108 protein-coding genes (2 of these 108 cut by a window edge) are annotated in these 114,525 nt (G+C 62.2%); 61 read left to right on the top strand and 47 right to left on the bottom strand.

Annotated features, from left to right (window positions below):
- The 3 genes from ilvN to Hrd1104_RS06295 form a co-directional block, all read right to left on the bottom strand.
- Positions 1-139: the 5' end (the start) of an acetolactate synthase small subunit gene (gene ilvN / locus Hrd1104_RS06285; RefSeq protein WP_154551943.1), read on the bottom strand. 479 nt of this gene lie to the left of the window's left edge; only the first 139 of its 618 coding nucleotides appear in the window; it begins with the start codon at positions 137-139; the stop codon falls past the left edge of the window.
- 2 nt (positions 140-141) lie between these two features.
- Entirely contained in the window at positions 142-1,917 is a 1,776-nt protein-coding gene (gene ilvB / locus Hrd1104_RS06290) for a biosynthetic-type acetolactate synthase large subunit (protein ID WP_154551944.1), read from the bottom strand.
- Positions 1,918-2,271: 354 nt separating this feature from the next.
- On the bottom strand, positions 2,272-3,474 hold the full coding sequence (locus tag Hrd1104_RS06295) for a LeuA family protein (protein ID WP_199268273.1): 1,203 nt from the start codon (positions 3,472-3,474) through the stop codon (positions 2,272-2,274).
- Positions 3,475-3,785: 311 nt separating this feature from the next.
- On the opposite strand from Hrd1104_RS06295, the gene Hrd1104_RS06300 reads away from it, so the two are divergent.
- The 5 genes from Hrd1104_RS06300 to Hrd1104_RS06320 all read left to right on the top strand — a co-directional run bounded on the left by Hrd1104_RS06300 (position 3,786) and on the right by Hrd1104_RS06320 (position 8,842).
- Positions 3,786-4,895, top strand: a complete 1,110-nt coding sequence (locus Hrd1104_RS06300; protein ID WP_154551946.1) for a BMP family protein — start codon at positions 3,786-3,788, stop codon at positions 4,893-4,895.
- Positions 4,896-4,901: 6 nt separating this feature from the next.
- Positions 4,902-7,226, top strand: a complete 2,325-nt coding sequence (locus tag Hrd1104_RS06305) for a methyl-accepting chemotaxis protein (protein ID WP_154551947.1) — start codon at positions 4,902-4,904, stop codon at positions 7,224-7,226.
- Between the two features lie 124 nt (positions 7,227-7,350).
- Positions 7,351-7,641, top strand: coding sequence for a DUF5779 family protein (locus Hrd1104_RS06310; RefSeq protein ID WP_154551948.1), 291 nt, complete (start codon positions 7,351-7,353; stop codon positions 7,639-7,641).
- A 97-nt stretch (positions 7,642-7,738) separates the two neighbouring features.
- The gene (locus Hrd1104_RS06315) at positions 7,739-8,413 is read left to right on the top strand and encodes a hypothetical protein (protein WP_195837644.1); all 675 of its coding nucleotides are present in this window, start codon (positions 7,739-7,741) and stop codon (positions 8,411-8,413) included.
- Positions 8,414-8,416: 3 nt separating this feature from the next.
- Positions 8,417-8,842, top strand: coding sequence for a hypothetical protein (locus tag Hrd1104_RS06320; protein WP_154551949.1), 426 nt, complete (start codon positions 8,417-8,419; stop codon positions 8,840-8,842).
- A 50-nt stretch (positions 8,843-8,892) separates the two neighbouring features.
- Here Hrd1104_RS06320 and Hrd1104_RS06325 read toward each other — a convergent pair whose 3' ends face one another.
- The 4 genes from Hrd1104_RS06325 to Hrd1104_RS06340 all read right to left on the bottom strand — a co-directional run bounded on the left by Hrd1104_RS06325 (position 8,893) and on the right by Hrd1104_RS06340 (position 11,372).
- Entirely contained in the window at positions 8,893-9,102 is a 210-nt protein-coding gene (locus Hrd1104_RS06325) for a ribbon-helix-helix domain-containing protein (protein ID WP_154551950.1), read from the bottom strand.
- A gap of 66 nt (positions 9,103-9,168) precedes the next feature.
- Positions 9,169-9,375, bottom strand: coding sequence for a hypothetical protein (locus tag Hrd1104_RS06330; protein WP_154551951.1), 207 nt, complete (start codon positions 9,373-9,375; stop codon positions 9,169-9,171).
- Between the two features lie 140 nt (positions 9,376-9,515).
- Positions 9,516-10,691 (bottom strand): Xaa-Pro peptidase family protein, encoded by a 1,176-nt coding sequence (locus Hrd1104_RS06335; protein ID WP_154551952.1) that lies wholly within the window; start codon positions 10,689-10,691, stop codon positions 9,516-9,518.
- 75 nt (positions 10,692-10,766) lie between these two features.
- A complete protein-coding gene (locus Hrd1104_RS06340; RefSeq protein ID WP_154551953.1) occupies positions 10,767-11,372 on the bottom strand; it encodes a TetR/AcrR family transcriptional regulator in 606 nt (201 codons plus the stop codon).
- 328 nt (positions 11,373-11,700) lie between these two features.
- On the opposite strand from Hrd1104_RS06340, the gene Hrd1104_RS06345 reads away from it, so the two are divergent.
- Positions 11,701-12,765: an ATP-binding cassette domain-containing protein gene (locus Hrd1104_RS06345; protein ID WP_154551954.1), complete on the top strand. Its 1,065-nt coding sequence runs from the start codon at positions 11,701-11,703 to the stop codon at positions 12,763-12,765.
- Positions 12,762-13,622 (top strand): ABC transporter permease, encoded by an 861-nt coding sequence (locus Hrd1104_RS06350; protein WP_154551955.1) that lies wholly within the window; start codon positions 12,762-12,764, stop codon positions 13,620-13,622. The genes Hrd1104_RS06345 and Hrd1104_RS06350 overlap by 4 nt, the downstream gene beginning before the upstream one ends.
- Before the next feature lie 12 nt (positions 13,623-13,634).
- Here the strand turns inward: Hrd1104_RS06350 and Hrd1104_RS06355 are convergent, their stop codons facing one another.
- Positions 13,635-16,361: a response regulator gene (locus tag Hrd1104_RS06355; protein WP_154551956.1), complete on the bottom strand. Its 2,727-nt coding sequence runs from the start codon at positions 16,359-16,361 to the stop codon at positions 13,635-13,637.
- A gap of 152 nt (positions 16,362-16,513) precedes the next feature.
- Here Hrd1104_RS06355 and aroA point away from each other — a divergent pair, with 152 nt between their 5' ends.
- On the top strand, positions 16,514-17,800 hold the full coding sequence (gene aroA / locus Hrd1104_RS06360; RefSeq protein WP_154551957.1) for a 3-phosphoshikimate 1-carboxyvinyltransferase: 1,287 nt from the start codon (positions 16,514-16,516) through the stop codon (positions 17,798-17,800).
- Positions 17,801-17,849: 49 nt separating this feature from the next.
- Positions 17,850-18,431: a DUF2391 domain-containing protein gene (locus tag Hrd1104_RS06365; protein ID WP_154551958.1), complete on the top strand. Its 582-nt coding sequence runs from the start codon at positions 17,850-17,852 to the stop codon at positions 18,429-18,431.
- Between the two features lie 13 nt (positions 18,432-18,444).
- Here the strand turns inward: Hrd1104_RS06365 and Hrd1104_RS06370 are convergent, their stop codons facing one another.
- Positions 18,445-18,858, bottom strand: coding sequence for an SRPBCC family protein (locus Hrd1104_RS06370; RefSeq protein ID WP_154551959.1), 414 nt, complete (start codon positions 18,856-18,858; stop codon positions 18,445-18,447).
- Between the two features lie 121 nt (positions 18,859-18,979).
- Here Hrd1104_RS06370 and Hrd1104_RS06375 point away from each other — a divergent pair, with 121 nt between their 5' ends.
- Positions 18,980-19,636: a helix-turn-helix domain-containing protein gene (locus Hrd1104_RS06375; protein ID WP_154553210.1), complete on the top strand. Its 657-nt coding sequence runs from the start codon at positions 18,980-18,982 to the stop codon at positions 19,634-19,636.
- 45 nt (positions 19,637-19,681) lie between these two features.
- On the opposite strand, the gene Hrd1104_RS06380 is transcribed toward Hrd1104_RS06375, so the two are convergent.
- Both Hrd1104_RS06380 and Hrd1104_RS06385 read right to left on the bottom strand, forming a co-directional pair.
- Positions 19,682-20,497 (bottom strand): inositol monophosphatase, encoded by an 816-nt coding sequence (locus Hrd1104_RS06380; RefSeq protein ID WP_229770557.1) that lies wholly within the window; start codon positions 20,495-20,497, stop codon positions 19,682-19,684.
- A 98-nt stretch (positions 20,498-20,595) separates the two neighbouring features.
- On the bottom strand, positions 20,596-21,747 hold the full coding sequence (locus Hrd1104_RS06385; RefSeq protein ID WP_154551960.1) for an inorganic phosphate transporter: 1,152 nt from the start codon (positions 21,745-21,747) through the stop codon (positions 20,596-20,598).
- A 108-nt stretch (positions 21,748-21,855) separates the two neighbouring features.
- Here Hrd1104_RS06385 and Hrd1104_RS06390 point away from each other — a divergent pair, with 108 nt between their 5' ends.
- Positions 21,856-22,275, top strand: coding sequence for a universal stress protein (locus Hrd1104_RS06390; protein WP_154551961.1), 420 nt, complete (start codon positions 21,856-21,858; stop codon positions 22,273-22,275).
- A 74-nt stretch (positions 22,276-22,349) separates the two neighbouring features.
- Here Hrd1104_RS06390 and Hrd1104_RS06395 read toward each other — a convergent pair whose 3' ends face one another.
- Positions 22,350-23,483 (bottom strand): TrmB family transcriptional regulator, encoded by a 1,134-nt coding sequence (locus Hrd1104_RS06395; protein ID WP_154551962.1) that lies wholly within the window; start codon positions 23,481-23,483, stop codon positions 22,350-22,352.
- A 98-nt stretch (positions 23,484-23,581) separates the two neighbouring features.
- Between Hrd1104_RS06395 and Hrd1104_RS06400 the strand changes: the two genes are divergently transcribed.
- Positions 23,582-24,016 (top strand): universal stress protein, encoded by a 435-nt coding sequence (locus Hrd1104_RS06400; protein ID WP_154551963.1) that lies wholly within the window; start codon positions 23,582-23,584, stop codon positions 24,014-24,016.
- Here the strand turns inward: Hrd1104_RS06400 and Hrd1104_RS06405 are convergent, their stop codons facing one another.
- The 3 genes from Hrd1104_RS06405 to Hrd1104_RS06415 form a co-directional block, all read right to left on the bottom strand.
- Positions 24,017-26,344 carry a cation-translocating P-type ATPase gene (locus Hrd1104_RS06405; protein ID WP_154551964.1) on the bottom strand — a complete coding sequence of 776 codons (2,328 nt, stop codon included), beginning with the start codon at positions 26,342-26,344 and terminating at the stop codon, positions 24,017-24,019.
- A gap of 2 nt (positions 26,345-26,346) precedes the next feature.
- Complete coding sequence (locus Hrd1104_RS06410) at positions 26,347-27,108, bottom strand: sulfite exporter TauE/SafE family protein (RefSeq protein WP_154551965.1); 762 nt, start codon at positions 27,106-27,108, stop codon at positions 26,347-26,349.
- A 70-nt stretch (positions 27,109-27,178) separates the two neighbouring features.
- Complete coding sequence (locus Hrd1104_RS06415) at positions 27,179-27,361, bottom strand: hypothetical protein (protein ID WP_154551966.1); 183 nt, start codon at positions 27,359-27,361, stop codon at positions 27,179-27,181.
- 219 nt (positions 27,362-27,580) lie between these two features.
- On the opposite strand from Hrd1104_RS06415, the gene Hrd1104_RS06420 reads away from it, so the two are divergent.
- From Hrd1104_RS06420 to Hrd1104_RS06435, 4 genes are read left to right on the top strand one after another with little or no spacing between them, the layout of a single operon-like run.
- Complete coding sequence (locus Hrd1104_RS06420) at positions 27,581-28,435, top strand: halocyanin domain-containing protein (protein WP_154551967.1); 855 nt, start codon at positions 27,581-27,583, stop codon at positions 28,433-28,435.
- Positions 28,436-28,447: 12 nt separating this feature from the next.
- Positions 28,448-28,969 carry a cytochrome c oxidase subunit II gene (locus tag Hrd1104_RS06425; protein WP_154551968.1) on the top strand — a complete coding sequence of 174 codons (522 nt, stop codon included), beginning with the start codon at positions 28,448-28,450 and terminating at the stop codon, positions 28,967-28,969.
- Entirely contained in the window at positions 28,970-30,655 is a 1,686-nt protein-coding gene (locus Hrd1104_RS06430; RefSeq protein WP_154551969.1) for a b(o/a)3-type cytochrome-c oxidase subunit 1, read from the top strand.
- 41 nt (positions 30,656-30,696) lie between these two features.
- A complete protein-coding gene (locus Hrd1104_RS06435; protein ID WP_154551970.1) occupies positions 30,697-31,212 on the top strand; it encodes a hypothetical protein in 516 nt (171 codons plus the stop codon).
- A gap of 25 nt (positions 31,213-31,237) precedes the next feature.
- Here Hrd1104_RS06435 and Hrd1104_RS06440 read toward each other — a convergent pair whose 3' ends face one another.
- The gene (locus Hrd1104_RS06440; protein WP_154551971.1) at positions 31,238-31,876 is read right to left on the bottom strand and encodes a helix-turn-helix domain-containing protein; all 639 of its coding nucleotides are present in this window, start codon (positions 31,874-31,876) and stop codon (positions 31,238-31,240) included.
- A 110-nt stretch (positions 31,877-31,986) separates the two neighbouring features.
- Here Hrd1104_RS06440 and Hrd1104_RS06445 point away from each other — a divergent pair, with 110 nt between their 5' ends.
- A complete protein-coding gene (locus Hrd1104_RS06445) occupies positions 31,987-32,334 on the top strand; it encodes a helix-turn-helix domain-containing protein (RefSeq protein WP_154551972.1) in 348 nt (115 codons plus the stop codon).
- 1 nt (position 32,335) lies between these two features.
- Here Hrd1104_RS06445 and Hrd1104_RS06450 read toward each other — a convergent pair whose 3' ends face one another.
- The 4 genes from Hrd1104_RS06450 to Hrd1104_RS06465 form a co-directional block, all read right to left on the bottom strand.
- A complete protein-coding gene (locus tag Hrd1104_RS06450; RefSeq protein ID WP_154551973.1) occupies positions 32,336-33,235 on the bottom strand; it encodes a hypothetical protein in 900 nt (299 codons plus the stop codon).
- Positions 33,236-33,302: 67 nt separating this feature from the next.
- On the bottom strand, positions 33,303-34,406 hold the full coding sequence (locus Hrd1104_RS06455; RefSeq protein WP_154551974.1) for a hypothetical protein: 1,104 nt from the start codon (positions 34,404-34,406) through the stop codon (positions 33,303-33,305).
- A gap of 300 nt (positions 34,407-34,706) precedes the next feature.
- Positions 34,707-35,102, bottom strand: a complete 396-nt coding sequence (locus Hrd1104_RS06460) for a YlbF family regulator (protein ID WP_154551975.1) — start codon at positions 35,100-35,102, stop codon at positions 34,707-34,709.
- A gap of 89 nt (positions 35,103-35,191) precedes the next feature.
- Positions 35,192-36,316, bottom strand: a complete 1,125-nt coding sequence (locus Hrd1104_RS06465; RefSeq protein ID WP_154551976.1) for a citrate/2-methylcitrate synthase — start codon at positions 36,314-36,316, stop codon at positions 35,192-35,194.
- 163 nt (positions 36,317-36,479) lie between these two features.
- On the opposite strand from Hrd1104_RS06465, the gene Hrd1104_RS06470 reads away from it, so the two are divergent.
- From Hrd1104_RS06470 to Hrd1104_RS06480, 3 genes are all read left to right on the top strand, one after another.
- Positions 36,480-37,118: a helix-turn-helix domain-containing protein gene (locus Hrd1104_RS06470; RefSeq protein WP_154551977.1), complete on the top strand. Its 639-nt coding sequence runs from the start codon at positions 36,480-36,482 to the stop codon at positions 37,116-37,118.
- 122 nt (positions 37,119-37,240) lie between these two features.
- Positions 37,241-38,245: a hypothetical protein gene (locus Hrd1104_RS06475; protein ID WP_154551978.1), complete on the top strand. Its 1,005-nt coding sequence runs from the start codon at positions 37,241-37,243 to the stop codon at positions 38,243-38,245.
- 89 nt (positions 38,246-38,334) lie between these two features.
- On the top strand, positions 38,335-39,456 hold the full coding sequence (locus Hrd1104_RS06480) for a pyridoxal phosphate-dependent aminotransferase (RefSeq protein WP_154551979.1): 1,122 nt from the start codon (positions 38,335-38,337) through the stop codon (positions 39,454-39,456).
- A gap of 33 nt (positions 39,457-39,489) precedes the next feature.
- On the opposite strand, the gene Hrd1104_RS06485 is transcribed toward Hrd1104_RS06480, so the two are convergent.
- The 4 genes from Hrd1104_RS06485 to Hrd1104_RS06500 all read right to left on the bottom strand — a co-directional run bounded on the left by Hrd1104_RS06485 (position 39,490) and on the right by Hrd1104_RS06500 (position 42,412).
- On the bottom strand, positions 39,490-39,828 hold the full coding sequence (locus Hrd1104_RS06485) for a histone acetyltransferase (RefSeq protein ID WP_154551980.1): 339 nt from the start codon (positions 39,826-39,828) through the stop codon (positions 39,490-39,492).
- Between the two features lie 56 nt (positions 39,829-39,884).
- Positions 39,885-41,066 (bottom strand): redox-regulated ATPase YchF, encoded by a 1,182-nt coding sequence (locus Hrd1104_RS06490; protein WP_154551981.1) that lies wholly within the window; start codon positions 41,064-41,066, stop codon positions 39,885-39,887.
- Between the two features lie 123 nt (positions 41,067-41,189).
- The gene (gene gfcR / locus Hrd1104_RS06495; RefSeq protein WP_154551982.1) at positions 41,190-41,813 is read right to left on the bottom strand and encodes a transcriptional regulator GfcR; all 624 of its coding nucleotides are present in this window, start codon (positions 41,811-41,813) and stop codon (positions 41,190-41,192) included.
- Positions 41,814-41,878: 65 nt separating this feature from the next.
- Entirely contained in the window at positions 41,879-42,412 is a 534-nt protein-coding gene (locus Hrd1104_RS06500) for a hypothetical protein (protein WP_154551983.1), read from the bottom strand.
- A 255-nt stretch (positions 42,413-42,667) separates the two neighbouring features.
- Between Hrd1104_RS06500 and Hrd1104_RS06505 the strand changes: the two genes are divergently transcribed.
- The 3 genes from Hrd1104_RS06505 (at position 42,668) to hflX (ending at position 47,415) form a co-directional block, all read left to right on the top strand.
- Positions 42,668-44,761 carry an acetate--CoA ligase family protein gene (locus Hrd1104_RS06505; RefSeq protein WP_154551984.1) on the top strand — a complete coding sequence of 698 codons (2,094 nt, stop codon included), beginning with the start codon at positions 42,668-42,670 and terminating at the stop codon, positions 44,759-44,761.
- 63 nt (positions 44,762-44,824) lie between these two features.
- Positions 44,825-45,901 (top strand): phosphotransacetylase family protein, encoded by a 1,077-nt coding sequence (locus Hrd1104_RS06510; protein ID WP_154551985.1) that lies wholly within the window; start codon positions 44,825-44,827, stop codon positions 45,899-45,901.
- A 200-nt stretch (positions 45,902-46,101) separates the two neighbouring features.
- Positions 46,102-47,415 carry a GTPase HflX gene (hflX, locus tag Hrd1104_RS06515; protein ID WP_154551986.1) on the top strand — a complete coding sequence of 438 codons (1,314 nt, stop codon included), beginning with the start codon at positions 46,102-46,104 and terminating at the stop codon, positions 47,413-47,415.
- Positions 47,416-47,450: 35 nt separating this feature from the next.
- Here the strand turns inward: hflX and Hrd1104_RS06520 are convergent, their stop codons facing one another.
- Entirely contained in the window at positions 47,451-47,897 is a 447-nt protein-coding gene (locus tag Hrd1104_RS06520; RefSeq protein ID WP_154551987.1) for an acyl-CoA thioesterase, read from the bottom strand.
- A gap of 70 nt (positions 47,898-47,967) precedes the next feature.
- Complete coding sequence (locus Hrd1104_RS06525; RefSeq protein ID WP_154551988.1) at positions 47,968-49,422, bottom strand: NAD(P)H-hydrate dehydratase; 1,455 nt, start codon at positions 49,420-49,422, stop codon at positions 47,968-47,970.
- A 107-nt stretch (positions 49,423-49,529) separates the two neighbouring features.
- On the opposite strand from Hrd1104_RS06525, the gene Hrd1104_RS13070 reads away from it, so the two are divergent.
- Positions 49,530-49,682: a hypothetical protein gene (locus Hrd1104_RS13070; protein ID WP_229770591.1), complete on the top strand. Its 153-nt coding sequence runs from the start codon at positions 49,530-49,532 to the stop codon at positions 49,680-49,682.
- A gap of 11 nt (positions 49,683-49,693) precedes the next feature.
- Here Hrd1104_RS13070 and Hrd1104_RS06530 read toward each other — a convergent pair whose 3' ends face one another.
- Positions 49,694-49,972 carry an acylphosphatase gene (locus Hrd1104_RS06530; RefSeq protein WP_154551989.1) on the bottom strand — a complete coding sequence of 93 codons (279 nt, stop codon included), beginning with the start codon at positions 49,970-49,972 and terminating at the stop codon, positions 49,694-49,696.
- A 62-nt stretch (positions 49,973-50,034) separates the two neighbouring features.
- On the bottom strand, positions 50,035-50,964 hold the full coding sequence (locus Hrd1104_RS06535) for a DNA-3-methyladenine glycosylase (protein ID WP_154551990.1): 930 nt from the start codon (positions 50,962-50,964) through the stop codon (positions 50,035-50,037).
- 88 nt (positions 50,965-51,052) lie between these two features.
- Here Hrd1104_RS06535 and Hrd1104_RS06540 point away from each other — a divergent pair, with 88 nt between their 5' ends.
- Positions 51,053-51,547 (top strand): DUF555 domain-containing protein, encoded by a 495-nt coding sequence (locus Hrd1104_RS06540; protein WP_154551991.1) that lies wholly within the window; start codon positions 51,053-51,055, stop codon positions 51,545-51,547.
- 281 nt (positions 51,548-51,828) lie between these two features.
- Here Hrd1104_RS06540 and Hrd1104_RS06545 read toward each other — a convergent pair whose 3' ends face one another.
- Positions 51,829-52,065: a UPF0058 family protein gene (locus Hrd1104_RS06545; RefSeq protein ID WP_154551992.1), complete on the bottom strand. Its 237-nt coding sequence runs from the start codon at positions 52,063-52,065 to the stop codon at positions 51,829-51,831.
- A 217-nt stretch (positions 52,066-52,282) separates the two neighbouring features.
- On the opposite strand from Hrd1104_RS06545, the gene Hrd1104_RS06550 reads away from it, so the two are divergent.
- A complete protein-coding gene (locus Hrd1104_RS06550; RefSeq protein ID WP_154551993.1) occupies positions 52,283-52,687 on the top strand; it encodes a translation initiation factor IF-2 subunit beta in 405 nt (134 codons plus the stop codon).
- A 4-nt stretch (positions 52,688-52,691) separates the two neighbouring features.
- Here the strand turns inward: Hrd1104_RS06550 and Hrd1104_RS06555 are convergent, their stop codons facing one another.
- Both Hrd1104_RS06555 and trxA read right to left on the bottom strand, forming a co-directional pair.
- Complete coding sequence (locus Hrd1104_RS06555) at positions 52,692-52,871, bottom strand: hypothetical protein (protein ID WP_154551994.1); 180 nt, start codon at positions 52,869-52,871, stop codon at positions 52,692-52,694.
- A 197-nt stretch (positions 52,872-53,068) separates the two neighbouring features.
- Complete coding sequence (trxA, locus tag Hrd1104_RS06560; RefSeq protein ID WP_229770558.1) at positions 53,069-53,428, bottom strand: thioredoxin; 360 nt, start codon at positions 53,426-53,428, stop codon at positions 53,069-53,071.
- A 280-nt stretch (positions 53,429-53,708) separates the two neighbouring features.
- Here trxA and Hrd1104_RS06565 point away from each other — a divergent pair, with 280 nt between their 5' ends.
- Positions 53,709-54,080 (top strand): helix-turn-helix domain-containing protein, encoded by a 372-nt coding sequence (locus tag Hrd1104_RS06565; protein ID WP_154551996.1) that lies wholly within the window; start codon positions 53,709-53,711, stop codon positions 54,078-54,080.
- Positions 54,081-54,173: 93 nt separating this feature from the next.
- Complete coding sequence (locus Hrd1104_RS06570) at positions 54,174-54,953, top strand: J domain-containing protein (protein ID WP_229770559.1); 780 nt, start codon at positions 54,174-54,176, stop codon at positions 54,951-54,953.
- A gap of 26 nt (positions 54,954-54,979) precedes the next feature.
- Here Hrd1104_RS06570 and menD read toward each other — a convergent pair whose 3' ends face one another.
- Together menD and Hrd1104_RS06580 are read right to left on the bottom strand one after the other, a co-directional pair.
- On the bottom strand, positions 54,980-56,770 hold the full coding sequence (gene menD, locus Hrd1104_RS06575) for a 2-succinyl-5-enolpyruvyl-6-hydroxy-3-cyclohexene-1-carboxylic-acid synthase (protein ID WP_154551997.1): 1,791 nt from the start codon (positions 56,768-56,770) through the stop codon (positions 54,980-54,982).
- Positions 56,767-58,125, bottom strand: coding sequence for an isochorismate synthase MenF (locus tag Hrd1104_RS06580; protein ID WP_154551998.1), 1,359 nt, complete (start codon positions 58,123-58,125; stop codon positions 56,767-56,769). The genes menD and Hrd1104_RS06580 overlap by 4 nt, the downstream gene beginning before the upstream one ends.
- A gap of 274 nt (positions 58,126-58,399) precedes the next feature.
- Between Hrd1104_RS06580 and Hrd1104_RS06585 the strand changes: the two genes are divergently transcribed.
- Complete coding sequence (locus tag Hrd1104_RS06585) at positions 58,400-58,615, top strand: ribbon-helix-helix domain-containing protein (RefSeq protein WP_154551999.1); 216 nt, start codon at positions 58,400-58,402, stop codon at positions 58,613-58,615.
- A gap of 64 nt (positions 58,616-58,679) precedes the next feature.
- Entirely contained in the window at positions 58,680-58,958 is a 279-nt protein-coding gene (locus tag Hrd1104_RS06590) for a UPF0058 family protein (protein ID WP_154552000.1), read from the top strand.
- Between the two features lie 21 nt (positions 58,959-58,979).
- Here the strand turns inward: Hrd1104_RS06590 and Hrd1104_RS06595 are convergent, their stop codons facing one another.
- Complete coding sequence (locus Hrd1104_RS06595) at positions 58,980-59,738, bottom strand: enoyl-CoA hydratase/isomerase family protein (protein ID WP_154552001.1); 759 nt, start codon at positions 59,736-59,738, stop codon at positions 58,980-58,982.
- 123 nt (positions 59,739-59,861) lie between these two features.
- On the opposite strand from Hrd1104_RS06595, the gene Hrd1104_RS06600 reads away from it, so the two are divergent.
- The 7 genes from Hrd1104_RS06600 to Hrd1104_RS06630 all read left to right on the top strand — a co-directional run bounded on the left by Hrd1104_RS06600 (position 59,862) and on the right by Hrd1104_RS06630 (position 66,788).
- The gene (locus Hrd1104_RS06600) at positions 59,862-61,271 is read left to right on the top strand and encodes a deoxyribodipyrimidine photo-lyase (protein WP_154552002.1); all 1,410 of its coding nucleotides are present in this window, start codon (positions 59,862-59,864) and stop codon (positions 61,269-61,271) included.
- A gap of 167 nt (positions 61,272-61,438) precedes the next feature.
- Positions 61,439-63,073 (top strand): hypothetical protein, encoded by a 1,635-nt coding sequence (locus tag Hrd1104_RS06605; RefSeq protein ID WP_154552003.1) that lies wholly within the window; start codon positions 61,439-61,441, stop codon positions 63,071-63,073.
- Between the two features lie 2 nt (positions 63,074-63,075).
- Positions 63,076-64,020: a hypothetical protein gene (locus Hrd1104_RS06610; RefSeq protein WP_154552004.1), complete on the top strand. Its 945-nt coding sequence runs from the start codon at positions 63,076-63,078 to the stop codon at positions 64,018-64,020.
- Positions 64,017-64,832: a polymer-forming cytoskeletal protein gene (locus Hrd1104_RS06615; RefSeq protein WP_154552005.1), complete on the top strand. Its 816-nt coding sequence runs from the start codon at positions 64,017-64,019 to the stop codon at positions 64,830-64,832. Before Hrd1104_RS06610 ends, Hrd1104_RS06615 begins: the two co-directional genes overlap by 4 nt.
- Positions 64,833-64,935: 103 nt before the next feature.
- A complete protein-coding gene (gene sod, locus Hrd1104_RS06620; protein ID WP_154552006.1) occupies positions 64,936-65,547 on the top strand; it encodes a superoxide dismutase in 612 nt (203 codons plus the stop codon).
- A gap of 168 nt (positions 65,548-65,715) precedes the next feature.
- Complete coding sequence (locus tag Hrd1104_RS06625) at positions 65,716-65,988, top strand: DUF5827 family protein (RefSeq protein WP_154552007.1); 273 nt, start codon at positions 65,716-65,718, stop codon at positions 65,986-65,988.
- The gene (locus tag Hrd1104_RS06630) at positions 65,985-66,788 is read left to right on the top strand and encodes an ATPase (protein ID WP_154552008.1); all 804 of its coding nucleotides are present in this window, start codon (positions 65,985-65,987) and stop codon (positions 66,786-66,788) included. The genes Hrd1104_RS06625 and Hrd1104_RS06630 overlap by 4 nt, the downstream gene beginning before the upstream one ends.
- Before the next feature lie 19 nt (positions 66,789-66,807).
- On the opposite strand, the gene Hrd1104_RS06635 is transcribed toward Hrd1104_RS06630, so the two are convergent.
- Positions 66,808-67,383 carry an MBL fold metallo-hydrolase gene (locus tag Hrd1104_RS06635; RefSeq protein WP_154552009.1) on the bottom strand — a complete coding sequence of 192 codons (576 nt, stop codon included), beginning with the start codon at positions 67,381-67,383 and terminating at the stop codon, positions 66,808-66,810.
- A 171-nt stretch (positions 67,384-67,554) separates the two neighbouring features.
- Here Hrd1104_RS06635 and Hrd1104_RS06640 point away from each other — a divergent pair, with 171 nt between their 5' ends.
- The gene (locus tag Hrd1104_RS06640) at positions 67,555-68,139 is read left to right on the top strand and encodes a response regulator transcription factor (RefSeq protein ID WP_154552010.1); all 585 of its coding nucleotides are present in this window, start codon (positions 67,555-67,557) and stop codon (positions 68,137-68,139) included.
- Positions 68,140-68,152: 13 nt separating this feature from the next.
- On the top strand, positions 68,153-68,809 hold the full coding sequence (locus tag Hrd1104_RS06645; protein WP_154553212.1) for a hypothetical protein: 657 nt from the start codon (positions 68,153-68,155) through the stop codon (positions 68,807-68,809).
- A gap of 23 nt (positions 68,810-68,832) precedes the next feature.
- On the opposite strand, the gene Hrd1104_RS06650 is transcribed toward Hrd1104_RS06645, so the two are convergent.
- A complete protein-coding gene (locus Hrd1104_RS06650; protein WP_195837646.1) occupies positions 68,833-69,660 on the bottom strand; it encodes a TrmB family transcriptional regulator in 828 nt (275 codons plus the stop codon).
- Positions 69,661-69,847: 187 nt separating this feature from the next.
- Here Hrd1104_RS06650 and Hrd1104_RS06655 point away from each other — a divergent pair, with 187 nt between their 5' ends.
- Together Hrd1104_RS06655 and Hrd1104_RS06660 are read left to right on the top strand one after the other, a co-directional pair.
- Positions 69,848-74,407: a COG1361 S-layer family protein gene (locus Hrd1104_RS06655; RefSeq protein ID WP_154552012.1), complete on the top strand. Its 4,560-nt coding sequence runs from the start codon at positions 69,848-69,850 to the stop codon at positions 74,405-74,407.
- Positions 74,408-74,441: 34 nt separating this feature from the next.
- Positions 74,442-76,880, top strand: a complete 2,439-nt coding sequence (locus Hrd1104_RS06660; RefSeq protein WP_154552013.1) for an RND family transporter — start codon at positions 74,442-74,444, stop codon at positions 76,878-76,880.
- 21 nt (positions 76,881-76,901) lie between these two features.
- On the opposite strand, the gene Hrd1104_RS06665 is transcribed toward Hrd1104_RS06660, so the two are convergent.
- From Hrd1104_RS06665 to mutS, 3 genes are all read right to left on the bottom strand, one after another.
- Positions 76,902-77,336 (bottom strand): DUF5788 family protein, encoded by a 435-nt coding sequence (locus Hrd1104_RS06665; RefSeq protein WP_154552014.1) that lies wholly within the window; start codon positions 77,334-77,336, stop codon positions 76,902-76,904.
- Between the two features lie 88 nt (positions 77,337-77,424).
- Positions 77,425-78,198, bottom strand: coding sequence for a DICT sensory domain-containing protein (locus Hrd1104_RS06670; RefSeq protein ID WP_154552015.1), 774 nt, complete (start codon positions 78,196-78,198; stop codon positions 77,425-77,427).
- A gap of 24 nt (positions 78,199-78,222) precedes the next feature.
- Positions 78,223-80,820, bottom strand: a complete 2,598-nt coding sequence (gene mutS / locus Hrd1104_RS06675; RefSeq protein WP_154552016.1) for a DNA mismatch repair protein MutS — start codon at positions 80,818-80,820, stop codon at positions 78,223-78,225.
- 129 nt (positions 80,821-80,949) lie between these two features.
- On the opposite strand from mutS, the gene Hrd1104_RS06680 reads away from it, so the two are divergent.
- Positions 80,950-81,306, top strand: a complete 357-nt coding sequence (locus Hrd1104_RS06680) for a co-chaperone YbbN (protein WP_154552017.1) — start codon at positions 80,950-80,952, stop codon at positions 81,304-81,306.
- Positions 81,307-81,535: 229 nt separating this feature from the next.
- Here Hrd1104_RS06680 and Hrd1104_RS06685 read toward each other — a convergent pair whose 3' ends face one another.
- Both Hrd1104_RS06685 and Hrd1104_RS06690 read right to left on the bottom strand, forming a co-directional pair.
- Entirely contained in the window at positions 81,536-82,261 is a 726-nt protein-coding gene (locus Hrd1104_RS06685; RefSeq protein ID WP_154552018.1) for a hypothetical protein, read from the bottom strand.
- Positions 82,258-83,148, bottom strand: coding sequence for an NAD(P)H-binding protein (locus tag Hrd1104_RS06690; protein ID WP_154552019.1), 891 nt, complete (start codon positions 83,146-83,148; stop codon positions 82,258-82,260). The genes Hrd1104_RS06685 and Hrd1104_RS06690 overlap by 4 nt, the downstream gene beginning before the upstream one ends.
- Before the next feature lie 320 nt (positions 83,149-83,468).
- On the opposite strand from Hrd1104_RS06690, the gene Hrd1104_RS06695 reads away from it, so the two are divergent.
- Positions 83,469-84,425, top strand: coding sequence for an L-lactate dehydrogenase (locus tag Hrd1104_RS06695; RefSeq protein WP_154552020.1), 957 nt, complete (start codon positions 83,469-83,471; stop codon positions 84,423-84,425).
- 685 nt (positions 84,426-85,110) lie between these two features.
- Here the strand turns inward: Hrd1104_RS06695 and Hrd1104_RS06700 are convergent.
- A complete protein-coding gene (locus Hrd1104_RS06700; protein ID WP_154552021.1) occupies positions 85,111-86,169 on the bottom strand; it encodes a TrmB family transcriptional regulator sugar-binding domain-containing protein in 1,059 nt (352 codons plus the stop codon).
- A gap of 1,724 nt (positions 86,170-87,893) precedes the next feature.
- Here Hrd1104_RS06700 and Hrd1104_RS06705 point away from each other — a divergent pair.
- The 3 genes from Hrd1104_RS06705 (at position 87,894) to Hrd1104_RS06715 (ending at position 91,285) form a co-directional block, all read left to right on the top strand.
- A complete protein-coding gene (locus Hrd1104_RS06705) occupies positions 87,894-89,213 on the top strand; it encodes an extracellular solute-binding protein (protein WP_229770436.1) in 1,320 nt (439 codons plus the stop codon).
- A gap of 182 nt (positions 89,214-89,395) precedes the next feature.
- Positions 89,396-90,373, top strand: coding sequence for a carbohydrate ABC transporter permease (locus Hrd1104_RS06710; protein ID WP_229770437.1), 978 nt, complete (start codon positions 89,396-89,398; stop codon positions 90,371-90,373).
- 3 nt (positions 90,374-90,376) lie between these two features.
- The gene (locus Hrd1104_RS06715; RefSeq protein WP_154552023.1) at positions 90,377-91,285 is read left to right on the top strand and encodes a carbohydrate ABC transporter permease; all 909 of its coding nucleotides are present in this window, start codon (positions 90,377-90,379) and stop codon (positions 91,283-91,285) included.
- 193 nt (positions 91,286-91,478) lie between these two features.
- Here the strand turns inward: Hrd1104_RS06715 and Hrd1104_RS06720 are convergent, their stop codons facing one another.
- Together Hrd1104_RS06720 and Hrd1104_RS06725 are read right to left on the bottom strand one after the other, a co-directional pair.
- Positions 91,479-92,483, bottom strand: coding sequence for a BadF/BadG/BcrA/BcrD ATPase family protein (locus tag Hrd1104_RS06720; RefSeq protein ID WP_154552024.1), 1,005 nt, complete (start codon positions 92,481-92,483; stop codon positions 91,479-91,481).
- 219 nt (positions 92,484-92,702) lie between these two features.
- Entirely contained in the window at positions 92,703-93,713 is a 1,011-nt protein-coding gene (locus Hrd1104_RS06725) for an SIS domain-containing protein (RefSeq protein WP_154552025.1), read from the bottom strand.
- Positions 93,714-93,953: 240 nt separating this feature from the next.
- Here Hrd1104_RS06725 and Hrd1104_RS06730 point away from each other — a divergent pair, with 240 nt between their 5' ends.
- Complete coding sequence (locus Hrd1104_RS06730; RefSeq protein ID WP_154552026.1) at positions 93,954-95,081, top strand: ABC transporter ATP-binding protein; 1,128 nt, start codon at positions 93,954-93,956, stop codon at positions 95,079-95,081.
- A 96-nt stretch (positions 95,082-95,177) separates the two neighbouring features.
- Here the strand turns inward: Hrd1104_RS06730 and nagZ are convergent, their stop codons facing one another.
- Positions 95,178-96,749: a beta-N-acetylhexosaminidase gene (gene nagZ, locus Hrd1104_RS06735; protein ID WP_154552027.1), complete on the bottom strand. Its 1,572-nt coding sequence runs from the start codon at positions 96,747-96,749 to the stop codon at positions 95,178-95,180.
- 877 nt (positions 96,750-97,626) lie between these two features.
- Here nagZ and Hrd1104_RS06740 point away from each other — a divergent pair.
- From Hrd1104_RS06740 to Hrd1104_RS06750, 4 genes are all read left to right on the top strand, one after another.
- The gene (locus Hrd1104_RS06740) at positions 97,627-100,062 is read left to right on the top strand and encodes a glycoside hydrolase family 2 protein (RefSeq protein ID WP_154552028.1); all 2,436 of its coding nucleotides are present in this window, start codon (positions 97,627-97,629) and stop codon (positions 100,060-100,062) included.
- A gap of 118 nt (positions 100,063-100,180) precedes the next feature.
- Positions 100,181-101,158 (top strand): aldo/keto reductase, encoded by a 978-nt coding sequence (locus Hrd1104_RS06745; RefSeq protein WP_154552029.1) that lies wholly within the window; start codon positions 100,181-100,183, stop codon positions 101,156-101,158.
- 59 nt (positions 101,159-101,217) lie between these two features.
- Positions 101,218-101,370 carry a hypothetical protein gene (locus Hrd1104_RS13075; protein WP_195837555.1) on the top strand — a complete coding sequence of 51 codons (153 nt, stop codon included), beginning with the start codon at positions 101,218-101,220 and terminating at the stop codon, positions 101,368-101,370.
- 65 nt (positions 101,371-101,435) lie between these two features.
- Positions 101,436-103,184, top strand: a complete 1,749-nt coding sequence (locus Hrd1104_RS06750) for a hypothetical protein (protein WP_154552030.1) — start codon at positions 101,436-101,438, stop codon at positions 103,182-103,184.
- 48 nt (positions 103,185-103,232) lie between these two features.
- Here the strand turns inward: Hrd1104_RS06750 and Hrd1104_RS06755 are convergent, their stop codons facing one another.
- Entirely contained in the window at positions 103,233-103,790 is a 558-nt protein-coding gene (locus tag Hrd1104_RS06755) for an NAD(P)/FAD-dependent oxidoreductase (protein WP_154552031.1), read from the bottom strand.
- Between the two features lie 253 nt (positions 103,791-104,043).
- On the opposite strand from Hrd1104_RS06755, the gene Hrd1104_RS06760 reads away from it, so the two are divergent.
- The 7 genes from Hrd1104_RS06760 to Hrd1104_RS06790 all read left to right on the top strand — a co-directional run bounded on the left by Hrd1104_RS06760 (position 104,044) and on the right by Hrd1104_RS06790 (position 111,521).
- Entirely contained in the window at positions 104,044-104,661 is a 618-nt protein-coding gene (locus Hrd1104_RS06760; protein WP_154552032.1) for a PH domain-containing protein, read from the top strand.
- 2 nt (positions 104,662-104,663) lie between these two features.
- A complete protein-coding gene (locus Hrd1104_RS06765) occupies positions 104,664-106,163 on the top strand; it encodes a PH domain-containing protein (protein WP_154552033.1) in 1,500 nt (499 codons plus the stop codon).
- Between the two features lie 167 nt (positions 106,164-106,330).
- Entirely contained in the window at positions 106,331-107,116 is a 786-nt protein-coding gene (locus Hrd1104_RS06770; protein WP_154553214.1) for an ABC transporter ATP-binding protein, read from the top strand.
- A complete protein-coding gene (locus tag Hrd1104_RS06775) occupies positions 107,113-108,492 on the top strand; it encodes a hypothetical protein (protein ID WP_229770438.1) in 1,380 nt (459 codons plus the stop codon). Before Hrd1104_RS06770 ends, Hrd1104_RS06775 begins: the two co-directional genes overlap by 4 nt.
- A 116-nt stretch (positions 108,493-108,608) precedes the next feature.
- A complete protein-coding gene (locus Hrd1104_RS06780) occupies positions 108,609-109,997 on the top strand; it encodes a response regulator (protein ID WP_154552034.1) in 1,389 nt (462 codons plus the stop codon).
- 48 nt (positions 109,998-110,045) lie between these two features.
- Complete coding sequence (locus Hrd1104_RS06785; protein WP_154552035.1) at positions 110,046-110,831, top strand: HAD-IIA family hydrolase; 786 nt, start codon at positions 110,046-110,048, stop codon at positions 110,829-110,831.
- 96 nt (positions 110,832-110,927) lie between these two features.
- On the top strand, positions 110,928-111,521 hold the full coding sequence (locus Hrd1104_RS06790) for a DJ-1/PfpI family protein (protein WP_154552036.1): 594 nt from the start codon (positions 110,928-110,930) through the stop codon (positions 111,519-111,521).
- 11 nt (positions 111,522-111,532) lie between these two features.
- On the opposite strand, the gene Hrd1104_RS06795 is transcribed toward Hrd1104_RS06790, so the two are convergent.
- Positions 111,533-112,915, bottom strand: coding sequence for a sorbosone dehydrogenase family protein (locus tag Hrd1104_RS06795; protein WP_154552037.1), 1,383 nt, complete (start codon positions 112,913-112,915; stop codon positions 111,533-111,535).
- Between the two features lie 112 nt (positions 112,916-113,027).
- Here Hrd1104_RS06795 and Hrd1104_RS06800 point away from each other — a divergent pair, with 112 nt between their 5' ends.
- The 3 genes in view from Hrd1104_RS06800 to Hrd1104_RS06810 are tightly spaced (at most 52 nt apart) and all read left to right on the top strand, a layout consistent with a single transcriptional unit that may run on beyond the window.
- Complete coding sequence (locus tag Hrd1104_RS06800) at positions 113,028-113,618, top strand: AsnC family transcriptional regulator (RefSeq protein ID WP_154552038.1); 591 nt, start codon at positions 113,028-113,030, stop codon at positions 113,616-113,618.
- A 52-nt stretch (positions 113,619-113,670) separates the two neighbouring features.
- Complete coding sequence (locus Hrd1104_RS06805) at positions 113,671-113,958, top strand: DUF211 domain-containing protein (RefSeq protein WP_154552039.1); 288 nt, start codon at positions 113,671-113,673, stop codon at positions 113,956-113,958.
- Positions 113,959-113,960: 2 nt separating this feature from the next.
- A protein-coding gene (locus Hrd1104_RS06810) for a VIT1/CCC1 transporter family protein (RefSeq protein WP_154552040.1) crosses the window boundary here: on the top strand, positions 113,961-114,525 show its 5' portion. The gene runs 14 nt beyond the window's last position; the window shows 565 of its 579 coding nt (coding positions 1-565); the start codon lies at positions 113,961-113,963; its stop codon lies off the right edge, out of view.

Here is a 114,525-nt window from a genome sequence, read left to right on the forward strand (position 1 = left end):
CCAGCGCCGACAGCACCGCGTGGCGGGGCTGGTGGGTCGCTTCCGCTTTCGGGTCGATACGAATGCCTTGCTCGTTGCGCCGGCCCTCGGGTCGAATCCGTTCCTCGGGGGCTGGCCCAGGGAGTTCTCCACTGCTCATTGTTAGAGGGAGTCCAGTTGGTCTTCCGAGAGGGCGAACTGTCCGTTGTCGCCGCCGCTCGGAACCATCGGGTAGACGTTCTCGCCGGGGTCGATGATCGCGTCGATGACGGCCGGCCCGTCGTACTCGCGAGCCTCCTGAATCACGTCGTCGACCTCGTCGTACTCTTCGAGCCGGAAGCCACGCGCGCCAAAGGATTCCGCCAGCAGGTCGAACTCGGGGATCCACGGGTACTCGCTTGCCATCCGCCGACCCTCGTAGAACCCGTCCTGCCACTGGCGGACCATCCCGATCGCCTCGTTGTTGAGGATGACGTACGTGATGTCCAGATCTTCCCTGACCGCGACCGAGAGTTCCTGCATCGTCATCAGGAACGACCCGTCGCCGTCGAAGGTGACGACCTCCCGATCTGGCGCACCCAGCTTCGCGCCGATGGCCGACGGGACGCCGTAGCCCATCGTTCCCAGCCCGTTGGAAGAGACCCACGTGCGGGGCTCGGTGTACGTCCAGAACTGGCAGGCCCACATCTGGTGTTGGCCGACGCCGGTGGTGACGATCGCATCGTCGTCTGCCAGTTCGGCGAAGCGTTCGACGACGTACTGCGGTTTCAGCGGCTCGTCCTCGGGCGTCTCGTAGTCCAGCGGATATTCCGATTTCCAGGTCTGGCACTGTTGGCGCCACGTCTCGGCCTCTGGTGCGTCCGTCAGTTCGTCGTCGAGCTGTTCGAGGACGCGCTCTGCGTCGCCCAACAACGGGTAATCGGCGTAGATGTTCTTGTTGATCTCGGCGGGGTCGATCTCGACGTGGATGACCTCGGCGTCGGGCGCGAAGGTGTCGACGCCGCCAGTCAGGCGGTCGTCGAAACGCGTCCCGACACCCAACAACACGTCGCAGTTGGTGATCGCCATATTGGCCGCGCCGGTGCCGTGCATCCCGGCCATGCCAAGCGAGAGGGCGTCAGTCTCGGGGAACGTGCCCAGTCCAGGCATCGTCGTGATCACCGGGATCTCGTACTCCCGGGCGAACGCACGCAGTTCGTCGTGAGCTTCGCCCTTGATGACGCCCCCACCCGAGAGGATGGCCGGCCGATCGGCCGCTTCCAAGGCTTCGGCGGCCGCCTCGATGACTACCTCGTCTGCGGTCTCGGGCGGATGGTAGGTCTCTGGCGTTTCGGGGGAGACCGGCTGGACGTCAGTCTCGGCCTTGCTGGCGTCTTTGGGCAGATCGACCAGGGTCGGCCCTTGTCGGCCAGCATCGGCCAGTGCGAACGCCTCGCTGACGTCCTCGCCGAGGGTATCCGGGTCGCCGGCGAAGTAGTTCTGTTTGGTGATCGGTTGGGTAATGCCGACGGTATCGACCTCCTGAAAGGCGTCGTTGCCGACGAAATCCGTCGCGACCTGGCCCGTCAGCGCGATCATCGGATCCGAGTCCATCGAGGCGTCGGCGATGCCCGTCACGAGATTCGTCGCGCCCGGCCCGGAGGTCGCCATCGCGACACCGGGATCACCCGAGACGATGCCGTAGGCGTCGGCAGCGTGGGCGGCACCCTGCTCGTGAGCCATCGTGATGTGCTCGATGTCCGAGTCATAGAGGGCGTCGTAGACGGGCATGATCGCCCCGCCCTGGACGCCAAAGGCCATGTCGACGCCGGCCTCCTCTAAGGCGATGATCGCGGCTTCCGCGCCTGTCGTCACTTCACGGGCGTCGTCAGTGGCTTGCGCTTCGTCGTCAGCTGGCGGTTCGGGCTCTGGATCTTGATGGAACGCGCGTTCGCTCATGGGCGATACCTCCGTGCTGTGGGTGCCGCTCGCGGACTGGCTGCCCGCGGATGCGGCGTCGGTGAATGCTGATGTGTCATGGCTGGCGTCTGCTCGCTGGTAGTCAACGCGCCGTACGATCGTCGTGAGAAGTGTGGTACTATCGGGGCTATAGTGCCCCTACAATACCGCTCAGAAGCAGGTCGGACGCGCCGCTGGCACCGGATCGCACTCCAGACGAGACCAGCGGGCACATCGGTACCGGAACGTCGTCGTCGTTCATTATAAACGTTCCGTGAGATGGATCCACGAACGGTTGCCAAGACAGCAGACAGCGGTCGCTGGCCGGGCTGAGCGGGCGACGTGGACGTCATCTCAAGCACTGACCTCCTCACGTGCCTCGACGCCCACGTCGCGGGCAAACCGTTCGAGGACGTCCATCGTGACGCGGTTGTCCTCGGCACCGAACGCCTTGACCCGGCGGGTGACCTCCCGTACCTCCGAATCTGACGGCGCGAAGCCGGCATCGCGGAGTCGCTCGCGGACCGAGTGCTGGCCAGTGTGTTTGCCAAGCACCAGTTCGCGCTCGGCACCGACCATCTCGGGAGTCATGACGCCAGGCTCGAACGTCTCGCTGTTCTCGATGACGCCGGCGGCGTGGATGCCCGATTCGTGGGAGAAGGCGTTCTCGCCGACGACGGGCTTGTTACCCGGGGTATCGACACCACTTTTGTCCTCGATTAGCCGGGACAGCTCGGTGATACGAGTCGTATCGATACCCGTATCGACGTCGTACAGACTCTCGGCGGCCATGACAACTTCCTCGTAGGCGGCGTTGCCGGCCCGCTCCCCGATGCCGTTGACCGATACCTGGGCCTGAGCACCGCCGGCCTCGTAGCCCGCTAAGGCGTTGGCCGTCGCCAGCCCGAAGTCGTCGTGCGTGTGCACGTCGACGCGAGCGTCCGTGTGAGCGTCGACTTTCGCAACCATCTCCCGGAAGCGGCCGGGCGTCGCAACGCCCGTCGTGTCGGGAATGTTGATCCAGTCGGCTCCGGCCCCGGTAACGGCCTCGACGACGTCCAACAGGAACGCCTCGTCGGTCCGGGTGGCGTCCATGGGCGAGAACATGCACTCGACACCGGCCTCTGTGACGCGCTGGACTGACTCGACAGCCCGTCGTTTGGCGTCCTCACGGGTCGCATGCATCGAGTCAGACAGTTGGACGTCACTGGTCGAGACGAACACGTGGACGAGTTCGACGCCCGACTCGAGGGCGGCTTCGATATCTGCGTCGACGACGCGAGCGAGTCCACAGGTGGTCGTCGTGGTACTTTCGGCGATATCCCGAACCGCCTCGAACTCCGCGTCGGAGTTGACGGGGAACCCAGCCTCGATGACGTGGGTGCCCATTTCGTCGAGTAGCGCCGCTATCTCTCGTTTGTCTTCGTAAGAAAACGAGGTGCGCGGCGTCTGTTCCCCGTCGCGAAGCGTCGTATCGAAAATCCGTGCGTCCGTGATTTCGGACGTACTATCGAGTGTGCCCTGGAAGAACTCGATCCGCCGGGGATTCCGACGCAACCTCGGATGTGTTAGACATTTGCGTTCGGAGGCACGGCGTCGGCGTATTTAAATCTTCTCGAAGCCACAGTCCAGATCGGGCAAACGTCAAGTCATCGCCCAGTCTGGCGTCCAAAGTCCCGCGATTGTTGCCTAATTGGGCGTGAGCGGTGCCAAACGGGACTCTGTCTCCTCTCGACGGGCGAACCCAGGCGGCCCACTCACCGAGAGTGACCTCTTCTATTGTGTTGGATGTGAATATTATCACTACTGATATCAGGAGGTACAGGCTTATACTTTCGAGTCTACCTGTATCGGATAGCTACCCATCAATGCGCCCACAACGATACAGTAGACGGGAGTTGCTCGGTGCCACTGCTGGCATCAGCATTGCTGGACTCGCCGGTTGTCTCGGCGATGACAGTACAGACACCGAAACCGAAACAGACCCCTCGACGGGCGAGCAGACAGGCGAAGACGCGACGCAGGTCGGCATGATCTACGCCCTCGCCGGCCTCGACGATCGGTCGTTCAACGATGCGGCCAACAGGGGGATCCAGCGAGCACGACTCGACTACGGCATTTCGTTCTCGAACCACGAGCCGGACGCGGCCAAAGACATCGAGAGGCTACAACGAGAGCTTGCACGCAGTGAGACACCGACGTACGATCTGCTCTGTTGTATCGGCTTCGTCCAGCAGGACTCACTTGGACAGATCGCGTCCGAATACCCGGAGCAGCAGTTCATGATCGTCGATGCGACTGTCGATGCCGAGAACGTCGCCAGTTACGTCTTCAAGGAGCACGAAGGCTCGTTCCAGTCGGGCCATCTCGCGGGTGAGTTGACCAGTAGAGAGATTACGCTTGGAACCGGGACAACCAACCCCGATGAACGAATCGTCGGGTTCGTTGGTGGCGTCGAAAACGACCTGATCAAACGGTTCGAGGCGGGGTATCGGGCAGGAGTGAAGTACGCCGATTCCGAGGTGACCGTCCGTTCGTCGTACGTCGGAAACTTCGCGGACGTGCAGACGGCGTTCGATATGGCACAGGGAATGTACGACGACGGGGCGGATATCGTCTATCACGCAGCCGGCGGGGCCGGGCTGGGCGTCTTTCAAGCGGCCCAGGCGGCGAATCGGTACGCGATCGGCGTCGACGCAGACCAGTCTCGAAGTAATCCACGATACGCGGACGTCATCCTCGCAAGTATGGTCAAGCGTGTCGACAACGCTATCTACAGCGCTACCAGCAACGTCGTCGAGGGAGGATTCCAGGGTGGGAGCGTCGTCCCACTCGGCCTTGAAGCGGACGGCGTCGATGTGGTCTACGGGACGTCACTCGAACCAGCGATACCGAACGACGTCAAGACAGCAATCCAGACGTCCAGAGAGGCCATCATCGCGGGAGATATTACGGTCCCGACAGAGGTCGAGGGGTGACCACGAATGGCCGATAGTCTCAGGACGCGACTCGCACGGTTCGGGCGTCGCATCGTCCCCGATTTCGTCCGCCAGCGGTACGCCGCACAGTTCGCAATCGCGTTTCTCGCCGTCGTCCTCGTGATCGCGGGTGTCGGAGCCCTCACCTACGTACAGGCAGGGCAAACCGTCGAGTCGAGTACGACCCAGCAGTTAGAGGAAACCAGCAACCTGCAGGGCCAGTCGATTGGCTCGTGGGTCAAAGAGATGCGGACGAGTACCAGATCGGTCTCTAGCGGTGACGGACTCCAGACCGATCGCACAGCCGCCGCACATATTCTCCTCCAGGATCAGCTGCTCTCTGAAGACATCGTGAGCATGCACTATGTCAACACGAGCCAAAACGAAGTCATCGCGAGTACCGAACTCCCGATCGAGGGGCGATCGCTCGATGAACTCTCAGCCCCCTGGACGGACGCCGAGGTGCCGGAAGGTCCCGGAGAGAACAGCCGCGTCTGGCAGTCCTCGCGATCCTATCGCTCGCCGGTTTTGAACGACCGGCCGGTCATGGCCTTTGCCAGCTCTGTCCCACAGCGGGCAAACTCCTATCTCGTGGTCGTGAGTCGGATCCAGCCACAACTCGAGCGCGTCCAAGGGGAAAACACTGACCAGCGGACGACCATCGTCAACGACGCCGGCGAGACAGTCCTCGATATCGATCGAACGGTCTCGGCGACGACCCACGCCACACAGTTCGACACCATCCGTAACGGCTCAGCAAACGGAACGACCTCCCGGATCGGGGCCGATCAGGTCTTTGCCTACGCGTCGGTGCCGGGGACCGACTGGGTGGCCATGACCGATATCGAGAAGTCGACGGCCTTTGCTGTCCGTGACGACGTCGCCCAGTCAGTGCTGTTGTTGGTGGTGCTCGGACTGGTCTCGCTCGTCATCGTCGGGCTCGTCCTGGGCCAACGGACGATCAGGCCCTTGACACGGCTCCGGTCACGGGCCGAGCAGATGGAGGCGGGGGAACTCGACGTGGACTTAGAAACCAAACGCGAAGACGAGATCGGGCGCCTGTACGACAGTTTCGACGCGATGCGCAATTCCTTGCGGGAACGCATCACCGAGGCCGAAGAGGCCCTCGAAGACGCAGAGAACGCCCGAAGCGAAGCTGAAGCGGCAAAACAAGAGGCTGAAGCGGTCAGCAGACAGCTCAAACAGCGTGCTGGGGCTTACAGCGACGTCATGCGTGCCGTTGCCGAAGGCGACCTCACCCGACGGATGGATCCCGACGCCGACCAGGAAGCGATGGCCGAGATCGCACGCGAGTTCAATGCGATGATCGACCAACTCGAAGAGACTGTCGGCGGCGTGATGGCCTTCGCCGAATCGGTCGCCACGGCAAGTGAAGAAGTCGCATCCGGTGCTGGCGAGATCGAGACGACGAGCCAGACGGTTGCGACCCGCGTCCAGCAGATCTCCGACGGTGCACTCCAGCAAAACGAGACACTGCAAGAAACCGCAGGCGAGATGAACGATCTCTCGGCGAGCATCGAAGAGATCGCGTCTGCGTCCGCATCAGTCGCCGAGACGGCAAACGAAACAGCCGAACGTGGCCGGGAAGGACGGCAGGCGGCCCAATCTGCCATCGACGACATGGCCGAAATCGAAACGCGCTCGGAGACGGCCGTCGAACAGATCCTCGAACTGCAATCCCAGATGGACGAAATCGGGGAGGTCGTCGACTTCATTACCGACATCGCCGAACAGACGAACCTACTCGCCCTCAACGCGAACATCGAAGCGGCCCACGCCGACGACAGCGGCGATGGGTTCGACGTCGTCGCAAACGAGGTCAAGAACCTCGCCGAGGAGACCAGAACGTCGGCCGAACAGATCGAAACCCAGATCGAACAACTCCAGGCAGCGACCGACGAGACAGTTTCGGACATCCGCACGACGAGCGAGCAGATCACCACCGGTGTCGAAACAGTCAGAGAAGTCTCGAACGCACTCGACGAAATCGTCGACGCTGTCGAAGACACCAATCAGGGCATTCAAGACATCAATACGACGACCGACGAGCAAGCCGAATCGACACAGCGTGTCGTCAGCCGTGTCGATGAAGTCTCCGACATCAGCCAGAACGTCACCGAAGACGCCGAGCAGGTGTCGGCTGCCGCAGAGGAACAAACGGCCTCCGTCACGGAAATTGCAAACAACGCAACCGAACTCAAAGACCGGGCGACGGAGCTGGCCGCTACGCTCGATGCGTTCACTGTCGACGACCAGCGAAAATCAACGGCGAACCTCTCGGCGTCGAAATCCGATCACGACGAACGGTAACCCCACTGTGTCCCTGCCGTCGCGGGGCTGTACCGGGTGCCGGTCCGACCGCGGGACGGGCAACAGCCGGACTGATTCGGGACGCGTCGCGTAGATTTTTATCTCACCGAACGCAATTGCGGGTATGTCCGAGTTCGATCTGGATCTGCAGGCCGTCGAGTCCCAGCTAGAAGGCGACGAGGGGGACCACCGCGTCGTTCTGGGTATCCTCGACGGGACGACCCCCGACGAGGAGTGGGTGCAACTCGCCACAGACGGGGCTGTGTTGGTATTAGACGTCCAGGGAGACGTCAACGAGCAGGCCGGTGGGTTCGCTCGCGACGTGCGGGACAACGGCGGGAGCCTCGTTCACTTTCGTGGGTTTCTGATCGTGACACCCCCACGCGTAGAGATCGATACCGATCGCCTCGAATGAGCGACAGTCGAGCACACGGCCGGACGTGATCGGCGTCGCCCCCTCAAGATCAGCCGTCGACTGATGGTTTATGCCAGTCCGGATCGTAGGCTGAGGTATGCCAATGAAGGGAACCGGCACCGGTACGTTCGAGCCGGTCGACGGCCGCGAGAACGGCTCGACGTGGATCGCACAGCCAGACGAGACGATGCAGCGGGCGAGTCACGCCCTCGGGATCGACGGCGAGGTCTGGCTCGTCGATCCAGTCGACGTCGACGGGCTAGACGAGCATCTGGCCGACCTGGGAGAGGTTGCCGGCGTCGTCATACTGCTGGACCGCCACAAACGCGACGCCGGGGCGATCGCCACGCGCCACGATGTTCCGGTGTACGTACCGGAGTGGATGGATGGGGTCGCCAGCGAGATCGGCGCCGATATCGAGCGCTTCGGGACGACGCTGGCAGACACGTATCGGGTCTACCCGATCGTCGACTCACGCTTTTGGCAAGAAGCCGCACTGTACGACGAGGATAGCGGCACGCTGGTCGTCGCGGAGTCCCTCGGGACAGTGTCGTATTTCACAACGGGCGATCGACACCTCGGCGTCCACCCGATGCGCCGACACCGCCCACCCCGCCGACTCGGCCAGTTCGACCCCGAGCGGCTGCTCGTCGGTCACGGGGCACCGGTAACGACAGACGTGGCAGCCACGATCGAGGACGCTCTGGCTGGGGCTCGTCGTCGGGCGCCGCGACTGTACGCCGAGTCCCTTCGGGACTTCGTGTTCGGGTAGCAGATGGCCACAGAGCCAGTCTACGCGACGACAGGACTCATCGACGTACTCTTAGCACGTGCTGGAGAGCAAGCACCCGATCCAACGACGATCTCGGTGTCGGTCACACGAGCGGCCGAGTTCAAGGAATTAGACATAAACGGGGACACGCCGGTGTTCACACACTTTTATCTACCCAACGCCGGGAACGCGGTCAACTTCGTCTTCGGCGTCGATCTCGGGACGCCAGTCGGCCAGACCCAGGGCCGATTCGTCTCCCACCCCGAGGGGCCGCTCGAACCAACCCAGGCCGACGACTTTCACGAGGTGCTGTTCGTCGCCGTCCCGCCGTGGGACCGGCAATCGATCGTGGCGTTCGATCGAGACAACACGCGCCGGGAGCTACGGCTGCTGGACGTCGAACCGCCCGAAGAAGTGTTCGAAGAGTGACGACGAGTGACCACGTGGCACGACCGATAGCCGGCAGTGGCCCGTGACAGTTACTCCAGGTAGCCCAGATCCTGAAGTTGGGACGTAATCTCGTCGAACTCCGCTTCGGTGAGTGCCTCCGATTGCTGGTGCTGGATCACGATACTCCGGAGCAAGAAGCGAACGAGGTCGCTGGTCGATGAGAAACTCGTCCCTTCGATCGTGTCCTCGACCCGATCGGCGAGGTCCTTCGGAATTGAAACGGTTGTGTACTCGGTCATACGCTATGGTCGTGACCGGACGAAAAAGGCGTTGCGTCCGCGTGGGAGTCGCGTGGTCAGTTGGGACTACCGCTCGTGATACTCCGCCTCCGTCTCGAACATGTCGGGCAGACTCGCTCGTTCGGTCGGAGCGAAGATACTCGGTGCTGACGAGGGATTGCCATCGGGCGAATCCGGGTCGGACAGGCGGTCACGCTCGGGGATCGCTGGCTGTTGGGTTGTCGGTGGTCGATACGCGGTCTCGGTCGGGCGGTGGTTCGGATTGGAACTCATCGGGACGTGGATCGCAGGTAGTCGGCGAGCGGTACTGGCCGGACTCAACGGAACGGTGCGCCACGTACACGAAGTTCGATCATCGTATCGCACCCGATGTGAGCCGGGCTAATAAATATAACGATTGTAAATGATAGATTCTACTCGGCGAGTGAAACTGGATACTCGGTCAGGTTTTCGGCCCCGTCCTCGGTCACGACGAGAAAGTCTTCGATACGGACACCGCCCACATCGGGGTCGTACAGCCCCGGTTCGATCGTGATGACGTGGCCGGGTTCGAGTTCGCCGCCGCCCGGACCGATAGTCGGCTGTTCGTGGACGGCGAGGCCGACGCCGTGACCGGTCGTGTGAATGAAGCCGGTCTCGGTGCTCCCGTCGCTGCGGAGCGTCGGCAGGCCCGCGTCCTCGTAGATATCACACACGACGTCGTGGACGTCCTCGCCGGTGACACCCGGTTCGACTGCATCGATAGCCGCCTGTCTGGCCTCGTCAGTCAGGTCGAACCACTCCCGGATCGTCTCACTTGGCTCACCGACGAGGAACGTCCGCGTCATGTCGGCGTGGTACTGGGTCGCCTTGTCCTGGGGGAAGATATCGACGATGATCGGCTCGTCGGCCCGGAGTGGTCCACTCCCACGATCGTGTGGGTCGGCGGCATCCTCGCCACAGGCGACGATCGTCTCGTCGAGTGCACAGCCGTTCCGGAGCAACGTGACTTCGATTTCCTCGCTGACGCGTTCGCTCGTCAGCACGTCGCCGTCGACCAGGAGGCGTCCCTCGTCGTCGACTGACGCCCCGCGAATGAGTTCCTCGGCGGCAGCCATCGCCTGCTCGTTGGCCCGCTGGGCGGTCCTGACGTGTTCGATCTCCGTCTCGGCCTTCCTCGCCCGGACAGATTCGATCACGTTGTCGTAGTCGACGGTGACGGTAACGCCCTGCTCGCGGAGGCCATCGGCCGCCCCGGTCGGGAACCGCGGTGGGACAGCGAGGGATTCGACGCCGTGCTCGGCGAGGAAGGCCGCACGGACGCGATCGACAGCCTCGCGCCGGTCGTACTCCTCGCGCAATCGATCGTAGTCGTAGTCGACGTATCGCTCGACGGTTGCGGCGTCGGATTCCCGTTTGGCTCGTCCGTATTCGAGACTCCGGGGGAAAAACAGATGGACGTCACCGGCATACAGCGTCACAAACGGGTCGGGAGCACCGAATCCCGAGAGGTACTGCTGGTTCGGGTCGGTGCCATCGGCGTCTAGCAGATACCCGTCGGCCTCCAACTCGGCGAGTCGGGCCTCCAGTTGGGAGAAGTCTTTCTCCATGCCACCGCATCCGACTGCGGTGGCCAAAGGCGTACCGACTGCGGTGGCCAACGGCGTGCGACGGCAGCCGGCAAGCTACCCTTCGGCAAGCAGTCGAGATTCGACGTAGGCCTCGGCTTCTGCTCGCAGCGTCGAGAGATCGACAGCGGCCGTCGACCGGTGGGTCATCGCGCCGGTGATCGTCGCGTGCAACATCGTCGCCACGGCCTCTGGATCGACGTCCCGAAAGGTCCCATCCTCGACCCCCTCGCGAACGATCGCAGCGAGCCGATCCCGGAAGAACGCGTCGTGTTCGCTGAACTGTTCCTGATAGGCAGGGTCGGTCGTCGCCTGGGCGCGCAATCCCAGCATCGTCCGCCGGAACGCGGCGGCCTCCGGGTCGTCGTCGGGCGAGAATACGCGGTCGAAGAGTACCTGCAAGCGGGCCTCGGGACCGAGATCACTGTCGATCCCGAGGTCAGCCTCGGCGTGTTCGAGGAGGTAGGACAGAAAGTCCAACAGGAGTTCGTCCTTGCCGTCGTAGTGATGGTAGACCAGCGACGTACTCTTGGGGAAGTGTTCACCGATGCGTTCGATCGTCACGTCCGCGTATCCGTGTTCGCGCAGCGCCCCGTAGGTCGCTTGCAAGATCTCGATACGAGTCTCCTCGGGCGCGTCCGGAAAGAGATGATCGGGTGCCATTCCGTTAGTTCCACCCTGACACTCCGCCCTCGAAGACGTCACGGTTCGGTGTGGGCACAGCCGCGGGCAAGCGGGCGAAAATTCCGACTGTTCTCTCGGCAGCCGAGACCGCCTCGCCATCTTGGCTACGTGTGTCCCACTGGACCGTGACCACCCGGTCGAGCGGTGTTTTGTCGACGCCTGAATCGGCTGTCACCGTGGCCCTACGTGGGACCCTCTGGTTGCCGTCGCTATGCATACGACCGCGAAAGAGCCGAAGGACCAAAACGGTGTTGAGTAAATATTCAATCAACAAATTTTAGTCTGCGTCGCTGCGACGATCAGAGCGATGAGTACAAGTAGCAACGACGCCGGCGGATCCGATGCTGGGCAGGCGATCGAAGCCGACGGGCTAGAGCTCACCTACGCCGACGGGACAGAGGCAGTCTCGGGTGTGTCCCTTGCGGTCCCTGAGGGGGAGTTTTTCGGCTTTCTCGGCCCCAACGGTGCGGGGAAGACGACGACGATCAAAGTCCTGGCCACGTTGCTGGCCCCCACTGGCGGCTCGGTGCGTGTCAACGGCTTCGATGTCGAGCGTGAGGCCCAGAAGGTTCGTGAGTCGATCGGCTACATGGCCCAAGAGACCAGCGTCATCAACGAGATGACCGCCCGGGAGAACCTCCGATTTGCCTGTGACGCATACGGCGTACCACGCGGCGATCGAGGTGGCCGTATCGACGAACTACTCGATCTCGTCGACCTGGCCGACGTCGCCGATAAGCAGGCCCAAGATTTCTCGGGTGGGATGAAAAAGCGACTCGATGCCGCGATGGCACTCGTCCATCGCCCACCGCTGGTCTTTCTGGACGAACCGACCACCGGCCTGGATCCGAAAGCACGCAACCGACTCTGGGATTACTTCGAGGAGATCAACGACCGCGGGACGACCATCTTTCTGACGACCCAGTATCTGGAGGAGGCCGACCACCTCTGTGACCGGCTCTCGGTCATTCTCGACGGCGAAATCGTCGCGGACGGCTCGCCCGAGACACTCAAGCGAGAGGTTGGCGGGGAGATCTTAGACGTCGAACTCGACGACGGGGCCGAGGAGCGCGAGCGGGCCGCCGAAATCGTCCAGTCGGACGATCTCTTTGGCGACGATCCCAACGTCGACGTCACCGACGACGGGATCTCGGTGACTTCGCGGGAGGCTCGAAAGCGCGGCCCGGATCTGCTGGTTGCACTCCGGGACGCAGCGATCACCGTGACGGGATTCAACGTCCGCTCGCCGACGCTTGACGACGTTTTCCTCGCGATTACCGGCGAGCACGTCGAAGCCGAGGCCGCGACGGACGACGAGCGCGTCACGTCGGCGGCCGACCAGTCGACTGCCACCGACGGGGGTGGCCAATGAGTACTGATACGGTCGGCGACGAAGAAGTCGTCCGGACGTCGAATACGTTTCTGCGGGACATCTGGACGAACTTCATGCGCTGGAATATCAACGCGATCCGCAACCCCTTCGTGGTAGTCTCCTCGCTCGTCCAGCCGATCATCTTCCTCGTCCTCTTTACCCAGATCTTCGGGAACGTCGTCACGGGAACGCTACCTGGCGGAATCAGTTACGAGTCCTATCTCGTTCCGGCCATCGCCGTCCAGATCGCACTCATCGTGGCCTCCTCGTCGGGAATCGGGCTCGTTGATGACATCGAGAGCGGCGTCTTCCAGAAGACGCTGGTCACGCCGATGAACCGGGTCGCCATCTTCCTCGGGAAGACCCTCTCTGAACTGATCCGGATCGTCATCCAGGTCGTCATCATCCTGGTGTTGGGCGTCATTCTGGGCGCGGAGGTCGCCACCGGCCTGCCCGGGGCGCTGGCGATCATCGGGATTGCGATCCTCTTTGCACTGTGGTTCCTGGCGTTTTCGAACGTCGTCGCGCTCATCACGCGCGACCAGGAGTCGACGATCATCGCCGCCAACATGGTTCAGTTGCCGCTGTTGTTCGTCTCCAGTGCCTTCCTCCCGGTGAGTTCGATGCCGGGGTGGGTCCAGACGGTCGCGACGTACAACCCGATCACCTACGGCGTCGACGCCGCACGGGCACTCATGCTCGATGCCGACGTCATGGAAGTGCTCGATATCACTGCCTTCGGTGGAATCTGGAACACGATCGTCCCCGCACTGGCGGTGCTGGTCGTCCTCGACGTGATTCTGGGCGCAATCGCCGTCTACATGATCAATCGGGCCTCCAGTGCGAGCGTCCAGTGATCTCGAGGCGGCCTAGACGAGATCGACGTCGGTAAACTCGAAGCGCGCGCCGCCGTCTTCGCTCTCGGTCACGGTGACAGCCCAGTCGTGGGCGTCGGCGATCCGTTCGACGATCGTCAGCCCGAATCCGGTCCCCTCCGCTGTCGTGGTGTACCCTGGCTCGAAGACAGCTGTCCGTTCGTCTTCGGGGATACCAGGGCCATCGTCGGCGACGTAAAACCCGCGATCACCGATTCGTCCGATAGCGATCGTCACATCCGCTGGTGGCGCCGATTCGTCGGCGGTCGAAACCGTCCGCTCTCCGGTTGCGTGCTCGACCGCGTTGCCAAAGAGATTCTCGAAAACGTGGCGAACGCGATCGGGGTCGCCCCGGATCCGAAACTCCTCGGCAATATCGATCGACACCGCCTCGGTATCGATCATCTCCGCACACTGCTGGGCGACAGCCGGCACGGCCACGGCTTCAGTTTCCCCGACAGTGTCGCCTTGCCGGGCGAGAGTCAGCGTGTTGTCGACGATATCACCCATGCGTTCGAGAGCGTCGATCAACGGACGGGTGTGTTCGCTCTCACACGCCTCATCGAGCAGCGTTGCCCGTCCGGTCGCGACGTTCAGCGGGTTCCGAAGATCGTGGGCGACGACTTCCGCAAACTCGTCTAAGCGTTCGTTGTGACGTTCCAGTTCCTGTTCGTACTCTCGTAAGACGGTGACGTCGGTGACCGTCCCGACGACACGCGGCGCATCTCCGTCGTCCAACACTTCGGCCTGCTCGCGGACCCAGATCCGTTCGTCGTCCGGTTCGACCGGGTACGTGAGATCGTAGCTAGCTTCCTCGTCGATCGCACGCTGGATGGTGTCTTTGACCCGCTCGCGGTGGCCCGGCGGAATGATCTCGAAGAAGGTATCGAACACCGGCTTGGCCGTCGTCGAGTCGATCCCAAAGACGTCCTCGAAGGTCGGGTAGCGCCGGATCGCCTCGTCTTCAGGGTGCCAGTCGAACGTATAGGCGTTTGTCGTCTCCAAGGCGAGTTCGAGTTGCTCGCGTACTGACTGGAGTCGGTCGTTGGTTCGCTGTAGCTCGCGTTCGCGTTCGATCGTGTCGGTGACGTCCCGATAGAGCCAGAGATTCCCCACGCCGTCTGGCAACGAGAACGGGACGTAGCTCCGAGAGAGGGTTCGACCGTCTGCCATTTCGACGTGTTCGTTCAGTACCGGTTGTCTTCTAGCCAAAATCTCCTCGAGACGGTCGCGGAATCCGTCCGCGTCCGCGATATCGTCACTGACGTCGGCCGCGAGCGCCATACAGTCGGTACCGACGAGTTCCTCACAGTCGGCAGAGAAATCGAAGATCTCACAGAGTTTCGGGTTCGCGGCCATGATCTCCCGGTCAGGGTCCTCGACGAGGATGCCAAACGGGAGGTTCTCGAGTAACGTCGAGAGGAGCCTGTTGGTCTCGAGTAACTCCTGGTCGCGCTCGACGACCGTCGTAATATCGTTGAATGTCGTGACAAAACGGTCTCCATCGAGTGGGAACGCCGAAATTGCGTAGTGTGCCTCAAGCGATTCCGCGTAGTGATCGAATCGGACCGGTTCGCCCTCGCGGACGACCTGCGCGTAGCGGTCGATGAACGTCGGATCGAGGTCCGGTAAGACGTCTGTGGCACGCTCGCCGACGATCGCCGCTCGTTCGAGCCCGGTCGTGTGCTCGAAGGCCTCGTTGACGTCCAGAAAGACGTAATCGACCGGCTGGCCGTTCTCGTCGGTCCGGAGTTCGTGGACGGCGATCGCGTTGATGGACTCCTCGAAGAGCTGCCGATAGCGACGCTCTCGTTCGATACGATGGAGCGCGTGTCCGATGTCCCCGCCGAGTTCGCCCAATAAGTCCATCTCCGTCTCGTCGAAGGGGGTCGGGTCGGTGCTGTAAACGTTCAACACGCCGTACTGCTCGTCCTCGAAGGACAGTGGCACGGCCGCACTCGATCGAAACCCACGGTCGAGGGCTGCCTCCCGCCAAGGGGCAAACGCCTCGTCGTCGGCGATCGATTGGGTCACAACGAGGTCGTTTTCCCGGAGCGCCTGGACGGTCGGCCCACCTGCACTCGCCCCGTCTTCGAGCGTAATCGTGATCTCCGATGTGTAGTTCTGGCCGTCTCCCGCGCTCGCTCGTGGCCGAACGATACCCTCGTCTGTATCCCGCTGGCCGATCCAGGCGAACTCGTAGGGCGCCCCGCTGGCGACGACCGCACACACTCGCTGTTCGAGATCCGATCGGGTTCGCGAGCGGACCAACTCCTGATTGACGTCACGGACAGTCTTGCGGATGCGATCGAGCGTGGCCGCGCGCTTGCTGGCCCGATACTGCTCGACGGCGTTCTCGATCCGGTTGCGGAGAACAGTATACTGTGCCGGGCCCCCGGATTTCTCCAGATAATCAGTCACACCCGCCGAGATGGCCTCGCTGGCAACGTCTTCCGATCCTCGAGCAGTATAGAGGATAAATGGAAGGTCCGGATACTCGCTGCGGACCGCATCGAGGAGTTCGAGCCCGTCTCGCCCGGGCATTTCGTAATCACTCACGACACATTCGAATTGTTGGTTCCGAAGCATCGCAAGCGCGTTCGACCCACGTGATGCGGTCTCGACGATGAGTCGATCGCTCTCGGCATCGAGCATGGTCGCGGTCAGCTCGAGAAAGTCCGGGTCGTCGTCGACGTGAAGCACCCGAATCGACTCACGCATGTGCTGATATCGAACGGTTCAGCGGAAAAATGTATGGTGAAATGTCACACGTCAAACGCCACGGGGTCGTCAAGCACATCTCCGGACAGATGGCCACGATCTAGCTGGGGTGCACCGGTACCCTCATGTCGCCCCCTCCCGATCACTCGCGCATGGATGTCCACGTTTCCCAGTCGACGGTCGACGGGACAGTACAGGCACCGCCGTCGAAGAGTTATACGCACCGTGCAATCCTCGCCGCGGGGTACGCCGACGGTGCAACCGTTCGAGATCCGCTCGTCAGCGCCGACACGGAGGCGACGATGGGGGCTGTCGAGGCCTACGGCGGCAGCGTCGATCGCGGTGACGGCACCCTCGAAATCACCGGTTTCGATGGGAAACCGTCGGTACCCGATGATATCGTCACGTGTGCAAACAGCGGCACGACGATGCGCCTGGTGACAGCCACGGCCGCCCTCGCCGACGGGATCACGGTCCTGACGGGGGATGACTCGCTCAGATCGCGCCCGCAGGGGCCGCTACTGGACGGGATCGAACAGCTCGATGGGCGCGCAGAGAGCACGCGTGGGAACGGCCAGGCCCCACTCGTCGTGAAGGGGCCTGTCGACGGCGGGGAAGTGTCGATCCCCGGGGACGTCTCCTCGCAGTATATCACAGCGCTGCTGATGGCCGGTGCCGTCACCGACGACGGCATCGAGATCGATCTGGAGACCGAATTGAAATCCGCACCGTACGTCGACATCACGATCGAGGTTCTGGCGGCGTTCGGCGTCGAGACAGTATCGACGGCTGAGGGATTCGAAGTCGAGGGCGGTCAGACGTACGATCCTGCGGGCGGCGAGTACGCTGTCCCGGGGGACTTCTCCTCGATGTCTTATCTCTTGGCAGCGGGCGCCCTCGCCGCACCGGACGGGCTGACGGTCACGAGCGCCCACCCGAGCGCACAGGGTGACTCAGCGATCGTGGACGTGCTCGAACGCATGGGGGCCGACATCGAGTGGGACCGTGAGGCAGGCGAGATTACCGTCGAGCAGTCCGATCTGACGGGCATCGAAGTCAGCGTCGCGGACACGCCCGACCTCCTGCCGACGATCGCGGTCCTCGGTGCAGTTGCCGAGGGCGACACACGGATCGTCGACTGCGAACACGTCCGCTTCAAGGAGACCGACCGCGTTCGCGCGATGGCCGAGGAACTCGGTGCGATGGGGGCGAACGTCACCGAACAGCAGGACGTGCTGACGATCCACGGCGGCGACACCGAACTCTCGGGTGCGAACGTAGACGGACGGGCCGACCACCGGATCGTGATGTCCCTGGCGATCGCCGGGCTGGTTGCCGACGGCGAGACGACCGTCCGGGGTGGCGAACACGTCGACGTGTCGTTCCCGAATTTCTTCGACGTTCTGGACTCGATGGGCGGGCGCGTCCGCCAGGAGTGAGTGGGCCAGGCGGGTCACGTTCATGTGCCGGGCGCTCGGTACGTGAGGTATGGGAAGCTTCGACGGACCGGCATCGGACGGGCCACCCGACCAGCCCAACGTCGCCGATCTGCTCGACGAACTGGACGAGCTCGAGGCAACGGTCGACTCTCCGGAGGAACGCGAGCGCGTCGAGTCCGTGCGGGAAACTGCACTCTCGGTCAGCAGCAGTGGCCCCTTCGGCCGGGTGATCTCCGGGTTCGACCGCGCGGACGCCTCGGAAGCACTACTTGGCAGCGTCCTCTTTGGCATCCCGATGTTCGTCGAAGGCGGGACGAGCGAAGTCGGTAACTATCTCGCGGCCCACCCGTACTTTCTGGTTGGAACAGTCGGATGTACGTTCGCACTCGTGGCCGGGATCCTCTACGTCGCCGAGATTCAGGACGTTCGCGTGGTCGACCCGTACTTCGGATTCATCCCCCAGCGGTTCGCCGGCGTCCTGGTGATCGCATCCGTGACAGCACTGGTGTTGATGACGCTGTGGGGTCGCCTAACGTGGTCCGAACCGTTAGTCGTAGCCGGGGAACTCGCCACCGCGATCCTGCCGATGGCCGTTGGCGGCGCGCTCGGGGATATCTTGCCCGGTTCCTGACCGAGTGAGAAGGTTACTCCGTCGTGGCGACTTCTTCGAGATAGGCGAGTTGGTCTTGCAGTTCCTGTGTCCGCTGGCGTTTGATCAGCGTCGCGTCCAGTGCCGAGCCGATCATCCCACCGAGTTCGAACTCCGTGGTCGCTGTGACGCTCGTTCCGTCTCCGTCGCCGTCGACCCGGTAGCTCGTCGTCATTTCGTCGAACATCCCCTCGACCTGTTCGTACGCCAGATCCACGTCACGTTCGACGAGTTCGAGTGTCAGTTCGAGCTCCGCCAGACCGATCGTCCGCCCGACAGTCACGGTATCGCCCTCGACCGTGACCGAATCGAAGCCGGCTGCACGCATGAACGCCCCCACGTCGTCGAACCCGTTGCTGACCGCGTCGGGAGCTGCGGGAACGTCCCGCGAGACAGTGACTGTTTGCATACTCCGGAGGTAGACCCCCTGCCTGAACAACCTGCCGACGAACACGTTCGTCGGTGAATCGGCCGACGGTTCGAACATGTTCGAAACAACTACCGTGGATGGGGCCGAACATGGGCAGGACATGGTACACGCGACGTTGACGTTGTCGATCCCGCGTCGAATCTGGATCGGTGCGCTCTCGATGGATCACCCGGAGTCTCGAATTCGCGTCCTCTCTGCGTTTCCGAAAGGCGACGAGTCGGGCGTCGGGCTCGTGGAAGTCGACGGCCCGGATGTCCCCGCAGTCGTGCGAGCGATCGACGACGAGGAGACCGTCACGGATCTGGCAGTGTTGGGCCGTCACGACGACCAGGCCTTAGTCCAATTCGAGACGACCGACCCACTGTTGCTGTTTCCGATCGTCGGCTCGGGCATCCCCTTAGAGCTGCCATTCGACATCCGCGATGGGCAAGCCCGCTGGGAGTTGACCGCCTCTCAAGATCGCCTCTCGGAACTCGGCGAGCAACTGGAGACACTTGGGATCTCCTTTACGGTCGAACAACTCCGCCAGCACGTCGAGCCCGAACAAGTACTGACCGATCGCCAGACGACGATCGTCCGGGAAGCGATCGATCGCGGCTACTACGACACCCCGCGGGAGTGTACGCTGACCGAACTCGCCGAGAACATGGACATGGCGAAATCGACCTGCAGCGAGACGCTCCACCGCGCCGAAGAGAAGATCGTCAAGCAGTTCTTCGAGGACGAACCGACCGCGAGCGCGCGGCGAACAATCTGAGTCGTCGGCTGGATCGGAACGAACGAAATCTGCGGGTCCGATCGATCACTCGCGATCGAGACGTTCCCGAAGGGAAGCCACTACGTCCTCGTGAACCGCCCCGTTGGTCGCGATCAACGAGTCGCTGTCGTGTCGCCAGCGATCCCCGGACAGGTCAGTGACTCGGCCACCGCCAGCCCGAACCATGTGCGCCCCGGCGACGGTATCCCAGGCCGTCATGTGGACCGTCGAGATCGCGGCGTCGATCTCACCGCAGGCGACCATGGCAAGCGAGGTCTGGCCGCTGCCCAGTCGGCGCAAGTCACCCAATTCGTGGTGGATGTAACTCGTCACGTGGTCGTACTCGTCTCGATCACGCTGCTTCAGCCCGAAGATAGGCGCGACGATCAGCGAGGCGGGATCGGTCCGGTCGCTGACCGAGTGGTCGACGCCGTTGCGCTCGACGACGTCCCCACCGGCCGCATAGGTATCGTCAGTGGCTGGCAACGTCGTCGCGGCGGCGACGGGTTCGCCATCGACTGTCCGGGCGAGGGAGACACTCCAGAGTCGATTGCCCCGGACGAAGTTGTTCGTCCCGTCGATCGGATCGATGATCCAGGCCGCCCCCGACTCGGGAACGGTCTTGCGGGCGTCGTTCTCTTCGCCGACGATCGCAGCTGCCGGGTCGCGCTCGTCGAGCACGTCGATAATCCGCGCTTGAGCCTCCTGATCAGCTTTGGAAACCGGATCCATCCGGTCGCGCTTGAACTCGTTGTCGATCCCCGCACGGAAATATCGACAGGCGATTTTAGCGCCGGCTTCGGTGGCCTCACGAGCAATTGCGAGCGATGCGTCGGCCGTCAAATTGTCAGTTCGTCCCACGTCGATGCCTCGGGATGATCCCGTATGGCTTCCAGTCGCTTCAGTGGTCGGACTCGATCGACCGTCGAGTCGGGCCCCGTCCACTGTGGACGGATTGCTCAGAAGACAGTGAAAAACGAAAACGACAGGAGCGTCGCCATGCTGGGGCCGAGGATCCAAAACGAGACGAATCTGACGACCGTCCCCGGATTGAACAGCTGGGTGGCCGTTGTGATATCTTCGGGGTCTTCCTCGCCGATGGGGGCGGGACCGTCGTCGGTCTCAGCCGCGAGCGTATCGACGGAGATGTTGGTCTCTGCCTCGCCCGTGACGAGCTCCGGGACAGTCGCGGTCCGCGTCGCCCGGCCCCATCCGAGGCCGACGATCGTCATGATCGTCGCCATGGCCAGGCTCATCGGGATTCCGATCCAGGACAGGAACGTCGTGATCGTCGAGGCAACGACCATGACAACCATCGCGGCCAGCATCGGCAGGTCGGTAATGTCGTTGCCGACCGACTCCATCGTCCGCCGGGCGATCGTAAAGGCCCCAATGCCGATCGCTATGGTCCCGAGGAGGACAGCGACTCCGATATCGAGACTTCCGCCGCCGACCAGCGGTGCAACGGCGTTTGCCACGTTGCTCGCGCCGGCACTGAAAGACATGTAGCAGGCGATGAGCAACACGAGAATGGCACTGTACAGTTCACGGCTCGTGGTTCCGGGGCCGAGTTGTGGCATTGGAACGATCGCCACCCAGCGATACGTGAGAAGCGGTCCCTCGGACTCGGGAATCGAGACGCGCTGCTCGAGATACGGGTAGATGTACCGGCCGATGAGACTGCCCAGCCAGAACCCGACGATCGGTGCGATAAGCCACCAGACGACGATCCCACCGAGAGCAGCCCGATCGAGCGTATTCGTCGCGAAGCCGTACCCGGAGATCGCACCCACGGCAGTCATCGACGTGGAGACGGGGACACCGTAGATGTTGGCGACCAGCATGCCCAGCCCGATGAACGAGAGGATGACCGTCGCAGCCGTCAAGGAGAATCCCGGGACGAGGTCGCCACCGAGCGTATCGATGACGTTCCGGCCCAGCGTCCACCCACCCACGAAGACGAACACCGTCATCAACCCGGCCGCAGCCGTCTTGTTGACAACTTCGGCACCGACGGCCGGCCCCCAGGCGACACCCGTCGAAGAACCACCGATATTGAAGCCGACGAACGTCGCAACGAGAACCCCAAGTGCCAGCAAGAGACTGATCATACATCAGCGTCGCCCAGCAGCAACGTATATGTGATGATGTCAGTGAAGACTGTGGCCGCCTAGCCAGTCGTGTCATCACTTATCATGGCTGGTCGCGTACCGAGACACATGGTCGATCGCCTGCTCGTTGCCATGGACGACTCGGAGATGGCCGCACAGACACTTCGGTACGCCCTCGATGCCTTTCCGGACGCCGAGGTGACGGCGTTCCACGTCGTCGGCGAACCCTCGCCGTGGATGGGCGCGGCCATGAGCCTCGCGATCGACGACGATCTCGAGACCGCAAAGAGAGACCATGCCGAGTCCGTTCTCGAGACAGCCAAAGCGATCGGGGCCGAAAACGGTCGCGAGATCCGAACCGACATCGGGATGGGGAGCCCAGCAAGAGCGATCGTCGATCGCGCCACGGACTTCGATCACGTCGTGATCGGTACCCACAGCGGGTCGCTCGTCGATCGGTTACTCGTTGGAAACGTCGCAGAGAAGGTCTTTCGCCGTTCGCCCGTGCCGGTGACTGTCGTCCGATAACGAAGCAGGCCTGGGGAGCCCACTCTTGGACGCACCATCTCCGCGCTACGGACGGCAGTCGTGGCGACCGACAGTCACTCGGGGGATGGATCGTCGATGAGGAAGTCACTGAGCCTGGACGGTCGGGTCTGGGATGGCGGAGCGAGCGAAATCTCGTCGATATGAATCCGGTAGGCCTCCATATCTTCGAAGACTGAGCCCCAACTCCCGATCGTGTACGGCGTCCCATCGTTGTCGATGGTCACGGTAAGCCCCGAAGCAAGCTGATCGATCGAAGGCGGATCCTCGATCCGGAAATCGTCCTGATAGAAGGTGTCGATGACCTGGCCAGAGACGGTTTCGACTTGGTGCGTCTGGTTGTCGTATCCAGTGGCGACAATCGAGACATCGACGGGTTCGTCGAACAGTAGACTGAAATCCTGGATGAACTCCTCTAAGGTGACAAACGACCAGCCCTCGTCCGTGTCGACGTACGCCCGTTCGTTCAGTGACCAGTTGCACGTATAGAAGTACCAGTGGAAGATAAACGAAAGAATGTCGTCGTCGATCATGATGCCGTACTGCTCCGGTGCACGCGTGTTCGGTGCAAAATAGCAGTGGCGACGGTCGACGACAGCCAGAGACGGCCCCGGGATGTACGACCAACGTAGTTCCGTCACCGCATCCTCGTAAGGTAGCTCTTCGACGGCTGCCTTGCTTTCGGGATCGGCATAGACACTGGCGCGGACGACGACACCCGAAGACTTGGCTTCTCGAAGGGCCGGTAGCAGCGACTCGAACTGTTTGCCGGTCAGCACGGCTTCGATCAAGCTCTCACTGTCTGCGAACGTTTCTCTGGCCCGTTCGATGATCGTCTCCTGATGTTTGACGACGCTCATCCCGTGCTCGGTGAGGTGGGGCCGTTCCCACCGATCCTCGATATCATCCGCTGCATCCTGAAGCCGCCGGCCCTGGGACCGTAGCTGGTCGAGCACGACTTCGGGTTCAGTTGGCCGGACGTGTAGCTGATCGCGGTCGATCGTCTCGACGTACCCTTGGCGTTCGAGGTCGCGGAGAATCTTGTAAATCTGTGACGTTGGAATCGATGAGTTCTGGGCGACCTTGACGGCAGGGGTCATACCGAGATCCAAGACAGTGAGATACGCCTCGGCCTGATAGGCGGTGAGGCCAGCGTTCTCCAAGGCCGCCTGTAACTCGTCGGGTTCCATATGGGATAGTGACCGGTTGGACGGATAATGATTATTCCGGTCGCCACCAGCCACCGGAATGCCCGAACGTTCATGTGTGAGTCACTATCACATGCAGTATGGTCGAGACGGTCCTCGTCCCGTTCGACGGCTCCCAGATGTCCGAACGAGCCCTCGAGTACGTCGGTCGGGAACACCCCGAGACGGCAGTCCATCTCCTCTACGTGCTCGATCACGTCGAAGCGAGCTACGAGTTCGATTGGACGTCACTGCCTGGATACTGGGACAACGGGTCACAGGAAGCGACCGACCGTGGCCGGGCCATTCTCGACGACGCAGAGGAAGCCGCCCAGCGGGCTGGCCTGACTGTCGCCGAACGCGAGCTCCTGGTGGGGCGTCCAGCCACGCGTATCGTCGAATACGGCGAGGAACACGACATACACCTCATCGTGATGGGGACCCACGGCCGGCAAGGACTGTCTCGATACATTCTGGGCAGCGTCACCGAGCGCGTCCTGCGGCGGTCGAGTGTCCCGGTGACGGTCGTTCGCTGATCAAGACAGCGACCGCGCGGAGTTGGCGACGACCAGCAGACTGCTGGTCGCCATCGCCACCGCAGCCACGAGGGGATTCAACAGGCCGGCGACCGCGACCGGGAGCGCAACGGCGTTGTAGAGAAACGCCCACCCGAGATTCTGTCTGATACGGCGACGCGCAGCAGTCAGCAGCCTGAAGACGTCCGGGACCAGGGAGAGATCGTCGTGCGTCACCACGGCGTCGGCGGCATCGGCGGCGAGTTCGGTCCCCGTGGCGACGGCGATACCAAGGTCTGCTTCGGCCAGTGCGGGCGCGTCGTTACTCCCATCGCCCACCATGGCCACGGTCCGGTCGACTCCGAGCTGCCGAATGGTTGCGGCCTTGCCTTCCGGCGGGACGCCCGCAAACACAGAATCGACCGCGGAGTGGTCGCGGAACCGGGCGGCCGCTCGCTCGCTGTCGCCGGTGAGGACGACGATTTCGTGATCGGTCGCGAGTTGCTCGACGGTCGCTTCCCACCCGGGCCGGGGCTGATCGCCGGCGACGACGAACCCGCGAGCCTGGCCGTCCCAGCCGATCAGTGCCGGGATCGTTCCCCGTTCGCGGGCCGCTTCAACCCGATCGCGCAACGCCATTGGGATCGACGCCTCCCGGGCCTCGAACAGTGCGACAGAACCGACGAGAACGGCCTCGCCGTCGACTGTCCCCGAGACGCCTCGCCCTGGATGAGTCTGGACGTCGCTGACTTCGGGCAGCGGGTCGGCCGCCGCGTCGACGATCGCGGAAGCGATGGGGTGGTCGGCGAACTGTTCGAGCGCCGCGGCTCGCCGCAAGGCGGCCTCATCGGGTGTCTCCAGCAGCGAAAGCTCACCCGTCGTCAGCGTCCCCGTCTTGTCGAAGACGACGACGTCAGCCGCCTCCGCGCGTTCGAAGGCTGCGCCGTCCGTGACGACGATCCCCCGATCGAGCGCCGCGCGGATTCCCGAGGCGACCGCAAGCGGCGTTGCCAGGCCGAGCGCACACGGACAGGAGACGATCAACACCGCCAGTCCCGTCAGAAGCGCAGCCGTCGGCGCGGCCCCGAGTGCGAGGTGAACGACGAACGCAGCGATCGCGAGTGCGACGACGCCTGGGACGAACACGGCGGCGATCCGGTCGGCCAATCGCTGGACGCCAGGCCGGGAACTCTGGATAGCCCAGAGGTGGTCGACGAGGCGATCCAGCGTGCTCGTGGCCTCGGCCGCGACCGAAACGACCAGGCCGCCGTCGGTCACCATCGAGCCACCGATGACCGAATCGCCGGGCGCTTTCCGCTCGGGCAAAGACTCACCGGTCACCAGGGACTCGTCGACGGCCGCGCTGCCTTCGACGACAGTGCCGTCGACGGGGACGCGCTCGCCGCTCTCGACGATCACCTCGTCGTCGGGGGCGAGTGCCTCGACGCTGACGTCTTCGATACCGTCGGGGCCGCGGCGACGAGCGCGATCGACTTGCCTGGCGGTGAGTTCGCTCAATCCCGCGGCCGCACGGCGTTTGATCCGCTGTTCGTAGTAGTTGCCGAGTGAGACGACCACAACGACCACGACAGTGATGTCGAAGTACAGCTCGGTGTGGCCCAGCAAGAAGGCGATCGCACTGTAGAGATAGGCCGTCGAGGCCGCCAGTGCCACCAACAGATCCATGTTCGGGTAGCCGGCCCGGAGGCTGACGTACGCCCCCCGGAGGATCGGAAAGCCCGTGTATCCGAGGACGATCGTAGCCATGACCCAGACGTTCGCCAACAGATAGGCCCCGGCCGGTCCGTCGACGTTCAGCAGGGCTGCGCCCTCGAATCCCAGATACGTCGGGTACAGAAAGAGGACGTACCAGACCATCGTCATCATGCCGAAGAAGCCGCCGATCAGCAGGCGGCCCTGCTGGATCGTCGCTGTGTCACGATCGCCCTGCTCGCGTTCGCTCGCGTCGTATCCCAGGCCGGAGATCGTTTCGGCGATGGCATCGGGTTCGGTCCGGTCGGGATCGTAGACGACTTTCACCGTGCTCGCGGGATAGCTGGCCTGGGCCGCCTGGACGCCGCCGTCACCGACCGCCTGGGACTCGACGAACGCCTCGCAGGTCGCACAGTGCATCCCCTCGACCGAGAGATAGGCCGTCTCGCCGTCGGCCGCCTCGACGTCGCCAGTCTGGACTGACTCGCGGGCGGCTTCCGCATCGGTAGCATCGACGTCTTCGACCTGGCGAGCGACTTCGAGACACCCTTGACAGCAGAACGTCCCCGGGACATCCTCGTCGGTCACGGGCGGATCGGGCGTCGGCAGGTCACAGAGTGTACAGGCGCCGGACATACTCAGAGGGCAGGCGGCATCGGCAGCGGTAGATGGGGAACGGCAACGCCAAACAGTGACAGTCCCTTCGCGAGTGGAATCGTCCCGAGGACGACAAAGGCCACGCCGAGGGCACGGTGGATCCGCCGACGGGCGGCGACCGAAAGCGACTGGAAGGCCGTCCCGTAGGCGAACAGCGCCGGAATCGTCCCGATCCCGAGCACGCCGAGTGCAAGTGCGCCAGTCAGGGCCGACCCGGACGACAGCGCGTACAGATAGGCCGGGTACAGTAGCGGACAGGGAAGCAGTCCGTGGACAGCACCGAGAGCGAGGATTCCCGGGCCGTCGACGTAGCGATCGACCCGGGCCGTCAGCGCGCCGGTCACGCGCTGAAAGACGCCGCCGACCAGCGGCAGCGACCTGCCGGTCGGACTCGTGCCGGTAAAGACGTAGCCCAGGCCGAGCACGACGATGGCTCCGCCGACCAAGACACCAGTCCCACCACGCAACGTCGTTGCTACCGGCAGTCCGCCAACGGCACCGGTCGCGAGTGCGCCCAGCGCACCCAGCAGGCCGCCGATCGCGGTGTAACTGATCGTCCGCCCGAGATTGAACAGGCCGTGCTGGCGGAGGGCGTGGAAACTCGGGCCACGGGCCTCTTTGCCGGCCATCCGATCGCCGTACAGCGTCACCAGCGGGCCACACATCCCCAGACAGTGGGCGCCACCGAACAGCCCAACGGCAAACAGCACGGCGAGACTCGGGTCGGTAAGTACCGCGCTCATCGTCGCCCCGGGGCCGGTAAGCGTGGCGCGACAGACGCTATCGCGACGGGGGCGGGGCGTGCAAGCGGCGTCACGCTGTCGATTCGCCCTCCCTGGATTCGTGGATGCCGAACATGAGATACAGCGAGCCGGCGATCAGCAGGACGCTGACCAGCGAGAGGATAGCCAGCAGCGAGCGACCGCTGGCGAACGCGACGCCTGGGAGGAGTGCGAGCAACGCGAGCAACGGGTACGCCCGAACGTCGAGTTCCATGCGCGGCGCTTCGGGTTCGAGTGCTTAAAAACCAACCCCTCATTGCATGGGATTACAAGAGATGGCTGGTTTTTTAGGCCTGAAGGGAAAGCTTGTGGGCATGGTACAGCGCCACTCACGGCGCGGACGCTCCCGAGTCGCGTCTGGGGCGACGTGGGCCACGCGATCCGCCGCCGTGACAGCACCGGGCAGGACCGTTCGAACGGGCGGTGATCGAGCGTGAGCGGACCGTCGACGGACGGGCGAACTCGACGGGACCTACTCCGCGCTGGAGCGGCCGCCGGCACGGCCGCCGCCGGCCTGGCGACAACTGGCAGCGCCACGGCGCAGGCGGGCGTGGACTTCGACGGCTGGTTTTCGGACGTCTCGAACTACGACGGGATCGTCGACCGGCGCGGGCAAGACGAGGTGACCGTGACCGTCGGCGTCCAAGCCAACGGCAGCAACTGGGGCTTTGGCCCTGCGGCAGTCAGGGTCGATCCCGGGACGACCGTCGTCTGGGAGTGGAACGGCAAAGGCGGAGCTCACAACGTCGTCGCCGAGAACGACGACGGCTACTCCTCCGGAGAGGCAGTCGATCAAGCCGGCACGACGTTCGAACAGACCTTCGAGGAGACGGGCATCTCGAAGTACTACTGTGACCCCCACCTCGCCGTCGGTATGAAGGGGGCGATCGTCGTCGGCGACATGGGTGCCAGCGCAGGCGGCGACGGCGGCGGTAGTGACGGTGGCCTCGAACTCAGCCAGGAAGGGTGGTTGCTGGCCGGGAGCTTCGGGCTGGCCGTCGCGTCGCCGATCCTGTTTGCGGCGTTCCTCCGATTCCGCGGCAGTGAGGAGGCAGTCGGGCCATCGGAGGAGACCCGAAAGCAACTCCAGCGCGTCGCGGAACACGATGGGCCGCCCGTGGCCGAAGAGGCGCCCGTCGAGGAACCAAAGCGGAAGATCGAACACGAGGAGTACGACCCTTGGGGAACGCTCTCGCTGGTCATCGGCTACCTGGTGCTGGTGGTCACGCTGTGGGTGTTCATGTACTTCGTGGAGTTCCTGGGTCGTGGCCCGACGGTGATCGGGTAGGAGGACACAGGTATGGACATCCATCGCTTCGAAAAACTGTGGATCGGGATTGCACTGTTGTTGATCATCGGGTTCATTTCGACGGTCGCCTACGGGTCTCTGGGACCGGGCGTGAAGATGATCGACAACTCCGGCGGGACCATCGACGCCGGGGAGGTCCAGGCTGGCACGTCGGGGACTGGCTTCGACGATCCGGGCGTCACCAAGACGGGACCGAACGAGTACGAGGTCTACGTGAAGGCCCAGCAGTTCCAGTTCGTGCCCGGCACCAGCCAACCGATCGAACTACCGGCCGGCTCGACGGTCACCTTCTACGTGACGGCGACCGACGTGACCCACGGGTTCAACATCGCCGGGACGAACGTCAATACGATGGTCATTCCCGGCCAAGTCGCCGAGTTGACCGTCAACTTCGAGGAACCTGGTTCGTATGGCATCGTCTGTAACGAGTACTGCGGTGGCGGCCATCACACGATGGAAGGCCGGCTCGAAGTCCTCCCCCAGTCGGCATACAACAGCACGGAGGGAGCCTGAATGGCATTCGTCGACGACTATCCTGACGCAGCGCAAGTAGTGCGCGCAAACTTCGGCGTGGCCTTTACCGCGCTGGCGATCGGTGGCCTGTTCGGCCTGATCCAGGCCCTCCACCGGACCGGCGTCTTCCGTGGCCTGATCAACTCGACGGACTACTATACGGTCCTGACTGGCCACGGCGTCCTGTTGGCACTGGTCTTTACGACGTTCTTCATCGCCGGGCTGTTCACCTGGGGCGTCACCAGCAGCTTAGAACGGTCACTACCGAACCCACGACTCACGTGGGCGTGGTTCGGGACGATGCTCGTCGGGACGGTTCTGGCGGCGGTCGCGATCGTCGGCGGGTTCTTCCCGGAACTGCCGCTCAGTGCGGACGTTCTCTTTACGTTCTACCCGCCGCTGCAGGCCAGTCCGGTCTTCTATATCGGCGCGGCGTTGTTGATCGTCGGCTCCTGGATCGCCGGGTTCGACTGGTTCCGGACCTTCTGGGCCTGGCGGAAAGACAATCCCGACGAGCGCATCCCCCTACAGACGTTCATGGTCCTGACGACGATGATCATGTGGTACGTCTCGACGGTCGGCGTCGCCGTCGAGGTCGTCGTCTTCCTGATCCCGTGGTCGCTTGGCCTGATCAGCGAGGTCGATCCGCTGCTGACGCGGACGCTGTTCTGGTACTTCGGCCACCCAGTCGTCTACTTCTGGCTCATGCCAGCGTACTTCATCTGGTATACGATCTTGCCCAAGTTGGCCGGCGGTCGCCTCGTCAGCGACGCCCTGGCCCGGATCGTCTTCGTCCTGTTCGTCATCCTCTCGACGCCCGTCGGGTTCCACCACCAGTATCTCGATCCCGGCATCCCAGAGGGCTTTAAGTTCATCGCGATGACGAACACGATGTTCTTGCTGTTGCCGAGTCTGCTAACCGCCTTCACGGTCGTCGCGAGCATGGAACACGGCGCTCGCCAACGCGGCGGGACGGGGTATCTCTCCTGGCTGTGGGATCTGCCCTGGGATAACCCCGCTTTCGCCGGCAGCGCCCTCGCAGGCATCATGTTCGCCGCCGGTGGGTTCTCCGGGATGATCAACGCCGGCATGAACATCAACTACCTCATCCACAACACGCTGTGGGTGCCGGGCCACTTCCACCTCACCGTCGGGACCGCAGCAGCGTTGACGTTCATGGCCGTCTCCTACTGGCTGGTGCCCCAGATCACGGGCAAGCGACTCCAACATCGCAATCTTGCGATCGTCCAGCCGTACGTCTGGTTCGTCGGCATGACGCTGATGTCGAACGCGATGCACCGTGCCGGACTGGCCGGTGTGCCGCGACGGACGGCCGAGCCGGAGTACAACGTCGTCGACGCGACGTTCCCCGAAGTACTCGGTGGCATGGGCGAGATGCAACTCCAGATCGCGCTCGGGAGTGTGTTGCTGTTACTCGGGCTCGGGCTGTTCCTCGTCGTCATGACGGGAACCTGGCTCGCCGAGCGCGGCCGCGGGACGCTATCGGTCAACAGCCACCTGCCGGCCCCCCTCTCCGGTCCCGAACACTCCCCGCGCGTACTGGATAATCTCCGCCTGTGGACGGCCATCGCGATCGTCCTCATCCTGATCGCCTACGGGCCACCGCTCGCGAGCATGATCGGTGACGGTATCTTGAATCCGGGCAGTCCCGGCTTCCCCGTCTGACGGGGCCACATCCAAGTAGCCGGCAAGTGAATCTCGACCCGATGGAACGTGCGACGCTCGTGAAAGTGCTGCTCGTCGTCGCGATCGGGATTCCGCTCGTAATCGAGGGTGCAACCTTCCTCAGTCTCTTCAATCAGCACCTCGGGAGTGAAGACACGGCCGGGACGGAGACGCCGGCCCCCGAGACGCTCTCGGTTGGCGACGATCTCCTGACGGACTTCGGAGGAGAAAACGTGACGGCGACGATCGAAAACGGCTCGATTCAGGCGACCGGCGACGCCTGGTTGTTCACCCTAGAGATCGCAGTCCGAAACAGTGGCAACCAGTCGGTCGCCGTCAGTGTCGGGCCACTCACGACCGGCGACGGGACAGTAGGAGAGACCGTCGCCGAGAGCGGCGAGATCGCGCCGGCCGGATCGACGACGGTGTTCGTACAGTGGTCGCTCCCGACTGGGGAGACACCGCAGTCGCTTACCGTAACCAGAACCCGATACGGAAACGAGACGACCACCGCCGATGGAACCGTCCAAATCGGTGGCTTTCCCGTCCAGCGATAGCGCCACACCCCCACCGCGACCCACGTTAGGGGTCGAGAATCGATTGAAACAGCCGTCCTTGGGCCACAGCGAGGTGTTCCACGAACGTCGCCGCCGAAATATCCATCTCTGTGGCCACTTCACTCGCGTTTGCGTTCCGCGGGTACTCGAAGTAGCCCATCCGGCACGCTGTCCGGAGACACTCCCGCTGGCGGTCAGTCAGCGCCGCCCGGTCGACGACGACGAAATCCTCCTCGGTGACGTCGAGATGAGAACGGACCAGGCGAAGGATCTCGACGCGCTCGAAGGTGTCTCGAAGCGCCGTCACGATCGACTGGACGCGATCCGTCGAGCGGGCGTGAAAAACCAGTTGTAACCACCCATCGCGTGCAACGAGGTCGTGGGGCGGGCAGTCGTGTCTGTCCAGAACGGTAGACGGACAGGCTGACGCTGGATCGTGTCCAGCACGATAGACACGACGGGACCCGGACTCGAAGACTATCTGAAACGCATCGGGCAGTGTCGCCGGCGGTTCGCTCGACGTAAACTCCGCGACCAAGCGACCGTCCGGCGAGCGGATACGATCGACGGTTTCGATCACTGCGCCGGTCGTCGCCGAGGCACGTGCCACCGGGCAGTGCTCGCTCGCCTCGACGCGGAGTGCAGCCCGGACACCGGCTCCCATCAGTGACAGGACGTGCCAACGGCGACTCCTAAAGAGTACCGGAATTTGTAATAAAAGACCCTCAATATTGTGGGTCACTGTCTGTTATTCGGGAGCCACACCTACGGGCAATGACAGCCCAATCGAGCCGGCCGCCGGCCGCGAACGCCCGGGGCGAGGATCGGCCACCCGTCGAGGCCTTGTTCGGTGCGCTCGAAGACAGTGACTGTCGAGCCATCCTACGGGTCGTCGGCACGGAACCACTGACAGCACAGGAGATCGCAGACGCCTGTGAGATCCCGATTTCGACCGTCTACCGGAAGGTCGATACGCTGACCGATGCCGGACTCTTGGAACCACGCACGCGGGTCAGAGACGATGGCAAGCACCCACAGCAATATACGGCCGGGATCGAAGAGATCCACGTCGATCTCGGGGACAACGGCGTCGCCGTCGACTGTGAAGGCGAGGGAGTCTAGCTCACTGCGTGGGAAGTGACGTCTCGACACCGACCTCGTCTAAGACGGTAGCGGCTCGGTCAGTCACAGCCGTCCGTTCGGCGACGTTCTCGAGGAGGACAGTTTCACTCGGGAACAGCTGTTGGCCCACGACGAGCCCGTGCTCGCGGGCCGTCGACCCCGAGACAGTGAGGTAGACACCCAGTCCGGTCGCCGCGATCGCCGCTTCCTCGGTCTGGCCGCAGTCGGGATGTCGAAACGTAACGTTTTCAGTTGCAGTCGTCCCCAACACGGCCTCGACTAAGCGTTCGTACCGGGGTGAGACACAGAGGTCGCCTTCGTAGGCGTCGACGAACGATCGATCGAGCGGTCGGTCGATCGTGTTCGCAGTGTCCGGTGTCGCGAGCAGTGTGTGATACACTGTATCGCCCAGTCCAGCCTGGAGACGCACGTCAGTGTCGCGTGGATCGATACGTTCGTTGACTGTCGAGAGCTCGGCCAGCGGATCCGGGTTCAGTCCCACGACCTCCTCTAAGACGAGATCCGCACTGTCGAACCCCAGGGCAAACTCGTGTTTCCGCAACGCTCGGAACGGTTCTTCCCGACCCACGAGGTGCAGATCGACGGTCTCGGTCGGGATCGTCACGCTATCGAAGACGATCCGGCGGGGCATCGACTCCCGATCGTCACGCAAGAGCGTGTATTCGGGGTGGGTCGGGTCAGCCGTCTCACTGTAGCGAGCCAGGCGTTCGTAGACGGAGCGGTCGGCTTCTTGCTCGCCTTTCGCGATGGCTTTTTCGTAGCGAAGCGTCGAGACGATGTCATCAGCGAGGGCCGTCCGGTTGGCCCTCGCCGCGATCCGCTCTAAGACGGCTTCGAGTGGCCGACCTTTCCGGGGCACGGCGATCCGCACGACTGTCATTGCGTGGTACTCGCGGCTCGTGCCTAAAACGAACTCGATTACAAAACAGCCACCACGGCCGCTCCAGTCACTCCGCGCCGCCGATAACCGACGAGAGCTGTTCGCGCCAGGCTTCGAGATCCTGGATCGTCGCTTCGATATCTTCGAGCCGGTCGTCGATCTCGCCGGTATCGCCGACCTGCTCGGAGACAGCTTCGATCTCGCTCTCGAGGTCAGCGACCGTCGATTCGAGATCGTCGACAGTCTCACTGTGAGAGGAGACAGTCTCCTGGACCGAGCCGACTTCGCCCTCGATGGCTTCGAGTTCGTTCTGGACGCTGGAAAGATTGCCCTCGAACGATTCGAGACGGTCACGGAAATCCGCGATCAGTTCTTCGCCTTGCCCGTTCTCGTCGAGGAACTCCTCGAGTGCAGACGTGTAGGCGGTGAGATCACTGACGTCGTTCTGGAGCTGCTGGATCCGCGCGTCGACGGCCCCGCTGGTATTACCCGCAGAGCCACCCGCCCCACCAAGGTCGAGTTCGTCTTCGAGTACCGCCAAGGTAGCGTCGTCGACGGCGTCTTGGCGGATTTCCGCGGCGAGAGTCTTGGCGACCGAGCCCGGCTGGACGCCATCGATCGTGCCGTCCCCATCGCTTTCAGCACCCTCACTGCCCGCTCGATCGGTGTTGGGGTCGGCCAGGTCGAGTGTTTCGATCTCCTCGTCGTCAGCGTCATCCAACCCGGGAACACTGTCGCTCTCGCCAGCGATGACATCCCGAACCACGTCACTACTCGCGTCCTCGACAAGATCCTCTTCGGCTTCCATGGGCGGATCGACAGATTCGATCGTCGGCTCGGTCAAGAATTTCTCGACGTCGTCGGTCCCCGTCGCGCGAATTCCATAGACGGTCGTGTACGCCGAATCCGCATCGATCTCCCGCTCGAAGCTGATCGTGTCCTCGTCGATCGTCCAGTGTTCGCTGCCGTATTCCGGGTGAAAGCCGAGATCTTCGACGGTAACGTCGCCCGGCACGTCGTCGGTGAGCGTGACCGTCACCGGTTCGGTCCGCTGGGACGTGATGTTGAACGCGATCGCAGGCACCGGGAACTCGTCGGCCTCGAAGCGCTTGACGACGGTGATGCCGTCCGCGGAGACGTTCACCGGCTCGTATGTCTGCGTGTTGCTCATGGACATACGTCGGTGAACGAACGGTATTAAAGTTACTTCCGGCGGCCCCCGGGTTCAGTGCAAGTCGATGTGGACACCGATTTCGACGACGGCGAGCCGCTGTGGGTGCGGGAACGACCGAAAGTGACGGGCCAGCACTGTCGGATCGACCGTGCGGTCTCGCGCGTGTCCTGACAGCCCGGGGGCAGTATCTCACGCCTGCCTTCCCCAGTTGCTATGCGAGCCACGACGTCGATATCGCCGGAGAGTCCGACCGAGAGCAGCCCGTCGCCGAGATCGGCCTCCGGAGACGGCGTCAGGTTAGTGCTGACAGCAGCCACCGGCCTTCTCGCCGAAGTCGACCGCAAGCTCCGCCGAGATCGCCGTGTCGACACGCCCGAGGCGTCGTTCCAGGGCGCTTTGGGCCTGGAGGTACGTTTCCATTACCGGGAGTGATTGCAGTTCCTGATGGGCGGCTTCGAGTTCGCGGCGATCGAGTTCGGTGGCCTCGCCACGTTGTTTGGCGCGCTGGAAGTCCTCGCGTTTGCGTTCGAAAGTAGCAATCTGTTCTTGGACGTCCTCGTCGGCTTCGACGGCAGCCTTTGCCTGCCGGAACTCCTCGTGTTCCGGGAGATCGGCGATCGCCTCACCCAACTCGCTTGCGAGTCGGTCGACCGTCTCGATCGCTGTCTCGCCACTGTCAGTGTCGACACTCATACCGACCGATTTGGCCACGACGAGTAAAACCAGTCCGAATGAAGCAGGTTCAGCCGGTTGTCCGGGGCGTCAGATCGGGGCCGTGCAGGTCACCGCTCGTCGATCGGCGTCCACGCACGCCCGCGGTCGCCGACGAACGTGCTTCGGGGGCGGATCAATCGATTGTTCTCGCGCTGTTCGAGACAGTGGGCCGTCCAGCCGGCGACCCGCGAGATCGCGAACGTCGGCGTGAACAACTCCGGCGGGATGCCGACCCCATGGAGGAGGACAGCAGTGTAAAATTCGACGTTCGTTTCGAGATCGAGCGCGGGCCGATACTCGGTCAGGAGCTCGGTCGCGACGCCCTCGATCTCCTTTGCCGCCGCGAAGAAGTCATCCTCACCCGCGTAGAACGCCGCCGCAGCGTCTTCAAGCACGGCGGCACGCGGATCCCGCGCCTCGTAGACCCGGTGGCCAAAGCCCATCAGGCGGTCACCACGTTCCAGACGGCGTTGGAGTTCGGCCCGCACGTCGTCGGTCGCTTCGAGGTCTTCGAGCATCTCCAAGACAAGATCGGGCGCACCGCCGTGGAGATCACCCCGAAGCGCACCGATCGCACCCGTGATCGCCGAAACGAGTTCCGATTCAGTCGAGACGATCGTCCGGGCGGTAAACGTCGAGGCGTTGAAACCGTGGTCGACAACTGTCGTCAGGTACGTCTCTAGCCCGGAAACGGCAGCGTCGGTCGGCTCCTCGCCCGTCAGCATATAGAGGTAGTTCGCCGCGTGAGAGAGGTCGAGGCGCGGTTCGATCGGTTCCTTGCCCGAGAGGACACGCCAGTAGGTGGCTGTGATCGTCGGGAGCCGGGCGATCAACCGGAGCGCATCGGCCTCGGGATCGTTCGGTTCGACAGCGGTCGCAGTCGCCGCCCCCATCCGGAGGGCGGCCATCGGCCCAGCGCCGCGCTGGGCGGCCGCCACGACGGCGTCGTGACACGGTTCGGGAAGCGTCCGATACGAGCAGAGCCGATCCTCGAACGCTTCGAGCTCCTCAGCATCGGGTAGCCGATCGTGCAACAACAGGAACACCGTCTCGGGGTAGGTGGCCTTGGCTGCCAACTCGGCGACGGGATAGCCCGCGATCCACAGCTGGCCGGCCTCGCCGTCGATGTCGCTCAACCGCGTCTGGGCGACGGTCACGTCCGCCAACCCCTCGTGGACCTCGTCGTCAGTCATCGAACGTGGCTACTGGCTCAGCGGGTAAAACAGTGGGCGACTCGGGACGGAAAAGCGACTGGCGATTCGTGTCGCCTCACGACGCGTCCAGGCACAAACTAGGGACTAAAAGGCCCGTTTGAGTGTCCCGATGTGTTTTACTGTGCGACGAGAATGGGAACGTATGACGTCGCTGCTGCCGTTGAAGTCCGGGACGGACCCGTCTGCAGACCGGGATCTCGATCCGGAACTTCTCGGTCTCACAGAGGAGCAAGCCGACGAGATCCTCGCGGCGATCTCGTCGATGACCGCACGGCGGATCCTCGATGTCCTGTACGACGAGCCCCGTCCCACATCCGAGATCGCGACCGCACTCGACTCGTCGGTCCAGAACGTCAGCTATCATCTCGAACGACTCGAAGACGCCGACCTCGTGGAAGTCGTCGATACGTGGTACTCGGCCCAGGGTCGCGAGATGGACGTCTACGGACCGACCAACGGCGGTCTCGTCCTCTATGCCGGTGCCGAGACGACCACGCCCTCACTGAAACGCGCGTTGGGGCGGACTGTCGGCGGAATCGGTATCCTGGGGGCTGTAAGCGTGATCGTCCATCTGCAATGGGCACGATCCGGACCGTTCGCTCCGGCTCGGCGAGTCGCGCCGATCGGCGCCCAACCAGCGGACCCGACCCTCCAGGAATCGATTGTGCAATTTCTCACTGGGCCGGGCGGCGTGCTTCTTGGGGCTTGGCTGGTGTTGATCGCGGTGGTCGCCGTTCGGTGGTACTGGCACCGATACCGGCCGGCCAGAGAGCACGCTTGACCGTCCTGATGGCGGGAGCGTCTGGAGGCGTGTTCGTCGCCACTCACGCGTGATTTCCCGGGACTCAAAGGCGTCTTTGAATCTGGCACAGTGCCTTACTTATCTACCCCGTGTGTGAGTGTATGAGGCGTAGAACGTTCCTCACGACGGTTGGCGTCGGCATCACAACGGCGGTCGCGGGCTGTAACTCAAAGGCACAGTCAGGCAAGCCCTCGACGGCGACCAGCGGCTCTAAGGGCGATGAAGACAGCCAACGGACCACGAGCGGTGCCGGCGAATCAACCCCCACGGACACGAGCACGCCCGGAGACGAACGGACTCGTATCGAGCGCGGTGGCTCGAGCGACCAGGTGCTCGGAGACGGCTCGCTCACAGAGGAAGGACTTCGCAGGCCCCATCGGGTCGCACTGACGAACCAGACCGACGAAGCACAACCAGTCTCGCTGTCCGTTCAGGGAACCGAGACGGCATCCTTCGACGGCCAGTACGTACTCGAACCGTCGGCCACGGTCTCGATAGCGCTGACCGATCTGGATACGTACACTGTCCAGGCGACGGGACTGGAGGCAGACGCAACCGAGTCGCTGTCGATCGAACCATCCCAGTTCACCTGCAACGTCACCCGCACCTCGATCGCGTTCACGGCCGAGGGGACCTTCGAGTCGACGAGTCTGTCGACACGCATGGCCTGTCCGGGAGTGATCACGGAAGCCGTCCCAGCCGAGAGCACCGTCTCGAAGACGTTCGGCGATGAAGACCCGCCAGCAGCGGGTGGAGACGCGGCCCACAACGTCGTGGTAGGGAATCCGACCGGCGAGGCCTGGACGGTCCGAGTGATACTCGCCTCCGAGACGGCCCCCCAGCTCGATGGTATCTACACGATCGAGCCTGACGGGGAGACTCGATTGACCCTCACCGAGAGTGGGACCTACGATATCGACGTGCGCGTGCTCGAAACCGGCACCACGGAGACGATCCGCCTTACCGCCGCAGACTTCGACTGTAACGTCTCCACAACGCAAGTGGAGGTCGATGCAGACGGACATCTCGAAAAGACGACGGTCTCGACACTGATGGCCTGTCCTGGCGAGACCCAACCGACCGCCCACAACGAGTCATCGTCGTAGGCCGGCTCGCGTGATCGCAGTCTCGTCTCGGTGCGGCCCAGCCGCGGGCCATAGCAAGGATTATCGCCCCCGCGAACCGCCAAGCGAGTATGACTGGGTTTTCACAGCGCGTCGAGCAAGTGTCGATCTCGGGTATCCGCGAGGTCTTCGAAGCGGCCGGCGAGGACGCGATCAATTTAGGCCTCGGCCAGCCGGACTTTCCGGCCCCGGAACACGCCCGCGAGGCAGCCGTCGAGGCCATCCGAGCGGGCGACGCTGATGCCTACACCTCGAACAAGGGAACGCGCGAGTTGCGGGAAGCGATCGCCCACAAGCACGCCCGCGACAACGACCTCGCGGTCGACCCCGAGCACATAGTCGCCACGTCTGGCGGCAGCGAAGCGCTGCATCTCGCCCTGGAGGCACACGTCGACGCAGGCGAGGAAGTCCTCTACCCTGACCCGGGCTTTGTCTCCTACGAAGCGTTGACCCATCTCGCCGGCGGGACGCCCAAACCGATCGGCCTTCGGGACGATCTGACACTCGATCCCGCCGCCGTCGAGGCCGCACTCACCGACGACACCGCGGCGTTCGTCGTCAACAGTCCCGCCAACCCGACAGGTGCAGTTCAGTCACCAGAAGACATGCGCGAGTTCGCCCGCATCGCCGACGAACACGATGTGCTCTGTATTTCCGACGAGGTGTACGAACACATCGTCTTCGAGGGCGAACACCGCTCGCCGGCCGAGTTCACCGACGGCGACAACGTTGTCGTGGTCAACGCCTGCTCGAAAACCTACTCGATGACCGGGTGGCGACTGGGCTGGGTCACCGGCAGCGAGGAGCGCATCGAGCGCATGTTGCGCGTCCACCAGTACAGCCAGGCCTGCGCCAGCGCACCCGCCCAGTTCGCCGCCGAAGCCGCCCTCACAGGGCCACAGGACCGCGTCACCGAGATGGTCGCGGCCTTCCAGCAGCGCCGGGACGTGTTGCTTGACGGCCTCGAAGATATGGGCCTGGAAACCCCAAAGCCACGTGGCGCGTTCTACGCGATGCCGTCGGTTCCCGAGGGCTGGGTCGAGGAAGTGATCGACCGCGGCGTCGTGGTCGTCCCCGGCGACGCCTTCGGCGACGGGGGTGACGGGTACGCCCGGATCTCCTATGCGACCGACCTCGAGCAGTTGAAAGAAGCGATCGAGGTCATGCACGAGGCGAGCAACGCCGTGGCGTGACTACTCGTCGCCGAGCAGATCGCTGGCGCCCACCTAGCCGTCCGCGATGGCCTGACAGCGGTCGATCCACTCGGTCTGGAACGTCTCCGGTCCGACGACGCGGCCGGCCAGATCCGGGACGCGCTCGATGCCCTCCTGTGCACACCATTCGATGCACGCCCGGTAGACCGAAAGATCGTACTCTGATTCGAGATCCTCGTCCGCGACGACCGATATCCGATCGCAACCGGTGAGAAACGCGACGAACGCCCGGGTGTGTCCGTCCGTCAAGTACCAGTCCCCGTCGAACTCGTAGACGGGGAGCGGACCTGGTTCGAAGACGGCCCCCTCGATTCGATCGGTGACAGCTGCTACTTTTGGGGCGTTTAACACTGGGTCGGTCGGAGGGCCTCGACTGGAACGGTATCTGCTGTCATTGTGTTCGCCGGTCAGTTCGCTGTCGAGACGATCTTGATGACGTCTCCCTCTTCGAGTTCCGTGTCCTCGGCGATCCGTCTGTTCTCGCGGGCGTCGACGGCGTGGAGGTACCCGTCACCGATGTCCGAGTGGACGGCGTAGGCCAAATCCAGCGGCGTCGATCCGTCTGGGAGGAGGAACGCGTCGGGTAGCATGTTCCCCTGGCCGTCGGTCCAGTGGGTTTCGTCTTGGACCGGGTAGACAGTGATGTGATCGAGGACGTCGTATGCCGCCTCGTCCAGTGCGGTCTGGACGCCCGTCCCACCGTGATCGGCCATTACCTCGCGGATCTGTTCGAGTCCCTGCCGTTGGTCGTCGCTGACCTCCCCGTGGATCTCGAAATCCTCGTCGCCCGGGTCGTACGCGAGGGCGTCTGCCTCGCTCGCCCGACGGAGGGCGAGTTCGCCATCGGCCGTCGACGGGATCGTCGCCTCGTTGCGCTCTTTGAGCCGCTGGACGTTCTCGGAGCTGGCGGCGTCGGCCTTGTTCGCGACGACGACGATGGGTTTGGTCCGCTCGCGAATCTCCCGGGCCAGAGCCTCGCGGTGATCGTCGGTCCAGGCGATCGGGTCCGCGGGATACTCCACACTCCGGAGCGTCCGGGCGACGTCGAGTTCCGTCGCGCCCACGCCCGTCAGAAACTCCGTCAGTGCCTCGTCGAGATCGAAATCCGGCGAGCGGGACTGGCGCTCGACGGTCTCCCAGTTGCGTTCGACGACGCTCGCCAGCCAGAGGTCCATCTCTTCTTCGATGAAATCCAGATCCTCGACGGGATCGTGTTCGCCGACCCCGACCGGTTCGCCTTCTTCGTCGGTCGCCCCGGCCGCGTCGACGACGTGCAAGATCGCGTCGGCGTCGGTCAACTCGTCGAGGAACTGGTTACCCAGTCCTCGCCCCTCGTGGGCACCTGGGACTAACCCGGCGACATCGAGCAACTCGACGGGAACGTACCGTTTCCCGTCGTGACAATGATCGCTGTCACAGCGCTGCTCGCGGTCGAGACACGGACAGTCGGTGCGGACGTGGCTCACTCCGCGATTCGCGTCGATCGTCGTAAACGGGTAGTTAGCGACGTCGACGTCAGCCATCGTCGCCGCGCGATAGAAGGTGGACTTGCCGGCGTTTGGCTTGCCGGCAAGCGCGAGTGAGAGCATGCTCCGCCATACCGAAGCGAACAGTTTCCCACTTTCGGTTAGCTCTGATGAGCGCTTCAGACGAGACACCGAATGCCCGGCCGTAGCTGTTGGCAATGAACGACGAATGGCGTCGCCGACCGTTCAAGCGTCGGTCATCTGGACGATCTGAATGAGCGAGTAGATCGGCACGCCTTCGACCGTATCGTCGCCGTGTTTATCCGTGAGAACGACACCGGCGACTGGATTACCACCGCGTTCACGGACAACCTGGATGGTCTCTGTCATCGTCTTGCCCGTGTCGATGTTGTCGTCGACGATGTAGCAGTCCCGATCACGGATCGACGCGAAGTTCCGCGAGAACGACCCAACATCCTCCTGTTCGTCGTCGTCCCAGCGGTGCTTGCTCGGCGTATAGACGCTCAGGTCCGTTTCGAGATCGCGCGCGACGGTCGTCGCCAGCGGTCCGCCAGATTTGCCGATCCCGATCGTCAAGTCGACCGCTTCGCCTTCTTTCGAGAGGAGATCCGCCATCGCGCGACCGACGTAGGACAGTCGTTGGCTGTCTCGGCCCACTGCACTCCAGTCGACGTGGATGTCGTGGGGTTTCTCGGTAGTGCTGTCGGCGGCGTCGCCACCGTCGGTCTGCTCGACCAGCCAGCTTGCAGTCTCCCGGGAAACGTTCAACTCGTCCGCGATTTCGCCTTTCGAGAGGCCCAGTCCAGTGAGTTCCTCGGCACCGTCGATGAGATCGTCCAGTGACTTCATCGACAGGAACTATCGAGCCTGAAACGGAAAACGATTGATTTTGCCCACCCCGCTCTCAGCGGCCATCACTCGCCGTCGCCGTTTCGCTCGTCGGTGTCTGGCCCGTCTGTGGGACCGGCGTCGTACTGCGCTTTGAGGGAGGCCAGTTCCGCGTCGACGTCGACGGCCACCGCGTCGTCTTGGGCCTTTTCGGGCAGTTGCTCTTCGAGCCGTCGGTTGAGCCGCTGGGCGTCCGAGAGCAGTTCGGTCGTCCGTTCGTCGGCTGATTCGGTATCGATTCTGGACTGGACCTCCGAAAGAGCCTCGTCGATTCGATCGACGACGGACCGGCCAACTGCCGGGGCCGTCGACTCCTCGACCGGTCGGTCAGTATCGTCGGCCAGTTCGAGCGCTCGCTGTAGCAATTGGAGTAGCTTGATGTTCGTCTGGAGGACCAGAATCGTCGCCGGGATCGTCACCTCGGTCGTAAATCGTCGCAGGCGGTCGAGGCCACGACGGTGCTGTGACCCGGCCCCGACCGTCCGCTGTAGCTCCTGGAGCGTGCCGAGGAGTTCGGCCACCAGTTCCCGGGGCGCGGGATCCACTGATTGGTCACTCATCAGCCGTATTTCGAAAGCGAGCCTTAAAGATCCGAGTAACGAGGCGAGCTTCGAGGCCGGTCGATGCGGTGGGCCACGAACCCCGGCCACAGGTAGAAATATCAGTACAATAATCGACAGTCGGTATCACACCCCGCTTTCGAAATCCGGCGTTTTCACGCCCCTCCGGTCGAAGAATGTGCACGTCAATCTGTACCAGACGGCAACGATTCAGGTAAATATTTCCCCCGCGATGCCCGACTTCCAAGGGATACGATGGGCCAATTAGATACCTTATTCGCGCCCGAGCGAGTTGCAGTGGTCGGAGCCACCGAAAGCGACGGCTCCGTCGGGCGGGCTATCATGGAGAACCTTCTGGACGGCTACGTCGGAGACGTCGTGCCGATCAATCCCAGTTCCGAGGACGTATTCGGACTGGAGTGTTACGACACTCTCACCGACGTCGACGGTATCGATCTCGCCGTCGTGGTCGTCCCACCACAGATCGTCAACAGCGTGCTGCAGGATGCCGGAGAAGCCGGGATCCAGGACGTCGCGGTCATTACAGCCGGGTTCGGCGAGTCCGGCAGTGAGGGCGTCAAGCGCGAACAAGAGATGCGAGAGATCGCCACCGAGTACGATATCAACCTCGTCGGCCCCAACTGCCTGGGGGTCATCTCGACGTCACTCGGCATGAACGCCACGTTCACCGAGAAATCGGCCATAGAGGGCAACATCTCCTTTATGAGCCAGTCCGGGGCGTTCATCTCGGCTGTCCTCGACTGGGCCGGCGACCACAACGTCGGGTTCAACGACATCGTCTCGCTTGGCAACAAAGCTGTCCTCGACGAAGGGTCGTTCATCGACTACTGGGGCGACGATCCCGATACCGACGTGATCCTCGGCTACCTCGAAGACATCGAAAACGGTCGAGAGTTCATCGAGACCGCCAGAGAGGTCACCAAAGAGACGCCGATCGTCGCAGTCAAGTCCGGTCGCACGGAAGCCGGTGCCTCCGCCGCGGCCTCTCACACCGGGGCGATCGCCGGCAGCGAGCGTGCCTACGAGGCCGGCCTCGAACAGGCTGGTGTGATCCGGGCCAACAGCGTCCAAGAACTGTTCGACTTCGCGACGATTCTGGGCGACCAGCCCCTGCCCGAGAGCAACAACATCGCGATCGTCACCAACGCCGGCGGACCCGGCGTGATGGCCACTGACGCGATCGGTGATTCGAGCCTCGAAATGGCATCGTTCACCGACGAGACCCTGGAAGGCCTCGAGGAAGCGATGCCCGAGGAAGCAAACATCTTCAATCCGGTCGACGTGCTCGGGGACGCCTCCGCGGAAACCTACGAACAGGCACTCGATATCGTCCTCGACGATCCGAACGTCGGCTCGGTCATCGTCGTCTCCTCGCCCCAGTCGATCGACTTCGAGGCACTCGCAGACGTCATGATCGACAAACACGAGGAATACGGCGTCCCGATGGCAGCCAGCCTGATGGGCGGCGAAACTGCCGAAAAACCAGCCGAGATGCTCGGTAAGGCCGGGATCCCCTCGTATTTCGATCCAGCACGTGGTGTCAACAGTCTGGACGCCCTCTGGGAGTACGCCGAAATCCAGAGCCACGAGTACGTCGCCTCGACCGACTTCGACGTCGACCGCGAGCGTGCCCGTGAGATCCTCGAACGGACCAAAGAGCGAGACACCAACAAACTCGGCGTCGAAGCCATGGAACTGCTCGAGGCCTACGGTATCCCGATGCCCGACAGTGCCATCGCGACGAACAAGACCGAAGCTGTCCAGGCGGCCGGCGAGATCGACGGCAACGTCGTGATGAAGATCGTCAGCCCGGATATCCTCCACAAATCAGACATCGGCGGCGTCGAAGTCGGCGTCCCCGACGACGAGGTCGCCGACACCTACGACGATCTCATTGCCCGGGCACGAAACTACCAGCCCGACGCGACGATTCTGGGCGTCCAGCTTCAGGAGATGGCCGATCTCGACGACGGTACCGAAACCATCGTCGGCATCAACCGCGACCCGCAGTTCGGTCCACTCGTGATGTTCGGACTGGGCGGGATCTTCGTGGAAGTGCTCGAAGACGCCACGTTCCGGGTCGCACCAGTCAGTGAACCCGAAGCCGAAGAGATGATCGACGAAATCGAGTCCGCGCCACTACTTCGTGGCGCGCGTGGCCGGGAGCCAGTGGACGAAGCCGCTGTCGTCGAGACCATCCAGCGCATCTCACAGCTCGTTACCGACTTCCCGTCGATCCTCGAGCTCGACATCAACCCACTCGTCGCGACACCGGACGGTGTCTCGGCAGTCGACATCCGCCTGACAGTCGACCAGGAAGAGCTGTAAGTCCCCCCGGACTGGACGGCGATCGGGAGGAGCTTTAAATCAGTCGGCATCGTAAGGGTTCACATGGACCCGATACTGGTTACCTCAACCGAAGAAGCGACCGGGAAAACCGCTGTTTCTCTGGCGATTGCAAAGCTCGGCGACGCAGCCGGCCATAGCGTCGGCTACATGAAGCCGAAAGGCACCCGCCTCCAGAGTGCAACCGGGAAAACCAGAGACGAGGATCCGATGCTCGCGCGGCAACTGCTGGGGCTGGACGCCGAGATGCACGAACTGGAACCGATCGTCTACACGCCCACCTTCGTCCAGGAAGCCATCCAGGGTCGGGAAAAGCCTGCGGAACTGCGCGATCGAGTCTTAGAGAACTACGAGAAGATGGCCAGCGACCGTGACATGATGGTCATCGAAGGCACCGACCGGCTCGTCACTGGCGGTATCGTCGATCTGACGGACAACGACATCGCCGAGATGCTCGATGCCAAGGTTGTGCTGCTCTCACGATACGACGAACCAGAAGACGTCGACGACATCCTGGCCGCCGCCGAGACGCTCGGTGATTCACTGGCCGGCGTCCTGTTCAACGCCGTCCCCGACTCGGTGTTCGATCAGTTGACGACCGATGTCGTACCGTTCCTCGAAAATCGTGACATCCCGGTTCTGGGCGTCGTCCCACGCGTCCAGGAACTGGCCGGGCTGACGGTCGACGACTTGGCTGAACGGCTCGGTGCCGAAGTACTGACTGAAAACGCCGGTACGGATCTGTTCGTCGAACGGTTTACCGTCGGCGCGATGTCCGGTGAGTCAGCACTGACGCAGTTCCGCCGGATGCAAAACGCGGTGATGATCACCAGCGGCGATCGGCCGGAAATCATCACGGCGGCCCTGGAAGCGTCCGGCATCAAGTGTATCGTCCTCGGTGGCGGGTTCCGACCGTCGAGTGCCATCGTCGGGCGGGCCGAAGAGGAAGGGGTACCGGTTCTCCTCTTGCAATCGGATACCCGAATGGTGATCGATCGCACCGAGGACTTCCTCAAGACCGGGCCGACGCGCAGTCCGGGGACCGTCGAGCGGATGCAGGAACTCCTCGACGACCACGCCGACGTCAGCCCACTCCTCGACGACCCGGCAGGCGAGGACTGAAACCACGGGTCGGCCTGTCCTTTCAGCGTCTGATAACGGTCTCAGGACTTATGCTGTTCTAGAACGTACACCAGCGTGGAGCCAACCGGCTCCGTATTGTCACACGCAGGGGGCACTGCCCCCTTCGTTCCCCTTTGCAATCGCTCCGTCGAGCGCACCGACCGAGGCTTGAATAACACCCACGACGTAGGCCCCGTTGAGTGACTGGGACAACCGAAGATACCGACGCAGCGATCATCGTCAAGCGTGTCGAAGACGGGAGTGCCAACACCGACGAAATCGAGCGGTTGACTGCTGCTGCCGGCTATCGCGTCGCCGGAGTCGTGACACAGACCAGAACCGAAGATCCGGCCTACCACATCGGGAAAGGCAAAGCCAGCGAGGTCGCCGAGCGCGTCCGAGAAGCCGACGCGAGTCTCGTGATCTTCGACAACCAGCTCGGGCCGTATCAGACGTTCAATCTCGGGACCGAACTCCCCGAGAGCGTCCGGCTGCTCGATCGGTTCCGACTCATTCTGGAAATCTTCGGCCAGCGTGCCCAGACACGCAAAGCCCAACTCCAGGTCGAACTCGCGGAGTTACGCTACGAACTCCCGCGGGCCGAGGCAAAAGCCAGCTTGGCCAAACGCGACGAGCGACCGGGGTTTATGGGTCTTGGCGAGTACGACGAGAGCCGCGAAGAGGACATCAAAGCCCAGATTTCGCGGATCCGAGACGAACTCGAACAGATCGAACAGACCGACCAGCATCGTCGCGAACAACGCCGGGAATCGGGCTTCGATCTCGTCGCGCTGGCAGGGTACACGAACGCCGGAAAGTCGACGCTGTTGCGCCGACTCGCTGCCGATCTCGACGTCGGGGAAAACGAAGACGTCCACCCGGACTTGGACCCGACAGCCGAGTCCGAGGATCGACTGTTTACGACACTGGGCACGACGACCCGGCGAGCAGATATCGACCGACGGGACGTGCTCGTGACCGACACCGTCGGGTTCATCTCGGATCTGCCCCACTGGCTGGTCGAATCGTTCAAGTCGACGCTGGATTCGGTCTACCGGGCCGATCTCGTCTTGCTGGTCGTCGACGTCAGCGAACCGATCGAACAGATCCGTGAGAAACTCGTCACGTCTCACGACACGCTGTATGAACGCAACGAGGCCCCGATCCTCACGGTCCTCAACAAGATCGATACGGTCGAGGCAGACGAACTACAGCACAAACGCGAGCAACTCTCCGCGTTGGCCCCGAACCCAGTCGCCGTCAGCGCGCGAACGGGCGAGAACGTCGATGGGCTCCGGGACCGTATCGACGCGGAACTGCCAGCACTCGAACGCGAACGACTCGTCTTGCCGATGTCGAACGATGCGATGAGCGTCGTCTCCTGGATTCACGACCACGCGCACGTCGAAAGCGTCGAGTACGGCGAGCAGATCGTCGTCGAGTTCGAAGGCCGACCGGCGATCATCGAGCAATCACGGTCGAAAGCAGGCAACCTCGGCGAAGCCACAGCCTGAGGAGTGCGTGCCAGCCGCCGGCGAGCCAGCGCCGATCAGTCGTCGTCCCGTTCCCGTTCGAGCGCCCGTTCACGTAACTGTTTACAGCGATCGCCCTCAGCGGTCAGGTCAGGGACGCTGATCGGCGAGCCGTCCTCGTCGATAGCCACGAAGACGAATCTGGATCCGGTGGTCACTTCTCGATCACCCGTGGCTGGGTCCTCGCGGGCAGCCTCCAGAGCGACTTTGACGCTCGTGCGACCGGTCGCGTAGGCATAAGACTCGATGACGACGATATCGCCAGTCGGCACCGGACGGTGAAAGTTCATCTCGTCGATCGAAGCCGTGACGCAGGGCTCGCCCGAGGCCCGCATCGCCGACATCGCGCCGAGTTCGTCCATCCACTTCATGACGTTGCCACCGTGGACGGTGCCGTAGTTGTTGGCGTGGTTGGGCTGGACCCGCCAGCGGTTCTCCAAATACGTCTCACTGATCGTCGGCATCGTTCGGGTATTGCCCCGTGTACTTGTGATTGTACCGGCCGCGTCGTGAACGCACTGCACCCGGTCGAGCTCACTCGATCCGATCACGCCACAGTACACGCGACACCGCATCCGGGAGATCCGTCGCGACGAGCCCGTAGCCCTGCTCGTCGACGACTAGATCACCGGCCCGCCCGGTGACGAACGCACCGAGCGATGCGGCGGGGTGAGGATCGAGTGTGGCCGCGAGTGCTCCCGTAACCCCCGCCAGCACGTCGCCGGTGCCGCCGACGGTCATGCCGGGGTTCCCAGTGCGGTTGATGCGCGTCTGCGTGCCGTCCGAGATGATATCGTCGGGTCCTTTCAGGAGGATTGTTCCATCGAGATCGCCAGCCAGGTCCGCGACGGCTGTCGTCCGTGCCGCCAGGTCGTCCATCGAGCGCCCGCCCATACGCTCGAACTCACTGGCGTGTGGGGTACAGATCAGTGTGGCGTCCGTCTCGACAGCCGAGACGATCGCGAGCGGGTCGGCGTCGACGATCGCCCGTCCCTCGTACTCTTCGAGGAACGCGCGGGCCGCTTGCAACGTTTCGTCGGCTCGCCCGAGACCGGGGCCAACGACGACGCTATCGTGGTCGGCTGCCAGGTCGAGAACGCGCGTGACGTTCTCGGGGGAGAGTCGGTCGCCGTCGAACGAGCGGACGATCAGGTTCTCGCTGTAGCCCTGGATCTCCGGGGCGATCGTCTCGGGACAGGCCACCCGGACGAGATCAGCGCCCGCACGGAGGGCCGACTGTGCCGCGAGAGCCGGCCCACCGGTGTAGGGACCGCCACCGACGATCAGTACCTCGCCGAACGCACCCTTGTGGCTATTGGCCGGCCGGGAGAGGCGGCGGAGATCACCACGTTCGACGACGCGCTCGGCAGCGTCGGGGATACCGATGTCCGCGACCTCAACTGGTGCGTCTACGTCTGCAAGCCCGGGCTTGGGCTTGTGAAACGTGACGATGTGATCCGGGTCGACGGCATTTTCGGCAAGCGTCCCCGAGGCAGCGTCGAGTCCAGACGGGACATCGACGCTGACGACGGTTGCCTCGGCATCGTTGATCGCCGCGCTCGCAGTCGCGACGGGTTCACGTACCGGGCCGGCGATACCGGTGCCGAGCATCGCATCGACGATCACGTCGGGGTCGTCGAGATCGAACGCCGTCGAGTCGGTGACAGTGCGCGTCTCGATGTCGGTCCGTTCGAGTGCCGTCCAGTTCTCGCGAGCGATGTCAGTCGTGATCGATTCAGGACGACCCAGCAACGTGACGCGAACGGGAAAGGCCTCGAGAAAGCGAGCGGCGACGAACGCGTCACCACCGTTGTTTCCACGTCCGGCGACGATCTCGACGCGATCGTCCGGTGTTGCGACGTCCGTCACGGCCGCAGCGACGGCGTTACCGCTCGATTCCATCAACTGCTTTCGTGACACCCCCAAGGCGGTGGCGTTGGCGTCGATAACACCCATTTCCGCGCCGGTGATGACAGTCCCGAAACTCATGGGCCGTCGTTGACTCGCAGTCGGGTTAACTGTTCAGATTTCAAATATTGAAACCAGGACCGTCCGCTTTTGGGCATCGATACCCAACGTCCGTTACCATGCCGCTGATGGCGGACGACGACTTCTCTATTCACGACGACGACTGCGAGAAACAGGACAGCGGGTGGATGCCCGTGTCTGATCTCCCGGACGAAGTGACCTCGATGGACGATCTGGAGTGTGAGTGTTGGGCGGAATACGATTCGATTGCCGAGATCTGATCGCCCTGTTCTCAGCGTTTGATCTCGAAGCCGTCCAGTCCCACTGGCGACTCGTATTCGACAGTCACGTCCTCGACAGCGGCCTGGGGACTCCCATCGTGACAGAAGTCGACCATCGCCTCGACATCGGCTTGGGGGCCTTCGAAGACAGCCTCGACGCGCCCGTCAGCGAGGTTCGTCACCCACCCGTCGACGCCCCGTTCTCGGGCAGTTTGCTGGGTCGTCGCCCGGAAGAACACGCCCTGAACGCGGCCGGAAACCAGAACGTGTGCGCGCGCTCGTTGGCTCATGGACAACTGTTGGGGCGACGATCGGAAAAACGCTCCTGTCGATTCGAAGTCGCCAAACAGCACTAGGTTCCGCCGCCGTTCCGGAGATGATGAAACAGGTACGTCTGGGCGTACCCGGCGTACTCACCCCCGAGCCGTTGCCGAATCGCCCGGGACGTCTCGGCGTACGAGCCCCGGTCACAGTCCGGGAAGTACTCCTCGATGGTCGTCTGGATCCAGGTATCCAGGGGTACCGCTTCGAGGAAGCCAAGCGAGAACAGCGCCACACAGTCTGCGACCTTCTCCCCGACACCGACGAACTGTGTGAGTGAGTCACGGGCGTCTTCGTAGGGGCGCTCGCTCGCGTCGGCCGGGTGAGCTTCGCCGCCGGCGACCATCTCCGCGCTTCGCTTGACGTACGGGGCACGATACCCAAGACCTAGGTCCCGTAGTTCCGCTTCGCTGGCGCCCGCTAACGCTTCTGGAGTCGGATATGCGTGATACGTGTCGCCGTCGAAGGTGACCGACTCGCCGAACGCGTCGGCCAGCGCGCGTTGCATCTCGAAGATCCGACCCACACGCATCTGGGCCGAACAGATAAACGAGATCAGCGTCTCGAAGGGAGGATCACGGACCAGCCGCATCCCCCAGTAGCGATCGAAAGCAGCCGTAAGGGGCGATTCGTTCGGCGTCGCCGCCCGGATCGCCGCAAGATCGTCGTCCAGTCGCAGGCGATGTCGAAGCGTCGCGTCTGCGTCGAAGGTCCCTTGCCACTGTAGAGCGCCCCCTGTTTGGCGGACGCGAACGACTTCGGGACCGGAGTGAGCGTCATCGAGTGTCGGTTCCGTTTCGGGCCGGACGACGGTGACGTACCAGGCCTCACCGCCGTCGGGATCCTCGCCCTCGTACATCCGGTCGTCGTCCCGATCCCAGAGATACGACTGGCCACTCTCGACGGTCGCTTGTAGGTCGAACGGGCCGACAGCAGCCTCCGACAGCGTCCCCTCGTGCATTCGATTACTCTCGGAATCGGACCCCTTTGTCGGTTTCGTGTCTCGCGAGGGGCTAACCTTCTTATCGGAGGCGATAGAACAAATTCGTATGAACTGTCGAGTTGTCGTCGAAGCGGCTGTGCCCGTCTACGACGTCGAAACACCGGACGAGGCGGTCCGCATCGCGATCTCGAAAACGGGCGAGATGCTGAATCCCGATCTCAATTACGTCGAGATCAACATGGGCGAACGCCGGTGTCCGCATTGTGGCGACGACCTCGAACCGGCGTTTCTCGCTGCCGACGAGAGTCTGGTCGCCCTGGAACTGGAGATGACGGTCTTCAACGTCGAGCGCGACGAACACGCCGCCCGCATCGCCCGCAAAGAGATCGGCCAGCGCTTAGAGAACATCCCACTGGATGTCCTCGAAATCGAAGAAGTCGAGGATGAAGACGACGATGAAGACCAAGCCGAAAGTGAGACCTCAGACGACACCAGCGATGATGTCGACGCGGAGACAACCACGGCGACGACCGACGACCAAACGGACGACTCACGTGAGGACGACGTACTCCCGGAGTTCGAGGAACTCATCGACGAATAGCCGGCCACCGCTGTCGGTCCAGTGAGACGGGCATCGACGGCAGGCCAGCTGGGGACTTGCCGCCAGTACGTTTTCGTAGCGGGACTGCCTAAACGAACCAGTTGCAGTAGCGGATCTGCGTTCGGGGATTACTGTAGAGCCCGCCGTGGGTCTCAACCGCTAGGTCTGCGAATGTGCTATCGACACGACAGACTGCAGTGGCCAGCGACGGCGGGAGACGGATCCGATCAGGCCACAGCCCTGCCGCTGGTGGCCAGTCTACCGCAGCCGAAAAGTCGTGTTCAGTCCGCAGCAGCGGAGACGCGCTCGGCGTCTGTCGCCTCGAGTTCGTCAGTGATGCCGTCGGCAAGTGCAAACACAGCCGCCTTGTGGTCTGTTTTGGACTTGTGGATCGATGTCGGCTTGACGCCGAGGTCAGTGTATCGCTCGTGTGTGACCTCCTCGCCTTTGTTCTCTTCGTAGTGGTCACGTACCTGCGCGAGCAGCCCATGGAGATGAATGAGCTCCTGCTTTTTCATGGTCACTTGCCTGTAATGATTCGAGGGTTATAGTACTACTCTGAGTACTGTTACCAAACGTCTCCGGAAAGCACGGCGTCCCTAACGGTTGATTTGCCATATTTATCTCTGCGAATCGGCCCAATCCATTCATTAAACTGAGAGGATTGGCTGCACCATCCAGGAAGTACCGACGTGGGTTGAAAGGTTTTTACTCGCCGGTTAGCAACCAAGGAGTATGGACTACGACGACATGCTCGATCGGGCCATCGAAGAGACGCCCGAGATCGACGCCAGTTCCGAGCGGTTCGACGTCCCCGATCCAGACGTCCGCCAGGAGGGCAACGTCACAGTCTACGAGAACTTCCAAGCGACGACGCGGCGTCTCTCTCGGGACGACGATCACGTGATGAAGTTCCTGCAAAACGAGTTGGGGACCAGTGGTCACATCGACGAAAGCGGGCGCGCTCGCCTCACTGGCGAGTTCCGCGAGCGCCGGATTGCAAACGCGATCGACGCCTATACCGAAGAGTTCGTCTTCTGCTCGGAGTGTGGCCTCCCGGACACACGATTGGTCAACGAGCAAGGAGCCATGTTGCTCCGCTGTGAAGCCTGCGGCGCGCGGTCAGCGACCAGCGGGTAGTCCCTTACTGTAACTCGCGTACGGTTTCGAGGTCGTGCTCGGTGCGCATGAACTCAGAGAGGCGTCGCTGTTCGTCACACGCCGGACAGGCGAACGTCTCGTCGGGCGCGGGAAGGTCACGAGGCGTCGATTCCCAGTCTTTGCCACAGTCGGGACACAACAGACGGACGTACGCTTCTTCCATCTATGCGCTATCATGACAGGCGAGCCATGATAAGCCTTGTCACCATCTTTCCGCCGTTCGGTGGCCGGGCTCCACCTATCGGGACCTACAAGGCACGTCGTGGCCGAAAATCGGCCGCCGAAAAGCGGCTTGATCCGGGAACTCTCTGCTAGCCAGCCAACGATGAGAATGGTCTCAGCAGTGACCAGCGCCGACAATCAGGCCCCGTGGCGCTCGATCAACGAGGCGTAGTGACTCTTGTCACGAACACCGACGACCTGCTCGGCAACCTCGCCGCCTGCAAAGAGGACGACTGTCGGCACACCACGTACCTGATGCTGGCTCGCGAGTTCCTGATGGGCGTCGACATCGACTTTCAGGACTGCCGCGTCGGTCTCTGCCGCCAGTTCCTCGACAACGGGTTCGAGCATCTTGCACGGTCCACACCAGTCCGCATAAAAGTCGACCAGGACGGTATCGTACTCCTCGACTGCGGACTCGAACTCCCCGACGCCGCCGACGTGAACCGGTTCGTCGGGCGAGACAGTCGTGTCGTCAGTTGATTCGTCCGTCAGCAACTCTTCTTTTTCTGGGCTTTGATCTGTTCGATGTCTTCTGCGTCGCTCATTCGACGACGAGTACGCCCCGTACGAAGTTAAGTATTTTGAACGAACGAAACAATACTGTTCCGGAGGGGCTGTCACGATCTCTGTCATCGAAACCGGCAGAATTCGCACGTCGATGACAGCCACGTCAGCAACCGGAAAGTGCCGCCCACGCCGAAAGCGCCAATCACGAAGGTAGTGATGCACAACTCTCACAACACTTTTGAACGGAACTGCCTAATACTGAGACAGAATGTCAGCGTCGATGGTCGAATATCTCAATCAAGACATGCAGTGTGAGGGACTGTTGGAGTGTGTACACGGACTCAAGGACCTCGACAGGGAAGTGTTCGTCACCTTGACCGACGCCGAGGAGCCAAAGACGATCGACGAGATCGCAGCCGCGGTCGATCGTGAGCGCTCGACGGCCTACCGGTCGGTCCAGCGGCTATTGCAATCCGGGTTCATCCAGAAAGAGCAAGTCAACTACGAACAGGGTGGGTACTATCACGTCTACCATCCAACAGACCCAGACGAGATCGCCGACGAGATGCAGCGGACACTCAACGATTGGTACGCGAAGATGGGGCAGTTGATCGGGGAATTCCGCGAGAAATACGACTGACAGCCGCAATATTTCCACCCGGGATGGGGGCCAGGGACAGACCGGTATATGTTTTATCAGTGACTGTCTGGGTCCACCAAAGTCCCCGCGAACATGGCCCGCACGTTCTACGACGTCTTGGGCGTCCCCGAATCCGCCACCGTCGACGAAATCGAGTCAGCGTACCGAGAGCGTGTCAAGGAGACCCATCCGGACGTCACCGACGAGGAAGACGCCCACGAAACCGTCCAGCGCGTCATCGAAGCGCGAGACGTCCTCGCGGACGAGGCTGAACGGGCCAAATACGATCGGCTTGGCCACGAAGCCTACGTCCAACAGACGGCACACGAGCCCACAGACGCCAACAACACCGCCGACCAAGCGCCCGACAACCGCGAAGAGACTGTTTCGACAGGCCGTAATCGCGGCGAGTGGACGAGAGACACCCGAAGAGCCGAAGCTGACTGGTGGGAAGAGCCCGCCGACAAACCGCCAGAGAGCCAGAAAACAACGAGTGACCGGACTGTCGGGGAACACGTCGCCGAGGCCGACGGCGAGGGCGTCGGCTGGACAAACGGGTCCGGCTACGCCGTCCGCCAACCGACCGCTTCGAACGAGCTCAACTGGAGCCGGCTGTTTCCGGGCAGTCAGTCGGCCGTGCTCTTGCTCGCAGCGTTCATCTGCTATCCGATGCTCGTCGTATCGAGTGTCTACCCGCCGTTCTCGTTGATCGTCAATCTCGTCGTCGGTGCCTGTACGCTCGTCATCGTGATCTATTTCGTCTCCATCCCGAGGTCGGGGCACTCGCGTTCGGTTTCTGGAGTCTTGTCACGGTCGGAGCCGTTGGGCTTGGAAGCCTCGATCCGTTCACGTTGGCCGGGGTCCTCACGTTGACAGTCACGTGGGTCCCGTTTGGCCTCTCACTGGCCGTGTTCGCGCTCGTCCGACCGTGATGGGAGTCTCGTAGCGAGGTCGTCGGCGAGCGCCTCGCGAGTCCGGTGGCTGTCTGTCGCATTCGTCTGAACCTCGATGATCTGGGTCCCCGAGGACGCCAACGACTCCCGATAGAGATCCGGAAACGCCCCAGGCGTCTCCACGCTGAGGAACGTCGCGCCGAAGAGATCGGCGACCGGCGAGAAATCGAGACCGTGAGGGGTTTCGAAAAAGTCCCTAAAGGGCGGGTCGAACGCTTCGATCGGCAGCATGTGGAAAATGCCGCCGCCGTCGTTGTTCACCAGCACGATCGTCGCCTCGACGTCGCCACGATCCAGTGCCAACAGGCCAGTGAGGTCGTGATAGAACGCCAGGTCGCCGATCGCAAGGACCAGCGGGCCGTCGGTGACGCTTCCGGCCCCCAGTGCCGTACTCGTCACACCGTCGATGCCACTGGCCCCGCGATTGCCCAGGACCCGGATGGACGCCTCCCGGGGCTTGCCGAACCGGTCGAGATCACGGACCGGCATGCTATTCGAGACGACCAGCGTCGCCCCAGCCGGGGCATCGGCCGCGATGTGAGACAGAATCGCCCCTTCGAAGTCGGCTGTCTCTCGGCGCTGTTCGATCAGCGCCCAGTAGGCGCGCTCGGTCTCGGCGAACCGTGCTCGCCACGCCTCGCTCCCGGGTGTCGAAACCTGCGTGGCCAGGTCATCGGCGAGGTCCGTCGGCTCGGCGACCAACAGATCGGTGGCCGTGAATTCGGCTTCGGGCCATCGGCCGGCTGGGTCGACGACGAACTGGCGGGCCTGGGCGTCCCGTAAGTAGTGTCGGCAGACTTTCGACGTAGGCGAGCGACCGAACCGAACGACGACCTCTGGGTCGGGCCAGTCCCACGCCTCGGCGGCCCCAAGGTAGGAATCGTAGCCACCACAGACGACTGGGCCATCCCCGTCGTGGCCGAACCGATGTCCCGAGAGCGGATCAGCCAGCACCGGAAAGCCGGTCGCCTCGGCCAGGGCAGCGAGTGCCGGTCTCGTCGGTGAGGGCTGGTTGGCCGGCCCAGCGACGATCAAGCCGCGGTCGGCGTCCTCGATAGCGTCGACAACGTCGTCGCGGGCCGCGTCCGAGAGGGTTGGTCGGCCAGTGCTGACGTCGACGAACGGCCCCTCGCGCCCCTCGACGGCAAGCGGTGCTCGATCGGCGAGATCGGCGGGCACATCACCTTCGACCGGCGTCGGCTCCAGCGGTTTACGGAAGGGAACGTTGAGATGTACGGGTCCAGGTGGCGTGCCCGTCGCCGATTGGACCGCACGGGCGGCCGTCACACGGAGCGAGCGGAGTGCCCGCGATCGAGGGGCTGGTTCGGGCAGTGTCCGGGACTGTCGGACGGCCGAGCCGTACAGCCGCTGTTGATCGATCGTCTGGTTCGCACCGCTGTCGTGGAGTTCTGGGGGCCGATCCGCCGTCAGAACCACGAGCGGGATGCGGGCAGCGTCGGCTTCGATGACGGCCGGGTGCAGGTTCGCCGTCGCTGTCCCTGACGTAGTGACGATTGCGGTCGGCTCGCCGGTCTGTGCCGCCTGGCCCAGCGCGTAGAACCCAGCCGACCGTTCGTCGAGCAACGATACGGCCTCGACGTCCTCGTGGGCAGCGAATGCGACCGTCAGCGGCGTCGAACGGCTTCCTGGTGCGAGGACAGCTCGATTGACCCCGGCGGCCGCTAGTTCGGCGACGAGTGTCTGTGCCCAAAGGACGCTCCGATTGGGCGCAGTCATCGTAAGGCGTCGATGATCGGCTGGTATTTCAGTTGTATCTCGTCCCACTCCTCGTCTGGATCGCTATCGGCGACGATCCCCGCGCCCGCAAACAGCGTCGCCTGCTGGTCCCGCGCCAGGGCGGATCGGATGCCCACGGCGAAGGTCCCATCGCCCGCGGCGTCGAACCACCCGATCGGGGCTGCATACCAGCCACGATCGAAGGCTTCGGCGTCTCGGATCGCAGAGAGGGCCGCGTTCGGCGGCAGCCCTCCGACAGCCGGCGTCGGGTGGAGTTGGGCGACCAGTGAGAGGACGTGGATGTCCTCGGCGAGGGTGGCCTGGATCGGGGTCCGGAGGTGCTGGACGGTTGCGAGCTGGCGGATCGACCGCTCGCCCGTCGCGACGGTCTCGGCGACACCGTCGAGTTGCTCGCGGATCGCTTCGACGACCAGTGCGTGCTCGTGGCTGTCTTTCTCGCTGTCGTGGAGTTGCTCGGCCAGCCACTCGTCTTCGGCGTTGGTCTCGCCGCGGCCCGTCGACCCGGCCAATGCCGCCGTCTCGACGGTCCGCCCGCGGCGAGCGACCAGCCGTTCCGGTGTCGCGCCGAAGAACGTCCCGGCATCGGAATCGTCGGGTCTGAGCGCAAAGCGATAACAGTCCGGATACGTCGATCCGAGTCGATCAATCGCGTCCGGCACCGACAGGGTATCGGCCAATTGGACCGACTGTGCGCCCGCGAGGACGACTTTCCTGAGATCGCCGCGGGCAACGCGCTCGACCGCCGACCTGACTTGTTTCGTCCAGGCACCCCGGTCCGGGAGTTGGGTCCGGGCCAGGATGCCGGGTGACCCGGTTGCTGTCGGCGGCTCGGCGGCCTCGAGTGTCGTCTGCCAGCGGTCGAGTGTCCGTTCAACGTCGGCATCGGCCTCGGGACCGACGGCAGCGGCGGTCAGCCACTGCTCGCCGTCACGTTCGATCACTGCGACCGATGGAAGCACGAACCTGGCATCGGGATACCCGCCCCAGTCTGGCTCACCGTGGGACTCGTCTCCGCCGTCGTGGAAGGCAAAGCCACCGAACAGGCGAGGTGTGGCGAACGCCGGGAGTGCCTCCGAGACAGTCCGATTGGCGAACAACTCGCGTGCGCGGTGGCGAACTGTCTCGAAGCGGTCCGGTCCAGTCGCCGTGATCGTCGCCGCACTGCCGAGACCGGTCACTCGCTCACCCGGACCGTGCCAGACGACCCACGGCCGATCGTCGTCACGTCCATCAGCCAGCAGCGATAGTGACGACGCCTCGATCGGCCGACCAGCGACGACCAGCGAACCGTCTCCACCAGCGTATTCGACCGCGTTGGCACGCGCTGACTCCATTCACCACGTCTTAGGGCACAATCCATTAAGGGCTGACGGTAGCCTGTCTCGGCGAAGATTTCGAAATCAGGACGCACAGAGGGGCCAGACGCGTCAAAATCGGCGATTACGAGCGAGGAAGCGGACACCGCAAAATATGCCGTGAGATGGCCGAACGTGAACGTTTCCGACCAGTTTCCGGAAAGAAATTTCTCAGTCGACGAACGAATCGTGCCACGAGTGGCATGCTGCCCGTCAGGCTTAAATGCCCCTCCGTGCAACCCCCAACGACTCGATGGCGAAAGTAGAGATCACAGTACCGGAACATCTCGAGATGCAGATCGCTCAGATGGTCGAAGAAGGAGAGTTTCTCAACCGCGAGGAAGCGATCGAGGATCTCCTTTCGACCGGCCTGAAGGCCTACAAGACAAGCGGGCCGATCGACGACGAGGAGGAACCAGGCTTAGAGGACGACGGCATGATGGGTCACGAAGACGAGTACGTCTTCTGATCGATCGTCTGGTAGGGCTTCTCGGGCAATCCTTAAGCCGGATTCTCCGTAAGTTCAGACAAGGATGCACAAAGACGAGTTGCTCGAATTACACGAGCAGATGTTGACGATCAAAGACTACTTCCGCGAGCAGGAGGCTGTCGATGACAGCCTCTTCGAGCCCTACGAAGAACTCGACGTGACCCCGGCGGACGTCCACATGTCAAAAAGTGAACACAAACATGCGGTGTTCGTCCTGGGCAACGCACTGGCCAACGCGATGAGCGAAGACGAGTTCTCCGATGCCGGTCGCGTGAGCAAGCGGATGAAAGAACTCGCCGAAGACGCCGAATCGAAGCTATAGCTGTCAGTCGGTATCGACACGCTAGGCACCGTCGAGAAAGGTCTGGACACACTCACGGTGGGCAGCTGTCCCGAGGAGGTGTCGCTGTGTCGCTCGTTCCGCAGCCATGGCTGCCACGAGCTGTTCTCGATCAGCTCCGAGTGTGCGCTTGGTCGCTGCCTGAACGGCTCGGGGAGCATCGACGAGTCGACCCACGAGTTGGGCGAGGCCGCGGTGGAACTCCTCGACCCCGAACACGCGATCGAACAGGCCGTACTGGTCGGCCTGCGTGGCGTCGAGTAACGCCCCGGTAAAGAGCAACTCCTTTGCGGTCGCCAGTCCGACGGCCTCGGGAAGGAGATACGTCGCGCCGCCGGCCGGAGCGAGGCCGAGTCGCCGGAATCCGAATCCGATCTTGCCGGCCGTGCTGGCGACGATCAGATCACAGGCCAGCGCAAGCGACGCCCCTGTCCCGAAGGCAGGCCCGTCGACCGCCGCGATCGTTGGCGCTGGGAAGTGGACGATCCGACGAATGATGTCGTCGATCGCCGCCAGTCGGTCCAGAAGTGCATCTGCCGAAAGATCTCCGGTCGCCTCCCTGATGACGCCAGTCACGTCCCCACCCGCACAGAACGTCTCACCGGCTCCCTGGACGACGAGACAGCGCGCTCCGGAGATGTCATCCAGGGCGTCTTCGAGGCCGGCGACGACAGCGGGGTTCAAGACGTTGCGGGTCGCTTCCGCGTCGATCGTCACCGTCGCAATGTCGTCGGCAAACTCCGAGCGTACCGGTGTGGCCATTGAAGATAGGTGGGTCCGTCGACCCCAAAAGGATTGAGGAGCCGGACGGCCAGTCGGGTCACCATGACACCGCGGCGCGGCCGAGCCCGTGCATTGACGTAGCTCCCAGACGAGAGTGGGCTTATGCGCATCCACTGGCATCGACGCGACCTCCGGATCGAGGACAACCCGGCCCTGGCTTCGGGCGGCGCCGACACAACAGAGCCAGTACTACCGGTGTTCGTGCTCGATTCGGCCGTCCTCGAGCACGCTGGACCGCCCCGCGTGGCGTTCATGCTGGAGGCACTCGAGGCCCTCCGGTCGGCCTACCGCTCGCTCGACAGTGATCTGCTCGTCGTCCAGGGCAATCCAGTCGAGACGCTCCCCGAAATCGCGACAAAGCGGGACGCGACCACGGTCACCTGGAACCGTGATTACTCCGGGTTGGCTCGCGAACGGGACACCGCCGTCAGGCAGGCACTGGAAGACGCCGGAATCGACCGAGACGCCGACCACGGGGCAGTCCTTCAGGAGCCGGGCTCGATCCGCACCAACGACGGCGACCCCTACTCGGTGTTTACGTACTTCGGGCGCAAGTGGCACGACCGCCCGAAAGACGAGCCGGTCGACCCGCCCACGAGTGACGATCTCGTCAGTATCGAGACCGACTCGTCGATCCCGACACTGGCCGACCTCGACATCGAACAGCCGACCGCGACGATCCCGGAAGCGAGTACCACGGCCGCCCACGACCGGCTCGAAGCGTTCTGCGAGGCGGACATCTACCGGTACGAGGAGCGTCGGGACTACCCTGCCGATGACTGTACATCACGGCTCTCAGCGCACCTGAAGTGGGGAACGATCGGCATCCGGACGGTCTACGAAGCGACCGAACGGGCACTGGAGGCGGCCACCACAGACGCCGAACGCGAGTCTGTCGAAGAGTTCCAATCGCAACTCGCCTGGCGCGAATTTTACGCCCAAGTACTGTGGTTCAACCCTGAGGTCGTCGAAGAGAACTACAAATCCTACGAGCAGCCGATCGAATGGCGGGCGGACCCGGCGGCACTTGCTGCCTGGAAAGCAGGCGAGACCGGCTATCCGATCGTCGACGCTGGAATGCGCCAGCTCCAAGCGGAGGCGTACATGCACAATCGCGTGCGGATGATCGTCGCTGCGTTCCTGACAAAAGATCTGCTGATCGACTGGCGAGAGGGTTATGAGTGGTTCCGGCAGCGCCTGGTCGATCACGACACGGCAAACGACAACGGCGGCTGGCAGTGGGCGGCCTCGACCGGGACCGACGCCCAACCGTACTTCCGGATCTTCAACCCGATGACCCAGGGCGAACGCTACGATCCAGACGGCGAGTACATCCGCGAGTACGTGCCGGAACTGGAGGGAGTCCCGGCGGATGTCATTCACAGCTGGCACGAACTCGATCAAGGAGCCAGGGAGATGCACGCGCCCGAGTATCCCGCTCCGATCGTCGATCACAGCGAGCGCCGCGAGCAAGCACTCGCGATGTTCGAGCGGGCACGGGGAGAAGAATAGCCGAGTCGTCAGGGAAACACGTTAGCCGGCCACCTCACCAAGCTTCTAGGGAGTGTCGATCCGTATCCAGTGTCTGCTTGGCGATTGATAAGGGAGAGCCTCACCGACTTTTGGTAATTGATACCGTGGAAAGCGGTTTTATACTGCTGGACACGGTGCACAGACGTGTGAGAATCCGAACTGGTATCTTCGCAGACGGATCACCGATCAACGAACAGCGGGAGGGAGCGCTCGTCGTCGCGGACGCCGTCGCCGATCCGATACGTGAGCACCTGGACGACGTACGGACCCGGGTACGGTACGCGGCCCTCGGCGCGGGGATGAGTGTCGTTCTCGCACTCGGCGTCGCCTACGCGATCGAACTGCTCGCAGGTATCGCTGTGGGTATCGTCGGCGTCGGTGTTGGGGCAGGATACGCGTATCTCTCTATCGAATCCGAGCCCAACGTCTCGGTCGTTCAGGCCGAGAAACGTTACTGGACCGGGCACGTGGTCCCACAGCCTGACGGTGCGCTGGTCTACGACGCGACCGGATCAGTCGTGCCAACTGAACTTGAAGTCGAACAGTTCGAGGACCTCGCCGGACTCGAATCGAGTACCGCGTCCTTCGGGGCAAATACCGAGTTCCCGATCGTCCAGGATACGAACCACGACGTCGAAAATACGGTCCAGCAGCGACTCGAGACGATGCGGTCACGAGTCGAAGCCGCCGAGACCGTCAGTTTCGAGGCCCCACTCGCCGATACATCTGGTTCGGTCCTCGAGAATGTCACGGCGATTCCGGACGAAGGGATCGGGACGGATGTGCCATCTACTGCTGTGGAGTTCGAGCTCGAAACGGCGACCGAGCAGGCCGAGCAAATGCAGACAATGGAAACGATGGCCTTCGAGACTGACCCTGACGAAACGTTGCAAGCGGTCAAAGACGAAAGTGAAACCGTCGTCGAGTCGCTCACGACGGCCAAAGCGGACGCAATCAGGCGACTGAATGACCACGTCGATGTCGCCAGTGACATCACCTCGATGACGAGTTATAACTTCTATTGTCCGGACTGCATCGAGGATGACGTGTACGCCGAGCTAGATGTAGAATTCGACGGGGGCGAACCAACCTGGTTCTGTGAGACGTGCCGTGGACGGTTCGATGCCGACGACGAGCCGGTGCCCAAACACCGCATGAAAGACGAACTCGTCGAGGAGATTTGGGACCGCCTGTGGATCGAAAAGGACGACGAACGACGGCGGATCTACGAGAACATCGAGGACCAGAAGTCCGATCTCACCGAACGTGAATTCGAACAACGACAGGAGGCCATCCGGACAGCCTGGGATCGGATCAAGGAAGTCCGATCGAAGATTCGCGATCTCGAAACGGAAGCCAAGGCCGAACGAGGAGCGATCACGGAGATCGGCGCCGTCATGACCAAATACGATCGGCTCGCCGCCGAGCGACGGGAAGCGTTCGAGGCGGACGTAGAAGCGGCTCTGACGGAGATCGAGACCGCCACGGAGGAGGCGATCGACGAGATGCGCAATTACGAGGAAGAGAAAATCGAAGAGGCCCAGGAGGAGGCCCAAGAGCGCGCCGAAGTGATCAGAGCCGAGGAGCGCAAACGGCACCAAGAGAAGATGGCCAAACTCGAAAGCATCGAAGAAGTAAGCCAGGAACGGCTCGACCACGAGGAGGAAGTTCACCAGCGCGAGGTCCTTCTCGAGACCCGTGGGGGAACGAGCGCATCCGGGCTAGTCAACAAGTATCACCTCGCGAAAGGGAAGCTGTTCGGCTATTCGAAGGAGGACTGACAATGGCAAACGACGACCTACACCCGCTCTTGCGGGACATCCAGCGAAAGATCGTCAGTGTCCGTGAGGACCTCAAGACGATCATCGGTAAGATCGAAGGGGTGCAGGAAACGATCCAGGACGGCGTCGACAAGGTTCTAGAGGCGATCAACGACAACATTCAGGCCCAGGCGGAACTGAAACTGATGGACAAAGTCGCGAGCGTCAGGTCAATCCCGGCCCATATCGAGGCAGAGCGCGAGCAAGTCGAGGCCGAAAAGAAAGAACTCGAAGAGAAACTCGACCGCATCGACGATCGGTACGCACAGCGCCATCAAGAACTCAACGAGAAAGCCGACGACCGCATCCGAGAACTCGGCGACCATATCTTCGAGATTCAGGAAGACGAGTACGAAGACCAGATCGAACAGCCGTTCCACGAGCACGTGACCGAGACCTGGCGCCAAATGCGACGAGACAACGCCGAGATCGGAAAAGAGCACATCGAGGCCTTAGAGAGTGAACTGGACGCGACCCATGAGTCGATCGACGACCTGCTAGAGCGACGCGACCGGTTCCTCACGGAGATCCGGCAGAGTCGTGTCCCGGCAGGCGAGCATGTCGAGTCGCCGTATCGAGTGCAAGTACCATTCTGGACAGTTACCGTCGAACAAGACGGGGAACGCTACCAGCATGTCTACGCGCCGGCAGATCTGACCCGTCAAAGCGACGCGTGGTATCCAGTCGGCCTGCGTGAGCGAGAGGGCCTTGCCCCACTGGTTCGGACAGTCGCGGACGCCTCGGACGCTGAGACGACATCGAAGACAATCCGGAGCGACGCGATCGGGGCAACTGTTCGCCAGTACGCGACGGGCGACGTCGCAGGGCAGATCGACTTCGCTGATACGCTTGAGGACACACTCGGTGAAAGCATCCCGATTGCTGTCGAAGGTGGTGATCAGACGTGAGCAAAATCGAAGAAACCCGAGCCATCGTCGACGAGGCAGAGACATATGAAGGGGCGGTGATTCCGACTGGCCAGGCCGAGATTGAGCGGCCGGTCACGATCCACGAAGACGCGACCGTCACAGATGGTGTCTATGGCCAGGCGGTAACCATCGAACCCGGCGCGACTATTGACGGTCCGGTCATGGCAAAGGAAGGCGTCGAAGTCGACGATGGGTCCGTCAACGGCGACGTGGGAACGCCCGGAAGTGTCTCGATCGAGTCAGGGGTCGTCAGCGGGACGGTGATGGGATCTCGGCTGCGGTTGGTGGATACAACGGTCGTCGGGAACGTCGTCGCGAGCGAAGCCATCCTCGAAAACTGTACGGTAATCGGGACGGTCGTCGGCGAACAGCGCCTCCGGATGGAATCGACGACCTGCTATACGTTCAAGTCCTACATCGACAGCACGTTCGAAGATGTCAACGTGCTGCTCCCGCAAGCGATTGTCGACGGGTCGTTCTCGGTGGAGTCACCGATAGAGGTCCGATCCATCCGGCGGAAAGACCAGTTCGTCGACGACAACGAGGCTGTGCCAATCCTGACCGAAGACGATGCGCGGACGGTAGATGGAACCACGTATCTCACGCTGGTCCCCCGGTTGCTTGATGTCGAAGCCGTCGAGACGCGGATCGACCAGCTGGAATCGTTCCTCAGGGCGGTCGCACTCGCCCAAGACGCCGGGACCACGGTCGATCCGCCTGCCGAGAGCGAATGGGTGCTCGATGCTTTTGACGTGACTGCCGAAGCGTTGGACTTCTCGACACCCACCTGAGCGATAATCGTATCGCCGTCTTTGCCTCTATGTGGTACGTTACCGAATGGTTCCTCAAGCTTTAACAGACATCCGACCGTCATCAAATTTGGAGGAATATCACATGCCAGAACGTTCCAATCCCGAATTGCCGCCCCTGCCCTACGAGTACGATGCCCTCGAGCCCCACATTTCAGAGCAGGTCCTCGAGTGGCACCACGATACCCACCATCAAGGCTACGTCAACGGCCTCGACAGTGCCGAGGCGACCCTCGAAGAGAACCGCGCCGCAGGCGATCATTCGACGACTGGTGGTGCGCTGAGTAACGTCACGCACAACGGCTCGGGCCACTACCTACACACGCTGTTCTGGGAGAACATGTCCCCGAACGGCGGCGGCGAGCCCGACGGCGACCTCCGGGCACGTATCGAGGAGGACTTTGGCTCCTACGACGCCTGGAAGGCCGAATTCGAGGCCGCTGCGGGCGCTGCCGGTGGCTGGGCACTACTCGTATACGATCCTGTCGCCAAGCAACTCCGCAACGTCGCGGTCGACAAACACGACAACGGTGCGCTGTGGGGCTCCCATCCGATCATGGCCCTTGACGTCTGGGAGCACTCTTACTACTACGACTACGGCCCCGATCGCGGGAGCTTTATCGATGCCTTCTTCGAGGTCGTCAACTGGGAGAAAGTCGCCGAAGAGTACCAGAAGTCCGTCGAGCACTTCGAGTAGCGACGCGCGAGCAGTTTTCTGACGGTCGGGGCAATCTCGACGTAGATCGCGTCACTCTCACAGACAGGAAAGTTTTAGCGAGTCGTTCGCTGGATCCGTCGACTCGCTTGGCTCGATGCAGGCGAGCGTTTCGAGGGACTTACCCCGAGAGAGTGGGTACGCAGGGCTATGCCACGACCGAAAGCGGACTTCGACGATCTGCGGCCGCTTGCCTTTCGCGAACCGGCGGACGTACTGGACTCAGACCGGATGTACACCATCTACGAGGTCGCGCGTCTCCTCCAGGGTGTCGACCCGGATGCCGAACTCGACGTCGATACCGAAAACGTCCTGCTCGACTGGGCAATCCCCTGGATGCTGAAGTACGCCGACGAGTTCGTCTTCGCGGAGCCAGACAGCGACGCGGAGCCGGGTCACTACGGGCTGGCCGCTGAAGAATGAAGCTCCTGGTGGCCGGTGGCGATCGCGTCGACGCCGGCAAGACGACGTTCTCGGTCGGATTGATCGAACGAACGGGTGCGGCCGGGTTCAAACCGCGGGCGGGCAACGACTACTGGTTCGATCAGGACGACTATCGACGAGCGATCGAGGCCGGACGCCTCTATGGGAAAGACGCGAAGCGACTAGCCACAGCTAGCCCTGGCGATCGTCGCCCCGAGTCGATCAATCCGATCCACCGGCTGTGGCGACCCGACCCAGGGGGTGGTTCCGGGCTGGTTGGGCGGCCGGACCGACAGTTCCTGCTCGATCGAGTCGGTGGGCAGTACCTCCGGAATGGGACCGTCGACGTGCCCGAATCGGCCCGCGAGCACCTCCCTCTCGAGGATGCAACCGTCGTCAAGTCAGTCGACGAACTCGATGCGGCAACCGAGCGACGACACCTCCAAGCACTGACGGAAATTACCGAGACGATCGCGGCTGCCGACCGCGCGGTCGTCGAGTCCTACGGGGACGTTGCACGCCCACTCACTGACTTCGAGCCCGACGCCGTCGCCGTCGTCGAGCCCCGGCGGGCACGGATCTATCCGGGACGACGATATACGAAGGCCTGTACGGTTGCCTCGGGTTCGGCCGCACATGGGCGTCTCGAAGAACGTGTACCCTCAGTTGTCGATCTCGTCGACCCGATCGCTTCGGTGACGCTGCCGGCCCTGACCAGCGACCAGCGCGCTGATCCGGCGGCCGTCGCCGACGCCTACGAGCCAGCCTACGACGCGCTGGTGGCCGCGGCACTGGAGTGACAGCCGAGAAAACAGCGCCTCACATCCGGGCGGCTCGGTAAGCGAGTTTGATACTCTCGTAGGGATCAGTTGTCACGCTCGGGCCGTGCCCGACGTGGAGTTGCCCGAGATCGGCAGAGACGACATCCAGGACCCGATCGATACTCTCGATCAGCAGGTCGCGATCCCCCTCTTCGAGATCCGTCCGCCCGAAGCCACCGTTCTCGAAGACGAGGTCACCAGCGAACAAGATGCCAGGGTCAGCCCCGTACAAACAGATGTGGTCGTTCTTGTGGCCCGGCGTGTGGAGGGCGGTATACTCGTGGTCGCCGAGTGTGACCGTCGCTTCGTCGGCCAGTTCCCGATCGACGCCCTCGACAGTCGGATCGAATCCCCAGACGTCGACGTCGAAGGCGTCCGTGACCGCCGCGAGGTTGCCCACGTGATCGGGGTGGGTGTGAGTCAACACTACGGCGTCCAAATCGTCAGTGTGTGCGCTGATGGCATCGACAACGTCGAAGCCGTTGCCGGCGTCGATCAAGACGGTACGGTCGCCCTGAACCAGGAACGTGTTACTCGTGAATCCCTCGACACCAGTTGCGAGATTGTCGATCATGGTCGGACAGTAGGTGGCGACCACCTTTTGTAGTGTCGGGTTCGCTCGCGGTCCCGTGCCGACCTGAACAGCAAGGCGGCCCCTGGTTTGGCCGGCTCCCCGCGGGCGTCGAAGTCGACCAGACCCACAGTGATATGTAGCAGGAGGTAGTTGTCTCACGGTAGATGGCCGATGTCTGATTCCGAACCGCCAGCCGTCCTCATCGTCGAAGATGAACCGGACGTGGCCGAAACGTACAATCTCTGGTTACAGGACCAATACGAGGTGCGTATGGCCGGCGACGGGAGCGAAGCACTGGAACTGTTAGACGACGACGTTGCGGTCGTCTTGCTCGACCGGATGATGCCGGGACTCTCCGGTGACGAGGTCTTAGAGCGCATCAGAGACAGTGACAGTGACTGTCGCGTCGCGATGGTGACGGCGGTCGAACCCGATTTCGATATTCTGGAGATGGGATTCGACTCGTATCTGACCAAGCCGATCCGGAGTGACGAACTCCACGAGACGGTCTCGAACCTGCTCGAACGCTCCGAATACGACGATCTCCTCCAGGAATACTACTCTCTCGTCGAGAAGCAGGCAACCCTAGAAGCGACCAAGAGCAGCGCCGAACTCGCCGAAAGTGAACAATACGCGACGCTGACCGAGCGCGTCGAAGATCTGCGGGGAGACCTCTCACAGACGCTCGGTGGCGTCGAGAACGACGAAGACTTCATCGCGACATTGCGGGAGTTGAGCAATGGCGACGAACACTGACAGCCCAGAGACCATGTACGACCTCTCATCAGTACTGGACGTGGAGGCACTCGAAGCTGTCCGTCCAGGGACCAGTATCCTCGTCTCGGGGCCGGCGATGACCGGAAAGGAGGCGTTGGCCTACGATATTCTCGCGGACGGTGCCGCTTCCGGCCAGGGCGCGGTGATCGTCTCGACGGGAGACCGAGCCGAAACAGTCATCGAGACGTTCGACGAGCGTGTCAGTGGCGAAGCATACAACCTGGGAATCGTCGACTGTGCTGGCGATCAAAGTAGTGCCGAGTCACGACCCCAAGACGGTATCTTCGTCCACCACGTCGCCTCACCGGGCGATCTGACCGGGATCGGGATCGGCTTCACCGAAGCCTTGGAGGCACTCCACGATCAGGGGGTCGATAGTGGACGGCTCGCTCTGTCCTCGCTGTCGACGATGCTGACCTACACTGACCGGAAGACAGTCTTCAAGTTCTGTCACGTCCTCTCGTCGCGGCTCGATGCTACCGAGTACCTCGGTCTGTTCACGATCGATGCCAGCGCCCACGACGAGCAAACCCTGCAGGTCATCAAACAGGCTTTCGATGGACTGATCGACATCCGGGAACGCGACGGGACCCGGGAGGCACAGGTTCGGGGGCTCACAGCCGACCCCAGCGATTGGACCAGTCTGTAAGGGGACACGGCCCCTCGAACGCGTCAGTGGCTGCCGGATGGGTCGTCGCCTGGATCGTACCGTTCGGCTTGCTCCCAGTGTTTCCGGAACTGTGATTCGAGCTCCAGAGCAAACGAGGGATCTTTGACGTTGAGCAGTCCGACGACAGCGTCTGGCTCCATCGGGTTGGTCACCTCGAAACACAGCTCGACGTGATCGATGAGGAAGAACCCGCCGTGGAGCCGGTCAGTGAAGCGAACGCGAAAGGCATCGTCGTCGAACGGCGGGTGTTCGATCCGTTCGAGGAGGCCACCGGGGACCTCCGCGACGAGATCGCGGGGTACTAACAACGAGATGTCCACGCCACGTTCGATGGCAGCACCGACGTGATCGAGGACGTTCGGTCCCATCTCTGCCACGTCGAACTCCGAGGTGAACACGTCCGCGACCATCACTACTTCTTCGTCGGCCATCTCGATCCGTTCGAGCAGTAACTCGGTCGCGTCTGCGGTCCCGATCGCCGTCGTCAGGAACCGCTCGTCGACGGTCGTTTCAGCCGACAATTCCTCGACGAGCTGGTCGCCAAGAACTTCGTACCGATCGATTTCCGCACGCAATTCGCGGCTGCGAGTCTCGACCAGTCGGTCGATGGCGACCGCCGGTTCGACAGCGAGATACTGTTTCGGTCGGCTGTGAGTCTGAGCACGCACGAGGCCACGCGTTTCCAGACTATCGAGGACATCGTAAATCCGCCCCTCCGGGACGCCGCTGGCCTCGGCCAGTTCCATCGCCGAAACCGGGCCGAGCCCAAGCATACTCCGATAGGCGCGGTCTTCGTAACTGGACAGACCGAGATCACGCAAATCTGTCATGATCGTCGTTGGGGATGAGAATAGAAATACACTTCGGTGAGTTTGTTTATCCCGATCGCCAGTCGATATTTCTCCCCCCATGCGCCGTATTTTTCCGTATATGCAGACACAATAATATAAAGAAACAGGTATGTAGTTGTTCCAAGTTTGCCAACCGTTATCCGGGCAAGCGGGCCTACGTAAGAATATGGACCGTTCTGACCGGGCCGGACCGAGACGGAAACTAGGGGCAGTCAGTATCGCCACGCTAGTCGTCCTCAGTAGCCTCACTGGCGTCCTCCCAGGCGGAATCGGCGTCGTCAGTGCGGCCAATTCGTCGACGATCGAAGGGACACCGCAGTTGAACGCCTCAGCACCCGACGCGCGGCTCAATCCCGGCCAGAACGGGGCCGTCGGGATCACGATCACGAACGATGCGACCTACGACGACAACAACGCGACCCACCCGTCGGAAGCGCGCTCACGCGCGGGTGAAGCGCGGTCGGTGAGCCTGGACATCTCCGATACGAGAGGGGCACCGTTGTCGGTCGAGACTGGCTCACAGTCGATCGGCACCGTCCAGGACGGCGAGTCCAGTGGCCCCCATTCGTTCAACGTCGTCGTCGACGAGGACGCCGCGGCCGGGACCTACGAGATGGAGGTGACGACCGAATATCGCCACGCCGAACAAGTCACCTACGAAGAAGTTGCGGACGGCGAGTACGCGTACAACGAGACGGTCGTGACCCGAACGGAAACAGATACGATCACAGTGGTGATCGAACCAGAAGCCCGCTTCGAGGTGGACAACGTCGATCACGACGTGCCCTTGGGCGGTGAAGGGACGGTCATCCTGGACATCACGAACACCGGTGACGAAGACGTGACCGAGACGGCAGTCTCAGTGACTTCGAGCGATTCGAACTTCTACTTTGGCTCGGGGACGGCAACGTCCGAGGCAAACGTCGGCGATTGGGATGCCGGCGAGACCAAACAGCTCGAGTTCCGTGCTGGGACCGTCGAGAGTGCCGTCAAGCGTGAGTATCCGGTCGACGTATCTGTCAGATATACGGATAGTGATGGAACCCAACAGTCGAGCAGCGAACCGATCGGAGTCACCCCTCAGAATCGGACGCGATTCAACGTTGTTTCGGTAACACACGACGTGCCTCGGAGCGGGGAAGGGACGCTCTCAGTCACGGTCAACCAGACAGCAGGGAAAACAATCGAAGACGTTGCAGTGACGGCCTCAACGACTGCCACGGAAGTCTATCTCGGGAGCGAATCCTCACGGTCATCGAGGACGTTCCTCGACAACTGGGAGGGTGGGGAAGAGACGACCTTCACGTTCCGTGTCGGTACGACTGAAAACGCTATCAACCGTTCCTATCCGATCGAACTCCAGTTCGAGTACACTGACGCCGACGACAACGACAATGCTCGAAGTTCTTTCCTTGAGTTCACGCCGGAAAAGAGCGATCCGTTCAACGTCTCGATTGCTGATCACGACGTGCCCCAAAATGGAGAGGGGATCGTAACCTTCTCCATTAGGAATACCAGAAAAGAAAATTTTTCCGATGTTACAATAACGACGGCAAGCAGTGATTCTACAGTCACTGTCGGTGGGAGTTCCTCGCAGTCAGCGACCACAGTGATCGAGCAGTGGGAATCGGGTGAACGCCGGACCGTGACTGCCCGTGTAGGAACAGCTGAGAGCGCCGTCGAGAGGGCATACCCACTCGACGCAACCATCGAGTACACCGACGCGGCGAACAACGACAATTCTCAGACAGACACCCTCGAATTTGTCCCGGATAAACGTGACTTCTTTGCCGTCGATGGCATCTCGCATACGGTGCCGGAAAACGGCGAAGGGACCCTTTCAATCAACGTCACACAGGTCGCCAACAAGTCTTTCGAGGACGTGATGGTGACTGCCTCGACGACGGCCCCGGACGTGTATCTTGGGGCCCAGTCCTCGCGGTCTTCGACGACAACTGTCGACACGTGGAACCGTAACGGAACACAGACGCTGACGTTCCGCGTCGGAACGACCGAAAGTGCCGTCGATCGACCCTATCCAATCGATCTCGAATTCGATTTTACCGATGCCAACGACAATGACAACACCCGGACGAAACAGCTCGAATTTACGCCTGGTGACCGTGAGCAGTTCGAGATTGGACGAATTAACCACGATATCCCAGTAAACGGAGAAGGGACGATCGATATCCTTGCACGACAGATCACGAATAAGACCATCGAGGACGTGACGGTGACTGCCTCGACGACGGCCCCGGACGTGTATCTTGGGGCCCAGTCCTCGCGGTCTTCGACGACAACTATCGACACATGGAGTGACAAGGCAGCTCACGAATTTACCTTCCGTGTCGGAACGACTGATGCGGCAGTCGAGCAGGCGTATCCCATTCAACTGCAATTTGAGTACACCGATGGAGAAGATAACGACAACTCTCGGACGAAAATTGTCGACTTCACGCCCGAAAGTCGTGACCGGTTCGAAACGGAGATTGTCAATCATGATGTCCCGCGGGGCGGCGAGGGAACGGTCACTATCGAGCTAGATCGGATCGCAGCGAGTGACGTATCAGACGTCTCAGTGACGGCAAGGACAACGGACTCCACAACCTACCTCGGTACTGAATCATCTGCGTCTGCGACGACGACGATCGGTACACTCAAAGAAAACGAGAACGAGGAGATCCAGTTCCGTGTCGGAACAAGTGATTCCGCTGTTGAGCGCCCATACACATTAGACCTCACGATCGACTATACAGGTTCAGAAAACTCCGACAATCAGCGGACCAAAAGTGTTGAGTTTATTCCACAGGATGCAGATCACCTCTCGGTCGAAGAGGTCAATCACAACGTGCCACGGGATGGCGAAGGGACAGCGACGTTCATCATTGTCAACACCGCAAGCAAGACCCTGGAGGATGTCTCGTTAACCGCATCCTCTACAGACTCAGAGATGTACCTCGGGGCAGAAGCGTCTCAGTCCGGGACTACTGTCATCAACGAGTGGAATCCAAGCGAAACAAAACGCGTCACGTTCCGCGTCGGCACGACCGAAAACGCTGTTGACAGAACCTATCCGATCGATCTGCAATTCGAGTACACCGACGAGACGGACAACCAAAACTCCCGGAACAAGCAAGTCGAGATCCGCCCGCAAGCGAAAGAGCATCTCTCGATCCACGCTGTCGAACACAACGTCCCCATCGACGGCGTCGGCCAGGTCACGGTCCTGGCGAACAACACCGCAGACCGGAATTTCTCGGATCTCTCGGTGACAGCGTCGACGCCGGACTCAGAGGTGTACATCGGCTCTGAATCCTCACGGTCGGGCACCGCAACGGTGAGTGAGTGGGCGGCCGGCCAGGCTCGTTCGATCACCTTCCAGGTCGGGACCAGCGCCAACGCAGTGAATCGGTCCTACCCGCTCGATCTGGAGTTCGAATACAGCGACGCGGCCGATAACAACAACCAGTACACCGACGACATCGAGTTTCGGCCCCGGTCCGAACCGCAGTTTACCGTCCAGTCGATCGATCACGAGGTGCCGATCGGGAGCACGGGCCAGGTCACGCTAACCGTACGAAACGAGGGACCGGTCAATGCCAGTGAGACGACGCTGACGATCGGTTCCAACACGGACGCGGTGTACTTCGGCGCGGGTGGGACTCCCGAGCCGATCGAGGCCCAGGGGGTCGTCCTCGAACCACCCCGAACTGGAACGCCGACGGCCCAGAGCCACGTCGGCAACTGGTCGGTCGGCGAGACCAAAACCGTCTCCTTCCGGGTCGGCTTCGACGAGAACGCGATCACCCGGCGCTACGCCGCCGAGCTTTCGGTCAGTTACGAGAACGAAAACGGCGACGACATGCCCGACCGCACGAAGATGGTCGGGATCGAGCCGCTGGCCGAGCAGCTGTTCGACTTTGCAGCTGTAGAAAGTGACCTCCACGTCGGCGAAGAGGGTAATCTGGTCGGCGAGATCGAGAACGTCGGGAACCGGTCAGTCGAGGGCGTGGTCGTCACCGCCGAGACACAGCGCGAGACTGTCAACTTCTACAACGCTCGCTACGCCGTTGGAGAGCTCGAACCCGGCGAATCCGAGCGTTTCCGACACCGGGTCGGCATCACGAACGAAGCCGAGCACGGACCGCGGTTGTTCGAAGTCTCGGCCCGCTATCGGGACTCTCAGGGCGACATCCAGACGACGGACTCGCGTGACCTCACCGTCGCGTTCGGTCGGGACCGGGACGCGTTCGGACTCGACACCGACGCGACCTTCGAGCCAGGTGCCAGTGGAACGTTGGACGTGACCGTAACGAACCGCCGGAACGAAACGCTCTCGAACGTACAAGCGAAGCTATTCACCGACGATCCGCTCGACAGTGAAGACGACTCGGCGTTCGTTCCGGAACTCGCGCCGGGCGAATCGACGACGGTCACTCTCGACCTCTCGGTCGGCGGCGGGGCCAGTGCGAAAACCTACTCGGCGTCGATGGATTTCCGCTACGACAACGCACGCGGCGAGAGTACGCTCTCGGATACCTACCGCGTACCCGTCGTCGTCGCACAGCCCGAGTCAGGCATGGGACTGCCCGTCCTCATCGGTGGCCTCGGCGTTGTGATCGTGGTCGGCATCGCCGGCTGGCGGTTCGGAGCGGTCGACCGCCTCCGAGATCGGATCGGCGAGTGGCGGACGGACAGCGCCGGGCCCGCCGACGTCCAAGAGTAACAGCACACTGAGAGACCCTGCCAGACCTCTAGAAATGACTCCGCTCCCTTCGATCGACCACGAAGATATCGTCCGAGCGGTCGACAGAGAGATCGTCGACCACTCCGTCCGAGTCATCATCGTCTTCCTGCTGTTGAGTGGTATCTTCGCCGGCGGCATGGCGGGCGTGAGTATCGACGCCGGCACCCAGCGGTTCTTCGAGAGTGTCCCCGAGCATCACACCCAACAGTTCATCGACGACCAGTTCGGCGCGACGTTCGACGCGGGCGAGGACTCGACACAAGTCGTCGTCAGCGACGAGAACGTCTTCTCGAAGCGGGCCTTGCTCCGGATGCTCGAACTGCAAGAAGACCTCGAAGCCGATCCGTCGCTCCGGGTGGGCGACGTAACCGGACTCGCCTCTGGGGTCGCCAGAGTCCTAGACCCGTTGGCGACGACGACAACAGCACAGCGGCAGGCGATCGAGACGGCAACGCCAACGGAGATTCGAGCGGCCAGCCACACGCTGCTCGATCGGCGGCCCCAGGTCGCCCAGCTACTGAGTGAAGACCAGAATCTGGCTGAGCCCCACGCCTCAGCGACGATCGTGCTCGTGTCACACGCGATTCCGGAGGGGGACGATTCGACCTTAGAGACCGTCCAAGAGCGGGTCAAGCAGGTCGCGGAGACGGGCCACGGCGACGTTCGTGTCTTCGGGACGGCGATCCAGGATGCTGGCTTCGATCGGGCGATCTTCGAGTCACTGTCGTTGATCGTCCCAATGGTGACCGTCCTGATTCTCGTGTTCCTGATCGTCGCCTATCGGGACCCGATCGATCTGGTGCTGGCGCTCGTGAGTCTATTGTTGGCTATCGTCTGGACGTTCGGCTTCATGGGCTATGCCGGAATCAGTTTCAACCTCATGATGGTCGCGGTCCCGGTCCTGTTGCTGGGCGTCGGGATCGACTTCGGGATCCACGCCGTCAACCGATATCGCGAGGAGCGAGTCGCCGGGAAGTCAGTCGAGGACAGTATGTCGATCGCCAACCGGCAGTTGCTGGTGGCTTTTTTCATCGTCTCGGTGACGAACGTCATCGGGTTCTCGGCGAACGTGACGAGTGCCCTCGAACCCGTCCGGGAATTCGGGCTCGTCGTCGCGGTCGGGATGGTGTTTACGCTTGCCGTCTTCGGTGTCTTTCTGCCCGCGCTGAAGGTCGTCGTCGATCGCTGGCGGCACTCGAGGGGCATCAGACAGTTTTCGATCACGCCACTCGGTGGCGAGGAATCGCGGCTTGGCGACATCCTCCGATCGAGTGCAATCGTCGCCAAACGTCACCCGCTGATTCTGCTTGCGATCATCCTCCTGGTAACTGGAGCCGCCGCCCAGTCCGCGACGAACGTCGAATCGAAGTTCGAGACCGAGGACTTCCTGCCGTACGCCGATCACCCGCCACAGCTCGATGCGATTCCCGACCAGATTGCCCCCTCCGAGTTCGAAATCACGGCCACGTCGAATTATATCACCGACACGTTCGAGACGACCAACACCGAACAGGTGACGTTGTACGTCGAGGGACCGCTACGGCGGGATCACGCCCTCGAAGCCGTCTCCCGCGTCGGCTCGGACCCACCGGACTCGTTCGTCCGCAAAGACGGCCACGCCGTTTCACAGAGCATCGTGGACGTCATGGAGAGGGCTGCCCGACAGGACAGGGAATTTGCGGACCTACTCGACCGCAACGACCTCTCGGAGAACGGCGTCCCCGATCGGAACCTCGATGCGATCTATCAGGCGTTGCTGTCCTCTGAGTACGGGGACCAGGCCCGCCAGTACCTGACCGCGGATCGCCGAGCGACGAAAGTCGTCTACCAGGTCCAAGCCAGCGCCAGCCAGAAGGAAGTCACCGAGGACGCGCGCACGCTCGCCGCCGACGCCCGGTTCGACGCCGTTGTGACGGGCGACATCATCGTCTTCCGGGCACTGACTGAGGCGCTGATGAGCTCTGCGATCATCAGTTTCGCCGTCGCGTTCTTGCTGACAGCGGCGTTCCTGGTCGTGATCTTCGGCCTGCTCGAAGGGCGGTGGTCGCTTGGGCTGGCGACGATGGCGCCGGTCACGGTCGCGATCGTGTTGCTAGTCGGGTCGATGCCCATCCTCGGCATCACGTTCAACGCGCTGACGGCGACGATCCTCGCGATCACGATCGGTCTCGGAGTGGCCTACGCCGTCCACGTCAGCCACCGGTTCATCGACGAATACGACGACAACGGGGACGTCCACGAATCGCTGCTCGTGACGCTCAGCGGGACTGGGGGCGGGATCACCGCGAGCATGCTGACGACCTCGGGAAGTGTCGTCTGTATGACCGTCGCCGTCAACCCGATTTTGGGGCAGTTCGGCCTGCTAACCGGTGTCAGTACGTTCCTCTCGTATCTGACGGCGGTGACGGTGTTGCCGCTGACGCTCCGTGGCTGGGCGCGCGTGTTCGGCTAGAACGTGACGGGAGAGCCGTCCTCACTCCAAAATAGTGTCGAGGAACGACACCCACCGCCGATTGCTCTGGACGTCTTGTTTGCGGGCACGCTCGGCGAGATCCGGTTCGTGGAGATTCTGTAGGGCTGCGAGGGCGCGATCGATCCCGACGATCGAATCGGCCAGTGCCTCGGCTTCGGATTCGGTCAATGTGGCCGATTCGAGCCGCTCCTTTCGTGCCGCGCGCTCGGCGGTGAGTTTACGCCGAACCTCGCGGACGCGGTCGCGCAACTCCGGAGGAACCGTGCCCTGGCGTTTGGTCTCCCAGACGAATTCCTTGAGGTTCATCTCCGTGCCCTGGATCTGGACCGCCGTCGGGATCTGTTGGCCAACAGTCGCCGACTTGCGCGTCACACGCTCGAGTAACTCCTCGCGTCGTCGATCGTCGAGTTGGCTCTCGTCTCCCGTCTTCCCCATGTAACTGCCTCACAGCCCAACCGCCGGGAGTCTTTCGGTTCGGCACTGCCCCGTGGCGAGACAGAACGACACAGTCGCCACGAATGCATCAGGTACCAGGCTCGTTCGACTGTGGGCCTGACGTGGAGATATCACTATCGCACACGTACTCGGTTTCGAGATGGGCCCGGACGCGATCGACGAGCATCGCATCGTAGGTCCAGGCACCGTAGAACTGCTCTGGACCGCGCTGTTCGGCCAGCAGGGCGGTCTCTTGGGCCGTCTCGTCCCCGCCATCGAAGATGACGAACCACGTGGTGGCAATCTCGTCGGTCTCGACTGCATGAACCTGGGCACCACCCAGATCAGGGGCCGGATCGTCGGGCACGCCGAAGGCGTGGACGGTTACCCCGCGGCGGGCGATATCGGCGTAGATAGACGATTGATCTGCCATGAGCGAAAAGCGCTGGAAGCCGGCATACAAAGTGCCAGAGCCGACACGCCGGGCCCGGTCTTCGATCTCTCTGGACGCGTGATGCAACTGGGATCGGTCGGTGGACGTGAACGTGGTCTCTTTGAGGTGTTTGAGGATGGCCTCGTATTCTGTATCTGCGAAGCCGACGCCGTTGGCACCCACGTTCGTTTCCGTCACCAGTTGCCGGAGGAGTGATCCATCGAGAACCGCCAACACACCATCGACAGCACTGAGGACCGCAACCTCGGCCGGGCGTCCGGAGGCCGTCCGGGCCGTCGAAATCCGGACGTTCTGGGTCTCGAAGAAATCAGCCAGGTGCTCGCCTAGACGGTCCTCGTTGCCCACGTTGAACAGGACCAGCTCTTTCTCGTGGTTGTTGATCGCCTCGATGCAGCCATGGATATCCATCGACTGTGGCTACGGACGGTGCTATTATAAATCTCCGTCCGCGCCCTCGCCAGCCAGCCGTTGCAAGTCCGCGAGCGTGTTGAGTGCTTCGAGCGGCGTCAATTCGGCGACGGTGAGCGATTGCAACTCGGCGGACAACGTCTCGGCTGCAGTCTCTCGTTCCGGGGGGTCGCTAGTGGTCGCCTCACGGGGCACTGGTTCGTCGAGACGGTCCGTCGTAGCGAGCAGCTCCCGAGACCGGTCGACGACTGGCCCAGGCACGCCCGCGACCGCGGCGACCTCCACGCCGTAGGACGCCTCTGCGGGGCCGGGAGCGATCTCGTACGGGAACGCGACATCGTCGCTGTCGCGGTCGGTCCGGAAGTGCAGATTCGTCGCCTGCGGGAGGCTCGTAGCGACGTCGGTCAGCTCGTGATGATGGGTAGCAAACAGCGTGGTCGCACCGATCTCGTCGTGGATGTGTTCGGTCACGGCCCGAGCGATCGCCAGGCCGTCCGAGGTGCTGGTTCCGCGGCCAACCTCGTCGAGCAAGACCAGCGAGTCCGGGCTAGCCTGCGCCAGGATCGTCGCGAGTTCACTCATCTCGACCATGAACGTCGAGCGGCCGCCAGCGATATCGTCGCTGGCCCCGACCCGGGTGAAGACCCGATCGACGATCCGCAAGCTGGCGGACGCTGCCGGCACGAAGCTCCCGGCCTGGGCGAGGACGGTGAGCAGCCCAACCTGGCGCATGTACGTCGACTTCCCGCTCATGTTCGGCCCGGTAATTACCGCGAGGAACGAATCGTCGTCGAGGTGGACGTCGTTGGGCACGAACTGCTCCTCGGCGCGTTCGACGACCGGGTGGCGACCGCCCTCGACGTGGATAGCGTCGCCGTCGAAGGTTGGCCGACAGTAATCGCGTTCGGCCGCGACGGTCCCAAACGAGACGAGCACGTCCAGAGTCGCCACGGCGTCGGCCACCGCCTGGACGCGCTCTGAGTGGGCGGCGACCTGCTCGCGAACCGCGACGAACAGGTCGTATTCGAGGTCCTCAGCCTGGCTCGCTGCCCGCAGAATCTCGTCTTCGCGTTCCTTGAGTTCGGGCGTGTAGTACCGCTCGGCGTTTTTCAGCGTCTGGCGTCGCTGGTAGTCCTCGGGAACGCGATCGAGATTCGCGTCGGTCACTTCGATGTAGTAGCCGTGGACAGCGTTGTGGCCGACTTTCAGCGAGTCGATGCCGGTCCGTTCGCGCTCGCTTGCCTCTAGGTCGGTAATCCAGTCTTTGCCCGCTCGCTCGGTCGCGCGCAATTCGTCGAGTCGGTCGTGATACCCGTCACTGATGATCCCGCCCTCGGTGATCTCGGTCGGCGGGTCGACAGCGATCGCGTCGTCGATCAGCCCACGGAGGTCGTCTAACTCGTCGAGTCGATCCTGAAGGTCCGCGAGCAGGGGAGCCTCAGCATCGGCTAAAGTCGCCCGGAGCTCCGGAATCACGTCGAGCGTGTCTTTCAGCGAGCGGAGATCGCGAGCGTCGGCCCGTGATCGGGAAACCCGGGAGATGAGTCGCTCGATGTCGTAGACGTCGGCGAGCAGTGCTTGCAGTCGTTCCCGGGTTTGCAGGGCCGAGACGAGTTCCTCGACAGCCCCATGGCGGGCCTCGATCCGGTCACGGTCGAGCAACGGCCGGCGGAGCCACTCGGTCAGTCGGCGACGGCCCAGCGCACAGGCTGTCTCGTCCATCACGTCGACGAGTGTCAGATCGGTGCGACCCGTGACTGTCCGGCGTTCGAAGATCTCCAGACTGTCCAGGGCCACCGCGTCGAGTACCATGTACTCCCGCGGGTCGTATCGCGTAAGGTGGTTGAGATAGTCCAGACGGCCGTCCTGGCCGCCACGGGCGTACTCGGCGTAGGCAAGCAGCGCGCCACAGGCACGGATCTCGGCGTCGGTCGCCAGCAGTCGATCCGGCGGGCCAAAGTAGTCGGTGACGTGTTCGCGGGCGTGCTCGTCGGCGAAGTACTCCGCCACGACGGGGGTGACGGCACACGCGCCGTCGAAGAGGTCCGGTGCGTCAGGGCCGACAATGCCCTCTGCCGGACCGAAGCGGGTGAGTTCGTCACGGACGGTCTCGCGGTCGTCAGTACTCGTCGCGTAGAAGTCTCCGGTCGAGACGTCGAGGACGGCCACACCGACGCGCCCATCGGCCGCCGCGAGCGCGGCGACGTAGTTGTTCTCGGCCCCGCCCAGCAGTTCGTCCTCGGTGAGCGTCCCCGGCGTGATGATCCGCGTGACAGCACGGTCGACGACGCCACTGACTGCGTCCGGGTCCTCGACTTGCTCGGCGATCGCGACGCGATAACCTGCATCCAGTAGCGTTTCGACGTAGGATTCGGCGTTGTCGATCGGGACGCCGGTCATGGCGTAGGTGCCAGTCGAATCCTCCCGCTCGGTCAGCGTGACCTCACAGACTCGCGCGAGTACGTCGGCAGCGTCACAGAACGCCTTATAAAAGTCCCCCGACTGGAACAGGACCAGCGCGTCGTCGTACCGATCGGTCAACTCGACGTACTGACTCAACATCGGCGTCAGTTCCTCGCGCCGCTCGGCCATCTTGGCCGGCGGTCCCAGTGCCCCATCCATGCCCGAGTGAGTACGCCCCGGCGGACAAATACCCGTTGGTCCCAACGCGCTATTGCCGTGCGTCTATTAGAATTGTTCCACTCGGACAATATCGACTAGTATTTAAATTTTGGGCACCGAGTGAAAGTAATGACGGCACCCACACGCGACGATCAAGCGGCGTCACCCGAGCGGCCGGTCGCCCTCGAAGACGAAGCCGATCTCGACGCGCTCGTCGAGACCGACGAGACCGTTCTCGTCGAGTTCTACACGGACGGCTGTGGGATCTGTGCGTCGATGGAACCCGTTCTGGGGATCGTCGCCCAGGAGAGCGACGCCGTGATCGGGACGATCAACCCGCGAGACGATCCGCCGCTGGTCGATCGCTTCGACGTCCAAAGCGTCCCGCTACTGGTCGTGTTCCGAGACGGTGAACCCGTCGAACGCGTCGCCGACGGCTTCCAGCCAGCCGAAGAGGTACTGGAACTGATTGAAACCGAAGCCTGACTACAAGACGGTAGCCATCCGGTCGGTCAGTCCCTGGCCGTCGGCAACAGCGAGCGCCAGCCCTTCTATTGAGAAGTCGTCGACGGGCGCGGCGTGCCGTTGCGACGGCTTCCTCGACATAGCCCTCCACCTCACTGACCGTACCCTGGCTCGTGCGTGCAGTCACGATCCCGTCTCTATCGGGCCAGCCGTCGGCCGATTCACTAGAAAGGAAAGACTCACACTCCACTCAGGATCGTCGGAGGACGAGAATCGAACTGCCCGAGACGAGTGTCACAGCGACGACGTGGCCGAGAAGCGCCACAGCGAGGAGGATGTGATCGGTGACAAACGGAACTAGTGCCAGTTGCGTCCAGGCGAAAGCGATCGTGATTGCGTCGATGCGAACGAACGCTTCAGCAGTCGTGGCGTCGATGGTTTCCCCCAGAGCCACGCTCCGCCAGAGGCCGACGAGACTCGCCCACCACCCGGTTCCGATCCGGTAACAGACGTCCCACAGGACGAGCAACGTAAAGAACACGGCCGGGACGGGCAGTGGGTCGCCAAGCAAGTCGGCGAGTAGCGTCGTCCCGCCTGCCCGCGGATCGATCACGAACAGGTACGTGAGCAACGCGATGAACGACCCCAGGCCCAGGACGATCTCGATACCGGAGCCGAACAAGACCTCGGTGTACCGAGTCGAGACGTCGAGGCGGCGAATGCGCCGCCCGATCGTCAACAGGAAGACGCTGCCCGCAGAGGCGATCACGACCGCCGTGGTTCCAGCGAGCAGCCCCTCCCAGCGGTTGTAGCCGACCGCGAGAACGATCACACCCGTCTCGAAGAGAAGCAACTGGACGAGCAACGCGACCGTCCGCGTCAACTCGACACCCGGGATCGACCCGGCGATGCTCTCATAGACCCAGCGCTCGGGGTTTCGATCCGGCGACTCTTCGTCAGGAGCGATACCGGTCATGGTTCGGCGTCGCCTCCAAACGCACGTGCGACGGCCTCGTCGAAGGGCGTCTTCTCGACGGTGATGACGTCTTCGACGCTATCGTCCGTGACGACGACAGGGTTTTTCAGCCCGAGGATCAGCGGCCGCGAGACGGCCGCCGGCACGTCGGTCACGAACTCGACCCAGTAGGCGGACAGGCGAGGGGTGAGCACTGGGACCGGGACGATATAGCGCCGCTTGCCCAGAATGTCGGCGGTTCGGGTCAACATCTCGTGGTAGGTCAAAATTTCGGGGCCACCGATCTGGTATGTCTCGCCGGCAGTCGCTGGATGATCGAGGACGCCGACCAGATACGTGATCACGTCAGAAATGGCGATCGGCTGGCACTCGGTGTAGAGCCACCGTGGCGCGATCATGACCGGCAGCCGCTCGACGAGTTGACGAACCATCCGGAAACTGGCACTGCCCTCGCCGACGATGATCGCCGCTCTGAGCGTCGTCAGATCGGAGTCCCCCTCAGCGAGGATCGATTCGACTTCCTGACGCGAGCGGAGATGCTCAGAGAGGTCGTCGCCGGCCTCACCCAGCCCGCCGAGATAGACCACGCGATCGATGCCGGCACTGTCAGCGACAGCCCGGAAGTTTTCGGCAGCGATCCGGTCGCGTTCGGCGAAGGTCTCGCCGGTCCCCAGCGAATGGACGAGGTAGTACGCCGCATCGAAGTCTTCGGAGAGGGAAAGCGTGGCCGGATCGAGCAAGTCGCCCTCGGTGACTGCGACCCCGCTGGGCGGATCGTAGGCACTTGCGTCCCGCGTCATCGCGACGACGTCGTGGCCCGCCGCTTGTAGGGCAGGGACGAGCGAACTACCGACGAATCCAGTCGCCCCAGTGACCAGAACCTTCATACTGGTACTCCGGGCCGCGTTGGGAAAAACACCGGGCGTCACTCCGGGGATAGTGCTGATGTGTTCGTCCCGCTCGATAGCATAGTCGTCCGAGGAGGGAGAATCGTTCAAATCGGCTCAGTTGGGCACTCACCGTGAGCGTCTGTGGCGGTGCGGACCTCCCAGCCCGTAGCCAGTACATACAGAGTCCCGTCGTTGTGTCGACACACTACACGAACAGTGGGACAGAAGGGACCTCAACGCGACTATCCAGCCGAGACGATGCCGACCGACCTCCGAATGTTTATCCCTGTCTGTTAGTTAAGCGATGGTACAGAACCATGCCAGAGCGACCAGTCAAAGGGAAAGTAGCGATCATCGGAGCTGGAGACGTTGGCGCGACAACTGCATACGCGCTGATGCAAAGCGGCTCGGTCTCGGAGATGGCCCTGATAGACATCGATCACGAGAAGGCCGAAGGTGAGGCGATGGATCTGCGCCACGGCGCAGCGTTCGTCAAACCAGTAAACATCTACGCCGGCGACTACGAAGACGCCTGGGATGCCGACGTCGTCGTCATCACCGCCGGGGCGAGCCAGAAACCGGGCGAGACGCGCCTGGAATTGTTAGAACGGAACGTCGAGATCTTCGAGGATATGGTCCCCCGAATTACGGAGGGGCTGAACGACGATTCGGTGGTCCTCGTGGTTGCAAACCCTGTCGACATTCTCTCGTATGTCACCTGGCAGATCTCGGATCTGCCCTGGGAACGTGTCATCGGGACTGGGACTGTTCTCGATACCTCGCGGTTCCGAAACGTCCTCAGTAAGAACTGTAACGTCGACGCACGGAACATTCACGCCTACGTCATCGGCGAACACGGCGACAGCGAAGTCCTCGTCTGGAGTGCGACTCACATGGCCGGCGTCCCCTTCGACGACTACTGTCCGGTCTGTGAGATGGACTGTGGGTTACAGCAGCGCGAACAAGTCGCCGAAGAGGTCCGTGGAGCGGCCTACGAGATCATCGACCGGAAGGGCGCGACGTACTACGCTATCGCGTTGGCTGCGACCGACATCATCGAAAGTATCGTCCGGGACGAAAACTCGATCCACACCGTTTCGACACTGATGGACGGCCACCAGGGTCTCGAAGACGTCTATCTGAGCATGCCCGCAGTGCTCAACCGTGGTGGTGTCCGTCATGTAGTCGACCTCGATCTGGACGATCACGAACGCGAGCAGTTCGTCGAATCGGGCGAGATGCTGCGCTCCGAGTTGGACAAATTGGACATCTAGCACAACTGTTGGGGCATGGATGGGTGCGGACAGGCGGAACCGCACGATCGAACAGACTGCCACCGTTTCTGGGACTCGAAAACGAGGCGAACTACCGATAGTTGCCGACTGGTATCGTATTCTATCATATGTTGAAATTCGACATGTAAACAGAGCAATAGCGAAGCATAGAGGGCTATCGGATGAGGACGACCTACAGCGTCCGCACGCACCGACAGTGACTATCGCATATGATCAAACGAACAAGAGGCAACCGGCTCGAACGACGGATCGATACTGTTGGGTACCAACGACTGCCTAAATTGTCTATAGAAGGCACAGAAGGCGAGATCCTGTACGCAACACAAGCGGCGATGCATGCATCGCCGTAGACACGACAGCAACACGAAGGCGATCACTCGAGCAGCCGGATCGGTCTTTCCTCCGCCACACCCACCCGCGACGCCTCCAAGCAAATCGGAAATGGGCAGTTGAGTGCAGGAGTCCCGGAAAGATAAGCAACAGACTAGTTAGGTGACGGGTGAATTCTAATGTGCTCGTCAATTTCTTCACAGCCGAGGAGAGAGCGGATCGAAAGCCGGTACACCCGACTCCTCGGCACAGGGAGAATAATTCACGAGTCGATGGATTGCCGTGTCAAGGCTCGATCTACTGGGGGTGGAAAGTGCAGACCCGCAACACGGCCCTAGAGGCGAGTGATCCGAATCGAGCGAGCCCGGTAATCTTCGAGGTAAGCATTGGTTCCACCCACGGTGACAGTTTCCCCGCCGTTGTCGATATACAGACACGACTGGTGGGGGATCGTCGCCGTGATCGGTTCGATCAACCGCTGGCCGACCTCTACGACCTCGCCGCTGATCGTGACCGCTGCTTCCGGCTCGTCGACTGGCCGAGCATCTATCTCTGCAGCGATGTCGACACCGTCTTTCAGCTGCAGGGTCGCATCGATAACGGCTTTTCGGATGTTCGAATAGGTGGTCGGAAGACTCTGTGGCGCTGTGACGTAGTATTCTTGTCCGATTTGCCACTGGTATTCCATAAGCGTCGTGAAGACGACACTGACGAGGTGCGGTTGCGAAGAGTACAACGCATTTCGATGGCTCGATGAGTCAGACGTGATCTTTGTCGGAGCGACCAACCCGAAGTCACGGTCCACTGCAAGCAGAATAAGCCCCGGATCCGCAGAATACCGGATGACGTCGGCCGTTTCTTCCATCGGTGGGTCGGATTCCAACTCGGTCTCTTCGTCGTAATCCGTAAGCAACAGCATGGTCGCGACGTCGTTGTCGATAGCATCGACGAGTGTCTCCTGCACTGTCGAAAACAACTGTGCTGGGATCGAAATCCCAACACGGCGTTGGGCCGAGGAGATCATCTCCTTCATCGTCGCGATGACCGTCGACCTGGACTTCAGGATCTTGACGGTCTCCGTACTGTAGTGATCTCGGTGGTATCGTTCCTCCAGTCGGTTGTACAGCTGGTCGACCATCGTTTGAAGCTGCTCGCGAACTTCGTCGGGAGGGGCTGGTTCGACCGTGGTCGGGGTGATATAGTCGTTGACGACAACGAAGTTGAACGCTTCTAGCTTGTCGATCGCGTTGTAGGCGTGTCGACGTGAGATATTGGACGCGTCGACGACCTCTTGGACGGTCATCGGCCCGTCGTGTAGTATCGTGATGAACGCCTCGGTCTCCTTGGCAGTAAATCCAAACGACCGGATCAACTCCGAGAGTTGCTCGGCCATCGTATACACGAAGGACGCGCGGTGCGATAAATAGTATGGGAAGCCATGCGGAAACGCAGTCGCGTGCCCAAACGATGGTGTTCACAGACGGCCACCATTCGCGCGTCTTCGTTGGGGGACGATCAGTGGATACTGGCCGCTAGTGTCAATAGACGATGGGCTCTATGTCTCGAAATAGTACTAGATAAAATTCATAACTCGAAAAGTGACAAAATAACAAATTATATCGGCATCCGCCGAAATCGTGGACGGGAGACAAGATAGGCGACTCGATGACCCGGCCAGCACGCCCGAATTCCCGAGGCTAATCCGTCGTTCGGCTGGGTCCCTCTCCGTGGCGTAGCGTGAGTGAGGTGAGTGGGGCTCACTGGCGATCGATGGAAACCAGCAGTGATGGGAGAAAAGAGTGAACAGCGAGCCGAAAAAGCCGACAGTCGGTCCAAAATGGACGCGACTCCATTGGGCCAAATACCAGGGACAGCGGGCGAGAGGGAGACGCCATATCGTTCTGTAGCCGCTGTCGGTGTCACTCCTCACGCAGGGGACGAAAAAGAAGGTTCTCTGGCAGGCTCACGGCGTGAGTGGCCGGCACAGAACTATCGGCTGCCGAATTGTATACGAAGACGAACAACCATATTTTGTATTATACTCCAGATTTGGTAAAACAGTTCAAAGTGACTCCGGGTGCGCTGGCCCAGGCCCAAGCGTTCAGAGCAAGCACCGAGTAAAGATGGATACACAACGGCGCGGTCAGTCTTCGTTACTGGTGCCGTCAGATTGCGACGCCGATGAGCGAAGTCCAAGCGATGACACGACAGACAGGCGGTGTACGGATCGACGAGCGTCTCACCAGCTTACGGGCCGATCCAGACGGACACGCCCCGCAGGTGAAGGGTGGGGCGCGGACAGTCTGTTCGTCGATGGGCTACCAATTGTCAAGTGGCGATGAGAGAGTCCGTTCCAGTCGTCAGGCGAAAAATAACGGGTGTACTATTGTTATTCTCGTTCGGCACAGTCCGTGTGACACTCTCTGACAGTCCATCGAGTGACGAGTGACAGGATAGATCCCACAGCGGCTGTCGATCCACAGATAGAGAAAATCTGTTACATCTAATTTCACAGACGATAAGACAGTTTTGCGATTATTACCGAGAATATATTTGGATAATATCTCTATAGATGGATATATTCAAAATACTCGCCAACAGTGCTGTGAGATCGGGGTTGTGAGAGTCGTTACCGCACAACCGGCACGATGTAATTGGATTTTACAAATCCGATTCAGCATTGAAGACCATGATATAAATTACAACGTCGGACGCACAAGATCGCGAGAGAGTCTAGTCCGTTGCCGGTGGAACGTATCGATACGAGTCGAGAAACAAACCACGGCGGGTAATCGGTCGAGAACAGCTGCGTCAATCTGAGCGAGAATCGACGCGCTGTAGCCAGTGACGGCGGAGATCGTCCGTATCGGAGGCCTACAGAGACAGTACACGCTGACAATCCCTTCAGTGAGACATACGCCGCAACTGCACCGAGAAGCCCAGATCGCGGTGGAGAAACGACGAAACACCCCGGACCCCATGCCAAGATATATAAGCTATGATGTGGGCTACCGGTACTAATATATACGTAGGGATCAATCATTCCGATTGTCCATGTCAGACAAACCTGTGAGGAGTGGACGGAGACGTAAGTTCATCAAGGGAGCGGGAGCTGCGATGGTAACAGCGCTCGCTGGCTGTGGTGGCGGCGACACGACGACGGAAGGAGAGGGAAGCGGTTCGACGCCGACGGAGAACAACGAAGGGACGACGACCGGGACGGCGTCCCAGAACGTCACGACCCTCTCGTTGCGGATGTTCGCCAACAGCGCCAAAGAGAAGTTTATCAACGACCACAACCCCAAGATGCGGGAGGAGATCGGTGTCGAGGTTGACTACGAGACGATGGGCTGGAGCAACGCGAAAAAAGTCCAGAACAACAGCATTACGAGTGGGTCCGGTCCCGACGTCGAGGAGATTGCCTCGACGTGGATGCCCAAGCAGATCAACTCGAACGGGTGGATGGATATGGGAGAAGCCGGTGTCGATCTGCCCGAAGACAAGATCTACGACTCGCCGATGGAGATCGGTAAGTTCGATGGTGTGACCGCTGGCTTCCCGTGGTTCTGGGGTCCGCGCGCGCACCTGTACTACGATGGAATGATGGAAAGTGCCGGTATCGACGGCGCGCCAAGCACCTGGGACGAGATGATCGAAGACGCGAAAACGTTCAACGGGTGGGCCGAGAAGCAAGCAAGCAGTGGCTTCCAGCAAAAGTCCCTCTTTGGCATCCCCGGCGCGAACAACTGGGCGGTCACCCAGTACTACATGATGCTCCTCTGGCAGAACGGCGGCCAGATGCTCGACGACAACAACAAGGCCGTCTTCAACAGCGACAAAGCCGTCCAAGCGATGAACTTCTATAAGGACCTGGCTGGCGCGAACAATATTTCGCCCCGGTCGTCTATCGAGTGGAACGGCACCGCGCGGAACAACGCCTTCATCTCGAAACAGATCGCCAGTACCTGGGCCGGTATCACGATGAAGAGCAACATCAGCAACCCCCAGAAGAATCTGACCGCAGGGGCGCCACCGGCCGGGCCAAACGGTGATCCGTCGACGTTCTTCGGCGTGAACCTGATCGGCATTCACCCGTGGACGGACAAACAGCGGGCCGCCGCGAAATTCGTCGAGTACCTCACGCGAGCGGACGTGAACGCGGATCTCGCCAAGCGCCGGGGCTTTCTCCCGTCGGTCAAAGAGAGCTTCCAGGCACCCGCAATCCAGAACAACTCGTTGTTCCAGGAGTTCAACACGCTGCTCGAGGATACCAACGCCAAAACCGCGCCACAGGTCGTCGGCTGGGGTGGGGTTGCCAACTCGCTGAAGGGTGCTATCGTCGATATCCTGACCAAAGAATCGACTGGCAACTGGTCGCAAGGAGACACGAAAAAGCGTCTCGACGCAGCGGTCACGCAGGCCAACGACGCCCTCTGAAGACTCGCGCCCCAACCAAGGGTTCGTCCACCAGACGCGCCGCCGCCACGATTCGACATCCCGTCTTGGCCGTCGATTGCGTCGGTCAGTAGCCGATCGTGTAACTTGTTTTGATTTTTTTGACTGGTCGAGGGAGCAAAGAACACAAACAAATATTAGTGTGGAGGTGAACACTTCGATCTATGTCCCAGACCGTAGAGGAACGTACCGACGGCCATTCGTCCGAGGGCAGATGGGCCTCGTTGACGAAAGATCAAAAATTCGGATTGAAGCTCATCCTACCGGCGTTTACGCTCATGGCGATCGTCCACGGCTTCCCGATCGTCATGGGTTTCGTGATGAGCTTCTATAAGTTTCCGTCCCTGGACATCGCTGAATGGTTCAGACCGGAGACGTTCGTCGCGTTGACACACTACATCGATATTTTCGAGCCGGAGACGTTCATCGGATCACAGATCGTCGGCTCGATGAAGGCGACGCTCATCTACACCGTGGGATGTGTGACCGGCGTGTTCACGCTCGGGATGATCGCGGCGCTCGCGCTCAATCACGATTTCAGAGGGAAGCTCGCAGCCAGGACCGCGATTCTGGTTCCGTGGGTCGTCCCCATCGTGCCGATGCTGTTGACCTGGCGGATGATGCTGGCTTTCGACGGTTCGATCAACGGCCTGTTGTTGATGACGCCGTTGTTCGATTCAGTCCAGTCGCTCCCACAGTGGCTCCTGGGGCCCAATTCACTCTTGACGATCATCATCACGAACATCTGGCGACAGTTCCCGTGGGCGGCGATCATGTTGTACGCCGGGCTCCAGTCGATCCCCCAGCAGCTCTACGAGGCGGCTGATATCGATGGAGCCAGTCGGTGGGGTAAGTTCCGGCACGTGACGCTTCCACAATTGATGCCCGTCTCGACGGTCATCCTCCTGTTGATGATCCTCTGGACGCTCGTCAACTTCACCATCCCGTACGTCCTTCTGGGATCACAGCCCAGTGAGTCCGCGAACGTACTGATAGTACTCGCCTACAATGCCGGCTTCAGCCAATCCCAGTACGGGGCTGGAGCGGCAATCAGCTTCCTGCTGTTCATCATCGCGATGATCTTCGCGTACGTGTACTACAAGCGCACTGTGCAGAGCGAATACCAAGGAGGTGCCATCTAACCGATGTTCGAACGATTCAGAACCGACCAAGACAGTGGATTGTTCGCCGACGAGCTTCGTCTGGAGTCGTCGGCCAGAGAGACGTTGTTCAGCCTGTTGGTGCGCGTGACGTTGGTGTTGCTGTTGATCTTCGCACTGTTTCCGTTCTGGATGATGCTCCAGACGTCGTTGAAACCACGATCAGAGATCGCACTCGCGGGCTTTCACCCGATCCCCCAGGCGTGGACGATCGAGCACTACCTGCAGATGTGGGATGTGATTCCGCTGGTTAACTACTACTTCAACAGCCTGCTCATCGCGAGCGTGACGACCGTGCTCAGCCTCACCATCGCCGGCCTGGCGGCCTACGCGTTCTCCCGCTACGAATTCCCGGGCAAGTCGACGTTCGAAGTCAGTGCGCTGGCGACGCAGATGATTCCGGGCATCCTCATCCTGATTCCGATGTTCCTGTTGTTCACGTTTCTCGGGCAAAGCGGCATCCCGATGAAAGACACGTACTGGGGTATGATCTTCCTCTACACCACCTTTACCGTCCCCTTCGCCATCTGGATGTTGCGCGGGTACATCGATACGATTCCGGCGGCACTCGAAGAAGCCGCTCGGATCGACGGGTGTAGCCGACTCGAAGCCCTCTACCGGATCGTCTTCCCGCTGGCACTGCCGGGCTTCGCTGCGACCGGGATGTTCGTCTTCCTGCTTGCGTTCAACGAAGTCCTGTTCGCCTCGGTGATGGCCCCCAACAAAGTCACGCCATTTGCCATCGGTATCTACGACTTCATGGAGGCCTACTCGACGCAACTGGGCCCACTGATGGCTGCATCGACGACGGCCTCGCTCCCAATACTGATTATCTTCGTCGCGTTCAACCGGCAGATCGTCTCCGGCCTCACCGCCGGGAGCGTCAAGCAGTAAGGCGCTCGCGACGGCATTTTGCGATCGAGAGAACGGCTCTCGCCACTCCTTTTCCGGCCAGAAGTCAGTGACTCACGAGTCAGAGCAACACGTCCCGGCACAGTCGGGCGCGAAGGCGTCGAGGACAATTTTCGGGTCCACAGTCCAGCTCGGTCACGACGAGAGCGAAGCGGGCAGATCCAATCGGGGAAAATCAGTCTCGTGACGGCTGCAGTTGTGGCTCGGTCGCGTCGATGCCTGCGCGCTCGATCCGAGCGTCGAGTGCTTGCAGTTGGTCGACGTCGATCGAGAACGCGTGATTGTCGGCGGCAAGAGCCACGCCGCCGACGACCGGGTGTTGGATCGGCTCCAGCACGTCGGGCGCCTGGAACTGTTCGGTGACGGCCGAGACGAACTGCTCGCGAACGAGCGTCGACTCTAAGAGGCCACCGACGCCGCCGACCGACACCGGGTCGGCCAAGTCGAGTTCGTCGTCGACCGCTTTGGCGGCAAGGGCGAGTTCCTCGCCGGCTTCGCGTAGCAGGTCGAGTGCAACCGCATCGCCCGCCTGTGCCGCTGCGGTGACTTCCTCGGCGAACGACGCGATGTTACCCGGCGGCTCGGCGTGTTCGTAGACGGGTTTGATGATTTCGAGAAACGAGTCGACATCAAAGTGCTGGGTTGCACGATCGGTGAGTTCCGTTTCGGGACCACGGCCGTCGAAGCCACGAGCAGCCGTTTGCAGCCCGCGCCGGGCGAGAGAGAAGCCGCTTCCTTCGTCTCCCAGAAGCCAGCCCCACCCGCTCGTTCGGACGTCGGCCCCACTCTCGTCACGACCGTACGCCGTCGCGCCAGTGCCTGCGACGACGGCAATACCCGGATCACCGGCCGTCAGCGCGTAATGAGACAGCGCGACGTCAGAGACAATCTCGAACGATTCGAGGACGTCGATGTCGGCGAGGAACTCGCGGACGACAGCCTCTTGCTCAGCGAGTTGCATCCCTGCGAACCCGAACCCACCGACGACGGGTTCCTCAATCGGGTCGGTCGGCGAAAGTGCACGTTCGATCGTTGCCGCGACGTTATCCCTGGCGGTCTCTGCCCCCACAGCGAGATAGTTGCCGGGGCCACCCTGCGCAACACCGAGTAAGTCCAGTGTCGAATCGACGGCGATGCAATCGGTAGTCGAGCCACCGGCGTCGACGCTTACAATGATCATCGGTATGGTATTCGTCGAATTTTGGTTTGTATTTTTCGGGTAGCGATCAGTCGGTCTGGCGTGACCCGCCCAGTGGAAGGGCCGATCCAGCGGTCACGAGACCGTCGGGCAGTGCCGAACGGAAACGACTGCGTACAGCCGATGCTGTTTCTCCTCGGAAGCGTTCGTCCGTGTCTCCGCTTCGGGTAACTGCGCGGTCGAACCACAGCGACCATGCCGTCAGATCCCCTCTATTTCGACGTGTTTCGACAGCTGTGGCGGGCTGTCCGGATCGTATCCCAGTTCCATCGCACCCGCGTAGGCGACCCGTTGGGTAAGTTTCAGCGCGGGGAGCAGCGTCTCGACCGATGCGGGCAATTCGATCGTCGCCGTCGCGTCGTAGCTCGTCCCGTGGGGATGAACGACGACGGTTCGTGCACCGGCGTCGCGCAACCCGTCGAGAACGTGATCCGAGACGGGTGCCCCGGCGTTGTCGAGGGCGTACCAGATCACCACGTCGCCAGCGACGTTCGCGATCGGCCCGTGATTGATTTCCAGCGTCGGCAGTGCCGTCGTATGCAACAGCATCGCTTCGCCAAGCTTGGTCGCTGCTTCACCAGCCAAGCCGTAGGCGCCTCCAGTTCCGAGGGTGTAGGCGCACTCGGCGTCCGTCAAGACGGAGACGACCTCGGAGACGTCCGACTCGATGACGGCCTCGACCCGATCGGTAGCGCCAGCCAGTGCCGTCTGCCACCCGGACCCACCGATGCGGTCGGCCAACAGGTACAACGTCGTGACGACCGCGTCGACGGATTTCGTCGCCATGACGGCCCGTTCATCGCCGGCCGGAGTCACAATCGTGTGATGGGCCATCTCGGCCAGAGTCGACCCGTCAGTGTTCGTGATCGCGACCGTCGTGGCACCGTTGTCAGCGGCAGTCTCGAGCGCTCGGATCGTCTCGGTCGTCTCACCGGATTGGGACAGTCCCACGGCGACGTCAGTCTCGCCGATCGGCGGTGACTCATAGAGGAATTCCGGAGCGTACTCCACGTGCGCGTCGACACCTGCGTTCCGGAGCAGTGCGCGGCCAACGACGCCGGACCAGTACGAGGACCCACACCCGAGAAACGTCACCCGGTCGGCACTGAGAAGTGGTTCCGCGACCCGTTCGATCGGGTCTGTGTTCGATACAACCGTTTCGATCACGTCACAACCGTCTCTAATCTCTCGATGCGCGTGCTCTCCAACCATCACGTTTGGAGTGGTATCTTCTAGGCTATAAGTTTGGGGGGTCCCGGCGGGTGAACGAACCGGCTGCGTGGTGCCAAGAGAGACGGGTTCCCCGGGACGACGCACGGCAACGCCGGCAAAAATAGTTATATTTTCTACACTTTACCGGCAGTTTGGGGCCAGATCGATGCCTGTGCGGGGAACGAGACAAAATTGAGTCATAAATTCTTTGTATTACGACGAGTATAGTCGGCTATACGCATGGCCGAGTTAGAGATAGATTCACTCACGAAAGTGTTCTCAGACGACAGTGGCGACATCACCGCGGTGGACGACCTGTCCATCACATTGCGCGATGAAGAATTTCTGGTCCTCGTCGGCCCCTCGGGGTGTGGCAAGTCGACCACGCTCCGGATGGTCTCCGGACTGGAGATTCCGACCAGCGGTGACGTCCGTATCGAGGGCCAGTCAGTCGTCGATCAGGAGCCACGTGATCGTGATATCGCGATGGTCTTCCAGAATTACGCGCTGTACCCCCACATGACGGCCCGAGAGAACATGTCCTTCGGGCTGAAGATGAGTACGGACCTCGACGAAGACGAGATCGACGAGCGCGTCAACGACGCCGCCCAGATGATGGGGATTACCGACTTGCTCGAAGACGAACCTGCAGAGTTGTCCGGCGGGCAACAACAGCGGGTGGCACTCGGACGGGCGATCGTCCGGGATCCAGCGGCGTTCCTGATGGACGAGCCGCTCTCGAATCTCGACGCAAAGCTTCGCTCCCAGATGCGAACCGAGTTGAAGTCCCTCCAAGAGGACCTCGGAGTCACGACGATCTACGTGACGCACAACCAGATCGAGGCAATGACGATGGGCGATCGGATCGCCATCCTCAACGACGGGGAACTCCAGCAGATCGGGACGCCACTCGAGTGTTATCACCGTCCCAACAACCAGTTCGTCGCAGGGTTCATCGGCGAGCCCTCGATGAACTTTCTCGAAGTGGCCGTCGAAGACGGGACCCTGGTCCACGATGCCTTCGAGTACGAGCTCAGCGCCGAGACGGCGAGAAAAGTCACGTCCAAGGACCGTCTCATCCTCGGCGTTCGGCCCGAAGACATCACGGTCAAACGTGGCGAGGATAACGGCGTCCCGGCCACCGTCGACGTGGTCGAACCACTCGGGGACCTCTCTCACGTCACAGTCGAACTGGCCGGTGACCAGTACACGGCGACGATCGACGGCAGCCGACAGTTCGGCCGTGGTGACGACCTGTCCTTGCAGTTCCCGGAAGATCGGTTGAACCTCTTTGACGCCAAGACCGGCGAGGCACTGCGCAACAGCAAGGCAACCATCGAAGAAGAAGACGCCGCGATACCCGCCTGAGAAAGCCTGAGACCGTCTCCAGACAGTTCGACACAGGCCCCATCCATCGCAGGCGGCCCGTGACACAGCTGCTCGGTCCCGTCACACGATCGTCGATTAGTCGTCGGGCATCGTGACCGGGAGCGTCCCCTTCGGAGTGCTGTCCCCGACGAGGACACTGGCGGCAGCGTCGACGGCTCCCGGTGAGTAGCCGTAGGATGTCAGGAACGGCACGTCGTCCGGACACACAGTGAGATCGTACGGGGTTCGCACTGCCAGTACGGCGATGTCGTCGGACTGGGAACAGAGCCGACGAAGTGCCGTCGCCTGTCCGGGGTTCGACCGCGCGTCGTAGGTCACAACCAGGATCTGTGCCGTCCCGTCAGTGGGGTAGTCGAACGATGCTGGATCGGACACCGTTTCTCGGCGAACGTCGACGCCACGCTCCTCGAGGGCGTCGAAGACGACAGCTGGCTCGTATCGATCGTCTTCCGCGTTCGAGCCGCGGTCGCCGGTGAAGCCGATCGCGTGTAGGGGGCGGTCGACATCGAACGGGATCACGCCGCGCTCGTCCCGAACGAGGGTGAGGCCACACTCGGCGACCGAGCGGGCGATCGACGTGGATGTTGTCGCAGACTCCTCCCACGATTGTGCCGGCGGCTCTGCGACGTTCCGTTCCTGTTTGAGCCGCTGGATTCGCCGCACCGATTCGTCGATGCTGGCTTCGGACAGACGACCGGATTCGACGGCCTCGACGACAGCCTCGATGGCGTTTCGCTGTCGGTCTGGCGTATGCGAGACCATGGCGATATCACAGCCGGCTTCGATGGCTTCGACCGCCCCATCGGTCGTTCCGACACCGTCGGCGATCGCGTGCATCTCGAGGCAGTCTGTGACGACCAGTCCATCGAAATCGAGTCGCTCCCGGAGGATTCCAGTCTGGACGGCCGGTGAGATCGTCGCGGGGCGGTCCTCGTCGTCGGTGATCGACGGGAACGACACGTGGGTCGTCATGATGGCGTCGATTCCGGCCGCGATCGCTCGTTTGAACGGGAAGAACTCCACGCGGTCGAGGCGATCGATGTCGTGATCGACGACGGGGAGGCCGACGTGGGAATCGGTCGCCGTATCACCGTGACCCGGGAAGTGTTTGCCACACGCCAAGACGTCGGCCGACTGCATCCCGGTCGCCATCTCGACGCCGAGGTCCGCGACCAGTTCTGGGGACTCCCCGAACGACCTGACGCCGATGACCGGGTTGTCGGGGTTGTTGTTGACGTCGAGGACAGGGGCGAGATTCATCGTGATACCGAGCGAACGGAGTTCGCGACCGACTGCCTGGCCCGCCTTGCGTGTGACGTGTGGATCACCACACGCACCGAACAGCATGTGACTCGGCAGCTGCGAGCCCCAGTCGAGCCGGGAGACGACTCCGCCCTCTTGGTCGGTCGCGATCAGGAGGGGTGAGCCCGCGCCGGTCGATTGGGCCAGCTCCTGCAGTGTCCGGGAGAGTGACGCGACTTGTGACGGCGACTCGATGTTTCGCGAAAAGTAGATGACGCCGCCGAGGTTGTACTCCTCGATGAGTGTGCAGACGTCATCGGTTGGTTCGGTGCCGTCGAAACCGACCATGAACAGTTGGCCGACTTTCTCCCTAAGAGACAGTTCTCCGACGTTTTGGGCGGACATACAAGCCGCGAATGCTTTCCACTCAAATAAAACTACGGGCTCGCCGGGACGCTAAGACCCCATCAATGGCAACACAGTCGCGCGACTCGGCGAGTGCCCAGTCGCCAAGGCCACCATCGGCCCCAGCCCCTGAATGTCTGCTCTCCCGGCTGACCAGTGCCAATAAGGGCCAATAGTCCCGCCATCGTGCCGCCGCTACCGGTGAGTTTCGAGTCACCAGATGAGTGCAACGACGGAGCGACCGGACGGATCGACGGGGGTCCGCGGCCGCTCATGGGAAGTTATGACAAATATTATTTTATATATAAGTAGTTATGTAATGTGTATTTATATCCGCAAATTGACGACGAAAGACCGATAATCGGGTCGCCGCTGCCCGAATCCGGATCCGCAGTACGGTAAAATTCGCGGATGGAACTGCATACAAGCACTTGACCCGCTCAAAGCACCTTCGCAAGCGCACGGAACGGTCGCCCAGTAGCCCGTCGTAGAATACAGAAAACAATATAAGATCCTGAAAAGACAAATTTATTCAAATTTTTCGCAGAAAATAGCAAATATATTCTAAAGATAACGGTTTAAATAGTGGTATACAGAGATAGTAACGGCAGTGTCGCCCCAGTATAGATTTTTGATACGTCTATAGAATAGTCTGATATATTACTATTGTAGATTTCTCCGCAGTGCACTAACGGCCAGTGGCATAGTACAGACGGTTGTCTCAACACTCTAAGGACTCCGGTCTCAGTCGTCGCTGTCGACCGTCAGGAGTCACGCCCAGCTGCGTCCGAGAGCGATACCAAACGGCGAATTGCACACCTGCATTAGGAAAGACGAAAATCACAACAACTATTTAGGACTGCTGTGAGTACCGATCATGAAGACGCACAGCCTAAACGGTTCCTGGCAGTGCCGTCAACGGCCTCACGGCGACTGGTTCGAGGGCACAGTACCAGGTGGCGTCTACACGGATTTGGTTGCCGCGGGTGAGATTCCGGACCCCTACGACGAAGACAACGAACTCGACCTCCAGTGGGTCGGCAAGACCGACTGGGAGTACCGACGCGAGTTCGAGATCGACGAAACACTGGTAGAGCAGGACCGAGTGACGCTTCGCTGTGAGGGCGTCGACACAGTAGCGACAATCTGCATCAACGAGACGGACATCGGCGAGACGTCGAACATGCACCGGATTTACGAGTTCGACGTCACTGACGCCCTCGAGATCGGGACGAACGAGATCAGTGTGGTGTTCGATTCACCCGTCGAGTACGCCATCGAACAGCGCGACGCCTACTCACACGAGGTGCCAGTGACGCAGTATCCCGTCGAACAGCCGGCACGGAACTTCATCCGGAAAGCCCAGTGTCACTACGGCTGGGACTGGGGCCCGTGCCTCCCGACGGTCGGTATCTATCGCGACATCGAACTGATCGGTCACGCAGAGCCGCGAATTACCTACGTCAAACCACAGCAGGACCACGACGGCAACGGCGTCGAACTCACGGCCGTCGTCGGCGTCGACTCACCGACCAACGGTGAGTACGCTGTAACGGTCTCGATCGCCGGGAGTGAGACGACCGAGCGGCGAGAGATCGCGGCCGGCGAGTCTGAACTCGCCGTCAGCGTGACCGTCGACGATCCGGAGCGGTGGTGGCCGCGAGGATACGGCGACCAGCCGCTGTACGACTGTACCGTCGCGATCGACGGGGCAGACAGCGCAACGACACGGGTCGGCTTCCGCGATATTTCGGTCGTCCGCGAGGTCGATGGCGAGAACGCTGAGAGCTTCTCCTTCGAGGTCAATGGCGTGGCCGTCTTCGCCAAGGGCGCAAACTGGATCCCGATAGACGCGATGTACGGCGGCGTCAGCACGGATCGCTACGACCAGTTGCTCGAAAGCGCCGCCGAGGCCAACATGAACACGATCCGGATCTGGGGCGGCGGGTACTACGAGAACGACTACTTTTACGAGCGGTGTGACGAACTGGGCTTGCTCGTCTGGCAGGACTTCATGTTCGCCTGCTCGTTGTACCCGGCCGACGACACCTTCGTCGAGAACGTGACCGGGGAGGTTCGCGATCAGGTCCGTCGGCTGGCCAGCCACCCCTCGATCGCGCTGTGGTGTGGCAACAACGAGAACGAATGGGGGCTCGAACACGGCTGGTACGGCGACAGGACAGACAGTGAGGTCCTTTTCGATGAGTACGACCGCCTCTTCGAGTCGGCACTCGCGGATGTTGTCGCCGAGGAAGATCCCACCCGACGCTACTGGCCGTCCTCGCCGTCCAGCGGTATCGAGGCAACCGATCCTCAGAATCCCGCGAAAGGCGACATCCACTACTGGGACGTCTGGCACGGTGGGAAGCCGTTCGCCGACTACCTGACGGTCGAACCGCGATTCGTCTCGGAGTTCGGCTACCAGTCGTTCCCCTCGATCGAGTTGCTGGAGACGGTGGTTCCCGAGGAATCGCTCAACCCGACCGACCCGCTGATGGAGCACCACCAGCGCCACCCGGATGGCAACGGCCTCATCCTCGCCCGGATGGCTGATCACTTCCGGATCCCGTTCGACTTCGCGGACTTCGTGTATCTGAGTCAGCTCCAACAGGGGTTTGCGATCAAGACCGCCGTCGAGCACTGGCGGCGCCTGAAGCCGTACTCGATGGGCGCGATCTTCTGGCAACTCAACGACCTCTGGCCGGTCGCGTCGTGGTCATCGATCGAATACGGCGGTGGCTGGAAGGCACTTCAGTACATGGCCAAGCGGTTCTTCGAGGACGTACTGGTGTCGTTCCACGACGACCCGGACGAGGAGAGTCTCGAACTGTGGGTGACTAGCGACGTGACCGACTCGATCGAGGGGACGGTCGAACTCGACGCGATCGCGTTCGACGGCGGCGTACTGGCGAGTCGGAGTATCGACGTCACTCTCGACGAACTCGAAAGCAAGCGGGTCGCGACCGTGAGCCCGGCGTTCGCAGATGTCCCCACGGAATCGTACCTGCTCCGAGCGACGCTATCGGCCGACGACTACACCGGCCGGAATACCGCATTCTTCGAGCCGTTCAAGCACTTGGACCTACCTGGGGCGGACGTCGACGTCACCGTCGAGGGCGACACCGTTACCCTCGAGAGCGACGACGCGGCGCTGTTCGTGGCGCTATCGGCCCCCGCACTGGCCGGGCACTTCTCGGACAATTACGTCCATCTCACGCCGGGCGAAACCCGGACGGTTTCGTTCACTGGAGAGGCAGACGGCGACGAACTCGCGTCGACACTCGGGGTGACTCACCTCGAAGACACGTACTGATCGCCCGCCGATCTTCTGGGAGTACCGACGGGCAGCTCTCACTCGAAAGACGGGAGAGGCACGAGTGTGATCTCGGGACGAAATACGTTTTTTACACTCGCCAATCCACAGAGACTCCATGGAGTATACGACGCTTGGCGAGACTGGCATGGAGGTCAGTCGGATCTGCCTGGGCTGTATGAGCTTCGGGACGAGTGACTGGCGTGAGTGGGTACTCGAAGAACCCGAATCCCGGGAGATTATCGAACGCGCGATCGACCTCGGGATCAACTTCTTCGACACCGCAAACATGTATTCCCTCGGGGAGTCCGAACGCGTCCTCGGGAACGTCCTCACCGAGTACGACCGCGAGGAGCAAGTCGTCGCCACGAAGGGCTTTTTCGAGATGGACGAGGACAATCCCAACTCGGGCGGGCTCTCCCGGAAGGCGATCGAACAAGAACTCCAGGCCAGCCTCGACCGCCTCGGCATGGAGACGGTCGACCTCTATCAGACCCATCGCTGGGATGACGACACACCGATCGAAGAGACGCTCCGAGCACTGGACGATGCCGTTCGGCGTGGGCAGACACGATACGTCGGCACCTCGTCGATGTGGGCCTACCAGTTCGCCGACGCACTCGCGACCAGCGAGCGACTGAACCTGGAACGGTTCCAGACGATGCAAAACCACTACAACCTGCTGTATCGCGAGGAAGAACGCGAGATGCTGCCACTCTGTGAACGCGAGGGGATCGGCGTCATCCCGTGGAGTCCGCTGGCTCGTGGCTATCTGACTCGACCACACGAAGAATTCGACGCGACGACCCGTGGCGAGACTGACGGCCACGCTCGCAAACACCCCTACTTCGAGGGGGGTGGCCGGGAAATCAACGACCGCGTCGCGGAACTGGCCGACCAGAAGGGCGTAACGATGGCCCAGATTGCCCTGGCATGGCTCCTCCACCAGGACGCCGTCGACGCACCGATCGTCGGCACCACCAGCGTCGAGCACTTGGAAGATGCCGTCGAGGCCCTCGAAATCGATCTCAGCGAGTCCGACCAGCGGTACCTTAAAGAGCCGTACGAACCCGTACCAGTGTCCGGTCACGAGTGAGACGGCGGCCGTGTTCGCCGGTCGAAACGCTTCTTGCAGTCGCGTTCGACGCCGGGTATATGGTCCTCCAGATCGTCCTGCCGGCCGTGTTGCTGTTCGCGTTCATCATGATCTCGGCCGACGCCGGGGCGCTCAGAGCACTCGAGGTGTACTTCGACCCCGAAGCCGACAGTATCTTTCTCTCCGACGATCGCGGGCCGCCACAACGGTGACGGGATCGAGCAGCGAGTCACAGCCAAACCCGTAGTATATAGGCCGACGGACCGACAGCCAACCCATGGCAGAGATCGATATCTCCGGGGACGACGATGACCCGGACGTAAACGTGTCTGCATCGGGATCACGGCTGCCCTCCTTCCTGGGGACGCGGTTAGTGATCCTCGCAATCGTGGTCGGTGTGCTGTATCTCGTGCGGCCGCTGATCCACGGGATCGTCTATGCAACACTGTACACGCCATCCGGACTGGTACTGTTCGGTGGTACCGCCGTCACGGCACTCGTCCTGTGGTTCCTCCCGCCCTGGCGGCTCGAACGTGACGAGAAGCGACGCAGTATGGTGTCAGTGCTGTTCGAAGACGACGAGTCACCAGCCGGAGACGTCCTCGCAAGTAGCGGGTCAGCGATGCGGAAACTTCGCATCTTCGGCGGGATCGTGACTGTGCTGTTCGTCCTCTCGGTTCTCGTCGGAATCCCAGCGGGGGCACTCGAACAGCGGACACTTGCCCAGCAGACGATGGCCGATGCGACTGAATTGGATGAGTTCCCGCAGGCGAACGCGAACAACCCGCGCGTGGTGCCACGCGAAGTCTCTGACGTGACGACCCGCGGGTCGGTCTCCTATCGGACACACCGTCTCGGGGCGAGCGACATCGCCAGACAGGAAGACGGCTCGCTGGCGTGGTCGTATCCGATCGAACCCGACGGGGCCAGAAACAAGCTGCTTGAAAATCAGCGGGGCGTCCTCGTCGCCAACATGACCTCGATGGACGAACAACAAATCACCGTCTACGAGGCCGATTTCACACACGGTGAAGGCATGTGGCTCCACCGCTCGGCCCGGTGGAACGTCAAGCTCGGCGGGTATCTCTCGAAGTACAACGACGAAGCCGTCGAGTTCAGCCACGACGGACAGCCCTACCTCTATTACCCGAAGACGGGCCACGAGTGGCACCTGCTCCCGTTGCCACACACGACACCGAAGTGGAACGGTGGGGCCTTGGTCCACCCAGACGGGACGATCGAGCACCTCACGCCAGAGCAAGCACAGGAAAACGAAATTCTCGACGGCCAGCGGCTCTATCCGATGACGTTGACCCGATCCGAGATGGGGTCGCTCGGGTACCGTGAGGGGATCATCAACCAGTTGCCCGTCGTCGGCGCTCACGAGGGGCAAATCGAAGTCGCAGCCCTCCCGGAGGGAGCCAACAACGAACAGCCGTTCGTAATCGACCTCGAAGGCGAGCGGATGTCCTACGTCACGGCGATGGAACCGTACGGCGAAGATACGCGTGGGCTGGACGAAGTGTGGCTCGCCGACGCAGAGACGGGCGAATACACCTTCTTCGGGACTGACGAGGAGACGCTGACTGGTCCCGAACGGGCGATGGGGATCGCTCGAAACGAAGACTCCCAGACTGGCTGGGGCGACAACTTCGTCGTCACCGAGCCAGTCCCGGTGACAGTCGACGGTGACCTCTGGTGGCACATCAAGGTCGCACCGACCGACTACACCGACGTGACGCGGAACGTCTTCGTCAACGCTGATGCGAACAACGCGATCGAACTCAGCGACGACACCGCAATCCGGGAGTTCATCCGGGGTGACATCGACGAAGACGAACTCACCGCCGGCGAGAACGGCACGGATGTCCAGCCGGCACCGGACGGCGAGGACGTACTCTACTACGTCCTGATCACGAATGACAACGGTGAAGTCGTCGATCGGATCCCCGTCAAAGCGGGCCAGGATACCCAGATCGTCGCGCCAGGGGACGAACGCGCGACCGACAACGAGACGGCAAACTGACGGGGCAGTCGGGACACCGATCGTTCGAAAATAGTCCAGCCGCGTTCCCTACTCGGCGTCTGCAGGCACGTCGAAGTCGTGGAAGTGTTCGCCGTTCTCCTTGCTCAGGATGTGTAGCGCGGCTGCCGCGCCGTCGCCCGCCGAAATGATGGCCTGCCACTCTTCGGCCCGGACCATCGCGCCCGTCGCGTAGGCATCCGCGACGCTGGTCTCCATCTGGACGGAGACGTCGACGACACCCTCGTCGGTGGTCGCACAGCCCAACTCCTCGGCCAGCGAGCGGTCAGCACCGGTCGCCAGAACGACGTACTCGGCTGTGTACTCGCTGTCCTCGGTTTCGACAGTGAATCCCTCGTCTGTCTCTGTGACGGCCGTGACTGGTTCGTCTTGGGAGCGGTTGACGCCGAACGCCTCGACTTGCTCCCGAGAGACGTCCATGAACTCGCTGCCGTCCATCGACTCGATGCCGAGGTAGTTGAACAGGTGAGCTTTGTGCATCCAGGTCTCGTCGGTGTCAAAAACCGTCGTCTCCAGGCCGTTTTTTGCAGTGAACAGTGCCGCACTCAGGCCGGCGGGACCGCCGCCGACGACGATGACATCTGCCATACGAGAAGAACAGTATCGCCGCCCAGATAAGCGTTGGTTCGACGACGATCCAAACCGCTCGATGCACGACCAAAGCGGGACCGAACGACGCCACCTTCCGGGGAGACTGGCAGCGTCGACCGATACCGTGGGCGAGTCCGCGTTTACGCACGCTAAACGCCGGGTACCCGACGCGAGCGGGCCACATATCGCGGCTTGCAGAGCCAGCAGTGTCCCACCACCGTTAAGCGATGGCCGAACGGAGGGGCGGGTGATGACAGACACCGACCCGACGACTGGATCAGCCAACGAGGCCGAGGGTCCCGAGTCTGGGCGGAGCGGGGCCAAACACCAAGAGCGCTCACGGCCGGACGCCACCGAGAAGAGCGACACCGCCGCGACGGTCGATCGGGCACCGCTCCAGACCGATACCCGGACGGTCGAAGCACGGGTGCGCTGGAAGTGGCTGTTGAGTGCTGTCTTGGCCGCCGCCGTCGTCGGCATCGTGATCGGGGCGCTCAGTGTCTTTGGCTTCGAGTGGGGGCCGCTGCCCGGTGTCGGTGCCTTCGTCCTCGTTGCCGTCCTCGGTGGCCTCTACGTCGTCGTCTTGTATCGCTCCTGGGAGTATCAAGTGCGGGAGGACGCGCTGTATCTCGAACGCGGCGTGGTCACGCACGTCACGAGCGTGATCCCGTTCGTGCGGATCCAACACATCGATACGAGCCGCGGGCCGGTCGAACGTGCCCTCTCGCTGTCCTCGCTGGTGGTCTATACAGCCGGGTCACGCGGAGCCGACGTGACGATTCCGGGACTGACACCGGCCGAGGCCGAGGAGCTACAAGATCGGCTGAAAGTGCTCGCAAAGGACACCGCAGACGAGGACGCCGTCTGACTATGCGACTCGATCCCCTCTCGATCCCCTACCGAATCGCCGAGAACAGTGTTCGAATTGGCGGCGCGATCGTCCTCGCCGGCGTGGCGGGGTCCGGTGGGTCCGGTGGGAGCTTCCTGCAAGGTGCGGTGATCTTTGTCGGCCTCGCTGCCATCGGCGTCGCGCTGGTCGCGGGCTGGGAGGTTGCCTACCACCGACGCTTTCGCTACGAACTCACGGGCGATACCTTCGACATTCACTCGGGCGTGCTCTCGAAACGCGACCGGGAGATCCCCTATCACCGCATCCAGAACGTCGACCTCCGTCAAAACGTGATCCAGCGCCTGCTCGGGATCGCCGAAGTCCGCCTGGAAACAGCCGGTGGCGGCCAGACGGAGGCCCAGTTGCAGTACGTCAACCGGGAAGAAGCGAGCCGACTCCAGGAGGAAGTCCCACGCCGTCGAGGCAGCGACGACAGCGAGGATGTCGACGGCCAACAGCAGCCAGCGGCCGCTTCCGGGCGAACACTGTTCGCGATCACGCCCCGAGAACTGGGGATCCTGGGCATCGTCTCGATGGACCTGCGGCTCGTCCCGCTGTTGCTCGGGGCACTCTCGATTTTCGGGCCGACGATGATCGCCGAGATCGTTCCCGACACCGAGCAGTTGTTCCTCGTCGGCCCGATCGTCGGGGTCGGGGCGATCGTCGCCACGGCAGTATTGAGCGGCATCATCTCGGTGTTGCGCTATTACGACTTCCAGTTATATCGGCGCGGAGAGGAATACCGCTACGAGCGGGGTCTCCTCCAGCGATTCAGTGGGTCGATCCCCGTCGAGAAGGTCCAAACGTTGTCGATCCGTGAGAACGTCCTCGCACGGTGGCTGGGGTACGCCAGCCTGACGATCGAGACGGCTGGGTATTCGCCCGAACAGGGCAGCGGTGCACGGTCACAGGCGGCGATCCCGATTGCCGAACGCGACCGGGTGCTAGAACTGGCTCGCTCGATCGAGCCGATCGAGGAGTTCACGTTCGAACGGCCGCCCAAACGGGCGCGACAGCGATATGCGGCCCGGTACCTGCTCGTCGTCGGTGTGCTGGTCGCGGGGGCCTACGCGATAACGCTCCATCCCGACGTAGCCGGTCCGTGGTACCTGACCGCCCTGCTCGCCGTCGGAGTCCCCATCGCCGCCCATCTCAAGTGGCGCCATCGTGGGTACTACCTCGGCGAGGAGTACGTCATCACGCGCAATGGTTTCTGGAGCCAGCGGATCACGATCGTTCCCGCCTATCGCGTCCAGACGGTCGTCAGTTCCCGGTCGATCTTCCAGCGGCGTCGTCGACTGGCGTCGGTGGTTATCGACACGGCAGGGTCGAGTAGTCTGCGCGGTGACGATGCCGTCGCCGCAGACATCGACGATGCCGTCGCGACAGAACTTCGAGAGGCTGTCGGCGATCGACTGCAAACAGCACTGACCACGCGTCGATCCGAAACCAGCGAGCAGTCCGAGCCAGCGTCTGCTTGAGGACACCTGAGAGTCGGCGAGTCGTCCCGGATCGAGACGTCACCAGCCGGCCAAACAGCTAAGGGAATCGCCCGACCCACCGGAAGTATGCAAGACTCGGTGCTGAGTCGGTTGCGAAGCGTGGCGGCCCCGAAACAGTTGGGATGGACCTGGGTGGTGAGCTGATCGTGCCGGCGATCGAAACCGACGGCCTCACCAAACGCTACGGTGACCTGCGGGCGCTGTCTTCGCTCTCGCTGTCCGTCGAGCAGGGGTCGTTGTTCGGGCTGCTCGGCCCGAACGGATCGGGCAAGACCACGACGATCGGCCTGTTGACAGGCCAGCACCAACCGGACGCAGGCAGCGCACGCGTCCTGGGAATCGATCCCGTCGCGAGTCCGCTCGACGTCCGGGAAGCGGTGGGCATTCTTCCCGAGCGGGAGGATCCACCGAGTTTCCTGACGCCGCGGGAGTACCTCCGGTTTGTCGGTGATGTTCGGGACCGAGACGACATCGACGATCGGATCGGAGAGTGGGCACAGCGCCTGGAGTTCACGGCGGCCCTCGACACCACCGCGGCGGCCCTCTCGGAAGGCCAGCGCCAGCGCGTGATGCTCGCCCAGGCGTTCGTCCACGACCCCGACCTCGTGTTCATCGACGAGCCGCTGGTCAATCTCGACCCGATCCTCCAAGAACGGGTCAAAGAAGAATTGCGCGCCTATCGTGAGGCCGGGAACACGGTCTTTCTGTCGACGCACTTCGTCGATGTCGCCGCCGACCTCTGTGATCGCGTCGGGATCCTCGACGGCGGACACCTCCAATCGACGAGGGACACGACGGCCCTCGACACCGACGACCTTCGTGAGTACTTCGTCGAAACTGTCGAGAAGAGTGCGGGATCGACGGCACGTGGGTCGCGTGGATCGGCCACCGGAGCCGACGATAGCAGCCAAGCGGGGGCCACAGACACGTGAGTCTCCTCGGTGAAATGATTCGCGAGGAGTGGCGACTGCATACACAACTGTTTGGTGGTCGCCGGTTTGGCGCGTTCCCGCTTGCGGTGTTCGCTCTCGCTGCCGTCGGGCTCTCACTCCTCTCCGATCTCGGCGTGGGTCGTGGGACCGTCGTCGGTGGCCTGCACGTCCTCGTGGCGTTTCTGGGGCTGCAAGTTGGAACGATCGGCCTGATCGGACGGGACGCGATGGAAGCCGTGTTTGGCGAACTGACGTTGCTCGTCAGCAGTTACCGGACGCTCCCGATATCCTGGCGCCGACTCCTGGCGACGTTCGTCCTCAAAGACCTGCTGTACTACTCGGGACTCGTCGTCGGGCCACTGGCGATCGCTGACGCCGTTCGAGCGATCGTCGCGGGGACGTCCCTGGGAGAGGTCCTCTTGTTGTGGGTGACGCTGGCCGGAGCGTTCGCGCTTGGGGTCACGGTGAGTCTCGCAGCGGTCGCCATCGGCACACGGAGTCGGCTCGCGCTGGTGGCCGTGATCGGCCTGTTCGCTGTGGCGATCTTCGGCACTGACATCGAGTTCCTTGCGTTTACGCCGGCTGCCTTTTACGGAGACCCCACGCTCGCGACTGGCCTTCGCGGGGCGACGCCACTGGTCGTGAGTGGTCTCGTCGCAGTTGTGTTGTTCGAACCGGTCGAGTCCGGACAGCGACCCGCAAGCTGGGTCCCGGCCTTGCCGGTGGGCTATGGTGTCGCCGGCCGAACGCTCAGGGAGGTCGCCCGCTCGGGTGGGTCTGTCTGGAAAGTCCTGTTCTCACTGTCGGTCTTCGGGGCGGTGACGGGCTGGTTGCTGGTCGTCGTTGCCGACGCCGCAGGGCTTGAAATTGCTCCCGGTATCGCCTTCGGGACGCTACTGGGGCTGGGAACGTTCACGACCTATGCCTGGGTGATGCAGTTCGACACACCCGGAGAATACCGTCGCTACCCACTCCCAGCGAGGCGACTGTTGGGTGGCAAATTGCTCGCGTTTCTCGCCCTGGCAGTCCCGAGTGGGCTGGTCGTGCTCGGGGCGGCCAGCCTGTGGTTTCGGCCCCAGGACTTGCTGGTGGGCGTGTTCGTCTTCCCGGCGGTTGCAGTGTACGTCTTTGGCGTCTCGGTACTGCTCGCCGGGCTGTCACCGACGGCCCTGCTGTTCGACGTGGCCCGGTTTTCTCTCTTTGGCGTGGGGATAGCGATGGTTGCAGTCCCACTCGTTGTCCTGGCGCTCGTCGCGGGACGGTACCCGACGATTGCACCGCCCCTGGCGGTCGGGATCGCCCTGCTGGCAGGCGTCGTGGGGATCGCAGTTGCGGATCGGGCCGGGCCACGCTGGCGAGATCGGACACGAGGCTAGGCCGACCCGAATCGATCACACAGTAAACAGAACCATTTTCTGCTGGGCATCGAAATACGCATACGACTCGGTGGGTACCCGGAATCCGGGGCGAGACCGAACAGGAGCTGACAACGATGGCTAACACGATACCGATTCGAACACTCGTCGTCGACGATAGCGAGTTCTTCGCGGAGATGACCGCCGAAACGTTGCGGACCGATCACGATATCGATACGGTCGCGGAGACATCCGTCGAGGACGCGTTAGCATTGCTCGATGACGAGCCGATCGACTGCATCGTCAGTGACTACGAGATGCCTGATCGCGACGGCCTGGATTTTCTAGAATCCGTCCGCGAGCAGTTCGGGGATATCCCGTTTATTCTCCTGACCGGCCGCGGTGACGAGACGATCGCCAGCGAGGCCATCGCGAGAGGGGTCGCGGACTACCTGCTCAAGCTCGAAGTCGTCGAGGACCAGCAGTACGGTCGACTGGCAAATCGAATCAGCAAGGTAGTCTCCCAACAGCGCGCCCAGCGGAAACACGAGTTACTCGTCGAGAACTCGCCTGACGCCATCGCTCAGGTCGCTGCCGACGGGGAGTTACTGACGGTCAATCCCGCCCTGGCGGCCATCGTCGATGCCGACCCAGCTAGCCTTGCGGGACAGCGCCTCCAGTCGGTACTGGGCGAGGTGGGCCGATCCAGGCTCGAAACGGGTCGCCAAGCCCTCGAAAACGACGCGACAGAGGGGTGCGAAGACGTCTACGGAGAGCGTCGCTATCACAACCTGTTCGTCCCGGTCGACGTGCGTGAGGATCGCCGATCGTTCCAGATGATCTCCCGAGATGTCACCGAGCGAGTCGAACACGAGCGCGAGGTCCGCCACCAGAGCGAGCGACTCGAAACGTTTGCCAGCGTCGTCAGCCACGATCTTCGCAATCCCCTGACCGTCGCGTTGAGTTCCCTCGAACTGATCGAACGCGACTGTGACGTCGACCCGGCGATCGCCGATCGGGTGGACCGATCGCTGACGAAAATGGAGCACATCATCGACGACGTGCTGGCGCTTGCACGACAGGGCCGGGCCGATCACGACCCGGAGCCGGTATCCCTCTCGACGGTTACCGATCGCGCCTGGGAGAACGTCGCCAGCGACGGGGCGACCGTCTCAGTCGAGACCGGACTAACGCTTGCGGCCGATCCCGGCCGTCTCCAGGAGTTACTCGAACACCTGTTCGAGAACGCAAGCAACCATGGTGGTTCGACTGTCGCCGTCGAAGTGGGAGCGCTCGAGGACGGGTTCTACGTAGCCGACGACGGCGAGGGCATCCCGGCGGACGATCGTGAGCACGTGTTCGACCTCGGGTTCTCGACCAGTCAGAAAGGGACGGGGATGGGGCTGTCGATCGTCGAACAGATCGCCGCCAGTCACGACTGGTCGATCGGCGTCACGGCAGCGGACAGCGGCGGCGCACGGTTCGAGATCACGGGCGTCGATGTCCGCGAGACAGACAGCGCGTGATCTCGCCGAACCGTCGCGGTTTTGCCTGCCACTACCCTAGTCGTCACGATGACACTCGCCGGTGCAGTAGTCGACCTCGACGGCACAGTCTACCGGGATGGCGAGGCGATCGACGGCGCAAGCGACGGGATCGATCGCCTGCGCGCGGCGGGCAGAGATGTCCTCTTCGTCTCGAACAGTCCCGTCCACAGCCCCGAATCCTACGTCGATCGACTCGCAACCATCGGCGTCGAGACCAGCCCGGAGCAAGTTCTCTCTTCCGGGGTCGTCACGGCCGAGTTTCTCGTCGACGAACACCCCGACGACACCGTCTTTCTGATCGGTGACGACGGACTCGGCGAGCAGTTGCGCGCGGCCGGCATCACCTGCAGTGAGGACCCGGCCGAGGCCGACGTCCTCGTGGCCTCCTACACGACAGCCTTCGACTACGACGACATGGTGGATGCTCTTCGCATCCTCGAACGGCCGGTCCCGTTCTACGGGACTGATCCGGACCGCACGTTCCCCGGCGCTGACGGCAAGCCCCTGCCAGGATCGGGGTCGATCGTCCGCGCGATCGCTGGGACGGTCGGGCGCGATCCGGACCGAATCTTCGGCAAGCCATCGGCACTGATGGTCGACGCCGTGGGGCAGCGATTGGCGGGACCGACCGAATCGTCTCTCGTGATCGGTGATCGCCTCGGAACTGATATCGCACTCGGTGAGCGAGCCGGAATGACGACCGTCCTCGTCCGGACTGGGATCGACGACGGGCCGGACCCCGACGGCGATATCTCGCCGGATTACGTGATCGACTCGCTGGGCGACATCGAGACGGTTCTGGCGGATCTGTAGGGACCGCGCCCAAGCGACCGTCGAGCGCGACCGCCGGCAAAAGCTTATATCACTATCGACCAGTATGATAGCTGCGCAACACGCGCAGTGATTCACATGGATGGGAAACGACTGTTGATGATTGTCGGAGACTTCGGCGAAGACTACGAGATCATGGTACCGTTCCAGGCCTTACAGATGGCCGGCCACGAGGTCGATGCTGTCTGTCCGGAAAGGGAGGCCGGAGAGACGATCAAGACGGCGATCCACGACTTCCGTGGCGACCAGACGTATCTCGAAACGCGTGGCCACAACTTCGAACTGACGGCGACGATGAGCGAGATCGATCCGACCGAGTACGACGGCCTGGTCGTTCCGGGCGGGCGAGCACCCGAGTACCTCCGTGGCTACGACGAGGTGATCGAGGCAGTCCAGCATTTCTTCGAGGCCGACAAGCCCGTCGCGGCGATCTGTCACGGTCCGCAGATCCTCGCGGCCGCGGACGTTCTCGACGGCTACGAGATGACAGCCTATCCCGCCGTCCAAGCGGAAGTCGAGGCCGCTGGCTGCTCGTGGGTCGAGGGCGTCGCCCGCGACCGAAACCTGGTGACGGGCCAGGCCTGGCCGGACCACCCCGAGTGGCTCGCGGCGTTTCTCGATCTGCTCGGGACCGACATCGAACACGGTGCGGTCGCGGCAGCCGACGACTAGATCGATCCAGCTCAGGCAGGGGTGAGCCGGTAGACGGCACCGGTCGAACCCGTCACCTGGCCCCGCTCGCTCGTACAGACGTACACCGCTCCGGTAGCGTCGCGTCCAAAGCCAAGCACCTGGGACCCGACGGCCTCTGATTCGATCGGAACCGCAGCGGTCTGCCAGGGACCGTCCTCGGTCGGTGTCGCGACGAACAACTGACCGTCAGCCTGCCAATCGGCGAAGACGTATCGTCCGGACAGGCCGGGCATCGCCTCGCCAGCGTAGACGTATCCGCCGACGACCGCGACGCCACTGACCGGCTGGCCGCTGTGGGGGTATTCGACGACCGGATCGATCAGTGGCTCGCCGTCGGGGGTGTCCGCGGGACAGGAGTCGGGTGACGAGCCCGGAGAGTCGGTGCCGAAGCAGTGGCGGCCTTCCCGGACGTTCCACCCGTAGTTGCCGCCAGCCCGGACGTGGTTGATCTCCTCGAATCGATTCTGCCCGACGTCGGCGGCGTATAGTTCGCCGTCGTGAAAGGACATCCCCCACGGGTTCCGCAAGCCCCAGGCGAAGTGCTCGTCTAGGCCCTCACGGCCGAGAAGTGGATTGGCCTCGGGAACGCTGTACGGGTCCTCTCCCGTGTCGGTCACGTCGATCCGGAGGATGCTGCCCAGCAGGTTCGCCGTCACGTCCTGTCCGTTCCCGCCCGCATTGGCGTCGTACCAGTCGGCGACGTGGCCGGTGCCGACGTCGTTACCGCCACCGCCGTCACCGACGCCGACGTAGAGATACCCGTCGGGGCCAAAGGCGATCGCTCCGGCGTTGTGGTTGCCCTGGGGTTCGGGAATCTCTAAGATCGCCCGCTCGCTGTCGGGATCGGCGACGAGTGTCTCTGCGTCTAGTCTGAACGACGCGAGCACGAACGTGTGTGAGTGGCTGTCCGGCGTTGCCTCGCGTGGTGGGGCACTGTATCGCACGAACAGCCGCGGATCGGCCGGATAGTCCGGGTGGACGGCGATCCCGAGCAGCCCCCGTTCTTCGTAGCCCGACAGCGAGACCATCCGATCGCGGATATCGAGGACTGGTCGTTGGCGGGTTTGGGCGTCCGCGATGGCCTGGACTGTCCCGGCTTGATCGGCGACAAGTGCCGTCCCGTCGGGCAAAAACTCGACGCCGATCGGGGCGGTGAATCCGTCGGCCAAGCGCTCGACACCCACGGCCGAGGGCAGTTCTCCAGTGGCCGTCTCTGTGGACGGTGTGTGGGACGTGGCGTCTGGTTGTGTCGCTGCGGACGGCGAGTTGGGCGTCCCATCGTCGGTCGGCTCCCCCACACAGCCGGCCAGTCCGCCCACGATCGCGGCCACGCCCGACGCGAGGAGTGTCCGTCGAGTGGGACGTAAAGACATACCATTTTTGTCGGGCCACGCGGAGTTAACCGTTCGGTCCGGCCAGACCGGTGCCGAAACCGACTGTCAGGAGAGCCAAACACGTATAGATGCGGGCCACACAGTGACGGCCATGCGTGGACTCGACGACACTGATCGAGAGATCCTTCACCTGTTGCTCGAAGACGCCCGGCGACCCTACAGCGACATTGCCGAGCAAGTCGACCTCTCGGCCCCAGCCGTCTCCGATCGGGTCGATCGCCTCCGAGAGATGGGACTCATCGAGCGGTTTACCCTCGACGTCGATCGATCGATGCTTCGAGAGGGCACCCCGGTACTGATCGAATTGACGCCCCAACCCGAGGCGACCGGCATCTCGGGGAACCTAGCTGGGGCCGCGGCCGTCGAACACGTCTTCCGGACGGCCGACGGGACAGTGTTGGTCGTCGCCCACGTCGACCGTCGCAACGTCCGGGGGTTCCTGGGCGAGCAACTCGATCTGACGGCGATCGACGCCATCGACGTCCGGATGCTCGCCGACAGCCAGTGGACGCCCCAGCTTGGTGCGGGCGAACTCGCGCCGGCCTGTGCCGAATGTGGGAATACGGTCACCAGCGAGGGAGAAACTGCGACACTTGACGGCGACGTCTATCACTTTTGCTGTCCCTCCTGTCAGAGCAAGTTCGTCGATCGCTACGAGGAACTGGCCGCCAGGGCGGAGTAACGCGGCCGGACAGCGGCACCGTTAACGGGCCCCTCTTCGAAACCCCGGTACGATGAGTTCGATCAAGCGACTCGTGCTGGACTTGCTGAAGCCAAACGACGTCGAAAACGTCACCTTCGCCCGCAAACTCGCCGGATTGGAGGGTGTCGACGGCGTAAACGTCTCGCTGCTGGAATCCGACAAGGAAGTCCAGAATCTCAAGATCACGATCGAGGGCCAGGATATCGACGAGACCACCGTCGCGGAGACGGTCGAACAGTTGAGTGGCACGATCCACTCTACCGACGAGGTGGCCTGCGGGAGCCGCCTCGTCGAGGAAAGCGAAACCCATCAGGACTAACCGTGTCTTCCAGACTCGCCACGCTCCGGGAACTGCTCGAAGACGAGGACGTCCGGTCGATCTCCCGGCGGTACTTCATCTCCAACGGGTTCGACGGAACCTTGACCAGCATCGGCATCATCGTCGGCTCGTTCCTGGGCGGCAGCACCAATATGGAAGTCATCCGGATCGTCGCCGGCGGGACGGTCGGCCTGGCGGCCTCGGGCGTCTGGAGCGTCTGGGAGATCGAACGCGCCGAGAAACTGGCCGAGCTCAAGCGCGTCGAGGCACAGATGCTCACCGACCTCGAAGAGACACGCCTGCACGATCACAAGGCCGACGCCCGGAAGGTCAACGCGGCCATGAGCGGACTCGGCCCGACGATCGGGATGTTGTTGCCGATCGTGCCGTACTTCTTCGTCGGCGTCGCCCTCTCGATGCTGTGGGCGACGGTGATCGGTGTCCTCGTCGGCGTCGGGCTCCTGTTCGTCTTCGGGGCGTACATGGGCAATCTCTCGGAGCAAAACTGGGTAATCGCCGGCCTGCGGACGGGACTCGTTGGCCTCGTCGTCGGTGCGATCAATATCG

Origin of the sequence: Halorhabdus sp. CBA1104 (assembly GCF_009690625.1) — an archaeon.
Taxonomy (GTDB): Archaea; Halobacteriota; Halobacteria; order Halobacteriales; family Haloarculaceae; genus Halorhabdus.

Coding starts and splice junctions, on each gene's coding strand:
- Hrd1104_RS06685 (WP_154552018.1), bottom strand. CDS start 82,261: ATGACCGGTATCGCTCCTGACGAAGAGTCGCCGGATCGAAACCCCGAG.
- Hrd1104_RS06480 (WP_154551979.1), top strand. CDS start 38,335: ATGACTGGGTTTTCACAGCGCGTCGAGCAAGTGTCGATCTCGGGTATC.
- Hrd1104_RS06785 (WP_154552035.1), top strand. CDS start 110,046: ATGACACTCGCCGGTGCAGTAGTCGACCTCGACGGCACAGTCTACCGG.
- Hrd1104_RS13070 (WP_229770591.1), top strand. CDS start 49,530: ATGGCGGACGACGACTTCTCTATTCACGACGACGACTGCGAGAAACAG.
- Hrd1104_RS06780 (WP_154552034.1), top strand. CDS start 108,609: ATGGCTAACACGATACCGATTCGAACACTCGTCGTCGACGATAGCGAG.
- Hrd1104_RS06755 (WP_154552031.1), bottom strand. CDS start 103,790: ATGGCAGATGTCATCGTCGTCGGCGGCGGTCCCGCCGGCCTGAGTGCG.
- Hrd1104_RS06625 (WP_154552007.1), top strand. CDS start 65,716: ATGCCACGACCGAAAGCGGACTTCGACGATCTGCGGCCGCTTGCCTTT.
- mutS (WP_154552016.1), bottom strand. CDS start 80,820: ATGGATGGGGCACTGGGACCGCCGGCCAAGATGGCCGAGCGGCGCGAG.
- Hrd1104_RS06680 (WP_154552017.1), top strand. CDS start 80,950: ATGACGGCACCCACACGCGACGATCAAGCGGCGTCACCCGAGCGGCCG.
- Hrd1104_RS06640 (WP_154552010.1), top strand. CDS start 67,555: ATGTCTGATTCCGAACCGCCAGCCGTCCTCATCGTCGAAGATGAACCG.
- Hrd1104_RS06330 (WP_154551951.1), bottom strand. CDS start 9,375: ATGAGTTCCAATCCGAACCACCGCCCGACCGAGACCGCGTATCGACCA.
- Hrd1104_RS06405 (WP_154551964.1), bottom strand. CDS start 26,344: ATGTCCGGCGCCTGTACACTCTGTGACCTGCCGACGCCCGATCCGCCC.
- Hrd1104_RS06505 (WP_154551984.1), top strand. CDS start 42,668: ATGGGCCAATTAGATACCTTATTCGCGCCCGAGCGAGTTGCAGTGGTC.
- Hrd1104_RS06530 (WP_154551989.1), bottom strand. CDS start 49,972: ATGAGCCAACGAGCGCGCGCACACGTTCTGGTTTCCGGCCGCGTTCAG.
- Hrd1104_RS06345 (WP_154551954.1), top strand. CDS start 11,701: ATGAGTACAAGTAGCAACGACGCCGGCGGATCCGATGCTGGGCAGGCG.
- Hrd1104_RS06535 (WP_154551990.1), bottom strand. CDS start 50,964: ATGCACGAGGGGACGCTGTCGGAGGCTGCTGTCGGCCCGTTCGACCTA.
- Hrd1104_RS06415 (WP_154551966.1), bottom strand. CDS start 27,361: ATGGAACTCGACGTTCGGGCGTACCCGTTGCTCGCGTTGCTCGCACTC.
- Hrd1104_RS06445 (WP_154551972.1), top strand. CDS start 31,987: ATGACAGCCCAATCGAGCCGGCCGCCGGCCGCGAACGCCCGGGGCGAG.
- Hrd1104_RS06700 (WP_154552021.1), bottom strand. CDS start 86,169: ATGGCCGAGCAACTCTCGGAGTTGATCCGGTCGTTTGGATTTACTGCC.
- Hrd1104_RS06450 (WP_154551973.1), bottom strand. CDS start 33,235: ATGACAGTCGTGCGGATCGCCGTGCCCCGGAAAGGTCGGCCACTCGAA.
- Hrd1104_RS13075 (WP_195837555.1), top strand. CDS start 101,218: ATGGTCCTCCAGATCGTCCTGCCGGCCGTGTTGCTGTTCGCGTTCATC.
- Hrd1104_RS06325 (WP_154551950.1), bottom strand. CDS start 9,102: ATGACCGAGTACACAACCGTTTCAATTCCGAAGGACCTCGCCGATCGG.
- Hrd1104_RS06585 (WP_154551999.1), top strand. CDS start 58,400: ATGGCGAAAGTAGAGATCACAGTACCGGAACATCTCGAGATGCAGATC.
- nagZ (WP_154552027.1), bottom strand. CDS start 96,749: ATGTCCGCCCAAAACGTCGGAGAACTGTCTCTTAGGGAGAAAGTCGGC.
- Hrd1104_RS06690 (WP_154552019.1), bottom strand. CDS start 83,148: ATGAAGGTTCTGGTCACTGGGGCGACTGGATTCGTCGGTAGTTCGCTC.
- Hrd1104_RS06470 (WP_154551977.1), top strand. CDS start 36,480: ATGACGTCGCTGCTGCCGTTGAAGTCCGGGACGGACCCGTCTGCAGAC.
- Hrd1104_RS06710 (WP_229770437.1), top strand. CDS start 89,396: ATGTCCCAGACCGTAGAGGAACGTACCGACGGCCATTCGTCCGAGGGC.
- Hrd1104_RS06790 (WP_154552036.1), top strand. CDS start 110,928: ATGGATGGGAAACGACTGTTGATGATTGTCGGAGACTTCGGCGAAGAC.
- Hrd1104_RS06465 (WP_154551976.1), bottom strand. CDS start 36,316: ATGACTGACGACGAGGTCCACGAGGGGTTGGCGGACGTGACCGTCGCC.
- Hrd1104_RS06795 (WP_154552037.1), bottom strand. CDS start 112,915: ATGTCTTTACGTCCCACTCGACGGACACTCCTCGCGTCGGGCGTGGCC.
- Hrd1104_RS06440 (WP_154551971.1), bottom strand. CDS start 31,876: ATGGGAGCCGGTGTCCGGGCTGCACTCCGCGTCGAGGCGAGCGAGCAC.
- Hrd1104_RS06550 (WP_154551993.1), top strand. CDS start 52,283: ATGGACTACGACGACATGCTCGATCGGGCCATCGAAGAGACGCCCGAG.
- Hrd1104_RS06385 (WP_154551960.1), bottom strand. CDS start 21,747: ATGATCAGTCTCTTGCTGGCACTTGGGGTTCTCGTTGCGACGTTCGTC.
- Hrd1104_RS06390 (WP_154551961.1), top strand. CDS start 21,856: ATGGTCGATCGCCTGCTCGTTGCCATGGACGACTCGGAGATGGCCGCA.
- Hrd1104_RS06745 (WP_154552029.1), top strand. CDS start 100,181: ATGGAGTATACGACGCTTGGCGAGACTGGCATGGAGGTCAGTCGGATC.
- Hrd1104_RS06650 (WP_195837646.1), bottom strand. CDS start 69,660: ATGACAGATTTGCGTGATCTCGGTCTGTCCAGTTACGAAGACCGCGCC.
- gfcR (WP_154551982.1), bottom strand. CDS start 41,813: ATGAAGTCACTGGACGATCTCATCGACGGTGCCGAGGAACTCACTGGA.
- sod (WP_154552006.1), top strand. CDS start 64,936: ATGCCAGAACGTTCCAATCCCGAATTGCCGCCCCTGCCCTACGAGTAC.
- Hrd1104_RS06665 (WP_154552014.1), bottom strand. CDS start 77,336: ATGGGGAAGACGGGAGACGAGAGCCAACTCGACGATCGACGACGCGAG.
- Hrd1104_RS06695 (WP_154552020.1), top strand. CDS start 83,469: ATGCCAGAGCGACCAGTCAAAGGGAAAGTAGCGATCATCGGAGCTGGA.
- Hrd1104_RS06525 (WP_154551988.1), bottom strand. CDS start 49,422: ATGAGTTTCGGGACTGTCATCACCGGCGCGGAAATGGGTGTTATCGAC.
- menD (WP_154551997.1), bottom strand. CDS start 56,770: ATGACTGCGCCCAATCGGAGCGTCCTTTGGGCACAGACACTCGTCGCC.
- Hrd1104_RS06765 (WP_154552033.1), top strand. CDS start 104,664: ATGCGACTCGATCCCCTCTCGATCCCCTACCGAATCGCCGAGAACAGT.
- Hrd1104_RS06315 (WP_195837644.1), top strand. CDS start 7,739: ATGCCAATGAAGGGAACCGGCACCGGTACGTTCGAGCCGGTCGACGGC.
- Hrd1104_RS06630 (WP_154552008.1), top strand. CDS start 65,985: ATGAAGCTCCTGGTGGCCGGTGGCGATCGCGTCGACGCCGGCAAGACG.
- Hrd1104_RS06635 (WP_154552009.1), bottom strand. CDS start 67,383: ATGATCGACAATCTCGCAACTGGTGTCGAGGGATTCACGAGTAACACG.
- Hrd1104_RS06805 (WP_154552039.1), top strand. CDS start 113,671: ATGAGTTCGATCAAGCGACTCGTGCTGGACTTGCTGAAGCCAAACGAC.
- Hrd1104_RS06460 (WP_154551975.1), bottom strand. CDS start 35,102: ATGAGTGTCGACACTGACAGTGGCGAGACAGCGATCGAGACGGTCGAC.
- Hrd1104_RS06725 (WP_154552025.1), bottom strand. CDS start 93,713: ATGGTTGGAGAGCACGCGCATCGAGAGATTAGAGACGGTTGTGACGTG.
- ilvB (WP_154551944.1), bottom strand. CDS start 1,917: ATGAGCGAACGCGCGTTCCATCAAGATCCAGAGCCCGAACCGCCAGCT.
- Hrd1104_RS06655 (WP_154552012.1), top strand. CDS start 69,848: ATGGACCGTTCTGACCGGGCCGGACCGAGACGGAAACTAGGGGCAGTC.
- Hrd1104_RS06490 (WP_154551981.1), bottom strand. CDS start 41,066: ATGCTCTCACTCGCGCTTGCCGGCAAGCCAAACGCCGGCAAGTCCACC.
- Hrd1104_RS06590 (WP_154552000.1), top strand. CDS start 58,680: ATGCACAAAGACGAGTTGCTCGAATTACACGAGCAGATGTTGACGATC.
- Hrd1104_RS06340 (WP_154551953.1), bottom strand. CDS start 11,372: ATGGCACCCGATCATCTCTTTCCGGACGCGCCCGAGGAGACTCGTATC.
- aroA (WP_154551957.1), top strand. CDS start 16,514: ATGGATGTCCACGTTTCCCAGTCGACGGTCGACGGGACAGTACAGGCA.
- Hrd1104_RS06510 (WP_154551985.1), top strand. CDS start 44,825: ATGGACCCGATACTGGTTACCTCAACCGAAGAAGCGACCGGGAAAACC.
- Hrd1104_RS06595 (WP_154552001.1), bottom strand. CDS start 59,738: ATGGCCACACCGGTACGCTCGGAGTTTGCCGACGACATTGCGACGGTG.
- Hrd1104_RS06800 (WP_154552038.1), top strand. CDS start 113,028: ATGCGTGGACTCGACGACACTGATCGAGAGATCCTTCACCTGTTGCTC.
- Hrd1104_RS06545 (WP_154551992.1), bottom strand. CDS start 52,065: ATGAAAAAGCAGGAGCTCATTCATCTCCATGGGCTGCTCGCGCAGGTA.
- Hrd1104_RS06435 (WP_154551970.1), top strand. CDS start 30,697: ATGGAACGTGCGACGCTCGTGAAAGTGCTGCTCGTCGTCGCGATCGGG.
- Hrd1104_RS06720 (WP_154552024.1), bottom strand. CDS start 92,483: ATGATCATTGTAAGCGTCGACGCCGGTGGCTCGACTACCGATTGCATC.
- Hrd1104_RS06455 (WP_154551974.1), bottom strand. CDS start 34,406: ATGAGCAACACGCAGACATACGAGCCGGTGAACGTCTCCGCGGACGGC.
- Hrd1104_RS06645 (WP_154553212.1), top strand. CDS start 68,153: ATGTACGACCTCTCATCAGTACTGGACGTGGAGGCACTCGAAGCTGTC.
- Hrd1104_RS06500 (WP_154551983.1), bottom strand. CDS start 42,412: ATGAGTGACCAATCAGTGGATCCCGCGCCCCGGGAACTGGTGGCCGAA.
- Hrd1104_RS06400 (WP_154551963.1), top strand. CDS start 23,582: ATGGTCGAGACGGTCCTCGTCCCGTTCGACGGCTCCCAGATGTCCGAA.
- Hrd1104_RS06335 (WP_154551952.1), bottom strand. CDS start 10,691: ATGGAGAAAGACTTCTCCCAACTGGAGGCCCGACTCGCCGAGTTGGAG.
- Hrd1104_RS06610 (WP_154552004.1), top strand. CDS start 63,076: ATGGCAAACGACGACCTACACCCGCTCTTGCGGGACATCCAGCGAAAG.
- Hrd1104_RS06750 (WP_154552030.1), top strand. CDS start 101,436: ATGGCAGAGATCGATATCTCCGGGGACGACGATGACCCGGACGTAAAC.
- Hrd1104_RS06540 (WP_154551991.1), top strand. CDS start 51,053: ATGAACTGTCGAGTTGTCGTCGAAGCGGCTGTGCCCGTCTACGACGTC.
- Hrd1104_RS06365 (WP_154551958.1), top strand. CDS start 17,850: ATGGGAAGCTTCGACGGACCGGCATCGGACGGGCCACCCGACCAGCCC.
- Hrd1104_RS06410 (WP_154551965.1), bottom strand. CDS start 27,108: ATGAGCGCGGTACTTACCGACCCGAGTCTCGCCGTGCTGTTTGCCGTT.
- Hrd1104_RS06320 (WP_154551949.1), top strand. CDS start 8,417: ATGGCCACAGAGCCAGTCTACGCGACGACAGGACTCATCGACGTACTC.
- Hrd1104_RS06395 (WP_154551962.1), bottom strand. CDS start 23,483: ATGGAACCCGACGAGTTACAGGCGGCCTTGGAGAACGCTGGCCTCACC.
- Hrd1104_RS06555 (WP_154551994.1), bottom strand. CDS start 52,871: ATGGAAGAAGCGTACGTCCGTCTGTTGTGTCCCGACTGTGGCAAAGAC.
- Hrd1104_RS06580 (WP_154551998.1), bottom strand. CDS start 58,125: ATGGAGTCAGCGCGTGCCAACGCGGTCGAATACGCTGGTGGAGACGGT.
- Hrd1104_RS06375 (WP_154553210.1), top strand. CDS start 18,980: ATGGTACACGCGACGTTGACGTTGTCGATCCCGCGTCGAATCTGGATC.
- Hrd1104_RS06520 (WP_154551987.1), bottom strand. CDS start 47,897: ATGCCGACGATCAGTGAGACGTATTTGGAGAACCGCTGGCGGGTCCAG.
- Hrd1104_RS06300 (WP_154551946.1), top strand. CDS start 3,786: ATGCGCCCACAACGATACAGTAGACGGGAGTTGCTCGGTGCCACTGCT.
- Hrd1104_RS06310 (WP_154551948.1), top strand. CDS start 7,351: ATGTCCGAGTTCGATCTGGATCTGCAGGCCGTCGAGTCCCAGCTAGAA.
- Hrd1104_RS06760 (WP_154552032.1), top strand. CDS start 104,044: ATGACAGACACCGACCCGACGACTGGATCAGCCAACGAGGCCGAGGGT.
- Hrd1104_RS06425 (WP_154551968.1), top strand. CDS start 28,448: ATGGACATCCATCGCTTCGAAAAACTGTGGATCGGGATTGCACTGTTG.
- Hrd1104_RS06430 (WP_154551969.1), top strand. CDS start 28,970: ATGGCATTCGTCGACGACTATCCTGACGCAGCGCAAGTAGTGCGCGCA.
- Hrd1104_RS06600 (WP_154552002.1), top strand. CDS start 59,862: ATGCGCATCCACTGGCATCGACGCGACCTCCGGATCGAGGACAACCCG.
- Hrd1104_RS06370 (WP_154551959.1), bottom strand. CDS start 18,858: ATGCAAACAGTCACTGTCTCGCGGGACGTTCCCGCAGCTCCCGACGCG.
- Hrd1104_RS06570 (WP_229770559.1), top strand. CDS start 54,174: ATGGCCCGCACGTTCTACGACGTCTTGGGCGTCCCCGAATCCGCCACC.
- Hrd1104_RS06660 (WP_154552013.1), top strand. CDS start 74,442: ATGACTCCGCTCCCTTCGATCGACCACGAAGATATCGTCCGAGCGGTC.
- Hrd1104_RS06715 (WP_154552023.1), top strand. CDS start 90,377: ATGTTCGAACGATTCAGAACCGACCAAGACAGTGGATTGTTCGCCGAC.
- Hrd1104_RS06670 (WP_154552015.1), bottom strand. CDS start 78,198: ATGGATATCCATGGCTGCATCGAGGCGATCAACAACCACGAGAAAGAG.
- Hrd1104_RS06355 (WP_154551956.1), bottom strand. CDS start 16,361: ATGCGTGAGTCGATTCGGGTGCTTCACGTCGACGACGACCCGGACTTT.
- Hrd1104_RS06705 (WP_229770436.1), top strand. CDS start 87,894: ATGGTAACAGCGCTCGCTGGCTGTGGTGGCGGCGACACGACGACGGAA.
- Hrd1104_RS06740 (WP_154552028.1), top strand. CDS start 97,627: ATGAAGACGCACAGCCTAAACGGTTCCTGGCAGTGCCGTCAACGGCCT.
- Hrd1104_RS06565 (WP_154551996.1), top strand. CDS start 53,709: ATGTCAGCGTCGATGGTCGAATATCTCAATCAAGACATGCAGTGTGAG.
- Hrd1104_RS06350 (WP_154551955.1), top strand. CDS start 12,762: ATGAGTACTGATACGGTCGGCGACGAAGAAGTCGTCCGGACGTCGAAT.
- Hrd1104_RS06730 (WP_154552026.1), top strand. CDS start 93,954: ATGGCCGAGTTAGAGATAGATTCACTCACGAAAGTGTTCTCAGACGAC.
- Hrd1104_RS06475 (WP_154551978.1), top strand. CDS start 37,241: ATGAGGCGTAGAACGTTCCTCACGACGGTTGGCGTCGGCATCACAACG.
- Hrd1104_RS06305 (WP_154551947.1), top strand. CDS start 4,902: ATGGCCGATAGTCTCAGGACGCGACTCGCACGGTTCGGGCGTCGCATC.